69 protein-coding genes, 5 pseudogenes and 1 riboswitch (1 of these 75 cut by a window edge) are annotated in these 92,628 nt (G+C 57.0%); of the genes and pseudogenes, 48 read left to right on the top strand and 26 right to left on the bottom strand.

Translation table 11 applies throughout. The annotated features are described in order from the left end of the window. From GYN01_RS22395 to GYN01_RS22390, 4 genes and pseudogenes are all read left to right on the top strand, one after another. A partial coding sequence (locus GYN01_RS22395) for a hypothetical protein (protein ID WP_238936364.1) occupies positions 1-243 on the top strand: 243 nt, incomplete at its 5' end. A 160-nt stretch (positions 244-403) separates the two neighbouring features. Next, positions 404-637 (top strand): annotated as a pseudogene (locus GYN01_RS22780) (site-specific integrase); the annotation flags it as partial. 12 nt (positions 638-649) lie between these two features. Next, positions 650-2,236: an ABC-F family ATPase gene (locus tag GYN01_RS20870; RefSeq protein ID WP_082149463.1), complete on the top strand. Its 1,587-nt coding sequence runs from the start codon at positions 650-652 to the stop codon at positions 2,234-2,236. A gap of 161 nt (positions 2,237-2,397) precedes the next feature. Then, positions 2,398-2,539 (top strand): annotated as a pseudogene (locus GYN01_RS22390) (MFS transporter); the annotation flags it as partial. A 77-nt stretch (positions 2,540-2,616) separates the two neighbouring features. Here GYN01_RS22390 and GYN01_RS20865 read toward each other — a convergent pair. Both GYN01_RS20865 and GYN01_RS20860 read right to left on the bottom strand, forming a co-directional pair. Next, positions 2,617-3,630 (bottom strand): alpha/beta hydrolase family protein, encoded by a 1,014-nt coding sequence (locus tag GYN01_RS20865; RefSeq protein WP_048365792.1) that lies wholly within the window; start codon positions 3,628-3,630, stop codon positions 2,617-2,619. A 172-nt stretch (positions 3,631-3,802) separates the two neighbouring features. Next, positions 3,803-4,414 carry an FMN-dependent NADH-azoreductase gene (locus tag GYN01_RS20860; protein WP_203307722.1) on the bottom strand — a complete coding sequence of 204 codons (612 nt, stop codon included), beginning with the start codon at positions 4,412-4,414 and terminating at the stop codon, positions 3,803-3,805. A gap of 128 nt (positions 4,415-4,542) precedes the next feature. Between GYN01_RS20860 and GYN01_RS20855 the strand changes: the two genes are divergently transcribed. Both GYN01_RS20855 and GYN01_RS20850 read left to right on the top strand, forming a co-directional pair. Continuing rightward, positions 4,543-5,451 carry a LysR substrate-binding domain-containing protein gene (locus tag GYN01_RS20855; RefSeq protein ID WP_048365794.1) on the top strand — a complete coding sequence of 303 codons (909 nt, stop codon included), beginning with the start codon at positions 4,543-4,545 and terminating at the stop codon, positions 5,449-5,451. Further along, positions 5,448-5,807: an MmcQ/YjbR family DNA-binding protein gene (locus GYN01_RS20850; RefSeq protein WP_048365795.1), complete on the top strand. Its 360-nt coding sequence runs from the start codon at positions 5,448-5,450 to the stop codon at positions 5,805-5,807. The genes GYN01_RS20855 and GYN01_RS20850 overlap by 4 nt, the downstream gene beginning before the upstream one ends. 17 nt (positions 5,808-5,824) lie before the next feature. Here the strand turns inward: GYN01_RS20850 and GYN01_RS20845 are convergent, their stop codons facing one another. Together GYN01_RS20845 and GYN01_RS20840 are read right to left on the bottom strand one after the other, a co-directional pair. After that, positions 5,825-6,172: a DUF1294 domain-containing protein gene (locus tag GYN01_RS20845; protein WP_203307724.1), complete on the bottom strand. Its 348-nt coding sequence runs from the start codon at positions 6,170-6,172 to the stop codon at positions 5,825-5,827. 86 nt (positions 6,173-6,258) lie between these two features. Next, positions 6,259-7,089 carry an undecaprenyl-diphosphate phosphatase gene (locus GYN01_RS20840; RefSeq protein ID WP_059761952.1) on the bottom strand — a complete coding sequence of 277 codons (831 nt, stop codon included), beginning with the start codon at positions 7,087-7,089 and terminating at the stop codon, positions 6,259-6,261. A 290-nt stretch (positions 7,090-7,379) separates the two neighbouring features. Between GYN01_RS20840 and GYN01_RS20835 the strand changes: the two genes are divergently transcribed. Beyond that, on the top strand, positions 7,380-9,014 hold the full coding sequence (locus GYN01_RS20835; RefSeq protein ID WP_203307721.1) for a methyl-accepting chemotaxis protein: 1,635 nt from the start codon (positions 7,380-7,382) through the stop codon (positions 9,012-9,014). Between the two features lie 45 nt (positions 9,015-9,059). On the opposite strand, the gene GYN01_RS20830 is transcribed toward GYN01_RS20835, so the two are convergent. The 6 genes from GYN01_RS20830 to GYN01_RS20805 form a co-directional block, all read right to left on the bottom strand. Further along, a complete protein-coding gene (locus tag GYN01_RS20830; RefSeq protein WP_048365798.1) occupies positions 9,060-10,907 on the bottom strand; it encodes a polyurethane esterase in 1,848 nt (615 codons plus the stop codon). Between the two features lie 25 nt (positions 10,908-10,932). Beyond that, the gene (locus tag GYN01_RS20825; RefSeq protein WP_238936377.1) at positions 10,933-12,270 is read right to left on the bottom strand and encodes a TolC family outer membrane protein; all 1,338 of its coding nucleotides are present in this window, start codon (positions 12,268-12,270) and stop codon (positions 10,933-10,935) included. A 31-nt stretch (positions 12,271-12,301) separates the two neighbouring features. Continuing rightward, complete coding sequence (locus GYN01_RS20820; protein ID WP_420850458.1) at positions 12,302-13,612, bottom strand: HlyD family type I secretion periplasmic adaptor subunit; 1,311 nt, start codon at positions 13,610-13,612, stop codon at positions 12,302-12,304. 17 nt (positions 13,613-13,629) lie between these two features. After that, positions 13,630-15,384 (bottom strand): type I secretion system permease/ATPase, encoded by a 1,755-nt coding sequence (locus GYN01_RS20815; protein ID WP_203307720.1) that lies wholly within the window; start codon positions 15,382-15,384, stop codon positions 13,630-13,632. A 156-nt stretch (positions 15,385-15,540) separates the two neighbouring features. Continuing rightward, positions 15,541-15,936: an AprI/Inh family metalloprotease inhibitor gene (locus tag GYN01_RS20810; protein ID WP_048365802.1), complete on the bottom strand. Its 396-nt coding sequence runs from the start codon at positions 15,934-15,936 to the stop codon at positions 15,541-15,543. A 58-nt stretch (positions 15,937-15,994) separates the two neighbouring features. Next, positions 15,995-17,437: a serralysin family metalloprotease gene (locus tag GYN01_RS20805; RefSeq protein WP_203307719.1), complete on the bottom strand. Its 1,443-nt coding sequence runs from the start codon at positions 17,435-17,437 to the stop codon at positions 15,995-15,997. A 770-nt stretch (positions 17,438-18,207) separates the two neighbouring features. Here GYN01_RS20805 and GYN01_RS20800 point away from each other — a divergent pair. The 9 genes and pseudogenes from GYN01_RS20800 (at position 18,208) to GYN01_RS20760 (ending at position 33,654) form a co-directional block, all read left to right on the top strand. Beyond that, complete coding sequence (locus GYN01_RS20800; RefSeq protein WP_338053188.1) at positions 18,208-19,233, top strand: LacI family DNA-binding transcriptional regulator; 1,026 nt, start codon at positions 18,208-18,210, stop codon at positions 19,231-19,233. An 84-nt stretch (positions 19,234-19,317) separates the two neighbouring features. Next, positions 19,318-20,094, top strand: coding sequence for a sugar phosphate isomerase/epimerase family protein (locus GYN01_RS20795; RefSeq protein WP_048365804.1), 777 nt, complete (start codon positions 19,318-19,320; stop codon positions 20,092-20,094). After that, positions 20,087-21,049, top strand: coding sequence for a sugar kinase (locus tag GYN01_RS20790; RefSeq protein ID WP_048402935.1), 963 nt, complete (start codon positions 20,087-20,089; stop codon positions 21,047-21,049). The genes GYN01_RS20795 and GYN01_RS20790 overlap by 8 nt, the downstream gene beginning before the upstream one ends. Before the next feature lie 54 nt (positions 21,050-21,103). Continuing rightward, positions 21,104-22,399, top strand: coding sequence for an MFS transporter (locus tag GYN01_RS20785; RefSeq protein ID WP_203307717.1), 1,296 nt, complete (start codon positions 21,104-21,106; stop codon positions 22,397-22,399). A gap of 20 nt (positions 22,400-22,419) precedes the next feature. Beyond that, positions 22,420-23,391 carry a 2-hydroxyacid dehydrogenase gene (locus tag GYN01_RS20780; RefSeq protein ID WP_203307716.1) on the top strand — a complete coding sequence of 324 codons (972 nt, stop codon included), beginning with the start codon at positions 22,420-22,422 and terminating at the stop codon, positions 23,389-23,391. Between the two features lie 237 nt (positions 23,392-23,628). Beyond that, complete coding sequence (locus GYN01_RS20775) at positions 23,629-26,823, top strand: S8 family serine peptidase (protein ID WP_203307715.1); 3,195 nt, start codon at positions 23,629-23,631, stop codon at positions 26,821-26,823. A 408-nt stretch (positions 26,824-27,231) separates the two neighbouring features. Next, positions 27,232-31,026, top strand: coding sequence for a hypothetical protein (locus GYN01_RS20770; protein WP_203307714.1), 3,795 nt, complete (start codon positions 27,232-27,234; stop codon positions 31,024-31,026). A gap of 269 nt (positions 31,027-31,295) precedes the next feature. Next, a complete protein-coding gene (locus GYN01_RS20765) occupies positions 31,296-31,574 on the top strand; it encodes a DUF1652 domain-containing protein (protein ID WP_048365807.1) in 279 nt (92 codons plus the stop codon). Positions 31,575-31,787: 213 nt separating this feature from the next. Continuing rightward, positions 31,788-33,654, top strand: a pseudogene (locus tag GYN01_RS20760) (TonB-dependent receptor). 52 nt (positions 33,655-33,706) lie between these two features. Here GYN01_RS20760 and pssA read toward each other — a convergent pair. Together pssA and GYN01_RS20750 are read right to left on the bottom strand one after the other, a co-directional pair. Further along, positions 33,707-35,050, bottom strand: a complete 1,344-nt coding sequence (gene pssA, locus GYN01_RS20755) for a CDP-diacylglycerol--serine O-phosphatidyltransferase (protein WP_048402451.1) — start codon at positions 35,048-35,050, stop codon at positions 33,707-33,709. Between the two features lie 89 nt (positions 35,051-35,139). After that, on the bottom strand, positions 35,140-36,276 hold the full coding sequence (locus GYN01_RS20750) for a glycerate kinase (RefSeq protein ID WP_048365809.1): 1,137 nt from the start codon (positions 36,274-36,276) through the stop codon (positions 35,140-35,142). A gap of 196 nt (positions 36,277-36,472) precedes the next feature. On the opposite strand from GYN01_RS20750, the gene GYN01_RS20745 reads away from it, so the two are divergent. Together GYN01_RS20745 and GYN01_RS20740 are read left to right on the top strand one after the other, a co-directional pair. After that, the gene (locus GYN01_RS20745; RefSeq protein ID WP_203307713.1) at positions 36,473-37,528 is read left to right on the top strand and encodes a tetratricopeptide repeat protein; all 1,056 of its coding nucleotides are present in this window, start codon (positions 36,473-36,475) and stop codon (positions 37,526-37,528) included. Between the two features lie 220 nt (positions 37,529-37,748). Continuing rightward, positions 37,749-39,443, top strand: a complete 1,695-nt coding sequence (locus GYN01_RS20740) for a response regulator (RefSeq protein WP_338053187.1) — start codon at positions 37,749-37,751, stop codon at positions 39,441-39,443. 15 nt (positions 39,444-39,458) lie between these two features. On the opposite strand, the gene GYN01_RS20735 is transcribed toward GYN01_RS20740, so the two are convergent. The 5 genes from GYN01_RS20735 to GYN01_RS20715 form a co-directional block, all read right to left on the bottom strand. Then, positions 39,459-39,836 carry a response regulator gene (locus GYN01_RS20735; protein ID WP_048365811.1) on the bottom strand — a complete coding sequence of 126 codons (378 nt, stop codon included), beginning with the start codon at positions 39,834-39,836 and terminating at the stop codon, positions 39,459-39,461. A gap of 67 nt (positions 39,837-39,903) precedes the next feature. Then, positions 39,904-41,100 (bottom strand): hybrid sensor histidine kinase/response regulator, encoded by a 1,197-nt coding sequence (locus GYN01_RS20730; protein ID WP_048402454.1) that lies wholly within the window; start codon positions 41,098-41,100, stop codon positions 39,904-39,906. Then, a complete protein-coding gene (locus GYN01_RS20725; protein ID WP_203307712.1) occupies positions 41,091-41,705 on the bottom strand; it encodes a chemotaxis protein CheB in 615 nt (204 codons plus the stop codon). The genes GYN01_RS20730 and GYN01_RS20725 overlap by 10 nt, the downstream gene beginning before the upstream one ends. Continuing rightward, positions 41,702-42,517: a CheR family methyltransferase gene (locus tag GYN01_RS20720; RefSeq protein ID WP_048365814.1), complete on the bottom strand. Its 816-nt coding sequence runs from the start codon at positions 42,515-42,517 to the stop codon at positions 41,702-41,704. The genes GYN01_RS20725 and GYN01_RS20720 overlap by 4 nt, the downstream gene beginning before the upstream one ends. After that, on the bottom strand, positions 42,518-46,012 hold the full coding sequence (locus GYN01_RS20715; RefSeq protein ID WP_203307711.1) for a response regulator: 3,495 nt from the start codon (positions 46,010-46,012) through the stop codon (positions 42,518-42,520). Positions 46,013-46,267: 255 nt separating this feature from the next. Here GYN01_RS20715 and GYN01_RS20710 point away from each other — a divergent pair, with 255 nt between their 5' ends. The 5 genes from GYN01_RS20710 (at position 46,268) to cobM (ending at position 49,110) form a co-directional block, all read left to right on the top strand. Next, a complete protein-coding gene (locus GYN01_RS20710) occupies positions 46,268-46,633 on the top strand; it encodes a response regulator (protein WP_048365816.1) in 366 nt (121 codons plus the stop codon). A gap of 30 nt (positions 46,634-46,663) precedes the next feature. Beyond that, a riboswitch (cobalamin riboswitch) is annotated at positions 46,664-46,879 on the top strand. A 96-nt stretch (positions 46,880-46,975) separates the two neighbouring features. Continuing rightward, entirely contained in the window at positions 46,976-47,164 is a 189-nt protein-coding gene (locus GYN01_RS20705; protein WP_048402457.1) for a CbtB domain-containing protein, read from the top strand. 11 nt (positions 47,165-47,175) lie between these two features. Continuing rightward, the gene (locus GYN01_RS20700) at positions 47,176-47,877 is read left to right on the top strand and encodes a CbtA family protein (protein WP_048402458.1); all 702 of its coding nucleotides are present in this window, start codon (positions 47,176-47,178) and stop codon (positions 47,875-47,877) included. Next, a complete protein-coding gene (locus GYN01_RS20695) occupies positions 47,874-48,287 on the top strand; it encodes a cobalamin biosynthesis protein (protein ID WP_203307710.1) in 414 nt (137 codons plus the stop codon). The genes GYN01_RS20700 and GYN01_RS20695 overlap by 4 nt, the downstream gene beginning before the upstream one ends. A 76-nt stretch (positions 48,288-48,363) precedes the next feature. Next, entirely contained in the window at positions 48,364-49,110 is a 747-nt protein-coding gene (cobM, locus tag GYN01_RS20690) for a precorrin-4 C(11)-methyltransferase (protein WP_048402460.1), read from the top strand. A gap of 79 nt (positions 49,111-49,189) precedes the next feature. Here cobM and nfuA read toward each other — a convergent pair whose 3' ends face one another. Both nfuA and GYN01_RS20680 read right to left on the bottom strand, forming a co-directional pair. Beyond that, the gene (gene nfuA / locus GYN01_RS20685; protein ID WP_048365821.1) at positions 49,190-49,774 is read right to left on the bottom strand and encodes a Fe-S biogenesis protein NfuA; all 585 of its coding nucleotides are present in this window, start codon (positions 49,772-49,774) and stop codon (positions 49,190-49,192) included. 110 nt (positions 49,775-49,884) lie between these two features. Then, complete coding sequence (locus GYN01_RS20680; RefSeq protein WP_203307709.1) at positions 49,885-52,182, bottom strand: fatty acid cis/trans isomerase; 2,298 nt, start codon at positions 52,180-52,182, stop codon at positions 49,885-49,887. Between the two features lie 152 nt (positions 52,183-52,334). Between GYN01_RS20680 and metH the strand changes: the two genes are divergently transcribed. Then, positions 52,335-56,045: a methionine synthase gene (metH, locus tag GYN01_RS20675; RefSeq protein WP_203307708.1), complete on the top strand. Its 3,711-nt coding sequence runs from the start codon at positions 52,335-52,337 to the stop codon at positions 56,043-56,045. A gap of 66 nt (positions 56,046-56,111) precedes the next feature. Here the strand turns inward: metH and GYN01_RS20670 are convergent, their stop codons facing one another. Together GYN01_RS20670 and GYN01_RS22775 are read right to left on the bottom strand one after the other, a co-directional pair. Further along, positions 56,112-56,306: a hypothetical protein gene (locus tag GYN01_RS20670; RefSeq protein WP_203307725.1), complete on the bottom strand. Its 195-nt coding sequence runs from the start codon at positions 56,304-56,306 to the stop codon at positions 56,112-56,114. A gap of 4 nt (positions 56,307-56,310) precedes the next feature. Then, positions 56,311-56,370, bottom strand: a pseudogene (locus tag GYN01_RS22775) (hypothetical protein); the annotation flags it as partial. 173 nt (positions 56,371-56,543) lie between these two features. On the opposite strand from GYN01_RS22775, the gene GYN01_RS20660 reads away from it, so the two are divergent. Continuing rightward, a complete protein-coding gene (locus GYN01_RS20660; RefSeq protein ID WP_048365825.1) occupies positions 56,544-56,759 on the top strand; it encodes a DUF2970 domain-containing protein in 216 nt (71 codons plus the stop codon). On the opposite strand, the gene GYN01_RS20655 is transcribed toward GYN01_RS20660, so the two are convergent. Further along, entirely contained in the window at positions 56,756-57,847 is a 1,092-nt protein-coding gene (locus GYN01_RS20655; protein WP_048365826.1) for an ABC transporter substrate-binding protein, read from the bottom strand. The genes GYN01_RS20660 and GYN01_RS20655 overlap by 4 nt on opposite strands. Before the next feature lie 482 nt (positions 57,848-58,329). On the opposite strand from GYN01_RS20655, the gene GYN01_RS20650 reads away from it, so the two are divergent. Further along, the gene (locus GYN01_RS20650; RefSeq protein WP_048402464.1) at positions 58,330-59,988 is read left to right on the top strand and encodes a nitrite/sulfite reductase; all 1,659 of its coding nucleotides are present in this window, start codon (positions 58,330-58,332) and stop codon (positions 59,986-59,988) included. Continuing rightward, positions 59,972-60,466 carry a DUF934 domain-containing protein gene (locus GYN01_RS20645; RefSeq protein WP_048402465.1) on the top strand — a complete coding sequence of 165 codons (495 nt, stop codon included), beginning with the start codon at positions 59,972-59,974 and terminating at the stop codon, positions 60,464-60,466. The genes GYN01_RS20650 and GYN01_RS20645 overlap by 17 nt, the downstream gene beginning before the upstream one ends. A gap of 69 nt (positions 60,467-60,535) precedes the next feature. Here GYN01_RS20645 and GYN01_RS20640 read toward each other — a convergent pair whose 3' ends face one another. Both GYN01_RS20640 and sohB read right to left on the bottom strand, forming a co-directional pair. Beyond that, entirely contained in the window at positions 60,536-65,656 is a 5,121-nt protein-coding gene (locus GYN01_RS20640; protein WP_238936363.1) for an NEL-type E3 ubiquitin ligase domain-containing protein, read from the bottom strand. Positions 65,657-65,890: 234 nt separating this feature from the next. Continuing rightward, complete coding sequence (gene sohB / locus GYN01_RS20635; RefSeq protein WP_048365830.1) at positions 65,891-66,910, bottom strand: protease SohB; 1,020 nt, start codon at positions 66,908-66,910, stop codon at positions 65,891-65,893. Between the two features lie 206 nt (positions 66,911-67,116). Here sohB and GYN01_RS20630 point away from each other — a divergent pair, with 206 nt between their 5' ends. The 5 genes from GYN01_RS20630 (at position 67,117) to GYN01_RS20610 (ending at position 71,460) form a co-directional block, all read left to right on the top strand. Continuing rightward, entirely contained in the window at positions 67,117-67,830 is a 714-nt protein-coding gene (locus GYN01_RS20630) for a histidine phosphatase family protein (RefSeq protein WP_048402467.1), read from the top strand. Between the two features lie 55 nt (positions 67,831-67,885). Continuing rightward, a complete protein-coding gene (locus GYN01_RS20625) occupies positions 67,886-68,200 on the top strand; it encodes an SCP2 sterol-binding domain-containing protein (protein ID WP_003182883.1) in 315 nt (104 codons plus the stop codon). 198 nt (positions 68,201-68,398) lie between these two features. Then, positions 68,399-69,466 carry a phosphotransferase family protein gene (locus GYN01_RS20620; RefSeq protein WP_203307707.1) on the top strand — a complete coding sequence of 356 codons (1,068 nt, stop codon included), beginning with the start codon at positions 68,399-68,401 and terminating at the stop codon, positions 69,464-69,466. Positions 69,467-69,490: 24 nt separating this feature from the next. After that, a complete protein-coding gene (locus tag GYN01_RS20615; protein ID WP_059761990.1) occupies positions 69,491-70,258 on the top strand; it encodes an SDR family oxidoreductase in 768 nt (255 codons plus the stop codon). A gap of 95 nt (positions 70,259-70,353) precedes the next feature. Continuing rightward, positions 70,354-71,460 carry a Gfo/Idh/MocA family protein gene (locus GYN01_RS20610; RefSeq protein WP_203307706.1) on the top strand — a complete coding sequence of 369 codons (1,107 nt, stop codon included), beginning with the start codon at positions 70,354-70,356 and terminating at the stop codon, positions 71,458-71,460. Between the two features lie 102 nt (positions 71,461-71,562). Here the strand turns inward: GYN01_RS20610 and GYN01_RS20605 are convergent. Then, positions 71,563-71,797 (bottom strand): annotated as a pseudogene (locus GYN01_RS20605) (nitronate monooxygenase); the annotation flags it as partial. 239 nt (positions 71,798-72,036) lie between these two features. Here GYN01_RS20605 and efeU point away from each other — a divergent pair. The 12 genes from efeU to mrdA all read left to right on the top strand — a co-directional run bounded on the left by efeU (position 72,037) and on the right by mrdA (position 86,779). Next, positions 72,037-72,891, top strand: coding sequence for an iron uptake transporter permease EfeU (efeU, locus tag GYN01_RS20600; RefSeq protein ID WP_203307705.1), 855 nt, complete (start codon positions 72,037-72,039; stop codon positions 72,889-72,891). A gap of 8 nt (positions 72,892-72,899) precedes the next feature. After that, complete coding sequence (gene efeO / locus GYN01_RS20595; RefSeq protein WP_203307704.1) at positions 72,900-74,084, top strand: iron uptake system protein EfeO; 1,185 nt, start codon at positions 72,900-72,902, stop codon at positions 74,082-74,084. Positions 74,085-74,110: 26 nt separating this feature from the next. Next, positions 74,111-75,430, top strand: coding sequence for an iron uptake transporter deferrochelatase/peroxidase subunit (gene efeB, locus GYN01_RS20590; protein WP_203307703.1), 1,320 nt, complete (start codon positions 74,111-74,113; stop codon positions 75,428-75,430). Between the two features lie 23 nt (positions 75,431-75,453). Beyond that, the gene (efeO, locus tag GYN01_RS20585; RefSeq protein ID WP_203307702.1) at positions 75,454-76,278 is read left to right on the top strand and encodes an iron uptake system protein EfeO; all 825 of its coding nucleotides are present in this window, start codon (positions 75,454-75,456) and stop codon (positions 76,276-76,278) included. 473 nt (positions 76,279-76,751) lie between these two features. Next, a complete protein-coding gene (arnC, locus tag GYN01_RS20580) occupies positions 76,752-77,765 on the top strand; it encodes an undecaprenyl-phosphate 4-deoxy-4-formamido-L-arabinose transferase (RefSeq protein ID WP_203307701.1) in 1,014 nt (337 codons plus the stop codon). Continuing rightward, positions 77,762-79,753, top strand: coding sequence for a bifunctional UDP-4-amino-4-deoxy-L-arabinose formyltransferase/UDP-glucuronic acid oxidase ArnA (gene arnA, locus GYN01_RS20575; protein ID WP_203307700.1), 1,992 nt, complete (start codon positions 77,762-77,764; stop codon positions 79,751-79,753). Before arnC ends, arnA begins: the two co-directional genes overlap by 4 nt. Further along, on the top strand, positions 79,753-80,637 hold the full coding sequence (gene arnD, locus GYN01_RS20570) for a 4-deoxy-4-formamido-L-arabinose-phosphoundecaprenol deformylase (RefSeq protein ID WP_203307699.1): 885 nt from the start codon (positions 79,753-79,755) through the stop codon (positions 80,635-80,637). Before arnA ends, arnD begins: the two co-directional genes overlap by 1 nt. Then, entirely contained in the window at positions 80,634-82,286 is a 1,653-nt protein-coding gene (gene arnT / locus GYN01_RS20565) for a lipid IV(A) 4-amino-4-deoxy-L-arabinosyltransferase (RefSeq protein WP_203307698.1), read from the top strand. The genes arnD and arnT overlap by 4 nt, the downstream gene beginning before the upstream one ends. Continuing rightward, on the top strand, positions 82,283-82,627 hold the full coding sequence (arnE, locus tag GYN01_RS20560) for a 4-amino-4-deoxy-L-arabinose-phosphoundecaprenol flippase subunit ArnE (protein ID WP_048365844.1): 345 nt from the start codon (positions 82,283-82,285) through the stop codon (positions 82,625-82,627). Before arnT ends, arnE begins: the two co-directional genes overlap by 4 nt. Beyond that, complete coding sequence (arnF, locus tag GYN01_RS20555; RefSeq protein ID WP_048365845.1) at positions 82,624-83,025, top strand: 4-amino-4-deoxy-L-arabinose-phosphoundecaprenol flippase subunit ArnF; 402 nt, start codon at positions 82,624-82,626, stop codon at positions 83,023-83,025. Before arnE ends, arnF begins: the two co-directional genes overlap by 4 nt. A 103-nt stretch (positions 83,026-83,128) precedes the next feature. Then, complete coding sequence (locus GYN01_RS20550) at positions 83,129-84,736, top strand: ArnT family glycosyltransferase (RefSeq protein WP_203307697.1); 1,608 nt, start codon at positions 83,129-83,131, stop codon at positions 84,734-84,736. Between the two features lie 150 nt (positions 84,737-84,886). After that, positions 84,887-86,779 carry a penicillin-binding protein 2 gene (gene mrdA, locus GYN01_RS20545; protein WP_203307696.1) on the top strand — a complete coding sequence of 631 codons (1,893 nt, stop codon included), beginning with the start codon at positions 84,887-84,889 and terminating at the stop codon, positions 86,777-86,779. Positions 86,780-86,845: 66 nt separating this feature from the next. Here mrdA and GYN01_RS20540 read toward each other — a convergent pair whose 3' ends face one another. Next, entirely contained in the window at positions 86,846-88,900 is a 2,055-nt protein-coding gene (locus GYN01_RS20540) for a c-type cytochrome (protein WP_203307695.1), read from the bottom strand. A gap of 327 nt (positions 88,901-89,227) precedes the next feature. Here GYN01_RS20540 and GYN01_RS20535 point away from each other — a divergent pair, with 327 nt between their 5' ends. From GYN01_RS20535 to GYN01_RS20520, 4 genes are all read left to right on the top strand, one after another. Continuing rightward, positions 89,228-89,455: a hypothetical protein gene (locus tag GYN01_RS20535; RefSeq protein WP_238936362.1), complete on the top strand. Its 228-nt coding sequence runs from the start codon at positions 89,228-89,230 to the stop codon at positions 89,453-89,455. Positions 89,456-89,540: 85 nt separating this feature from the next. After that, positions 89,541-90,239, top strand: a complete 699-nt coding sequence (locus tag GYN01_RS20530; RefSeq protein ID WP_203307694.1) for a response regulator transcription factor — start codon at positions 89,541-89,543, stop codon at positions 90,237-90,239. After that, positions 90,239-91,588 (top strand): HAMP domain-containing sensor histidine kinase, encoded by a 1,350-nt coding sequence (locus tag GYN01_RS20525; protein WP_203307693.1) that lies wholly within the window; start codon positions 90,239-90,241, stop codon positions 91,586-91,588. The genes GYN01_RS20530 and GYN01_RS20525 overlap by 1 nt, the downstream gene beginning before the upstream one ends. Positions 91,589-91,756: 168 nt before the next feature. Continuing rightward, positions 91,757-92,628: the 5' portion of a TonB-dependent siderophore receptor gene (locus GYN01_RS20520; RefSeq protein ID WP_203307692.1), read on the top strand. Its footprint extends 1,375 nt past the window's final position; 872 of the gene's 2,247 nt are visible here — the first part of the coding sequence; its start codon is at positions 91,757-91,759; its stop codon lies beyond the right edge, outside the window.

The following is a 92,628-nucleotide window of genomic DNA, read 5'->3' as shown; positions in this document are numbered from 1 at the left end:
AGCTCTAGCCGGTCAGTGACAGTTCGAGCGGGCATAGAGGTGCGTAAAGTGCGGCTGAGACTGTTGCTTGTCGACAGCCTGCTTTCACCCCACTTTTGTCGCAGGCATGCGATTCCAGAACGCGATTTAACTGCGCCGGGTGCCGTCGATCTGGAAAAAAGCAGATCTACCTCTGCCCTGCAATCGCCGAAGACCCAATCCATCGTCGTCACCAGGCTCGAAAAGCTCCCCCGGCCTTGCTAAACAAACGCGCCGTTCAAACACCCTTTCTTACCAGGCATCACGCTAAACGTGGACGCCAGAGCGAAGGTACGCTGATAGAACGCGCTAGCCCTGTTCACATGCCCAACGAACGGCGAATCCGCCCCAACGGGCCCGCGATGTACACCGGCAATGCCAACAAACCCTAGAGATGTTGAACATCCGCTACAGACCGCCGTACAACTGTCGTCACGCATATGCGACAATGCGCGCCATGTCCGGCATCAATCCCGCCTTTATTGCTCAGCAACTTGGCCATAGCGTCCCAATGTTGCTGTCTACGTATGCGCGTTGGCTCAACTCAAGCTCAGACTGGAGCGAGCTGGAAAAGCTCCACATTGGTATCGGCTCAAACCAGCCAACTCTAAGCTATTGATAGGTAAAGTAATTGATCTCCACAGCTAACATCACGATGCAATTCGGCGCTAAGCCGCTTTTTGAGAACGTTTCAGTCAAGTTTGGCGCGGGCAACCGCTATGGCTTGATCGGTGCCAACGGGTGCGGCAAGTCCACTTTCATGAAGATCCTCGGCGATGATCTTGAGCCGTCTGGCGGCCAGGTCATGCTGGAGCCGAACGTGCGCCTGGGTAAGTTGCGCCAGGATCAGTTCGCCTACGAAGAATTCACCGTGCTCGACACCGTGATCATGGGTCACGAAGAGCTGTGGAAGGTCAAGGCCGAGCGCGATCGTATCTATTCACTGCCCGAAATGACGGAAGACGACGGTATGGCCGTCGCTGAACTCGAAACCGAGTTCGCCGAAATGGACGGTTACACCGCTGAATCGCGCGCCGGTGAGTTGCTGCTAGGTCTGGGGATCGGTATCGAACAGCACAATGGCCCGATGAGCGAAGTCTCGCCAGGCTGGAAGTTGCGTGTTCTGCTGGCTCAGGCGCTGTTCTCCGATCCTGAAGTATTGCTGCTCGACGAACCGACCAACCACTTGGATATCAACACTATCCGCTGGCTGGAAAACATTCTGACGCAGCGTAACAGCCTGATGATCATCATTTCTCACGATAGACACTTCCTGAACAGTGTCTGCACCCACATGGCTGACCTGGACTACGGCGAACTGCGTCTGTTCCCGGGCAACTATGACGAGTACATGACGGTCGCCACCCAATCGCGCGAGCAACTGCTGTCAGAAAACGCCAAGAAAAAGGCTCAGATCAACGAGCTGCAAGCGTTCGTCAGCCGCTTCTCGGCTAACGCCTCGAAATCCAAGCAGGCCAGCTCCCGCGCCAAGGCGATCGACAAGATCACTCTGGCCGAAGTCAAACCTTCGAGCCGTGTCAGCCCGTTCATTCGTTTCGAGCAAAACAAAAAGCTGCACCGTCAGGCTGTGATTGTCGAGCAGATGGCCAAAGGCTTTGATGGCAAAACGCTGTTCAAGGACTTCAGCTTCACCGTTGAAGCGGGCGAGCGCGTAGCGATCATTGGCCCGAACGGTATCGGCAAAACCACCTTGTTGCGCACCCTGGTCAACGAACTGACTCCGGATGCCGGTACTGTGAAGTGGACCGAAGCCGCTGAGCTGGGTTACTACGCCCAAGACCACGCACATGACTTCGAAGACGACATGACCCTGTTCGACTGGATGGGTCAGTGGACTCAAGGCGAGCAAATGGTACGCGGCACTTTGGGCCGCATGCTGTTCTCCAACGATGACATTCTCAAGTCGGTAAAAGTGATTTCCGGTGGTGAGCAAGGTCGCATGCTATTCGGCAAGCTGATCCTGCAAAAAGCCAACGTGCTGATCATGGACGAACCGACCAACCACTTGGACATGGAATCCATCGAAGCGCTGAACCTGGCGCTGGAAAACTACCCGGGCACGCTGGTTTTCGTCAGCCACGACCGTGAATTTGTTTCCTCGCTGGCCACTCGCATCATTGAGTTGAGCCCAAGCGGCGTGATCGACTTCAGCGGCACATACGATGACTACCTGCGTAGCCAAGGCGTCGTGTTCTGATTCAAGGCACCCTGCGGCCTTAATAGCGTCATCAAAAAACCCGTCCTCGTGACGGGTTTTTCGTGGGCTGGCGTTCGTAGCAAATAGTTAGCCTGCTTTCTTTTATCGCCCGCGCCCGCCATCATGCGCGCCAACGATGATTGTTAGCCGGAACGCCCGTCATGCCTGTGCAACACCCCTCGCCCAGACCTTGCGGGTCAGTCACGCTACAAATCTTGTCCATCGTTTTATACCTTCATCGCCTTGCTTTGCATGGGTTTGCCCATCGCGGTTCTGCCCGGCTATGTTCACGATCATTTTGGTCAGTTTTCGGCCTGATCGCGCCCCATGGGCTGAGCCTGATGTTGCCTCGATTGGCTACGGGACGCTGACCACGTTCATCACCCTGTAGGCGAATGACGTTGCAAGGACTGCCGGAAAAATCGACCTGCCTCCTCAATCAGGTCGCGGTGTATATCCTCGCGATCAACCCCTTCTGCGTCGGTGCACAAACCGGGCATTGTCGCCATCTGCTCATCCGTACACGGCGCCATGAATACAAAGTGACCTGCGCCCGCAATCACCTTGAATTCGGGTGCCACCGGCAACTTGCGTGCGAGCGCATCGGCGTTTTTGTCCGGGAACACCAACGTATCGTCATCGCCACTGTAAAGCAGGACTGGCACATGGACATCTGCCAGCGTTTGGCGTCCGAACATCAGACTCAGCGGTGCCAGCAGCAGCAATGCATGCACCCGCGGGTCTGCGCTGGGGACAAGGTCGTCACGATCGGCGATCAACTCGCCCTGTGTGGTGCAAGCGTCACGGTCATTCGGGCGCTCCTGGCAGTAACGGCGTAAACGCTCCAGATCTGGTTGCGCGCCCGCGAGGATCAGCGCGGTTTCCCCTCCGGCCGAGTAACCCATGACGCCCACTTCATCACCCAGTACGTGGGGTGATAAATGGCGGTCATGCAAGGTCGCGCTGATCGCCGCGGATATCTGCATGGGCCGCCCATACAAGTTGCTCAAGGTGCCAAGCCGACTGTGATCTTTATAGTTATCGCCGGGGTGGAGTACGGCAACCACGACAAAACCTTTACGTGCCAGCGCTGTGGCCATGTCATGCAGGGCCAGTGGTGTGCCGGTATTGCCATGGGACAACATCAACAACGGGTAATGCCCGCTGGCAATTTTGGCGTTTTCAGTGGCGTCCACTTGATAGCTGCCTAATCGGCTACTGCCCTCTTTCGCCGTAGAGGGGTAAAAGGCAATCGCGTGCATCGGCTGATGATCCAGCGGGTCCAGAAAATTCAGGCGATGAAAGCCCACACTCCACTGCAAGACCGGTTCAGCTCGCACGATTAAAGGGCAGCTAGACCATAAAAAAACCAGAACCGCACACAGACGCATCATGGAGGCTCACCTTGGTGAAGGCTTAGCGTGAGAGTTGATGCCAAAACGTAGTGGTTGATCTGGGCATAATCCACGCCAGCATCTTTCAGGCCAGAAGCAAAAAACTCCGTAGCCTGGCCATGTGTAGATGGCCAGAATACAGAGTTTAGTGTGTACGGCGTGCCCGCAAAGCTTACGCGACGCTGAACAAGCCTTCGTTAATGTGCGCGTGTGCATCATTCATGGCTTTGCTGCGAACATCGTCGCCGTAAGCCAGACCGTGAGCGCGAACAAACTCGATATCAGTGATGCCCAGAAAGCCCAACATGACTTTCAAATAGTCCTCATGTGCCGAACCGGTAGGCTGGCCCACGTGCAAGCCGCCTGAGGTGGAGACCACGATGACCTTTTTGTTAGCGCAAAGCCCTTCAGGCCCGGCATCGGTGTAACGGAAGGTCTGGCCTGCCACGGCAATACGATCAATCCACGCTTTGAGCTGGGTCGGGATCGTGAAGTTGTACATCGGTGCGCCAATCACGACCGCATCGGCAGCCAAGAACTGCGCCAAGGTATCTGCGCTCAATTGTGCTTCATGCTTGTGTGCTGCATCGCGCAGTTCCGCCGGGGTGACGGCGGCCATCAGCGTAGCGGAGGAAAAGTGTTCAATCGCTTCAGCCGCCAGATCGCGGTAGCTCACTTCAATGCTCGGATCGGCGGCTTTCCAGGCGCCAACGACTTCACGGCTCAACTGACGCGACGCTGAGTTATCGCCCAAAATGCTCGAATCGATATGCAACAGTTTCATGGTGATCTCCACAAATGAGAATCGCCGCCGGGCGATCAAGTGGCAGTGATACTACCGATGAAAGCAATCGACGATAAGTCATCCATTGTGTGATAGTTCGTCCCACTTGTAGGACGGTGAGAAAACTCATGCAGGATCTTAACGATCTCTATTACTTTGCCAAGGTGGTCGAAGCCGGCGGGTTTGCCGCTGCGGGCCGGCTACTGGGTGTCCCCAAGTCACGCTTGTCGCGCCGGGTCGCCGAGCTTGAGGAACGCTTGGGCGCGCGTCTGTTACAGCGCACCACCCGCCAACTCAAACTGACAGCCGTGGGTGAACGTTACCTGCGCCACTGCCAGGCGATGCTGCTTGAAGCCGAGATGGCTGACGAGGCTGTCGCCAGCATGTCCAGCGAACCGCGCGGGCCGTTGCGGGTGTCATGTCCGGTGGGACTGGCGCATGAATTCATGCCCGAGGTCATTAGCGCGTTTTTGCGCGCCTACCCTCAGGTGCAGCTGGAAATGATCCTGCTCAATCGTCGGGTTGACCTGATCACCGAGGGCATTGACGTAGCGATGCGTGTGCGCGAGCTGGGGGACGAAGACCCATTGTTGGTCACGCGGCGCCTGCGTCAGGCGCAGACCGTCATGGTGGCAAGCCCCGAGTTTGCCCGTGAATGGCCCATCAGTACCCCGAATGACTTGAAGCAGGTCCCGGTTTTAGGTGCCCTGGAGGCTGATCGCATGGTCCACCTGCGCATGCTGGATGAACAGGGCAAGCCTTGCGACCTGGTGCTGCAAGCGCGGTTAGGCATTGATGACTTTATTGTGCGCAAAGCCTGCACCCTGTCAGGGATGGGTTTCACCGTGCTGCCCATGATGTATTGCGAGCAGGAATTGCACACAGGCCAACTGGTGCAATTGCTGCCCAAATGGTCACTGCCGGGTGGCTGGCTGCACGCGGTCTACCCGCATCGGCGCGGTGTCATGCCCGCAGTACGCGCCTGGATCGAACATCTGGTCGAATCATTTGAACGCTGTGGAGACAAGCTTCTATGAGCGCTAACACGATGAGTAAAGAAGAGGTCGCTGCGTATTGCCGCAGCCTGCCGGGCGTCAAAGAAGACATTAAGTGGGGAGGTGTTCATGTGTTCTTTGTTGACCAGAGCAAGATGTTTGCGCTGTTCAACCTGAATCAGGACGGGCTGTCTTTTAAAGTCGAAAAAGACCTGTTTCTGGGCTATGTCGACCGACCGGGCATACATCCCTCGCCGTATCTGGCGCGGGCGCACTGGATCAACATGAAAACACCCTACCCGATGGCCACCGCAGAACTGCAAGACTTACTGCGCCGTTCTCATCAGTTGGTGGTGAGTAAACTGCCGAAAAAACGTCAGATCGGCTTATTGCTCTGACGTTTTTGCGCAGTGGCCTACAGATCAATAAACGTCATTTTCAAGAACAGCACATCAATCCAGAGTGCTTGATGCGCCGCGACGATCAACCAGAACCACACTTGGTAGGCGACTTTGCGGGTTTTGTGGCGAAACACGTGTTGCGCCACACACGCTCCAGGCCATCCCCCCAACAACTCCACCCCATGCAGGACGTTCTCCGGCGTACGCCAGCGGCCTGCTCGGGCCTGCTTTTTGTCATACCCATACAAGCCGAATGCCAGCGCGCTGGCGATGACGTACCCCCATAACGGCACGCGGGTGACGCCGGTGACCAGCAGCATCACCGCGCCCCCTACCGGCAACGCGCACAGCAGGGCAAACATCACTAGCTTGAACTTCACACCACGAACCGGTCCGGTGTCATGCGCCGGCTCGCGCCCACGGGGCTGACGCTGTTTGACGGGTGTTCTCACGCAGACGCTGCCGACCAGTCAATCCAGCCAAACTGCCAGGTGGCCAATATCAGCAGGCCAAAGACAATGCGATACCAGGCAAAGGCCGCATAACTGTGACTGGAAATAAACTTCAACAAGGCACGTACGGCAATCATCGCGAAGATGAACGAGGTCACAAAGCCAATGGCAAACACCGGCAAATCATCCGGTTGAAACAGGTGACGGTACTTGTAACCGGAGTACACCGCTGCACCGACCATGGTCGGCATCGCCAGGAAAAACGAAAACTCAGTCGCAGCCTTTCGCGACAAACCAAATAACAAACCGCCAATGATGGTCGAGCCCGAACGCGACGTGCCGGGGATCATTGCCAGGCATTGGGCGAAACCGATTTTGACGGCGTCTTTCCAGGTCATGTCATCCACCGTTTCTGCGTGGATGACATGCTGGCGACGTTCGGCCCATAGCATGATGACCCCGCCGATGACCAACGCTGTGGCCACGGTGATCGGGTTGAACAGGTACTCATGAATGGTATCGGCGAAAATCACGCCCAGCACCACGGCGGGCAGCACAGCAATTATCAAGTTGACGGTAAAACGACGTGCCTGCGGCTGTGTGGGCAAGCCGGTGACGACGTCCAGAATCTTGCGTCGAAACTCCCAGACCACGGCCAGAATCGCGCCGAGCTGAATAATGATGTTGAACGCCATCGCCCGCTCACCACCAAAGTTGAGCAAGTCAGCAACGATGATTTGGTGGCCCGTACTGGAAATCGGCAAAAATTCCGTCAGGCCTTCTACTACGCCGAGTATCAACGCCTGTGCGGCAGTCCAAAGATCCATTGTTCCCCCATAAAGCCCCGCATCATGCCGAGCAGATAAGTCATTAGTGAGTGCCTGCAACCGCTGCCGCGGGGTGGGTTACAGCCGTGGATTTTCGCCAGCGCGATGTGAAAAAAGTGTCAGAAATCAAGAAACATACAGGTTTTGCGATTTCGGCCGAGATCCTATCAGACACACCCGACTTTCGCTGCTATGACATTAGACCCAAGTCGCATGGGCCACACCCGCCAAGCGTGCTTGGATGCTAGTCAGTGTCGACTACAAGAAGAAAAACAAGGAGTGACCGTTTTATGAATACCTTACGCAGGTTGTCCATCAGCCGTCGTTTGTGGCTGATTTTGATCGTGGCCATGGCCATGCTGCTGGCGTTGGGTTTGTTGATGCTCAAACAGATCCATGACGATCTTTATCAGGGCAAAGTCCAGAAAACCCAGCATGTCGTCCAGACTGCCAGCGGCATTCTCAATTACTACCATGGGCTGGAAACGGCAGGTTCCTTGAGCCGCGAAGCCGCACAACAGCAGGCGTTGAGCGTGATCAGCCAGTTGCGCTACGACCACGATGACTACTTCTGGATCAATGACCTGCGCCCCTACATGGTCATGCACCCCACCAACCCCAAACTGGATGGCAAAGACCTCTCGGCAATCAAAGACCCGGACGGCTTTGCGATATTCAGCGAAATGGCGTCGCTGGCCAAAGCCAAAGGCGCGGGCATGGTCGATTACCGCTGGCCAAAACCCGGCTCTGACGCCCCGGTGCAAAAAACATCCTATGTCCAACTGTTCGAGCCGTGGGGGTGGGTCATGGGGTCGGGGGTGTACATCGATGACATGCAGGCCGAGTTTTGGGGACAAGTCTGGAAAGCCTGCTGGGCCGGGCTTGGCATCGCGTTGATCATGGCCGCACTGGTGACAATGATTGCGCGCAGTATCGTGCGTCCGCTGCAAGACGCCGTGCAGGCCATGGCCAACATCGCCAGTGGCGAAAGCGACCTGACCCGCAGCCTGGACACCCACGGGCAGGACGAAGTCACCGAACTGGCGCATCATTTCAATGCGTTTGCCGCCAAGTTGCGCAATGTGGTCAGTCACCTGCAATCCACGGCCACAGCACTGGACCAGTCCTCCACTGAGCTAGGCAACGATGCCAATGATGCTCAACATCGATGCCAGCAACAGGCGCTGCAAATGGATCAAGTGGCGACGGCGATCAACGAAGTCACCTACGCCGTGCAGGATGTGGCCAAAAACGCTGAGCACGCAGCCAGCGAAATGCGCGGTGCCCAGGAGCAGGCCGAGCAAGGCCAGCACAACATTGACAGCAGCCTGCAACAGATCGGCGACTTGTCCGGCACCATCAACCAGGCCGTCGAGGTGATTCGCACCCTGGCCTCGCAAAGCAGTGACATCAGTACGGTGCTGGAGGTGATCCGTTCGATCGCCGAGCAAACCAACCTGCTGGCACTCAATGCGGCCATTGAAGCGGCCCGTGCAGGTGAGCAAGGTCGCGGTTTTGCCGTGGTGGCGGACGAAGTCCGGTTGCTGGCCCAACGCACGCAAAAGTCCACTGCAGACATTCAGACCATGATCGAGGGGCTGCAAAAACACTCCGAAGCGGCGGTCAATGTCATCGCCAGCAGCAGCCGCGCATCACAGTCAACCATCGAGCAAGCGACGTTGGCCGGGCAAAGCCTGAGCAGTATTGGTCAGGCCTTGAATAATTTGAATGGTCTGAACGCCTCGATTGCCAGTGCCACCTTGCAACAGGCGCATGTGGTCGAAGACATCAACCAAAACGTGACCCAGGCCGCTGGCTTGTCGCAAAGCACGGCACAGGCGGCCGAGCAATCGAGCGCTGCCAGTGTTCATCTCAAGGCGTTGAGTGTGCAGTTGAACAATCTGTTACGTCAGTTCAAGGTCTGACGTGCGCCGCGGCGCAGACCTGCTCTGCGCCGCAGTGGTGATCGATCAAGCGATCACAATGTCCGCGCCGCCAAGATGGGCCAGGCCCACGCCCACCAACGTGACCGAGCTGTCACCAAAACTCAGTACAGTGTCGGCGCCCGATGCGCGGGCATGTGCCCGGTAATCGGCGTTGTAACCGCCCTCCACGCCCAAAAACACCAATGTGTCGTTGCCTTGATAGCCCTTGAGCGTGTCGTGCCCGAAATCACCGGTGAACACGAAGGTGTTACGACCTCCCGCCGCCTCTAGCAGGTCATCCCCCGCCCCACCAATGAACACATGCTGGCCCAGCGTACCGATCAAATGATCATTGCCTCCCTGCCCGATCAGCCAGTCACCCTTGAGCTGGGCCTTGAGCGTACTGTCAGCGGTGCTGGCAGTGACTGAGTGGGTGTAATCGCTGCGGCTATTGCCTGTCCACAACCCATCGTCAGCCACCCGGTGCGTGACCGACTGGCGGATGCCCAGCCAATTGGGCTCCTCGCTTACCAGCATGCTGATGTCATGGGTCAATGTAATTGCGCCGTGAGCGTCGCGCACATACACCGTGCCCTGCCCGTCATTTACCACATCGACCTTGCTTAAAGACGTTTGCAACTCCAGCGTATTGATACCTTTTCCCCCCACAATGATGTTGTAACCGCCACTGTCACGGAACGTGTCGTTGCCATCACGCCCTTCAAGGAAGTCATTACCGCGCCCCCCTTGAATCAAGTCATTGCCATCGCTGCCAATAATCAACGTGGTGCCGGTGTGCGTTTGAGCATTGCGATTGAGGTCTTGCACCCAGGTGGTTGCCCGGGCCGGATCGGACAGGTTGGCGACGACGATGGTCGAATCCTTGTACGTCAGGTCGTAGAACGCCGAATCGAGGATACGGTTCATGCCGCTTTCGTAGCCACTGGGCAAGTGCGTGACCCACGTCGACACATTGACGATAGAAAACGGCATCACATTCCACAGGGTTGACGCGTAATGGTCGTTGAAGCTCACGATGTTGTTGGTCGCCGACGGCTGATGCGCGTCATGAACGCCCAATGACGACAGGCTGAAATCAGAACCGTCGAGCGCTCGAAACACCGGGTCGTTCTCGTAACCAATGTTCAACACGTTGTGCGTGTTATCACTTTGGGTCGGTGACGCAAACGCCACGTAGCGCGCGTCCTGATAAAAGCCTGACCAACGATCAGTACTCAGGTCGGCCAGGCTGTTGACCGCCAACCCGCCCAGGCTATGGCCGCTGACTAAAATGTCCTTGCCACTTAAACCATGAGCCGCGGCAAAGGCTGCTACGTTGCCCAGCAGCGCGTTAAACGCGTTGCCCGTGTAGTTTTTGGCGTAATCGGCAGGGCCGATCGCCGCCAGCAGGTCGCTGATGGCATCGCCAATAGAATCGGTAATCAACGATTCTCGTGGGCCACTGGTGCCACGAAAACCGATGCCGATTGAAGTTAAATGCCCATCAGCTGTGTATTTGCCCAGAATTTCTACCTGAGCGGTGTCGTAGCCTTTCTTTTCGCCGAAGAAGGTGCCGCGCTGGTCGACCTTTCCCGCGTAGCCCAGTTGCTCGGCGCTGATCGGTGTCCAGCCGGCTTTCTCGACCGCTTCACGCGCCAGCTTTTCGGAGTCCGGGTTCCACGGGATGCCAGGTACCACCCCTTGCGCGTCCACGCCACCCAACACCGCCTTGACCAGCGTGGCAGGCAAGCCGGTGCCCATACCGTTTTTCTGATAACCGACTGCAAACCCGTTATCGATGTTGTGATAGCTGTACAACGTGATTGCCAAAGCATCTTTGAACAGCGCCGCCGAAGCCTCTGTTCCCACATCCTTGTAGTCAAAAACAGCCATGGTGTTGCACGCCTCAGGGTAGAAACTAATGAGCGTTCAAAGGCTGAACAAACGCCTCATCGACACGCGCAAGGTCTTGTTCGCGCAAGGTGCCCGCATAGAAATGCAGCTTGGTCCACGCCAATAAGTAGTCATAACGGGTTTGCGCTAGATCACGTCGCGTGCTGTAAAGCTGCTGCTCGGCATTCAATGCGTCCAGGTTGACTCGCTCACCGCCCAAAATGCTTTGCCGAGTGGAGACCACTAACGCCTCGGCCGAAGTCAGGGCTTTTTGATAAGCGCGCAGTTTGCTGACCCCCGACTGACAGGCATTGAATTGACGGCGCAGTTCGATCAGCGTTTCGCGGGTTTTACCTTCCAGCTCGTACTCGACTTGAGACAAATTGCTGCTGGCCTGGCGCACCGAGGCCGAGACCCCGCCGCCCGCATACAGCGGCAGGTTGATTTCAATCCCAATGGTGTTGGTGTCATAACGCTGGTTGTAGGTGTTGCCGCTTTCCGACTCCATCTTGCGCACACTGGCATAGGCGTTGAGCTTAGGCAGATGGCCGGCGCGGTTGCGCTCGACTTCATAACGCGCCACTTCCAGCGCTTCACGTTGCGAGGCTAACGCCGGGTTATTGGCCAGCGCCAAGTCGTGCCAGGTCGAGAAATTGGCAGGTTCAAGGGCGAAGGTGCCGAAGTTATGGGCCAGCGGCGTGAGTTGATCAATGTCGATCAGCGGCTGGCCAATCAGCGCACCCAGTTCGCGCAACGCCGCATCTTGCTCATCGCGGGCCTGAATTTCCTCGGCGGTGGCCAATTCATAGCGCGATTCGGCTTCAAGAATGTCCGTACGCGTGCCCTCGCCTTGGCGAAACAGGTGCTCGTTCTGCTGCCATTGTTGCTCGTAGGCTTTTTTCTTGGCTTGTGCGTTGTCGATTTGATCCTGCGCAAACAACGCCTGCGTGTAATGCGTCAGTACCCGCACCAGCAGTTCCTGACTTTTACTGCGAAAATTCTCATCGGCAAACAGCGATTGCGCCACACCCTTGCGGTAATTGGCGTAAGCCTCGTAGTCAATCAAGGGCTGTTGCAGCATGAACGTCGAACCGTAGCTGCTGTAGTTGCGGTCTTCGTGGCGGTTGCCGTTTTCATTCAGATAGGTGGCTTTAGAGTTGTTGCGCCCCTTGTTGTAGTTGTACGACAACTTGGGTAGCAGGCCAGCACGGCCGATGATGCGGTTTTCCTGGCCTGCCTCACGCTCCTTGATTGCCCCCAGAAACTCAGGGTCATTGCGTAATGCCTGTTCGTACACCTGAAACGGTCCCATCGCCTGTGCGCTAACGGCGATCCCCGCCCATAGCACCAACCCCAGGTACATCTTTGAAGCTGCTTTCATACGTCGCAATTTCCTATCGCTCAGTCAACGCAGAACCTGCGCGATCCAACAGTGGTTTGAACAGGTAGTTGAGCAGCGAGCGCTCGCCCGTGCGCACAAACATCTCAGCTGGCATGCCGGGTTTGATCACCAGGCCATTGAGTTTCTCCAGTGCCTGGTCACTCACCGAACTGCGCAGCACGTAGTACGGCATGCCGGTTTTTTCATCGAGCAACTGGTCGGCGGACACCAGACTGACTTGCCCGGATACGCGCGGGGTGCTGCTTTGGTTGAAGGCGGTGAACAGAATGTCCACCGGCAACTGATCACCGACCTTGTCCACGAGGTTCACGGGCAAGCGGCCTTCCACTTCCAGTCGTGTGCCCTGCGGCACGATCTCTAGCAGGGTTTCACCGGCCCGAATCACCGCGCCTTCGGTGTGCACACCCAGATTGACGGCAATGCCGTCGGCGGGTGCATTAATCGCACTGTGCTGGAGGTCAAAGTCGGCGGAGGCCAGTTGCTGCTCAAGGGTCAGGCTTTTGAGTTGTGCATCAGCCAACTGACTGCGCACCTCTTTTTGGTATTCATCAACGTGCTGCGCTAATTTAAGGCGCGATTCGAGAATCCCTTGCTCTATGCGACCGCTTTCACCGGCGTTTTGCGCCACATCCTGCTGTACCTGCGACAGTTGGCGCTCGTACTCCATCAACCGGTTACGCGGGATGTAGCCGTTTTCAGCCAAAGGACGAAGATTGATCAACTGTTGGCGCAAGGAATCGGCCTGAGCGCCCAAATCGCCGCGCGCTCGGCGCATACCGGCCAATTGTTGGGTCGCGCCCTCGATACTGGCTTTAAGCCCGGATTGCTCACGGGCAAACGCCTCTCGACGGCTGCTGAACAGTTGCTGCTGACCTTCCAGTACCAATGCCAGTCGCGGGTCAGGGTTAGCGCTCAACTCGGGCGGAAAACTCACTCGCTGCAAGTTGTCGCGCTCACTCTGCCAACGCGCCGTGCTGGCCCAAGCCATGCGGTACTGCGCACGCAACGATTGAACATCAGCGTCGATCTGGGTTTGATCGAGTTGAAACAGCGGCTCGCCCTGGCGCACCACCTGCCCTTCACGCACCAGAATTTGGCTCACAACGCCAGCCCCCAGCGATTGCACCGCCTTACGCTTGCCTGACACCACCACGGTGCCTTGAACCGGAATACCTTCATCCAGCGGCGCAAGGCTGGCCCATGCGAAGAAACTGCCTGCGCCGACAATGGTCAGGATCCAGCCCATGCGCACGTAAAATCCGGCGCCTCGTTCACAAGCCTTGGGTAATTTTTGATCATTCATGATAGGAGCGTCCTTGCTCATGCGCCTGTGCTCTGGGTCTGTGCCTGATGCGGGCGATTGATACTGACTGCCGAGCCATGTTGTTGCTGGACATTGGCCAGCGCTTTGAGGACCTCCGCGCTGGGGCCGAACACCTGAGTTCGCCCCTCATTAAGCACCAGCAATTTGTCAGCCTGAGCCAACGATGAAGACCGATGGGTGACCAGCACCACGCTGCTGCCATGCGCCTTGAGTTGCGCAATGGCATTGGTCAACGCCGCATCACCCACCGCATCCAGATTGGAATTGGGCTCATCCAGCACCACCAGGCGCGGGCTGCCATAGAGCGCCCGCGCCAACGCCACGCGCTGCTTTTGCCCGCCCGACAAACCGCTGCCGTTGTCCCCCAGCACCGTGTCGTAACCCTGCGCCAGGCGCAAAATCATCTCGTGAACACCGGCTTGCTGAGCGGCGGCCACCACATGCTGCGGGTCTGGATCGCGAAAGCGCGCAATGTTTTCGGCGATAGAGCCACTGAACAGTTCGATGTCCTGAGGCAAATAGCCAATGTAGGGCCCCAACTGGTCGCGGTTCCACTGATGAATATCGGCACCGTCAAGGCGCACTGTGCCCGCCAGAGTGGGCCATACGCCTACCAACACCCGCGCCAGCGTTGACTTGCCCGAGCCCGATGCACCCAATACGCCCAACACTTCGCCTGCATTGAGGCTAAAACTGACCTGGTGCAGTGTCGGCACGGGGATGCCCGGTGGCGCCGCACTGACCTGCTCCAAACTCAGTTGGCCCTTAGGCGCCGGTAAGGCCATGTTGTCTTCAACCGGCGGATGCTCACGCAGTAAACCGTCCAGACGCTGATACGCCAACTTGGCCGAACTCCACTGCTTCCACACGGCAATCAACTGATCGATGGGGCTGAGCACGCGCCCCATCAGAATGGAACCGGCGATCATCATGCCCGCGCTCATTTCGCCTTGAATCACCAGTAACGCGCCAAGCCCCAACACCAATGACTGCAAGCATAAGCGCAGCGTTTTGCTGACTGACCCGATCACCGCGCCGGTGTCGCTGGCTTTGTTTTGCTCGGTCAAAAAGCGTGAGTGCACGTTAAACCAACGTTTACGTAAGACCCCCAACATGCCCATTGCCTGAATCGTCTCGGCATTGTGCAAATGGCTGGTGGCCAATTGACTGGACTGTTGCGAATACACGCTGGCCTGACTCAAGGACTTGCGGGTCATGACCTCGTTGACACACGCCAGCACAATCAGCAACGCCGCACCTGCCGTGGCAAAGACCCCCAGCCAGGTATTGAACATAAAAATCACAAACAGGTAGACCGGAAACCACGGCGCATCAAAAAACGCAAACAGGGCCGGGCCGGTGACGAATTGACGAATCAGCGTCAGATCGCCTAACGCCTGCCCGGCATGGGCCTGACCGCTGAACAGGTTACGTTCGAAGGCTGCACGGTAGACCTGCTGGTTAAAGCGGCGCTCCAATTGGCTGCCGATACGAATAACGATAAAGCTGCGCACTGTTTCCAGCGTGCCAATGAAGATAAAGAACCCCACGACCATTAACGACAACATGGCCAGGGTGGTGGTGTTTTGCGACGACAGCACCCGGTCATACACCTGAAGCATATAAATGGAGGGCACTAACATCAGGATATTAATCAGTGCGGTAAAACAGCCGACACTGATCAGGATTTTTTTATAGTCAGCCAACGCATGTATCAGGGGCGCGACGGGACTGCTTTTAAGGCGCTTCATGAATCTTCCTTGATCAATAAACTACTTATCCAAGGCACGGGGTGGGGCCTCGCAAAGCCCTGGCTACCGGCCAACTTGTTCATTGGCTCATCACTGCACCGCTGTTATTGAACGACACTGATCCGCCCTCACTCATGCACCTTTAAGCCACGCCCCTTACTTCACACTTTGTAAATGCGCACGCTGCATGACCAGGGTGTTAGCGCCTTCCACTTCGCCCTCATAACGACCGGCCTCTATTAATGCCAAAAATATCGATTGCGTCCCGTCCTTACCGATAAGTAAAAGACCATCCGGGGTGGGCGACCACGTTGCGGGGGTAGTTCCCAACCAGGGTGCGAGGCACTTGACCTGCGCACTGAACGTTCGGTCTTGTTTGAGTTTTACCGTGCAGCTGTCTTTTTCATTCTGTTGCAGATAAAACGTCCAACTGCCTGCCACTTGTGCAGGGCTTAACAACATCAATGAACTGGCCATAACGCTCTCGGTGGTCAACAACAGCAATGCAGCGATACCGCCCATTGCCCTGGAAATTCTGGATGCAGTGCTCATAGGACCTCGGCCTTGTGCCAGAGAGCAGCGCTTGCGCGCTGCTCATGAACCGACAGCTTTACGCGACGATGTCGTAAGTTGCCACTTGGCCCACAGTGGTGACCAGGAAGTCAGCGACACCCTGGCCGCTGAAGTCCACTTGCAGCGACCCAGCGTTGCTAGCCTGGTGGTAGCTGACAATGGCATCACCGGCATGACCGGTGAACGCGTCAACAAAGTTCAGGCCACCCAGCTTGGTGATCGCAGTGAGGTCGATTTTGTCAAAGCCGCTCTGGAAGTCCTTGATGATATCGGCCGCTTTGGGTGTGGAGTCAGACACCGCCCCAAACACGAACGTGTCAGAACCGGTGCCACCCCACAGCACGTCGGCACCGCCGCCGCCATAAATGATGTCGTTCCCGGCACCACCTTTGAGCACGTTGGCAGCATCGTTACCGATCAGCAAGTCGTTGCCCGAGCCACCAATGGCGTTTTCGATGGTCACGCCTTGGGCGATCGACACGTTACCGGTCATGCCGCCAACATCAGAGAACGAACCTGCGGTGAGGTTGATTTTCTGGTTTTGGCTGAAGCCCGAGAAGTCCAGCGTATCGTTACCGCCGCCGTCCCACACCGAGAAAATCAGTTTTTCGGTCGATGAGGTGGCGCTGTAGAAGTCACGGTCAGCCGTGGAGTTGAAACCGTAAACGGTGTCATCCGCACGGGTTTCCAGGTTGGCGCCATACAGCTTTTGCACAGCGGCAATATCATCGAGCAACGGGGCAGATGCGTACGCACCTTCACCGGTCTTGGTGAAGACCTGGCCCGTGTTTTTCTCACTCCAGTAGCTCATGACACTGTAGGCGCGGGTATCTTCGGCATACACCGCGTCACGGTAGGTCGGGTTGCCATTGCCGGCGTTGTAGTCGCCGGGGTGAGACAGGCCCAGGGTGTGGCCGATTTCATGAGTCAGAGTCTGGCGACCGTAGTTGCCTTCGCCCGGAGTTTTATTGACTTGGTAGTCCTTGTTGATCAAGTACCACGACTCACCTTTGCGCGAGCTGTTTGGCAAGTAGGCAAAGGCCGCGCCGCCATTGCTGGCACTGAAGTTGGCGAATGTCATGTGACCATCGTCACCCCGGGCTGCCGGGCCTTCAGTGAAGGTCACTTTGGCAACGTCTGCCCATGACTCCAGCGACAGTTTGGCTTGCTCTTTTTGCAATGCCGAGAACTGGCTGAACGTACCCAGACCGCGGGAGGCATAGCCGACAGGTGGGGCTGTGAGGAAGGTGTAGGTCAGGTTGATAACACCGTCGTTGTTAAGGTCGTGCCAGCTCGCACCGCTACGGGTCAGTTGGTCAGCCACCTGGTCAACCGTGAACGAGGGTTTGCCATTGACCAGATGATCACCTCGATCATAGAAATGGCTGAAATTATCAATTTGAGTGAAGGCAGAACTGGTGCCGTTGGCAGCAAACGTCTGGTTTACGGACAGTGCTGCTTTCTCTTTAAGTTTCGACATGTAAACATTTCCTTGTTTAGCAGTAGAAAAGTTTTGACAGACAACGACGATCCCTTGGCGAGATCGTCCTATCACTCGCCGTTAAATGGCCGGGCGAAGTTGCCACATTTTGAAATATTTAGTCCAGCATTTTTTTTGGCGTCAAAATGCGATCAATCGCTAAGTAACCGAAAACATTGGAAGTTTTGCTGAAAGGTTTTTCTGCGACCAACAAAACGTCTCGTTATATTCGTTTAAGGAATAACGATACACGTTAAAACAGAGGCTTGCCGTTCACTGGCTGACTGCACGGTCTAGTGCGCCCCCCCTAAACTTACAGGCGTGTCGTTCGTACTGCCCGCCGGGCCGACTTTTAACTTTTAGCGCCTGAAAACATGCGTTTTTAACAGCGACTTATCATGGCCTCTCACCCGATAGACGCCGCATACAACGCGCCAAATAAGTGCAAATTAACAACGTGTTTTCTTATAAAAAACGTCGCTTATTTGTAAGTATCAGACGCATCAAGTAATTGAATAACCAATACGCGCTATCGACGCTGTTATGACTGTCTTAATTCTGCGCCGTGTGAATACCCCTCACCGCTTTAGTGCAGAGCACGCATTCACCGCCGAAGTACCTGACGGTGCCAAGGCGCCTCATACCGCTAGACCTGAGAATCGTCCTACAAACGGCACTTGACGGTAGTGGGTGATTTGGGTTTCCCTGAAACCGGTTTCAGCGTCATGAATGAGACCGCCTGCGATAACACCAATAAAAGGTTTCAGGCCGTGAATAGCTTTTCTGCCGCCCAACGCTCACGCGTCACCATGCGGGATGTTGCCCAACGTGCTGGCGTTTCCAAAGCCAGCGTGTCGCGCTTTATCGGCGAAGACCGCGCCTTGCTCTCTGACGCCACTGCGCAACGGATTGAGCGTGCCATCGACGAGCTGGGCTATCGCCCCAACCAAATGGCGCGTGGTCTCAAGCGTGGACGTACCCGGCTGATTGGCATGCTGGTGGCGGATATCCGTAACCCGTACTCCATTGCTGTGATGCACGGTGTCGAGACGGCTTGTCGCCTGCACGGTTACAACTTGGTGGTGTGTAACACCGATCGTAGCGATGAGCAGGAAAGCCAACACCTTGCAGCCCTGCGCGCTTACAACATCGAAGGGCTGATCCTGAACACCCTTGGCCATCATCCTGACGCGTTGCAAGCGCTGCATCAGGAGATGCCCATCGTGCTGATTGATCGCAAGGTCGAGCAGTTGCACACCGACCTGGTGGGTCTGGACAACGCCGGGGCCGTGCGCACGGCCTTACAGCACCTGCACGAGCAGGGCTTTCGTGACGTGTTAATGGTCAGCGAACCCGTGGACGGCACCAGTTCTCGCCTTGAGCGCATCGCCAGCTTTACCGTGCAACTGGCCCATTACCCGGCGCTGCGTGGCGCCGTCATCGAAACCGGCCCCGCCCTTTTCAGCCTTGTTCAAACCTTCTTAAAAACTCCCGGCTGCGGCCCCAAAGCGCTGTTTTGCGCCAACGGGGTGGCCGCACTGGCCTGCACGCAAGTGTTGCGGGCGCTCAACTGCAACCTGTTTGAGGAGGTGGGTGTCATCGCTCTGGATGACCTGGAGTGGTACCCGTTGGTCGGCAGCGGCATTACCGCCCTCGCCCAGCCCACCCAACAGATCGGCGCCAGCGCTTTTGAGTGCCTGTTCAAACGCTTGAGCGGCGACAAAACCGCGCCATGCACGCTCGATTTTGCCGCACAGCTCATCGTTCGCGGTTCGACACAACCCCCTGCTGCCTGACGTTTTTACTGCTGGCGTCCTTCATACGAACACGCGCCGGCCTTTATCTAACAAGAAATGAAACCGGTTTCAGAGGTAAGCACCATGAACACATTCCCTGTCTCAATCAGCCTGTCGAGCTATGGCGCCGACCTGGTACGAAAGCGTGGTCAACAGAGTTTTATTGCGCTACTGGCCAACGCGGGCGCTCAACGCATTGAAGTGCGTGAAGAACTGCTGACCGACGAAAACCCGGCAGCATTCAGCCTGGCCATCGACGAATATGCACTGGAATGCGTGTACTCCTCGCCTATGCAATTGTGGGATGCAGGTCAAACGCGGCCCAACCCTCAGTTGCTTGCGACCTTGCGTCGCGCCCACAGCTTTGGTGCCAAATGGCTAAAGGTGTCGCTGGGCTATTTCACCGAACATTGCGATATGGCCAATCTTGCGGCGTGTCTCGGCCAGCAACCGGTGCAATTGTTGGTTGAAAACGACCAAACCTCCCAAGGCGGTCGCATTGAGCCGCTCCAGCGGTTTTTTGATGCCGTTGAGCAGCAAGACGCGCCTGTGCGCATGACCTTTGACATTGGTAACTGGGCCTGGCAAGACCAATCTGCCAGCACGGCCGCACGTTTACTCGGGCGCCATGTCACCTACCTGCATTGCAAAGGAGTTGCCCGCCGCCCGGATGGCAAGCTGATTGCCACCCCGCCGACGGCCACTGACTTACAAATGTGGGAACACTTACTGCCTCACATGCTTCAGGGCCTGCCCCGTGCGGTGGAATACCCGTTACAAGGCAACGACCTGGACTGGCTGACCAAAGAGCACGTCGCCACGCTGGCCGCACTTGGGCAACAGGAGCTGAGCCATGTCTAAGGTCGATGTTCTGTCGTTTGGTGAAACCATGGCCATGTTGGTGGCCGAGCACACGGGCGATTTGGCGCAGGTCGAGTTGTTTCATAAACGCATTGCCGGGGCTGACAGCAACGTGGCCATAGGCCTGGCACGGCTGGGTTTTAACGTGTCCTGGCTGAGTCGCGTGGGCGCAGACTCGCTTGGCCGCTTCGTACTCCAGACCCTGCAAGCTGAAGGCCTTGACTGTCAGCACGTTGACATCGATCCGTTGCACCCCACGGGCTTTCAATTCAAGTCCCGTGTCGAGGATGGCAGTGACCCGCAAGTGGAATATTTCCGCCGCGGCTCAGCCGCCAGTCACCTGAACCGCGACGCCATCACCCCACACCTGCTCAGTGCCGGGCACTTGCATGCCACCGGCATTGTGGCCGCGCTGTCTGCCAACTGCCGCGAGCTGTCATTTGAACTGATGCAGGCCATGCGTGCGGCCGGGCGCACGGTGTCTTTCGACCCCAACCTACGCCCCTCGCTGTGGGCCAGCGAGTCGCAGATGATTGGCGACATCAACGCCCTCGCCGCCCGAGCGGACTGGGTATTGCCGGGGTTGAGCGAAGGCCGGTTACTGACCGGCTATGACGACCCGTGTGACATTGCCAGGTTCTATCTGGACCAAGGGGCCGAAGCCGTGATCATCAAACTGGGTCCAAAAGGAGCCTACTACCGCACCGCAGACGCGGAAGATTTTGTACCGGCAGTGCCCGTAGAAAACGTGATCGACACCGTCGGCGCGGGCGACGGTTTCGCCGTGGGGGTCATCAGTGCCCTGTTGGAAAATCAGGGTTTTGCCCAAGCGGTCCAGCGCGGCAACTGGATTGGCAGCCGTGCCGTGCAAAGCCGTGGCGACATGGAGGGACTGCCCTCGCGCGCCGATTTAAACCTGCACATGGCGCACTGTGCGCCCGGTGAAACTGCGTAACTTGCTGCACCCGTGACCTGCTGCGACAAAAACAACAAGCTCAGGAGCAACGCCATGCACACGCTAAAACTCGCTGCCCGCCGGTGGTGGTACATCATGCCGATCGTGTTTATCACCTACAGCCTGGCCTATCTGGACCGTGCCAATTATGGCTTTGCCGCCGCCTCGGGTATGGCCGAAGACCTGAACATTACGCCGGGGCTTTCGTCATTGCTGGGGGCATTGTTCTTCCTTGGCTACTTCTTTTTTCAGGTGCCAGGGGCGATCTATGCGCAGAAGAACAGTGTCAAAAAGCTGATTTTTGTCAGTCTGATTCTGTGGGGCGGCCTTGCCACCCTGACCGGCGTGGTCTCCAACGCCTACACGCTGATTGCCATACGCTTCATGCTCGGCGTGGTCGAAGCGGCCGTGATGCCCGCGATGCTGGTGTACCTGTGCCATTGGTTCACCCGTGCAGAACGTTCACGGGCCAATACCTTTCTGATCCTGGGCAACCCGGTGACGATGCTCTGGATGTCGGTCGTGTCAGGCTATCTGGTGCAGCATTACAGCTGGCGTTGGATGTTTATCGTCGAAGGCCTGCCAGCGGTGCTCTGGGCATTCATTTGGTGGCGTCTGGCCGATGACCGTCCAAGCGAAGCCAAATGGCTCAGCCTGCAAGAGAAGCAAGACCTGCAAAGCGCGCTGGATGCCGAACAAGTCGGCATGACGCCAGTGAAGAACTACGCGGCGGCCTTTCGCTCACCCAAAGTCATCCTGCTGGCGTTGCAGTTCTTCTGCTGGAGCATTGGCGTGTATGGCTTTGTGCTGTGGCTGCCGTCGATCCTCAAGCAGGGCGCGCACATGGACATGATCGAGGCCGGCTGGCTCTCGGCCCTGCCGTATCTGGCGGCGGTGATCGCCATGCTGGGGGTGTCCTGGGGATCAGACAAACTGCAAAGACGTAAACGCTTCGTCTGGCCGCCGCTGCTGATAGCCTCCATCGCTTTCTACGGCTCCTACGCCTTGGGCGCTGAGCATTTTTGGTTGTCCTACACGCTACTGGTGGTTGCGGGCGCTTGTATGTACGCGCCCTATGGCCCCTTCTTCGCCATCATTCCGGAAATCCTGCCCTCCAATGTGGCCGGCGGCGCGATGGCACTCATTAACAGCATGGGGGCGCTGGGGTCATTTTCCGGCTCGTACCTGGTGGGTTACTTGAATAGCGAAACCGGCTCGCCCGGCGCTTCGTACCTGCTGATGAGCGGCGCACTGCTGATTTCGGTGCTGCTCACTCTAATGCTCAAACCCACCACGAAAGACCCTGTTGCGCCACAACTCAGCGCCGCCCAGCGTCTGGCCCATTCTTGAATTAAATGTTGGTGATCGCCTTGAAAAAACACGTCGTGCTCTACAAAAAACTGTCCGATGCGCTGATGCAGCGCTTGCACGCGCACGCACATGTCACGCTGATTGAGCGCCTTGACGCACAGGGCCTGGAGCAACTGCGCGCCGCCCTGCCCCAGGCACACGGTTTACTGGGGGCAAGCCTGAAGCTGGATGCGCAACTGCTGGACCTTGCCCCCCAACTTGAGACCATTGCCAGCGTGTCCGTGGGCATCGACAACTATGACCTCGAGTACCTCAATGCACGCAAGATCCTGCTCACCCACACACCCGACGTACTCACCGAAACCACGGCCGACACTGGCTTTGCCCTGATTTTGGCCAGCGCCCGGCGCGTGGTTGAACTGGCCATTCGTGTGCGCAATGGCCAATGGCAAAAAAATATCGGCCCCGAGCATTTCGGCACCGATGTGCATGGCAAAACCCTGGGCATCATCGGCATGGGCCGCATCGGCGAAGCATTAGCCCAACGCGGCCATTTTGGCTTTGGCATGCCTGTCATCTATCACAGCCACTCGCCCAAACCGGCGGTTGAAGCGCGCTTTGATGCGCAATACCGCAGCCTTGAGCAATTGTTGCAAGAGGCTGACTTTATTTGCCTGACGTTGCCGCTGACCGCCGAAACTGAAGGCTTGGTAGGTAGCGAACAATTCGCCCTGATGCGCCCCGAAAGCATTTTTATCAACATTTCACGGGGCAAGGTGGTCGACGAAGTCGCGCTGATTCACGCCTTACAAAACGGACTGATTCGCGCAGCAGGTCTGGATGTGTTCGAACGCGAACCACTCGATACGGCCTCGCCCTTGCTCACGCTGGATAACGTGGTCGCCACGCCGCATATCGGCTCGGCCACGATAGAAACCCGTGAAGCCATGGCCCGATGTGCCGTGGACAACCTGTTGGCCGCGCTGGCTGGAGAGCGGCCACCCAATCTGGTGGGCACGTTTCATCAGTGAAAAACTGAAATTCACGGATCCAGAGAAATGCCCTAAGGGCTCTCAGCAACCTACCGACACCCATGTTACTCAGGTGGCATGGGTCATCCCCGTTGTTTAATACCCCACCTTTTAATCTTGCATTTGCTCACGTCATTAGCAGATCGCTCTTATCCATCGAGCGCAGCGCCCTACAGGCATCAGCCAGCCAATTGCTCAAGCTAGCCGGCTATGACAATTGCAATGGGTTATTCAAGGATGTGGAACTTACAATCGCACCATGGGCCACGCAACAACCGTGGCTATGAACGCGTGCCTGGGACGCTCGCAATCAGTTTGCTGACCAGCCTGTGGACCGGGCAGGTGCTGGCCTATGACGAAAGAGGCCAGTTGAACGATCCCGCCAGTTGGCACAGCACGGAGTACCAGTCCAATTGGGGACTGCAAGCCATCGGGGCTGATTACGCTTACGCCAGAGGCCTGAACGGCATCGGCATACACATGGGCATGCTCGACACAGGCACTGACCTGCGTCACCCCCAGTTCCATGGCAAAGATCACACAGGGCTGAACCTGGCAGAGCCTGGATGCCACAGTGAACAAAACCTGTCGGTTGCCGACGGGTGTTTTTATACCCGTGGTGATCTCGAACAAGTGACCTGGAACGATGTGCCCCCTGAAGACATTCTGGCGTTCGAACAAAGCGTGGCCGATGGGCTGGTTGATGCCCAAGAGTTGAAATACTTTCTGGAAAACATCGGAGTACGCGCTGACAGCCACGGGACACATGTGGCAGGCACACTGCTGGCGAACCGAGACGGTGAAGGGATTCACGGGCTGGCCTGGGGGAGCCAGCTGCACGCGATGCGCCATTCCACCCATGCCTACTTCAGCCCGGTATCTATTGAACTTGAACCGCGCTCTTTGACACTAAGCGCCATATCCGATGCTCATGCGCAACTCCAGCAGCTACAGGTTCGCCTGATTAACCACAGCTGGGGGCTGGCTCAAGTGCTGAGGAGTGTTACACAGCTAGACCAGAGTCTACTGGGAGCTCCCGGTCAGTTAGGCAGTGCATTGGGAGACGCCTCCCGTCAGTTTGGCTTGTTGCAAGTCTGGGCGGCGGGAAATACACCTGAGTATGCAAATCTGTCCCCAGAAAGCGCGCCGTTCGCAGACGCTTTGCCAACGCTGCCACGCCTGTACCCTGAGCTGGAGCCTTACTGGCTCAGCGTGGTCAATGTGAATCAAAGCCTCACACTCTCTGACCGTTCTATGCGCTGCGGATATAGCCACAATTGGTGCCTGGCAGCACCCGGCACCGACATTAATTCCACAGTGGTCTCAGCGCAGATAGAGGCCGAAAAAACCTATGACATGCAGGGCGAAATAAGCGGGTTCAAGATCATTGCAAACCAGCCAACGTTTGCTTATGAGGTTGAATCAGGCACGTCGATGGCTGCACCACACGTTACAGGCGGCCTTGCCTTGCTAATGGAGCGCTTCCCTTATCTGAGTAACGCGCAAATCCGCGACGTACTCCTGACCACTGCACGCGATCTGGGTGTGCCCGGCGTGGATGAGGTGTATGGCTGGGGCTTGATGGACCTGAAAAAAGCCATCGACGGGCCTGGGCAGTTACGCGTCGATACCCACGTGGCAATGAGTGCTCAAGCAGGTGGAGCCAAGGTTTGGCAGGGTAATGCGTGGGACGATTGGCGAAACGATATCGGCGGGCTTGGCCGTCTTGGCAAGAGCGGGCCTGGCTGGCTACGACTCAGTGGCCACAATAGCTTTGCAGGCGCAACGCTAGATGATGGCACCTTGGAGCTCCAGGGCATTCAACGTTTATCGAGCGACATTCAGGTCAAGGGTGGGCGACTGCTTATTAACGGTACGTTGCTCAATACCGCCCTCAACATAAACGGCGGCATGGCGCACATTGCCGGTCAACAGTTGGGCGCTTACACCCGTGTTGGCCCAGCCGGGTTTCTAAGGGGTGATGGCACGCTCTCGCACACTCAGGTACTGGGCACCCTTGCTCCCGGTAGTGCGGACAAGGCCCTGAACGTCAATGGCGATTACGAGCAAGGCCGCGAGTCACTGTTCATTTTCCGACCTGGCCTTATGCCTGCCAAACCTGCACTCGAGGTGACCGGTTCAGCACTGCTACACGGTGGGACCTTGCACCTTATCCCGCAGGCTGAGGTGATGACACTGGGACAACGCTACGCGGTACTTGAAGCCGATGCCGGTGTTTACGGGCAGTTTAGCTCGGTGGATCACCCTGCGATTTCACCGTTTTTACGCATTGATCAGACTCTGGACTTGAACGCGTTGGGGCTTGAAGTCAGCCGTGGTGTGCCGCTGGCCTCTGCGGCCACTACGTCCAACCAGCGTGCTACGGCCAACGCTGCCGACCGCCTGACCGTATCGCATCCTCTGGCGCAGCGCTTGACTGCGTTATTTCCCGTAGACGCCCCGCCTGCGCTCGACCAACTGAGCGGCCAAATACATGCAAGTACCCAGTCAGTGTTGATGGAAAACAGTCGCGTCATACGCAATACAGCACTTGAGCATGCAGGCAGTGTGCAGCACCACCCCACACAAGAGTCGCCACCTTCACGCCAAACCGTGTGGGTTCAGTCCCTGCACAACAATGGCCGCATCGACGGCAATAGCAATGCTCAAGCGGCACGCTACACCACCACAGGTGTGCTGTTGGGTGCCGATCTTGACTTCAACCAAGGCACGCGCCTCGGCGTAATGATGGCCAGCGGCCAAGGCGACGTCACAACTGGCTTGCGCGACAAAGCCCGGTTCGACGCGTATCAGATTGGCCTGTATGCCGGGCACACGTGGGACGCATTCGGGCTTTATGGCGGGCTGGCTTATGCCCATCACACAGTCCAAAGCAAACGCCGGGTCAGCTTCACAGGACTGAATGAAACACTGTCCAGTGACGCCAAAAGTCGTACCCGACAGGCGTTTATCGAAGGCCGCTATCGTTGGCAATCGGGGATATGGGACGTACAGCCCTACTTGCAACTGGCGCACGTACGGTTACACCGCGCGCCCTATAAAGAACAAGGGGGACATGGCGCATTAAACATCCGTAGCACCCAGAGCGCAGTGAATATGGCCACTGGAGGCATACGTTTCATGTTCGATCTGAGCAAAACTTCAGTGGGTCCTGCCTGCCTAAGCATCACCTCTGGCGCGGCTTATACGCGTGGCAGTGGGGACCTGCGACCCGTATCCGACGTTGCCTGGCAAGAGGGCGCCACGATGCACATCAGCGGTGCACCGATGAACAAGGCTAGCACCCAGTTGGACATCGGCGGCGTTGCACAGCTAACTCCTGATAGCACTTTTAACGTCAGCATGAACCATCACCGCGGTGATCGTGCCCGCGAACATGGCATTACAGCGCACTACAGTTTTGCTTTCTGAATGAGCCAACGAACAGGCCAGGCTGATGCTCAGGTCTGTTTTTTGTCCAAAAAACTGCACCTGGGCGTTACAGCCTAGGCTCTGTACCCACAGTGGCTGGACCTGATGTGTTTAACGCTGCAAACATCAGATCGGCCACAGTGCGTTCGTCCAAATGACTGTACCCAACACCCTCCTCGCTGCCCCCCCTCTTTACATCAGTCGTAACCAATGCATTCCGGGCCGTAGATTGCTGCCTGTCATTAATGATCTGCAATCAAAACACCCCGAGTGTACGAACTCCTTACACGTTGCTGACGGTGCCTAGGAACCCGAAAACGTGATTTGCGCACCCACAAGGACGCCTCAGGAACCCATCACGTCCTGTCGCCAGAGAATCATATCGCCACATTTTACAGGAGTCCTTGAATGACAACTTCCACGCTTTCGACAGTACAGAACAGGCCGCAGCAGCCCCTGCCCACCGCCAAAGAACTGGCACCTGCTTCGCAAGACAGGCCGCAAACCTCTTCAGAGCCACACACCCTTACCCATCATTCTGTGGCTGCACAGACCCACCCCAAAAACCTCTCAAGCACCGCATCAGTCAGCGTAGGTTTGAAAAAGGCATTAGCCGATAAACAAGACCTAATGGAGTTGGGCAAAAAACTTAACGCAATCATGACGAAGCTGGGGCCACACCCTCCTCCTGGAGCCATAACATCTGAACTTAAAAATACGCAGATGGACATTCACCCCGACTCGCCCTACATCCCCCAGTCGGGCAGTACGGTCACACTCGAAACGTATATCAAGGACAGTGAGTGGTTTTTACCGACACGCTCTTTACAAGTAAGCACTCTGGCGGATGCCGTACTGAGCAGAGCCTTGCAGCACCCGCTGGGCAATTTTGGCGGCAGCCTGTCATGGCCGCGACCTCTCACTGAACCTGAACAAAGCACCCTATTGAGCGGCGCCACCAATTTCGTTGCTAGTCGTCCAAATCCATCGCACATGGGCGGCACAAGCGTCGGAATACTGGAATACCTGAACAGCAACCAAAAGCTCAGCGAAGAAGCTATAAAAAACCCGGCCAAGGCGTTGGAGACCATCATCAGTACGCCTCGCGCCCAAGCACTTGGGCAAAGCTTACAAGCTCAATTAGATGGCATCGCCACGGACTCCAGCGCGAATGATTACGCGCTGGCAGCCATTAATTTGATGCTCGACCCGGATGCCTTAACCACGCCACGCCGTAACAAAGTCGCTGGCTTCGACTTGGCACAGCAAAGTCACTGGGGAGAACCGGTATCGAAAATACGCGCAGAACTGAGCAGCCACTTGAGCCGCACGGGTAAAACCACCCCTGAGATGGCCAACGTGGGCGCCTACCTGCTATTGGCAAGAAAAGCACCGGAGTTCCTGGCTAAAGATATCCCCGACAGCGTGACCTATGGCAGTGGCGCCTGGGTCAGCTTCGCCGTTGCAGCGGCTTCGGTAGAGGCTAATGCTCCGGGCACCGTTCCCAACTTGAGCTATGCCCAGGTCATGACTGAGGCTCAAACCCTCGGAGCGCAATATAAAGCCAGCACTCAACAAGCCAATAAGCTCGCCCTGCTGGATTGGGCCGTGGTTCAAGGCATTCTCCCGGCAAAAGAATCCGAAGATTACAGCGCGCAAGAAATCGAGCTAGGGAGAACCACGTTCAATGCCCAGTCGTCTGAACGAATTAAAGGATCCAGACTAGCGAACACCGAAATCCCCAGCCGCAAAGAAATTGCGTTGCTCAAACTTAAAGAGCGGTTTGGTGCAGGTGTGCCTTTTGAAGAACCGCTGCTGGAACCTAAACATCCCTCGACACCGTCTCCCTACCTGTTATCTGTGGCGGCGCGAGGCCCCGTGTACGGTCACTCACTGCTCGATATTGCGATGGGCGGGCAGGTAATGAGCAACATCGAATGGAAAACTTCCGATCCGCGTATCGCGGCGGCTATCAAAGACAAATCCCTCGTGTTCGACACCAACGAAGTGTTCAATACGAAATTCTCACAGGCCATGGACGACACTAAAGAATCGATTGCCATCCTTATTAAACATTTCATCTCCGAACTTCCCTTGCCTGACAGAAAGAACTTTGAATTCGGCGCGCTAGAGTTTCGTCAAGAACAAATATATAAAAGAGGACTGACGAGCACTCACGTCGATAAAAAGCCTTCGCTGTTTGTGAAGACCACGGTTGGCTCCACACAGTGCGCTTATGAAATCAACACCTCTGAGGGGAAAATAAAACCGATCTCGATGGGTATTTATAACCACTCGGACCGACTCTCTGGCGCTAACACTATAAAGATGGAAGCGTTTATACCCTCCACCGTCGCAAACCTGACATCCAGACCTCCCTCCAGTACAGGCCTGCCCCCCAATAGTTTTTCAAGTCCGCGCACTCAAACCATTGCCAATGTAATGGTTGAGCATCTTGATATTGATAACGAGGCGGTGGTGAGGCAAGCCACGGGTAGTACACGTTACGAAGACGCACTCGACGCCGAGAAGAACGTCAATAATTTTTTTCTGGACCTGATTCCCTTGAGATCCGCCATTGTTAACTTTAGTAAGGGCAATTATGGTGCAGGGGCTTTAGACCTCGCTTTTGATATATTTGGTTTTGCTACAGCCGCCGCCGGGGTCAGTGCGAAAGTTTTAAACGTCACCAGTAAAGCCGCTTCGACGGGGGCTAAAATTTTGCAGGCAAGCAAAATTATTGGCAAGCCTCTTATTGGGGAATTTAACCCCTTCAGTGTCGCCGGCACTCTCCTTGAGGGCGGGGTTAAACTTACAAGCAAGGCGATCAAGACATTCAGTGCAGCCAGTGGCAGCTATGACTTCTTGAAGGCGGCCAGCCGACAGTATGAAATCGCGGCGAAGGGGAACTTACAGATTGCCGGAAACAGCGTAGAGACCAGCGCGGTGCTCAAAGAGGGTAAATGGTACAGCTATGATGCTGCCCGTTCGCGCCCCTATGGCGCGCACCTGAACAATTTTTCGCCCACCGTGGTGGCACGCGATGGGGACATCCAGCACTCGGACTGGTTTTCCAGTTGGTTTGGCAACACATCCAATCCGAACTTTGCACAAGATTTTGAAACGGCGCGCGCGAACGCATTACTTACCGATAACACAGGTTTCAATCGTGGCTTTAGTAGTCAAACGCCACCTAACGTAACAGGTTACGCCGCGTCAATGAGCATTGATGATATTAAGAAGCTGGCCGTGGCCTCCACGTGCTCTGCGGAACAACTAGGCCGTCTGTCTCAGCGAATAGATTTCCTGGAGAAATTACCTCAGGCGTATGGGACACAACTGACAAACGCCAAACTCGCTGATGCACACAATTTCAATCTGGGTTATACGTCAGGCAACCCCGCTGTTATTAACGGGTATTCTCCTTCGTTGACGATTCCCCAGCTAAAAGAACTGACGCTGGCCCCCGGTCGAACACCACACGAGATTGGCTGTTTAAGAAAAAAAATTGAACATGACGCCATACACATTAGCTTAGGTAATTCCCAAAGGTTCAGTGAGGAGGTCACCGCGGCCGGAGGCAAGATGATACACATGCCGCAAGGATTCTATCTCAATCAGGTCAACCCTATCTCGGTAGGTGAATGTGCAGCGCTGTCCAACGCAATGGCTTATGCCATTCAAGAAGGGAAACAACACATATTGATCGAAAACTTCTATACCACGGTGGCGCATCCTGAGCATGTCAACACACAAAAATTTAAGCAAAACATGACAAACTTTCAGGCCACCCTTAGAACAGATTTTCACGGTGGACAAACCCCCTACCAGGCAACTTACTCAGAAATCATTTCAGATCTGGCCGATGCGAGAGCATCAGGGAGCATACTGATCGGGAATAATAAACATGGGGTGACAGCCGGAGTGGTAGTGAACGGGTCTGCTAAAGAATGGTTTTATTACGACCCGAACTTTGGCCTGGCATCGTTTCAAACTAAAGAGAGCTTACGTAATGGCTTGGAACGCATCATGAATAGTGGCCCGGCCAGCCAAATGTTTAAGCCCGACCCACGCACCCTTACCTATGATGTCTCTGCGTTCAATGAGTTGCACTTGATAAGTACCGTTAACAGCATGAATGTCTTAACTCTTTTCAACGGTCTTATCAAAATTCCTAAAACTACACCGCCAACTACACCGTAAGGCCTGTTAAGGGAGCCAGTTGTTGGCTCCCCATGCCTGGATAAGCGTCAACCCCCTGTGTTGAGCTAAAGCCGCTCACATCTGCAAAGCGACGCTAAATCGCTTCACTGCATGATTTACATCAAAAACTCGCCATTCAATTGACCTTCAGGTAACAAATATCTCATCGCGTTGTACGACAGGTGCTAGGTTTGACCCCGTAAGGCTCGAATAACAGATGCCGGGCTTTACCCGTTACCGTTCAGACACTGAGCAAAAGGAAACGCTCGATGAATCCTATGGGCAACAGTACTAAAGTGACCTTTCCCAACGCCTGCCAACTGATGCGCTGGCATTTTAAACCGATGGGCTTTGAGGCAACCATGGATGCGCCTCGCAGCATGATCGTGCGACTGTACGACCGCGCCAGTGGCGAGACGGTTATCGCAATTGCCGGCATTCCCTGCTCCACCGTCATGACCACCGGCGAAGTGGCGCACATCATTCAAGCCGTTGAAGACGAGCTTGAGAGTTTCGTTCCACCGCAGGCATGGCGTGTACTGGCCTGAATCTCGCAGCGCACTGAAGCCTCACGCCTCTCACAACCGACCTCTCCCACGAGGATCACGCCTGATCCTCTTTCTCGATAACTTCATGTCGCGCTCTGTTTCTTAAAGGGCTGGCAGATATTTTTTACTACAAATACGAACCTATATCATTTGCTTTTATATCCACATGGAAGCTGATCACCTCATTATTCTTCGCATGCGGAAATTTCGATGTTGCCCTCACCTCCCCTGCCTTTTCGTCTACCCCCCATTGCTGCAACCCTCATCGGCTGCCTGAGTGCGTGTGCCGGTTTTGCCGTCCATGCTGATCAAGCAGCGGGGGGCACGTTGACACTGGACCCTACCGCTGTATCGGCCGATGCCCCGTCCCAAAACGCCTTACCTGCTGTGTACAGCGGCGGTCAGATCGCGCGCGGCGGTGAATTGGGCGTGCTGGGTAATCAGGACATCATGGATGTCCCTTTCACGATGTCGAGCTACACCTCGCAACTGATTGAAGACCAACAGGCCGAAAACCTGGGTGATGTGCTGCTCAATGACGCCTCCGTGCGCCAGTCATTCGGCTACGGCAACGCCTCACAAATTTTTGTGATCCGCGGCCTCCCCCTCAGCACAGATGATATTTCCTATAACGGTTTGTACGGTGTTCTGCCACGCCAGGTCATTTCAGCTGACAACCTTGAGCGTGTAGAAGTGTTCAAAGGGCCGAATGCCTTCATCCATGGCGTTACGCCTACCGGTTCGGGGGTGGGAGGCGGCATTAACCTTCAGCCAAAACGCGCGTTAGACACACCGACCCGACGCTTTACCACGGATATTTCCAGCGATGGACGCGTGGGTGAGCACCTCGATCTGGGACAACGTTTTGGTACCGACAACCCGTTCGGGGTACGCATGAACCTGGCGCAACGCGAAGGTGACACCGCCATCGACGATGAAAACCAGCGCACCAAGCTGTTTGCCCTGGGTCTGGATTACCGTGGTGATCGCTTGCGTGTATCGACTGATGTTGGCTATCAAAAGCAACGCATCAATGGCAACCGTAACGTGGTGTACGCGGGCGCCAAGCTCTCAGACGTCCCCCATGCCCCCGATGCCGACCACAACTACAGCCAGAAGTGGACATCCACTGAACTGGGTGCCAAAACCTGCCCCCGGTAAATACGTGGGTGGCGACATTAATGATCCGGGGATTGTCGGTAAAACCATCAACCGCAGCGTGGCGCTCTCTGACACCGTGGGCTTTGTCGATGACCGCATTCTCGTCACCTACGGCCTGCGCAAACAGACACTGAAAGTGGATGGCTGGAACTACAAAGGCACTCGATCCGCTGCCTACGACGAATCCATCACCACCCCGGTCTACGGCATCGTGCTCAAACCATGGGACAACGTTTCGTTGTATGCCAACCGCATCGAAGGGTTGGCTCAAGGCCCGACCGCACCCGCGTCTGCGGGTGGCAGCCCGGTGGCCAATGCTGGCGAAGTATTTGCCCCCGCGCGCTCCAAGCAGGTAGAAGCCGGGGTCAAGTATGACCACGGCACCTTTGGCGCGAGTCTGGGTGTTTACCGTATTGAAAAACCGTCAGATGGCTATACCAATGCGGACAACGTGTATGTGCGTCAGGGCACACAACGCAATCGTGGCGTAGAAATGAACATTTACGGTGAGCCCATCGATGGCCTGCGCCTGCTGGCAGGCGCAACGGTGATGGACACTGAGTTGAGGGACACCAAAAACGGCGCCAATGATGGCAATCGGGCAATCGGTGTGCCCAAGTTCCAGTACAACCTGGGCGCTGACTGGGATGTGCCAGGGCTGCAAGGCGTGGCGCTGAATGCGCGCATGCTGCACACCGGCGGCCAATACGTGAATGAAGCCAACACCCTGAGCATTCCGGCCTGGAACCGTTTCGACCTGGGCGCGCGGTACAGCTTTGACGTGGAGCAGCGTGCCATCACCTTGCGCGCGAATCTGGAAAACGTCGCCAACACAAACTACTGGGCGTCTGCCAACGGCGGCTACTTGAGCCAGGGTGAACCGCGCTCATTGAAAGTCTCGGCGACCGTCGACTTCTAACGACCCGAAGAAGGACAGGCCGGTGGTTAAAACCGGTCTGCCCACCCTGCGCTCACAGTATCCGGTACAGCAAGCGCTCGATCCGCACCCGGCTGACCCGGCGCAAAAACTTGGCCACTGCTGGCGGGTAATCGGCCAGGGTTTCCAAGTGTTTGTATGAGTCAATGCGCCGGGTGTGAGCAAAAATCGCCTCCAGCTCTTTGCGTCGTGGCTCTAGCAGTTCGCGCCGTGGATCATCGATCAACAGGCCGTTTTCCAGATCCAGACGAAACGCCCTCGGGTTGAGGTTATTGCCCGTAATCAGGGTGTAGCGCTCATCCACCCACATACCCTTGAGGTGATAGGTGTTATCGCCGTCGCGCCACAAGTGCAGGTTCAGCAGGCCGCTGTCGATCATACGCTGATGACTTTTAGCAAACCGGCGCAGGCTCAACTCATACAAATACGGCAACGCCGCGATCACTTTGAACGGCTCACTGGGCGGGATGTAGAAATCATTCGCCGTCTTGTCACCGACCACGATATCAATGCGTACACCCCGCTCCAGCGCGCGATTGATTTCGCGGGTCACAGGCAAAGGCAGATTGAAGTACGGGGTACAGAGGGTCAGTTGCTGTTGCGCACTGGCGATCAATTCACAGATCACGCGACTGAGCGGGTTGTTTTTACCCACCCCCAGCAAAGGGCTGACAGACAGGCCGAAATGGCCGACCGTACCGGCGCTGGTGTCGTAACTGGCTTTTTTCAGACGACTGCGCAGATCACCGATGGCAGAGCGCAGACTGCGCGTGCTCGGCAGTGAAGGCACATCAAGCCGATGCACCGCTTGGGTCTGGATCAAATCGTGCTGCACAAAATGCTGCATCGAATCGGCCAACGGCTTGTTGTTAAGTACGTGATAGCGATCGAAACGGTACTTGTCGAACTTGTGCAGGTACACGTTATTGAGGCTGGCACCGCTGTAGATCACGCAGTCGTCAACGATGAAGCCTTTAAGGTGCAACACCCCGAACAGTTCACGGGTTTGCACCGGCACGCCGTAAATCGGTACCTGCGTGTCATGTGCCTGCGTCTGCGCCTGATACCAGGCCGCATTGCCAGGCTGCTTGCCCGCGCCAATCAATCCGCGCTGAGCGCGCAGCCAATCGACCATGACCACGATTTCAAGCTCAGGCCGGGCGGCTTTGGCGGCATGCAGGGCATCGAGAATTTCCTGTCCGGCTTCATCCTGTTGCAGGTACAAGGCCACCAGCGTAATGCGCTGACGGGCACCTGCAATATGCTGCAACAGGCAACGGCGAAACTCGGCCGCACTGGGCAAGATGTGCACCGCATCGGCGGCCAACGGGAAACTGCGCAACTTAGGCAGCAAAGAGCGTTTGAAGAACGACGGCATAGGGCTCGCTAAGGGTCGAATGCGAAGAACCGCGAAGCTTACACGATTCTGTGTTTTAAGCATTAGCCACGCCGCTGTCGGTGGCCCTCTTAACCCTGGCCCAGGCTCCACAACCGTGCGATGTCGCGCGCGCGATCAGTCAACAACTGCGACGCATGCGCACACGCGTGCTCCAGCGTCATCGGGCCGCTGGTTAGAGCAAACGCCGCATGAATGCCGTGTGCGTACAGCGCTTGATAGCCATCACCCAAAGTGCCCGCCACCACGACCACTGGCACGCCGTGTTGCTGAGCGATGCGTGCCACGCCAAAGGGCGTCTTGCCGCGCAAGGTTTGTGCATCGAAACGGCCTTCGCCGGTGATGACCAGCGCCGCGCCCTGCACCGCCTCTGCCAGAGCCACCAGTTCCGCAACGACCTCCACCCCGGCGCGAAACTGCGCGCCAAGAAACGCCTTGGCAGCAAAGCCCAACCCACCTGCCGCTCCAGAGCCTGGCTCATCACGCACATCCTTGGGCAGCACAGTGGCGCAACGGTCTGCAAAATGCCCCAGCGCCTGGTCCAGCAGGTTGACTTGCTCGGGCGAGGCGCCTTTCTGCGGGCCGAAAATGGCCGAGGCGCCGTGCTCGCCGCACAGCGGGTTATTCACGTCCGCTGCGATTTCAAAGCGCACCCCGGCCAGCCTTGCATCCAGCCCTTGCAGTTCGATGCGGGCCAGCTTGGCCAACGCTAAACCGCCACGAGGCAGCGGCTGACCTTGAGCATCAAACAATCCCAGCCCCAAGGCTTGCAGCGCCCCGGCACCTGCATCATTGGTCGCACTGCCACCGATGGCCAGAATGATGCGCTGTGCGCCTGCGTCCAGCGCGGCCTTGATCAACTCACCGGTGCCATAGGTGCTGCTGATGCATGCATTGCGTTGGCCGAGCGCCACCAATTGCAAGCCACTGGCTTCTGCCATTTCAATGATCGCGGTGTGGCTGTCCGGCAGCCAGCCCCAGTTCGCCTGAACCGGCTCACCCAAAGGCCCTTGCACCTGATGACGGCGTAACTGGCCATTGCCTGCTGCCACAATCGCGTCAACGGTTCCCTCACCGCCGTCGGCCATCGGGCATTTGATCAACTGCGCGTGCGGCAAGACGTCAGCCAGGCCGATAGCAATGGCATCGGCGACTTTTGCAGCGCTCAGGCTGTCTTTGAACGAGTCAGGGGCAATGACGATTTTCATCAGGCAAATCTCCAGTTCTTATGCACGCCATGCTGCCAGCAACCGTGGGTAAACACGCCAGTCGGCTGCACAAGGTATCACGGGCTTTGTTGTACATTCCCACAAGCTCAGCGCTTGAGGTCAGACAAGGGTTTGACTCATCAGGCTCACTGGCCGAAGCTGAACACCTTTACGCACGTCTGTTTCTGGAATCTGCATGCTCAAGCCCCGCCGCTATCTGCTGATCAGCCTTGCCTCTGCCATCGTTGCCGCCTGCCTCTGGTTGTGGATGCGCCCTGGCGCGACCGTGAACTCTGCCAGCGTCCCCCACAGCTACGCCAAGGCGCTTGAGCAGGCGCACAATGGTCAGCCGGGTGCTGCGCGCGTGCTTTATCAGCAATTGGCCCGTCCTGATTTATCCGACATCCGCCGCGCCAGCCTGCATGCCGAACTGCCCAACTACCCCAGCCCGCAAGCCTTGAAGCTTGCCGATGCCGATTTGCAACATCCTTCGCCTCTGGTTCGCGAAGCCGCGATCCAGAGCATCGTCGGCTTGGTGCCGAACGCTCAACGCACACTGCTGCTGGGGCCGATCCTGGATGACACGGAGCAAAGCGTGCGCTTTGCTGCCGCCAATGCGTTGCTGGGGTTATCACCGGATGAGCAAGGGCTGTATTTCGGTCCGCTGCAACACGTCATTGACGAATATGAACGGGCACTCAAAACCCAGCCGGACAGCGCACAAGCGCAAGGCCAACTGGCACGGCTGTACCTGCATGAAGGTCAATTGGACGATGCTCAAGCCGCGCTGGAAAAAGTCACCCTCCTTGAACCGGACAATCTAAAAGCCGTGGTCGCGCGGGTAGAGTTGCTGGACAAGCGCGGTGAAACCGACAAGGCTCGCGCATTATTGGCCCAGCAACTGCAAGCCAAGCCCGACTCTGCCTACTTACAACATGCACTGGGCATTTGGCTGCTTAACCATGGCCAAACCGAGTACGCCCTGCTGGGTTTGGCCAAAGCGGTAGAACTGGAACCCGACAACAGCGACTACCGTTACAAGCTTGCGATCGCCTTGCATGACCTTGAGCAACTGGAGGCGGCACAACGCCAACTTGAAGAACTGCTGCAACGCCAGCCTTCCAATCGCAAAGCCCGGGTGTTGTTAATCCGTTACTGGAAGGAGTCCGGGCAATTGCAAAATGTGCAGGTGCTGCTGGCGCAGCTGGAGCAGCAAAACCCGGATGACCCGGCCTTACAGCAGGGACTTTGAGCACTGCCTGCCACTCAGGGCCTGAGCGAACACGTCACGGTCATGGGTGAGGAGATCGCAATGGACTTACTCAAACGCACCGTGTTAACGCCAATAAACCCTCCATATTAATAATAATTTCAAAACGTTGAACCGCCACGATACCGCAGGGTCAAGACCTTATAGCCGCTTAATACGCGGGGAATGGTTATAGGTCAGGTATCAAAAGGCGGGATATTCTGTGATTACATTGGGTCCACGCGAAGAGCGCGCACTGATTCTCACGTGCCCCGGACTGGTCAGGTCTGTCGATCAGCAACAATTGGCATCGGGCGGTGTTAACAGCCTTCAGCTTTCGCGCATCGATCAGCTGCAACCGGCACTGACAGAAGGCGCGGGGCTGCTGATTGTCGAGGCCAGCTCACGGCAAGCCGAAGAACTGCGCGAACTGAGCAAGGTACTTGCGCACCAACCAGACTGGTCCGATGTGGCGGTGATCGTACTGACATCAGGCCAATCCTGGTCTGACCTGCAAATCACCGAACTCAGCGCTCAACTCGGTAACGCGATGTTGTTGGCGCCCTCCTGGACCTACACACAGTTACTCTGCCTGTCGAAAAACGCGTTGCGAAGCCGACGTCAGCAATACATTGCCCGTGACTGCGCAGCACGCCTGACTGAACGTGAAAACTTTATTAAGAATGCACTGCAAGCTATTGATATTGAAATAAATCAGCGAGTGGAAGAACAACTCAAGCACAACGAAGACCTGCGCCACGCGCAAAAAATGGAAGCTATTGGCCAGCTCACCGGCGGTATAGCCCATGACCTGAACAACATGCTGGCCGGGATCATCGGCAGTATGGAGTTACTGCGGCGCAAAGTGGCTCGGGGCAAAACCGACGAACTGGACAGTCTGATTGACATGGGGGTGACGTCCGCCAATCGCGCTGCGGGCCTCACCCATCGGCTGCTGGCTTTTTCACGGCGCCAGTCACTGGACGCCAAGCCCCTTTCCATCAACCCGTGGCTGATGGCACAGCGCCAACTCATCGCACAAAACCTGGACCCGGATACACAACTAACCCTTGAAGTTGACGATGCCCTATGGGTGGCAGAAGTAGACCCCGTGCAATTGGAAAATGCGTTGCTACATCTGATTTCAAACGCCCGTGATGCCATGCCAGCCGCCGGGCATTTTACCGTTCAAACCTTTAACCAAGAGGTGAACACAGACTTCAGCGAAGCCAATGCCAAGCTCACGCCAGGCGATTACATTGTGCTGCGCGTGACGGACAATGGCTGCGGCATGGCCGAAAGCACGCTAAAACGTGCTTTTGATCCATTTTTTACAACAAAGCCCATTGGCCAAGGCACAGGCTTGGGCCTGTCTATGATTTATGGATTTTGCAAACAGTCACGGGGTCATGTACGCATCCAAAGCCAGGAGCTGCATGGCACCACGGTCGAGATTTTCCTGCCCCGGTTTAACGCAAGCGGTAGCCGTTTGAACGTAGACAGACTGTCGTTGGCCCAAACCTGCGCCAACGCGAGCAAAACGCTGCTGGTCGTCGAAGACGACAGTGCCGTGCGCAATCTGGTGACCGATGTATTACGCGAGCAAGGTTATACGGTGATCAGTGCAGAAGACGCCAATGGCGCACTGCCGATTATCGAGTCTGCGCAAACCATTGATTTATTGATCAGCGATGTGGGGTTGCCGGGTATGAATGGGCGTCAGTTAGCCGAAATCAGTCGCCAGGTCCGGCCGCAGTTGCCGGTGTTGTTTATTACCGGCTACGCACAACATGCTACGGCGCGCGGCGGGTTTCTGGATGAGGGCATGCACCTGATTACCAAGCCCTTCACCTTTGACCTGCTGACGGCCAAAGTGAATGAGATGGTGCAGGCAGGCAAGACGCAAAGCCAACCCTGAACCTTTCGGGGAATGTCAGGCCAACAGAGTCTTGATAGTGTTCTGTAGCTCGTCCAGGTCGAACGGTTTAGCCAAAATAGGGGCTTTGCGCGTGATGGGGCTGTCTGTCTCGCGGATTTCCTGTGGGTAGCCGCTGATGAAGACCACCTTCAGATCGGGCCGCAATTTAACCGCCGGCTCAGCGATCTGCACACCCGAGATCCCGCCGGGCAGACGAAAGTCAGTGACCATCAGGTCCAGGTGCGGTTTGCTGGCCAAAATTTCGAATGCCTGCTCGCCATTCTCCGCCTGCAACACACGATAGCCTTCACCGGACAAATAGGCGGACAGGACCATCAGGATCGAAGGATCATCTTCGACAATCAACACCACATCTTGTGCATCTTCACTCATGGGGGAAACCTTCATTCCTCAAATGCTGCCAATACGACCATGACGGCGGCCATAGGTTGCGCAAATTTTAAGAGTTTTGCTCCAATGGCAAACTGACCCGGAACAAGGCGCCTTCACCCAACGCGCTGTGCACGGTGATTTTCCCGTGATGCGCGGCAACAATTTGCTCAGAGATAAACAGGCCCAAACCCAGCCCGGCGACCGCATGTTTGGCGCAAACACGTTCGAATTGCAGAAATATTCGTTGCTGGTTCTCTTCGCTGATGCCAATGCCTTGATCCCGAACCTCGACCACTGCCCATTTGCCTTCAGCGTACACCGACACATCAATGGGGCTTTTGGCCCCATAGCGCAGCGCATTGGTCAACAGGTTGGACACCACTTGCTCGATCCTGAACTCATCCCACTGCCCCACCACCGGCTTCTCGGCACGCAGATTGATGCTCGATTGTGCGGCGCTGATTTGCGAAGCAAACGTATGAACCAGGGTAGTCACCAGACGCGACAAATCGAATTCATTAGGTCGAATCGACAACTTGCCTGTGCGAATGCGCGACACATCGAGCATGTCTTCAATCAGCCGGATCAGGCTCTGGATCTGACGCTCATCGCGCTCGACCATCGCCTGCATCTTGTCCATGGTAAAAGCTGACGCGTTATCGCGCGCCAAATGCATTTTGCGCAGTTGGGTTTCGAGAATCAGCCCGTTGAGCGGCGTTCGCACCTCGTGGGACACAATCGACATGAAGTCGTCACGCATGCGCACAGCATGCTCAAGCTCACTCTGAGTCACTTTTAACTGCGCCAGCAGCACTTCCTGTTCGCGGCGGCTCTTTTCCAGCGCTTCAACCTGCTGCCTGACGGCCTTTCTTTGCCGATACAGATCGACAAACACATTAACCTTGCTCTTGACCGCGTGAATGTCCAAAGGCTTGTGCAAGAAGTCCACAGCACCGCTTTCGTAGCCCTTAAAGGCATAGTTCATCTCACGGCCTGCGGCACTGACGAACACGATCGGGATGTTTTTGGTTTTGTCAGTGCCACGCATCAGTTCAGCCAGCTCGAAGCCATTCATGCCCGGCATCTGGACATCAAGAATGGCGATGGCGAACTCGTGTTGCAGCAACAGCGACAAGGCCTCGTCGGCCGACAAGGCTTTATAGACAGTGCGATCCTCGCGCTTGATCAACGCTTCAAGCGCCAATAAGTTCTCAGGCAGATCGTCCACGATCAGCAACTTGGCTTGAATATCACTCAGTAGCATTCGATTCGTTCCAGCTCAACAAGCAGACGGCCGATGCCGCGCAAAAGGAGGATGTAGTCTGGTTTTATCCGATCCAGTGCCGCTTGCGGCATAGTCGAAACCAAGGCTTCTTCAGGGTCCTGGATGATGGTCAAGCCACCTTGCAGCTTGACCGTTGCCAGCCCCTGAGCACCGTCCTGATTGGCGCCAGTCAGTAATATCGCGGCCAGACGGTGTTGATACACATCGGCCGCGGACTCAAACAAATAATCAATCGAGGGCCGTGAGTAGTGCACGCGCTCCTCGCGACTCAACGAAAAACTGTGATCACGCTCAATCGACACGTGATAACCGGGGGCAGCGAAATACACCGTACCCGGCACAATGGGCTCTTTGTCATCCACCTCTTTGACTGGCACCTGCAAGCGACGACCAAACACCTCTGCCAACTGGCTGCGGCGCTCATCCGGCAGATGCAGCACCACGATAATGGGCAACCTGAAGCCAGGCTTCAGATCGGCGAAAATCGCCAGTAACGCCTCAACCCCGCCCGCAGAAGCGCCCACCACAACCGCATCGACACGCCTCGAGCGGTCGAGCTTCACTTCTTGATCGTCGCGGGTCATAGCTTGCGATAAATCCGTTCGGGCTTGAGCAAGGCCGTGAACTGCTTGCTGTAGTCAGAAAAGTCCAGCGTCTCCTTGCTGCCCAACATCAAAAAACCGCGGTGACATAACGATTCATGAAACAAACCAAAGGCGCGATTTTGCAAATTTTTATTGAAGTAAATCAGTACATTACGGCACGAAATTAAATGTGTTTCTGAGAACACGCTATCCGTCGCCAGGCTGTGATCGGCGAAGGTCACATTCTCACGCAGGCTCTTATCGAAAATGGCGAAGTCATAGGCGGCCGTGTAGTAGTCAGAAAACGCCTTCTGTCCGCCCGCCTTTTGGTAGTTCTGGGTGTAGGCGCGGATATTTTCCAGCGAAAAAATCCCCTGCTTGGCCTTGTCCAGCGACCGCGGGTTAATGTCCGTCGCATAGATGATGGTGCGGTCCAGCAAACCTTCTTCACGCAGCAAGATGGCCATCGAATACACCTCCTCACCCGTGCTGCACCCTGCAATCCATATTTTCAGTGACGGGTAGGTTCTGAGGATCGGCACCACTTCCTGGCGAATGGCCAGGAAGTGTTCCGGGTCGCGAAACATCTCGCTGACCGGGATGGTCAAGAACTGCAATAACTGCATGAATACCGTGGGATCGTGTAGCACCCGCTCCTGCAAAGCCGAAATGGTATTGCAATCAAATTGGCGCATGGCGTGATGCACCCGGCGCTTGATCGATGCGCCAGAGTAATCACGAAAGTCATAGCTGTACTTGAGATAGATCGCTTCAATCAGCAGCCGTATTTCGATATCGGTGTTTCGCGTCACTTAGATACGTTCCATTTTGGGTAACCACACACGAATCAGCGAGAACAGGCGATCCAGATCGATGGGCTTGGCCAGGTAATCATTGGACCCGGCTTGCAGGCAGCGCTCCTGATCGTCCTTCATGGCCTTGGCCGTGACCGCGATGATCGGCAGCTTGCGCCAGCGCGGGTTCTTGCGAATCTCAACCGTGGCTTCGTAACCGTCCATCTCGGGCATCATCACGTCCATCAACACCAGGTCGATGTCGTCGACTTCATTCAAGCGTTCGATGGCTTCGCGACCATTTCGGCCAATGACCACAATCGCGCCCTTTTGCTCCAGTGCGCTGGTCAGCGCGAAGATATTTCGAACATCGTCGTCCACCAGCAAAATCTTGCGGCCCTCAAACACCTTGTCGCGACTACGTGCAGTTTTGAGCATCGTTTGCCGTTCATGGGACAGCTGAGATTCCACTTTGTGCAGAAATAAAGTCACTTCATCGAGCAAGCGCTCAGGGGAGCGCGCGCCCTTAATGATGATAGAGCGCGAATACTTGCGCAGTTCCGCCTCCTCATCCCGCGTCAGGTTACGCCCGGTGTACACGATGACCGGCGGGAATGAGCAAATGTCTTCGGTGGACATGCGCTTGAGCAAGTCGTTGCCCAGCATGTCCGGCAGTTTGAGGTCGATGATCATGCAGTCGTAGATATTTTCGCGCAGCAGGTCCAGAGCCTCCTGCGCGAAGCCCACGGCCGTAATTTCAATGTCGTCATCACCGATCAGGCGCGCAATACTGTCGCGCTGCAGGTCATCGTCTTCAACCAGCAGCACCCGCTTGACCTTTTGTGTCAGCTTCGCTTCAAGGCGGGCAAACACATCTTTGAGTTCCTCGCGCGTGGTCGGCTTCACCGCATAACCCACCGCGCCCATGTGCATGGCGGCTTCAACCCGGTCCTCGACCGAAATCACATGCACCGGGATGTGCCGGGTCGCAGCTAGCTCTTTAAGGCGTTGCAACACGGTCAGTCCGGAATGATCCGGCAGGCGCATATCGAGCAAAATCGCATCCGGAATAAACTCGGCCGCCAGATTGAAGCCTTCATCCGCACCATGGGCGACCAGGCACTGATACCCCAACTCATGCGCCAGATCGAAGAGGATGCGCGCGAAGTTAGGTTCGTCTTCAATCACCAAAATACAACGCGTCGTGAACGGTGCTTTTTCACGGTCATCCATGAAGCGGGGTATCTCGACTGGCGCCATCGCTGCAACGACCGGTGCGGCTTTGACCGTCATCTGCGTAGCTCTGGCGGGCAACTCTGGCGCGGGTTGCGCATAAGGCTCATCGTGCTCGATAAACTGTTGGGGCAAAATCAAGGTAAAAATGCTGCCCTGGCCCGGTTCACTGGTGATGCTGATAGAGCCGCCGAGCAATGTTGCCAGATCACGCGAAATCGACAGCCCCAAACCTGTACCGCCGTAGCGCCGGTTGGTAGTGCCGTCTGCCTGACGGAAGGCTTCGAAGATGCTCTCCTGCTGGTCAGGGGCAATACCGATCCCCGAGTCGCGCACGGTGAAGGCAATGCCCTCCCCCGGTTGACGTGAAACGGTCAGGCTGACCTGGCCTTTTTCAGTGAATTTAACGGCGTTGGACAGCAGATTCTTCAGGATCTGCTCCAAGCGCTGACGGTCCGTGAAAATCATCGGCGGCGTGCCAGGCTGCACTTCAACGTGGAAATCCAGTGCCTTGTCTGCCGCCATTGGCTGGAACATGCCGCGCAAGCCTTCAATGAGCCTGGCAACCATTGCATTCTCGGGACGCACTTCAAGCTTGCCGGCTTCTACCTTGGAGATATCCAGAATGTCGTTGATCAGGTTCAGCAAGTCGTTACCCGCCGAGTAAATCGACTCGGCAAATTTGACCTGCTCGGCAGTCAAGTTCTGTTGCGGGTTTTCGGACAGCAGTTTGGCCAGGATCAACGAACTGTTCAGCGGTGTGCGCAGTTCATGCGACATGTTGGCCAGGAACTCTGACTTGTATTTGCTGGAGCGCTGCAATTCTTCTGCACGCTCTTCGAGCTGCACCTGAGCCTGATTCAGCTCGGTGTTTTTGTGGTCCATTGCATCACGCTGCGACTCCAGCGCCAGGGCTTGATCGGCCAGCTGCTCGTTGGTTTGTTCGAGTTCCGCTTGCTGGGTTTCGAGGTGGGTTTGCGACTCTTTGAGAATGCGCGACTGTTCTTCCAGCTCTTCGTTGGCGGTTTTGAGCTCTTCTTGCTGCACCTGCAACTCTTCGTTGAGCTGCTGGGTTTCGGCCAGCACTTCCTGTAGGCGCTGACGATAACGCGCGGCTTCAATCGAGGTGCCGATGTTGTCGGCAATCAGCTCGAACAGCTCGGTATCACGCTGCGTCAAAGGGCGCAGAAAGCCCAATTCGATCACGCCATTGACCCGGTCATCATCACTGGTCGGTATCACGAGCACACTACGAGGGCTGCCTTCGCCTAACCCAGAGCTGACTTTGAAGTAATCCGACGGCACGTCGTCCAGGCGAATCAACTTATCGTGTTGGGCGGCCTGGCCAACGATGCCTTCATCGTTATGAATCACTTGGTCTTGCATTTCTTGCTCGCGGGAAAACCCGTAGCTGGCCACGCGCTTAAGACCGCCATGGTCTTCGCGCACATACACAGCAGCGACCACAGAACCCAGATATTGGGCACAGAACTGCAAGATATTGCGCCCCAGCATGTTCAGCGTAAGGCGCCCTAGCACCTGCTCTGCCAGCTCGGTCTGCCCGTTGCGCAGCCACGCCTGTTGCTCCAAGCGCTGCGCGCTCTTGAGCTGGGCGTCGAGGTTATAGCTGTAACTCTTTGAAAGATTTACCAAGTCACGACGACCGATATAGGCCAAAAAGCCACTTACGCCCAGGACAAAGACCAAATACAGGCCGATGACCAGGAAGGTGGTGCGGGTCACATCGTCGTTACGCGCCACGCGCAGTTGCTGCTCCATCGCAATAAAGGCGTCGAATTCCTTACGGATCTGATCAGTGAGGCGCTTGCCGCGCCCAGCTTGGACCGCACCGCGGTAATCACCATTATTGCGACGCAAGTCGATTATGGATTTTGCGTAGTTGCTCCAGTCATTCTGCAACGCTTCAAGGCGCTTGAGCCGATCGACTTGCTGCGCGTTATCGCTGACCAACGCTTGTAAACCGTGCAGCTGCGCAATGATCTGCGGCCTGGCCACTTCATACGGGTCCAGAAAATGCTCATCACCGGTGATCAGGTAACCGCGCATGCCGGTTTCCAGGTCAACCGTCAGCTTCATCGCTTCATTGGCGTTGCTGATCACCCGGTCCGAATGCTGGAGCCACTGAATGACTGACAGCAAAAAGCTGATCATCACCACAAACAAAACGGCGCTGAGCACGCCCACGCCCAAGGGCAAACCAACGTTGCGACTCAGGAGCTTGCGAAAACTTCGCTCATCAACCGATGCAGGTGCATTCATTTTTCTGGCCCGTGAACAGTCTTAAAAAACTGCAAGTTTGCCGGAATATCGAGTAAATAATCTATTTTCTTACGAGAAACGGTACAAATTCGTGCAAAACGCTGCCTTCTACCGTGACTAGCAGCTATTCTTGCAGGCCTTATACGGGCATTTTCTTAGTACAAGAGGGGGAACTTGTCCGGGGTGTCAGCTTACTGATACTGCATGCCACACCTGTTGACCCACCCGCGCTCACATTTTTTCGGGATACCCACTATGTCCGCAACACCCTCCACTATCCTCGTCGTCGAAGACGATGCCATTGTTCGCATGCTGATCGTGGATGTACTGGAAGAACTTGAGTTCAGCGTGCTGGAGGCTGACGGCGCTGAACAGGCACTGGTCTTTATTAAGAATGCTGAGCACACTATTGATTTGCTGATGACAGATGTCGGACTGCTCGGCATGGACGGTCTTCAACTGGCCAAAAAAGCACGCGAGCTGCGCCCGGCATTGCCCATCTTGTTTGCCAGCGGGTATGCGGAAAGCCTGGAAAAGCCAAGAGACATGTCCGTCATTGCCAAACCTTTCTCCATCGACCAATTGCGCGACACGGTTAAAAGCATTCTGTCCGCCTGCTGATAATTGACGGCTCCCCCGCGCTCGTGGTCTCCTACACATCTTGTATCAGGTGCCCTTCACAGGGTGAAACGGGAAACCGGTGCGTCAGGCGTTTATCGACCTGATCAGTCCGGTGCTGCCCCCGCAACGGTAAGCGAGAGACACATCAAAACCACTGTGCCGCTGGCATGGGAAGGTGATGTTTGCAGGTTCAAGCCCCTTGAACCCCTCGCAAGCCCGGAGACCGGCCTGAACACATCGAATAACAAACCCGCGGTGGGCGGGCGCTGTTGAACCCTGCGCACGTCGTTCGCGGGGTTTTGTTGCGCTCTATCGCCCGCTGTCTGACCAGAGGGAAGCGCCATGTCCATCAGCACCAGCCGTACCCAGTCCGCTGCTACCACGTCCACTCAAAGCCAACGCATCGTCGCCGCTGTCAGCGCGGCAGTGCTGGGCGCTTTTCTGGTTTATTTCGCAGGCTTTTCTCACATCGATGCGGTGCACAATGCCGCGCATGACACCCGTCACAGCGCTGCCTTTCCGTGCCATTGAGAAGCCCTGACATGATTAAGCGTATTGCTCAAACCGCAGGCTTTTCGGGCCTGCTGGCCGCACTTGTGCTCACATTGCTGCAAAGCTTTTGGGTCGCACCGCTGATTCTTGAAGCCGAAACCTTTGAAATGCCTGCGCCCACTCAAACCCATGATCACGCTGACAGCGCCATGCCCGCTCACAGCCATGACGCCGAGGCTTGGGAGCCGGAAGACGGCTGGCAGCGCATACTGTCGACCACCGGCGGCAACCTGGTGGTCGCGGTCGGTTTTGCCTTGATGCTTGCAGGCTTGTACACCTTGCGCAGCCCTACCCGCACATCACAAGGCTTGTTGTGGGGCGTGGCCGGTTACGCCACGTTCTGCCTGGCGCCGACCCTGGGTCTGCCACCTGAACTGCCAGGCACGGCTGCGGCTGATTTGCTGCAACGCCAGATCTGGTGGGTCGGCACCGCCGCCTCAACGGCCGTGGCCATTGCGCTGGTCGTGTTTGGCAAACATTGGGCGCTGAAGGTGTTAGGCATCGTGATTGTGGTCATTCCGCACATCATGGGCGCCCCTCAACCCCTGGTGCATTCGAGCTTGGCACCCGAAGCCCTGGAGTCGCAGTTCAAAATTGCGTCGCAATTGACCAACTTCGCATTCTGGCTGGCGTTGGGCGTTATCAGCGCCTGGTTATTCCGGCGCAAACCTGAAAGCCAGTACGGCGCATGACCCAAACCCGCACAGTGCCAACCCTGGTGGTTGGCCTGGGCTGTCGGCGCGGCTGTCAGGTTGAAGCGCTTCAGGCGCTCGTCGAACGTTCGCTGAAACAGGCCGGGATCGCGTTGAACACGATCCGAGCCTTGGCCAGTATCGAACTGAAACAGCACGAACCCGGACTGCTTCAACTGGCTCAACAGTTGCAATTACCGTTCAGGGTGTTCAGCGCGCAACAACTGAGTGTGCATGCCGCGCAACTGAGCCACCGTTCAAACCTGTCGTTGGCGCACACGGGGTGTTACGGCGTAGCTGAAAGCGCCGCGCTGGCCCTGGCTGAACAGCTGACAGGCCAGCCTGCCCGCTTGCTGATCACTCGCCAAACATCGGCCGGCGCAACGTTTGCAGTGGCTTGCTGCGGGTAAAAAACGCGATAATCCCCCGCCTCACTATGAGCGCTGCTCAAGAGCCGCTCTATTTCGCCCTTTTCAAGAGACTGCCATGACTGTTTACTTCATCGGTGCCGGCCCCGGCGATCCAGAGCTGATTACGGTCAAAGGTCAGCGCCTGATTCGCCACTGCCCGGTGATCATTTATGCCGGTTCTCTCGTGCCCGCTGCCATATTGGAGGGGCATCAGGCCCATCAGGTGATTAACAGCGCCGAGTTGCACCTTGAGCAAATTATTGAAGTGATCAAAGCCGCCGACGACAAAGGCCAGGATGTTGCCCGCGTGCACTCCGGCGACCCCAGCCTCTACGGGGCTATCGGCGAACAGATTCGCTGCCTGCGGGCACTGAATATTGCCTTTGAAATCATCCCCGGTGTCACCGCTACAGCGGCCTGCGCAGCACTGCTGGAGACAGAACTGACCCTGCCGGACATCTCGCAAACGGTGATTCTGACCCGCTACGCTGACAAAACCGTCATGCCTGCTGGCGAAGAACTCGCAAGCCTGGCGCAGCACAAGGCAACCATGGCCATTCACCTGGGCGTCAAACACCTGGAAAAGATCATTGCCGAGTTGACCCCGCACTATGGCCCTGACTGCCCGATTGCCGTGATCCATCGCGCCAGTTGGCCGGACCAGGACTCGGTGAGCGGAACCCTGGCGGACATTGCGCACAAGGTGCAGGCAAAAGGTTTCAAGCGCACGGCGTTGATCCTGGTTGGCCGGGTACTGGCCAACGACAGCTTCAGCGATTCTTCGCTGTACCGCGCGGGGCATGCGCACCTGTATCGGCCTTGAAAAACAGGCGTAAAAAAACGGTGCTCACGGGGCACCGTTTTTTTATGCAGCTCGCAGCGAACACCCTGTGACTGATGACTCAGTAGTAGGCGTTTTCTTTCTGCGAGTGGTCGGTCACGTCACGTACGCCTTTCAACTCAGGAATACGCTCCAGCAACGTGCGCTCGATGCCTTCGCGCAAGGTCACGTCCGCCTGACCGCAACCCTGGCAACCACCACCGAACTTGAGTACGGCGATGCCATCTTCAACCACTTCAATCAGGCTGACCTGACCACCATGACTGGCCAAACCGGGATTGATCTCGGTTTGCAGGTAGTAGTTGATGCGCTCGTTGATCGGGCTGTCGGCATTGACCATCGGCACTTTGGCGTTGGGCGCTTTGATGGTCAGTTGACCCCCCATGCGGTCGGTCGCGTAGTCCACCACGGCATCGTCAAGAAACGGCTCGCTGACCGAATCGATCCAGGCAGTGAACGTCTTCAGGCCCAGCGCGGTATCTTCAGGCTTTACTTCGTTAGGCTTGCAGTACGCAATGCAGGTTTCAGCGTACTGGGTGCCGGGTTGCGTAATGAAGACGCGGATGCCGATGCCCGGGGTGTTCTGCTTGGACAGCAGATCAGCCAGGTAATCGTGGGCGGCGTCGGTAATCGTTATGGCGCTCATGGAATCTCCTCGCAGACATGGGGCGCAGTTTACGCCAATCGGCGCGCCTGACAAAGTCCTAGTATTTTTGTCAGGAAAGCCGCACCCCATGTGGGTAATACAAATGACCCTTACAGGTTCTCGTAGCGGTTCATGTCCAGCACGCCCGCCTCCACCGGATCGGTTTCGTTGATGTACTCGCCGATATCGTGAAAGTACTGCCAGAACTGTGGATGGCTACGGCGAATGCCCCAGCGCTGCACAATCGCGTCAAAACTCGCCTGATCCTGGCTCTTCTCCATCGCCTCGACGAATGCCTCTACTTCCCCCGCCGGGATATTGAACATGAAGTTAGGGTAACTGCTCAGTACCCCCGGATAGATCGTCAAGGTGTCCAGCCCTGGCTGCAAACGGTATTCCTCACCCAACATAAACGCTACGTTGGTGTGCGCCCGGTTGCGCAACATGCTGTACATCTCACGTTTGCCGTCAGCGGCTTCGATACGCAGCAGGGTGGCTTCAGGCAATTGATTGATCACTGCCAACCCGGCAGCTGGGCGCGACACCAAGCGGCTCAACGATTGCTCGGCATACTGGAACGCCTGGGCAATACCCGTACGCGAACAATACGCACCGGTGCACCGGTTGATCGGGTCAGGCCGCGCATTCAGGGTGCCGGTACGCTCAATCAGCTTGAGTGCAAAGTCGCGTTTGGGGTCCACCGGATTAAGCTTGATCCCGGTCGGGGTGTCAGTGTCGATCTTTTGGTAATCCATCCACATCTTCAGCTTGCCACTGTTCTGGTACCAGTCGCCGAGGATGTCAGCGCGCGCATCGGCGGGCATCAGCCGAAGAAAGTTCACCTCTGCACCATTGCGAATCAGGTCAAAGTACAAACGTGTCTGCGCCTGATGCGAGACATTGCCGAACACATCAAAGTTGACCGCCAGCTGATAGTAAGTCCGTTCAAGCAGCGGATAGTCGAACAACCACATAGTTTGCGGCACTTCACCGATCAACCCTTTGCTGACGCTGGCACTGTCAAAGTGGCGGAAGATCGTCAGCAGCGCGTTATCGTTACCCGCCCACAGGGTCGACCAACTGGGTGGTGGCATTTCGGCATAAGCGCTCTGGCGCAGTTCTTCATACTCGTTACGCTTGTCGCGGTAGTTGTGCCACAACGAAATGACACTGCCAACGTCATCGATTTGCCCCGGCATGGCCAGCAATGGCGTGGCCTTGCCGCGATAAGCTGCATCCGTCACATAACGGTCACGGGCGGGTTCCTGGAACACGGTCCAGAAATTATCGCGAATCACGTCGGTGGCAATTTGCCCGCGGCACACCGGCCCGCGAATGAAGGTGCGAACGAAATACTCCGCGTTGTCGAGCATGAACTGATAACGGGCCACCGCCGGGATCGCTTCAAAAGTCTCAAACGGGTTGGCGCGACCACGCGGGCCGTAACCCGGCAGTTTGGCCGCATGCCAGTCACCGCTGTAAAACAGCTGTTTGACCCGTGCCAGCTTGCTCGTCCCCATTGGATAAGTAATGTGGGTTTTGTGAACGATCACGCCTTGTACCGGCATCAACCGGTAATAAAAGGTGGTGCCCGGGTCGTCATTCGGGCGACGGGTGGCGATCAGATCAATGGGCTGCCCACTGGGCGTGCGCGAGCGTACCCACTGGAAATAATGCCCGGGCAGGCCATTGTCGAAATAGGCATGCGCGAGGAACAAGTGCTCGTATAGCCAGCGGGCTACCAGCGCTTCAGTTGATCCGGGGCGATTAAGTAACTCTTCCCACTCCCCTATTTGCGTGGCTTCGGTGGCTGTCGGCTTGATGGCGTTCTGATCAACCGGTGCACCCTGAGCCAACCACGTCTGGACCGTCATGTACTGCTGATCGGTCAAGCCGGTTACGGCCAGCGGCATGCCTTCCTTGGGATGCTTTTGTGCGTAGTCATTGAATTCGTCCGGCGCCGGGCAACTGTTTTCACGGTTAAGCCCCAGCACGATGTCTTCAGGCAGCTTGGCATTGGGCGTCAGCGGCGTGCGGTGACCCAATTCGAGCATGCGCGCCATCAATGCGGCCTGCGCGCCCTGTGCGTCGAGCACGGAGTAAAAGCCCTTGTTACGCCACTCCTGCGGGCCGCTGGCATCGTAAAAAATTCGCGTCGGTGGTACGGCCGAGGTGCGATCGCCCTGATAGACCGGCACTTTGCTCGCACCGCGGGTGGCGCCCTCCGCGCTCCCGAGATTGAGCTGGCACGCCGCATCGTTACACGCGTGGCAAGCCACGCATTTTTCAGTGAGGATCGGCTGGATATCCCGGGTATACGAGATAGCCGGACTTACAAGCGGGGTTTGGCCCAACGCTGTACTGCACACCACCAGCGTCACGGCGCCGGTGAGTAGGCGAAAAAACATGTGCCATTGTCCTGATATTAAAAATGTCGCGATTCTACCCGTCGAAGGCTCGCATCAACATGAATGAAATTCATGTAAATTAGAGAACGATCAAATCCCACGCAGGTTTGTTATGATTTGCCATCTTTTGCATGGCTCTAACAGGTAGTCCTATGTCTGACCGCAGCGCTCGTCTCCAAGCACTTCAGCAAGCCCTCAAAGAGCGCATTCTGATTCTCGATGGCGGCATGGGCACTATGATCCAAAGCTACCGTCTAGAGGAACACGACTATCGTGGCACACGTTTTGCCGACTGGCCGAGCGACATCAAGGGCAACAATGACCTTTTGGTCATTACCCGCCCGGACGTCATTGGCGCCATTGAAAAAGCGTATCTGGATGCCGGTGCCGACATCCTTGAAACCAACACCTTCAACGCCACCCAAGTGTCTCAGGCCGACTACGGCATGCAGGCGCTCGCCTACGAGCTAAACGTAGAAGGCGCAAGGCTGGCGCGCAAGGTGGCTGACGCCAAGACCCTCGAAACCCCGGACAAGCCACGTTTTGTCGCCGGGGTACTCGGCCCGACCAGCCGTACCTGCTCGCTGTCGCCAGACGTCAACAACCCTGGCTATCGCAACGTGACCTTCGATGAACTGGTCAAGAACTACACAGAGGCCACCCAAGGACTGATCGAGGGCGGCGCCGACCTGATCCTGATCGAAACCATTTTCGACACCCTCAACGCCAAAGCTGCAATCTTCGCCGTACAAGGCGTGTTCGAAGAATTGGGTGTCGAGTTGCCGATCATGATTTCCGGCACCATCACTGACGCCTCGGGCCGCACCCTTTCCGGCCAGACCACCGAAGCGTTCTGGAACTCGGTCAGCCATGCCAAACCGATTTCGGTTGGCTTGAACTGCGCCTTGGGCGCCAGCGAACTGCGCCCTTACCTGGAAGAGCTGTCGAACAAAGCCGACACCTATGTTTCGGCTCACCCGAACGCGGGCCTGCCCAATGAGTTTGGCGAGTACGACGAACTGCCGTCCGAAACCGCCAAGGTGATTGAAGAGTTTGCCCAAAGCGGCTTCCTGAACATTGTCGGCGGTTGCTGCGGCACCACGCCGGGGCATATCCAGGCCATCGCCAACGCGGTGGCTGGCTACGCACCGCGTCAGATTCCGGACATCCCCAAAGCCTGTCGCCTCTCGGGCCTTGAACCGTTCACCATTGATCGCAGCTCATTGTTCGTGAACGTCGGCGAACGCACCAACATCACCGGTTCGGCACGCTTCGCCCGCCTGATCCGGGAGGACAACTACACCGAAGCCCTGGAAGTGGCGCTGCAACAAGTCGAGGCAGGTGCGCAGATCATCGACATCAACATGGACGAGGGCATGCTCGACTCCAAAAAGGCGATGGTCACCTTCCTCAACCTGATCGCTGGCGAACCGGACATCTCGCGCGTACCGATCATGATCGACTCCTCAAAGTGGGAGGTGATCGAGGCCGGTCTCAAGTGCATTCAGGGCAAGGGCATCGTCAACTCGATCAGCATGAAAGAAGGGGTCGAGCAGTTCATTCACCATGCCAAGCTGTGCAAGCGCTATGGTGCGGCCGTGGTGGTGATGGCCTTTGACGAGGCTGGCCAGGCGGACACTGAAGCGCGCAAAAAAGAAATCTGCAAACGCTCCTACGACATTCTGGTCAACGAAGTCGGCTTCCCGCCGCAAGACATCATCTTCGACCCGAACATCTTTGCCGTCGCCACCGGCATTGAAGAGCACAACAACTACGCCGTGGACTTCATCAACGCCTGCGCCTATATCCGCGAGGAGCTGCCGTATGCCTTGACGTCGGGCGGCGTGTCCAACGTGTCGTTCTCGTTCCGTGGCAACAACCCGGTACGTGAAGCCATTCACTCGGTGTTCTTGCTGTACGCGATCCGTAACGGACTGACCATGGGCATCGTCAACGCCGGGCAACTGGAAATCTACGACCAGATCCCGACCGAGCTGCGCGATGCCGTGGAAGACGTGGTGCTCAACCGCACGCCGGACGCCACCGACAACCTGCTGGCGATTGCTGACAAGTACAAAGGCGATGGCAGCGTCAAAGAAGCAGAAACCGAAGAGTGGCGCAGCTGGGAAGTCAACAAACGCCTTGAGCATGCGCTGGTCAAAGGCATTACCACGCACATCGTGGAGGACACCGAAGAGTCGCGCCTGTCGTTCAAACGCCCTATCGAGGTGATTGAAGGCCCGCTGATGTCGGGCATGAACATCGTCGGCGACCTGTTTGGCGCGGGCAAAATGTTCCTGCCACAAGTGGTGAAGTCCGCGCGCGTAATGAAACAGGCCGTGGCGCACTTGATCCCGTTCATCGAACTGGAAAAAGGCGATAAGCCAGAGGCCAAAGGCAAGATTCTGATGGCCACGGTGAAGGGCGACGTGCACGACATCGGCAAGAACATCGTCGGTGTGGTACTGGGTTGTAACGGCTATGACATCGTTGACCTGGGCGTGATGGTGCCCGCAGAAAAAATCCTGCAAGTGGCCAAAGAGCAGAAATGCGACATCATCGGTCTCTCGGGCCTGATTACCCCGTCACTGGACGAAATGGTTCACGTAGCGCGTGAAATGCAGCGCCAAAACTTCCAGTTGCCCCTGATGATCGGTGGCGCGACCACTTCCAAGGCGCACACTGCGGTCAAAATCGAACCCAAGTATCAGAACGATGCCGTGATCTACGTCACTGACGCTTCACGCGCCGTGGGTGTGGCCACACAATTGCTGTCCAAAGAACTCAAACCGGCCTTCGTGACTAAAACCCGCGAAGAATACGTCGAGGTGCGCGAGCGTACCGCTAACCGCAGCGCCCGTACCGAACGCCTGAGCTATGCCGCCTCCATTGCCAAAAAACCTCAGTTCGACTGGGCCAGCTACCAACCAGTAAAGCCGACGTTCACCGGCGCCAAGGTGCTGGACAACATCGACCTCAAGGTACTTGCCGAATACATCGACTGGACACCGTTCTTTATCTCCTGGGACCTGGCAGGCAAGTTCCCGCGCATCCTCACCGACGAAGTAGTCGGCGAAGCGGCTACCGCGCTGTATGCCGATGCGCAGGAAATGCTTAAAAAACTGATCGACGAGAAACTCATCAGCGCCCGCGCCGTATTTGGCTTCTGGCCAGCCAATCAAGTCAACGATGACGACTTGGAGTTGTACGGTGACGACGGTCAGCCGATTGCCACGCTTCATCACTTGCGCCAGCAAATCATTAAGACCGACGGCAAGCCCAACTTCTCGCTGGCTGACTTTGTTGCGCCAAAAGACAGCGGCGTGACCGACTATGTAGGCGGCTTCATCACCACCGCCGGAATCGGTGCCGAAGAAGTGGCCAAGGCCTATCAGGACGCGGGCGACGACTACAACTCGATCATGGTCAAGGCCTTGGCCGACCGCCTGGCCGAGGCGTGTGCTGAATGGCTGCACCAACAAGTTCGAACGAACTATTGGGGATACGCCAAGGACGAGCAACTGGCCAATGATGAATTAATCAAGGAGCAATACAGCGGCATCCGCCCTGCTCCCGGTTACCCGGCGTGCCCGGATCACACCGAAAAAGCCACGTTGTTCACACTGCTTGATCCTGAAGCCGAGGAAATGCGTGCAGGCCAAAGCGGAGTATTCCTCACCGAGCACTACGCGATGTTCCCGGCCGCAGCGGTCAGCGGCTGGTACTTTGCTCACCCGCAAGCGCAGTACTTTGCGGTGGGTAAAATCGACAAGGATCAGGTTGATAGCTACACCGCCCGCAAAGCCCAAGACCTTAGCGTGACTGAACGCTGGTTGGCGCCTAACTTGGGGTATGACAACTGATTGTGTAGCAAGCGCTACATTGTGCGCGCGCTGCCACCGCTTAACAGGTGGCAGCGCGTACACGGCTCAGTCGTCTGCAACCTGTGAGCGCTCACGCTCCGTGAGCTGCGTGAGCAATTGCTTGCGTTCGGCGGCGTTTTTCTTACCTAAAGCATCGACGGCCTTACTGTAGTCGTCATCGATGGCGGTAAAACGCTCCTCCAATCCATCTCTCTCGCCCCAATAATTGCGCCATAAACGCGGGCGTCTCTTCAGCCGCAATGACCTCCAGGTAAGCGCGCTCGATTGCTTCTGGCGTGACTTTCGCTATGTTCCTGTACAGCATGGCATTGAGTCTCTCCTGATAACTCACGGGGGATCCTCAGTAAAACGAAAAACCCAGTGCTGATGAGGTACATAAATAGAGCGTTTGCACACCGGCCGTCTTCAATTGCACCGTATTAATGGCCTTTGACTATCCTCAACTCAGTGCATATCGAATGGACAGGTGAGGACCTTATGGACGATCCCGACAACAATCCGCCCACTTTTTGGCAAGTTCTGCACAGCGTGATGGCCGCTGCTTTCGGGGTGCAAAGCGCAAAAAACAGAGCACGAGACTTTACCCACGGTAAACCCAGCCAGTTCTTGATTCTAGGTTTGCTGTTTACCGGGGTATTCGCGCTGACGTTGTACGCCATTGTCAGGTTGGTCCTGCACCTGTCGGGCGTTTAAGGGGCGTTAAGCAGCGATTTAAGGCTGAAAGGGTAAACATAGCTGTCAGGTTTTCCCTGTGCCGAAAACCGCTTGAATGGCAACTGGTAATTCTGCTCGCGCGTGATGCTCAGCAGGTGCTTGGCTTGTTCGACATCAATCAGTTGCAACAAAGGTACTTGGCGATCTCGCCCACCAAAACGGGTGAAATCGATGCCTTTGGCATCGTCATTGAGCAGGACCATCGCCCAGCCCCCCAACGTGAAGTGCCCGGCCACCAGCGCACTCAAGCGCCCGTCGATCCGAGCTTCAAGCGCGGGGATGGAACTGTTGACCGCGCTGAACAACATGTCACGCCCCGGAACGCGGCCGGCTTCTTGCGCGGCGTGCATGGCACCAAACGCCATTTCGTCATTGGCTGACCACACCAACGCAGTGTCGGGGTAGCGTTTAAACAACTGCGTTGCCTGTTCGTAAGCGCGCTGCTGACTCCACTCGCCGTAAACCATTTGGCGCAAGCGCACCTGAGGGTGCTCGCGTAGCGCGCGCAGCATGCCTTTTTCCCGCCAGCGCGATGCCGGGGTATTTTTCACGCCCAAAAAGGCCACGAGATCCAACGTCTTGGCCGGTCCCAACGCCGCATGCTGGCGCACCAACTCATTAAGCATCAGGTAGCCGCCCTCCTCGTCGTTGGTCACCATGCTGCCCACCCAGGTTGAATAGTTACCCGCATCCGGGCCGACCATTTGTATTTGCTCACCGGTCAGCCCGTTATTAACCATGAACAGCTTTACGCCGCTGCCTTGTGAGAGACGCAGGATTTGCGGGGCAATGTATTGCTCGTTGACGAAGACCAAGTAATCGGGACGGCGCGCTCCTTGCAGCGCTGCTCGCGCCTGAGCGATTGATGTATCAGGCGAGCGCCCGGCGTATTGCACCTCCAGGTGCATGCCTAAATCCTGGGCCGCCGCCTGCATGAACTGCGAATAGCTCACCCAAAAAGTCTCATCAGCGTTGCCGGGGTTAAGAAACAACACCGTCGCGCTGTGAGCCACCATCGAAAATGGCAGGCACAGCACGACTACGCATTGGCGCAAAAACTTGAGCATTGTCACCTGTTCCTGAACATTGAACCATCTGGTAGCTGGCACAATACCACTAGACAGCTGGCCCGCTGTCGCTTGCCCGGTAATCAATCGCTCTGGAATGGAGCAGGTGTTGCCCCTTCACGCTCAGGTCACTGGCGGCTGACCCAAAAAACCGCCGCCGCCACGACCAAAACAATCATAAAAAAAATGGCCCATGCATCGACCTTGCTGTCGCTTTTACGCACTTTGACTGGAGTACTCATCGCATCGCCTTTTTTCGGTTTTATGGGTGAATGCTTGAAGACTTTAATCAGTTAAGTTGAGCAATGCCCACAGCACAAGTAAGTGATTGAGAATCAGCCTCTTATAGTCGATTTGGTTCTTTACATATGCTTAAACATCACTTTTGCGCATAACTGCAAACTGGTATCGTGCCTCGCTCCGTGGGGAGTGCGCGGCCGTGCGCGCAGATAAGCTGTCAGCAGCCTGAGAACAGGACCTATATGTACGTATATGACGAGTACGATCAGCGGATCATCGAGGACCGCGTAAAGCAGTTCCGGGATCAGACCCGACGCTATCTGGCAGGTGAGCTGAGCGAAGAAGAGTTCCGCCCCCTGCGCCTGCAAAATGGCCTTTATGTTCAACGCTTCGCCCCGATGCTGCGGGTTGCCGTGCCTTATGGCCAACTCACCTCGCGTCAAGCGCGGATGATGGCCAAGATCGCCCGCGACTACGACAAGGGCTATGCCCACATCAGTACCCGCCAGAACGTGCAGTTCAACTGGCCGGCGCTCGAAGACGTGCCGGACATTCTGCAAGAGCTGGCCACTGTGCAAATGCACGCCATTCAGACCAGCGGCAACTGCTTGCGTAACGTCACCACTGACCAGTTCGCCGGTGTTGCCGCCGATGAATTGATCGACTCACGCCCCTGGTGTGAGATCGTCCGTCAGTGGACGACCTTCCACCCCGAATTCGCTTACTTGCCGCGCAAATTCAAAATCGCAATCAACGGTTCTGCTTCAGACCGTGCGGCCATTGAAGTGCATGACATCGGTCTTGAACCCGTGTTCAACGAAGCCGGCGAGCTGGGCTTTCGTGTACTGGTTGGCGGCGGCTTGGGCCGTACGCCCGTGATTGGTTCGTTTATTAACGAATTCCTGCCGTGGCAACACCTGCTCAGCTACCTGGAGTCCATTCTGCGGGTGTACAACCGCTATGGCCGTCGGGACAACAAGTACAAGGCGCGGATCAAGATTCTGGTCAAGGCCCTGACGCCTGAAGTGTTCGCAGAGCGGGTTGAAGCCGAAATGGTTCACCTGCGCGGCGGGTCCACCACCCTGACCGAGGCCGAAGTGCAGCGAATTGCCAAGCACTTTGTCGACCCCGACTACAAGGACTTGCCTGATTTCGGTGCCGAACTGGCAGAGCTTGACGCCCAGCACCCAGGCTTCGCTCGCTGGCGCACCCGCAACACCCTGGCCCACAAAAAGCCGGGCTATGTCGCTGTTACCCTGTCGCTCAAACCGACGGGCGTTGCTCCAGGCGATGTGACAGACAAGCAGTGGGACGGCATTGCCGACATGGCCGATCGCTACAGCTTTGGCCAACTGCGAACCTCTCACGAGCAGAACATCATTCTGGCCGACGTTGAACAAAGCCAGTTGTTCACCATGTGGGGTGAACTGCGTGAGCAGGGTTTCGCCACGCCAAACATTGGCTTGCTGACCGACATGATCTGCTGCCCGGGCGGGGATTTTTGCTCGCTGGCCAACGCCAAGTCGATCCCGATTGCCGAATCGATCCAGCGCCGCTTTGACGACCTGGATTACCTGTTCGACATTGGTGAGCTTGACCTGAACATTTCCGGTTGCATGAATGCCTGTGGCCACCACCATGTGGGGCACATCGGCATTCTGGGCGTGGACAAAAAAGGCGCCGAGTTCTATCAGGTATCGCTGGGTGGCAGCGCCAGCCGTGACGCGAGCCTGGGCAAGATCCTCGGCCCCTCGTTCGCTCAGGACGACATGCCGGATGTGATTGAAAAGCTGATCGACGTTTACGTTGAAAAACGCAACGAAGACGAGCGCTTTATCGACACCTATCAACGTATTGGCATCGATCCCTTCAAGGAGCGCGTCTATGCAACGAATCATTAAAAACAACGAAGTGATCGATGAAACTTGGCATTTACTGCCAAAAGGCACGAACTTCGACGATATCTCTAACTGTGATGACCTGATCGTTCCACTCGCGTTGTGGCGTGAGCACGGTCCGGCGCTCAAGGCACGCGATGGGGGCCTGGGCGTGTGGCTGGACAGTGACGAAGAGGCCGAAGAGCTTGGCAGTGACGTCGCGAACTTTCAGGTCATAGCCCTGAACTTCCCGGCCTTTACTGACGGGCGTAGTTACTCCAACGCCCGTCTGCTGCGAGATCGCTACGGCTACAAAGGTGAACTGCGCGCCATTGGTGATGTACTGCGCGATCAGTTGTTCTACCTGCACCGCTGTGGGTTTGATGCCTTTGCTATCCGGGCCGATAAAGACCCGTACGAAGCGCTTGAAGGTTTGAAAGATTTCAGCGTGACGTATCAAGCATCGACCGACGAGCCGCAACCGCTTTTCCGTCGCCGCTGAGCCCCGTGACGGCCCTGACTGATTGAATGAATGATTGAGTCAGGCCGCACTTTAGCCCCCATTGAAGGTTTAAGGCATCGCGGGGAACATCAGCTCAGGGTGCTCTTGGATCTCCTGACGGGTCAGCCGAGTGGCCAACGCCACTCTGGACTGACTGTGTGCGCCTGCAATTGACTCTGCTTGTGAAGCATATTCATCACTCGACACACTCTCACGCGCCGTGAAAAGCCTATCCATGTATTGCTGATGTGGAATATCTGATGCTTTAAAACTTTCCGGGTATTTTTTCTCCAAAAACGCCGTCCAAAAATCCCTCGCGACAATACTCGCCGTGAGTGCTGCAGATGTTTCCTGAGCCATTACATAGGCCTCGCCAGCGTCTAACTCCTCTTGTGTAACGTTGGCAACATTCACAAAGCGCATACTCTCGGGCCTGTTGGGCAAGTTCAGCGTCTCTGCCAAACGAATGTGGTAGTACATCTGTATTTCGAGTGGATCGATTTGCGCCAAATGGTTTTCCAGCCACACAGGACTAAGCCTTTCTGCCAGCGCAAGCCCTTCTGGCGAGCCGAGCCGGTACGCAACACCCTGGCGGTCTTGTGGCGTCATTTCACTGACCGGGCCGGCCGAAAAATCAGGGCTTATCGCATCGCTCAGTTGTTGCAGTTGCTCTACAGCCTCCAAGGCACGCGCACGTACCTGCGCCTTACGTAGCGCAATAACGGATTCAACATGCTCGTTAAGCTGCTCAATCCTGAATAACCCCCGGGCCAGTTTCAGGAGTTGCTGCTCGGTCTGCGGCTGGTGTTCAGCCATATAGATTTGTTGTTGCAGTTCAATGTCCGCAAACACCATTGCAATGCCATCTGAACACGTGCGCGGGTGGGTGCTGACCTCAAACACTCGACTGCGCAAACCGCTGTTTTCATGCATGGCATTCACCAGCGCCCAGACGCGCAGGCGCAAATTTTCACGCTCGTGTAAAAATTGCGAGGACTCACTCAGGTCTTCCAGTACCCGAAAAAAATCCGATGCGTACTCGGCGCTGTTCAAGTCTTCCCAGGCGGCGAGCTGCGCTGCGCTGGGCGCAACCGCCCAATGCGCAATGCCCTGCCGGGGCATGACATGATGACGCGGGATCGATATTCCAAAATTAATGCCCTGCTCCCTTTGGTAGAGATAGAGACGGCGTAACGAATCGTTACTCAACGGGTTGTCGTGCAAAAACGTCACACGGTTAATGACGTTGCGTTCGGCGGTTAACACTTGCGATGGAACATGACTGATCGCGTTGTCACGCAAGTCCACTATGTTTAGGTGCTCAAGCATCTCGATGCCTTCGGGCCACTGCGTAAGCCCGGTATAGCGCACATACAAATACTCAAGCGCTCTCATCTGGCTGATCATCAACCTGCTGCCTAACGGATTGCCCGTGAGGTTGAGTGACTTGAGCTTTGTCAGCCCTGCCAGCGTACGGGCGGCCTCAGGGGTTAATACAAGCTGATTCCCTCTGAGATCTAGATCCAGCAACTCGCTCATTTCACCAATCGATCCGGGCAGCTCAACCAGCTTGTTTTGCTTGAGCGACAGGATCCGCAACTGGTGGAACTTATCAAGAAAGTGTGCAGGAAACGCCCCGCCCGGTGATTGGCTCAACCTCAACACATTGATATGCGCAAAGTCAGCCGACAACACGGGCAGACAGTCGACTGGCCAGGCATTCAGATCCAGTTCATAACCGATATGCCCACCTATGTGGGCGCTGGGCGTTAGCCGTCGCCAGGCGCGTATCAACACTTGGCTGATAGACCTTTTTACCTGTGCCGTCACCTTAAAGCGCGGGGCGTTAAGCGGATGACTCCAGACCGTGGAGTTTTCCCACGCATGAAGTTCATGACGCAGTGTTTCAAGCTCAGCCTTAAGCGCACCTAATGCACGGGCAATCTGCGCAGCAGGCAGTTTTAAGCGGTGCAAAAACTGCCCGGCCTGCTCATCGTTCATTAAGGGGTACAACTCCAACACTGCGTGTTTGAGCAACTGTGGCTGCACATCTGGCAACGTGTGCCCCGAACGGCCGCCCAGGGTATAACCGACCCGTCCGTCAGCTAATCGCATTGGTGATTTAAACCAGGGTTTGAGGGTATGCATGCCCAATGCCTGTGCGCTTCGGTCACGCGCCTCAGTTGCTACCCTGGCAATTTTTGCTGTGAATGAGGCATACGGTTCTTGCGTTGAAAGCCCCATCTCAGAGCGTTCATTGGCTGACAGCAGCGTCAGTACGCACTGCAACAATGACCGGGAGCTGTAGCTATCGGCTGAGGATGTTGCGAAGTATTCGTAACCCTGCGCACTCTTGAACAGTTCACGCACACGGCGGGCCGTTGCACTGCCTGCACTGTCGAGTTCAAGCCCAGTGGCCTTGTCTCGGATCACCACGCGCAGTTCTCTGGGCCAGCCGGGCAGCCAGGGTAAGGACTTCCACCCAAGCGCACTGCTGTCTTCAGAGCTCAAGGCATCATTAAACAAGCCCTCCAAAGCGCGGTTCAATCGCAGCGTTTGCACCAAAGAACGGGCCTCCTCCAGCACCGTCATGGGTAAACGCTCTTCGCGCTCAAGCAGACTGACTTGCTCGGCAGTCAAATGCTCCAGCAACTCAGTGATCACCACGGCCGACAAACTTGGAAATTGCCGTTTAACGATGCTCCCCGCAGAGCCAAGCGTTTCGCCTTCAAGGTAGAGAGATGAGAACACCTCCTTTTTTTGTGTCTGCGTAAACTCTCCCAGGTGTTGAGCCAGCCTTTGAACTTGCAGTTCAAGCGATGACAGTTTTTGACCTAGCAAGCCTTCTATCTGATCCGGCGATAAACATTCCAGCGTTACGTTCAATAAGTCGCCCTGGGCCACCTGCGATTCAGTCACTTGCAGCCGTGGTAGCCGAGAGACTAAATCCTTTCCATACTCTTTATACGCTTGGCCATCGTCGCTGATGACGCGCAAGACACGGTCGGCTGGCCAGCCGGGCAACTGAGGCAGTACGTTCAACTGTATGTCCGCATCAGACGCATGCCCGGTATGGGCTGACTGCATTCGGGTTATGAAAGCCTCAATTCTTTCGATCAGTGCCATACGTTTCAGGCCATCGGCCAATAAGGACGGTGTGCTCAGGTTATCTATCAGCACCTTGCACAACACAGCGTCCGAAGTATTGGTCGCGGCCAAAAGACGATCGACAGCGCTGGCTGACAAAGCCTGCGCGTCGGGGCCCAGGCGGCGAAATAATTGCAAACGAGTCCATTCAAGGGGACGGTCCAGTTCATGGGTCCAGACCCCCATACCGTTGTGTTTCAACTGAGGCCTGTACGCCATTGGATCGGTGGGATGGCGCACGGAAAATGCCTGCGTTGCGGCCTCTGTATGCAGGCTATAAACCTTGTCATCCAGCTTTATATATGACTGGCCATTACGTGTATAAATGCCCTGCACGTCCGGCTTAATACCGCCAAGATCAACGCCTTCAACGGCATAAGGCGCCATTTGCGGGTTCCATAGTTTTCGTGCACCGCTTTCGAGTTTGACGGGAACCAGAGCATCCACCACCCCAGGCGCCTTCAACGTTTTGCTAGCCGCTACAGGACCTGCGAGTAACGCAACATTCTGTGCGATATCAAATAGGTAATTAATGGCGGCCACTTTGTCACCGGCCTCCCACGCCTTGATACCTGCGTAGACCTCTTCGCCCAACTGGATGACACCCACCGCCAACAACACTTCCCCCAACACCGGGACAAACCCCAATGCCAAGCCCAGCGCACTGATACCCAGATTTAAATAAATAGCCTGACGTTCCAGACGCTCCCGGGTGTCTTGGTCTTCCGTGGGCACGATTAATATTCGTGCGTCATCTTTAATCCGCTTTAATTGTTGCAACCACATGACGTCGAAAGGGTCATCAGTTCTGGGGGTGACGCGTGACTCTGTAAACAAGGCAGGCTCATAAATAATCGGCGGGCGCCGCAAGAGCAGTGAGTCCCACGACGCATGCTGAGGATGAGTGCGGCGTATAAACTCTGCGCGCTGGCTCAAAGGCACACGCTGTGCAAAATAGACGGCAAACTCCGGGCGCTTTAACCATTCACGTAAATGCACCTGAAACGTACTGAACGTCTCAAATGCATAAAATGACTTATCGGGACTTTGGGGAAGATAGACCAAGCAGGGTTGTGCCTGCGCAGCGGGCTTTCGCTGCGGCCATAACACCATGATGCCCGTCACTTCAACATCCATTATTTCAAATACGCCATAGGCGGGATTGCCCAGACCAAGGGTCGATGCAGGCCCCATGAGCACCCGTGATCCAAAGCTGTAAGAGTTGACGCTAATCTCGCCTTTCATATACGCCATGTGCAGAGCACATGAAAACTCATGGCGTAAATGGTCACTGAAGGTGGTTTTAATTTTATAAGCCTGCGCACGAGGATCCGTGGCGGGCCAAGCGTTTTCGACCGGTGTAAAAACGCTGTCCAAATGCAACTGATACTGCAGGCCCGCGTTCAAGTCCCGGCATACGCGCGCAAACTGTTCAGGCGCCAGTTCGGTGTGCACGGTGGGCTGATTATTATTCACTGAATAGATAGAAGTCCCCGGATCGAAACCCTCGGCCTGCGTTTCTGACAACTCAAAGTTCTGCATGGCTGCTTGCAACAAGCTCTGATACGTCGTGGTCGCGCCCACGTTTACTTCAAGCGACTCAGGTACCCACGAAGAGGGGAATAACAGGCGAATAAAGGAGTCAGCTACGTTAATGTTTTGCCGTGAAATAAACGCCAGCACATTACTCGGCAGATGGACGTGCTTGAGTCCATAGCGCTTGACGTCAACGCTATACCACCCCTGCGCTATTAATGCGTTTTTTAGACGTGTTTCTACAAATTGCACCATTGGCGTAACGCTGGCCAGGATACGAGAGACTTCTTTATAGGTGTCGTCTCGTCGCTGCATACTTTCACGCAGTGCATCACGCACAGACGGCGGTGCTTTAACAAACCAGGGAGGCAGTAGAGTGGGTATGAGCGCTTGATATTTATTGTCGGCGCGCGTATTGGCCAGACGTGTTGACTGATCATCGACCAATTTCATAGCGTCGCTAGGTATTATTTTATTCCTGTTAGTCATCACAAAAGCCTGTTTCAAATTAGAAACATCAGCTTAAAAACTGGCACTCAGGAACAGGCGTTAGTTATCTAATACCTCGCATGGACAATTAAAAATAAACGTTAAACTCTGCACGACTTATCGCCAGCTCATGCCAGTGCCCTTTGCCAGGGGCTGTACGAAATGTATCTGCGCTCGGTGATGCGGCGCTGACAACATGTCGTACAGCCCCTGAAGCCTGCCGGATGCCCCCATTGCGACAAGCCCGCAGGCTTACCAAAAACGCTGTTGCGACACTCGTTTCCAGAGTGAGTCGACCAGGTGTTCTGCCGAGGTGCTGGCGGCCAGCCCAACACGCTCCTGCAAACTTTTACGCTGGGCGTAATGCAGGTGGTAGAGCTGCGCGGTCTGTGCACGCTCGCACAAATATTCATCGCTGGTTTTCAACTCGTCCACCAGCTGTTTTTCAACCGCCGCTACGCCTAACCAGACTTCACCTGTGGCCACTTCATCAATCGCCAACTGCGGGCGGTATTGAGACACAAAGTTTTTGAATAACTGGTGGGTGATATCCAAATCCTGTTGGAATTTTTCGCGACCCTTTTCAGTATTTTCGCCAAACACTGTCAGCGTTCTCTTGTATTCGCCAGCTGTCAGTACTTCGTAATCAATGTCATGTTTCTTCAGCAGGCGATTGACGTTGGGCAGTTGAGCGACCACACCAATTGAACCGAGGATGGCAAAGGGTGCGCTGATAATTTTGGCGCCAATGCACGCCATCATATAGCCACCGCTTGCCGCCACTTTGTCGATACACACCGTGAGCGGGATACCCGCCTGACGGATACGGGCCAGTTGCGAAGACGCCAACCCATAGCTGTGCACCATGCCGCCGCCGCTTTCCAGGCGCAGCACAACTTCGTCGGCCGGGGTGGCCAGGGTCAGTAAGGCCGTGATTTCGTGACGCAGGCTTTCAGTGGCAGAGGCTTTGATATCACCGTCGAAATCCAGCACAAAGACACGAGGCTTGTCGTCGGGTTGTTTTTTTAGTTTTTTATCGGCTTTGCCTGTTTGCTTGCGTAACGACTTGAGTTGCCCTTTGGACAACAGCGACTGTTCAAGACGCTCACGCAGCCCCTTGTAGAAGTCATTCATCTTGATGACCTGCAATTGCCCCGTCGCACGACGGCCTTTACCCCGCAGCGCGGCGACAACAACCAGAACCACGATGATCGCGACCACCAGGGTCACGGTTTTGGCCAAAAAGCTGGCGTACTCAGCTAGAAATTCCACAGACTCTCCTTTAAACGTTACACCCCGTGAATCGCAGGGTGCGTGATGACGCTCAGCATACCGGCGCCAACCTGAGGCTGCCAGCCGCGAAACACCTTACACGCAGGCGCATCGGGCAATTCAAACGAGCGTATGTTTTTTCATTGACAGCTTCCCGGCTTACTCCTAACCTCGCCAGACTTTCAACGTACCGGGGCATAGCGGACGTGGGCAGCATCTACTTGATAAGACATGGCCAAGCCTCCTTCGGTGCAGACGACTACGACGTGCTGTCGCCGCTGGGCAAGCGACAGGCACAAATAGTCGGCCAGCATCTGGTTGACCTGGGCGTGTGCTTTGACCGCTGTGTATCCGGAGATCTGACGCGCCAGCAAGACACGGCCCGCCATGCGCTGGAGCAGTTCAGCGCCGCCGGGTTAGCCAGGCCCACACTGGAGGTTGACGCAGCCTTCAATGAATTCGATGCATTCGGCGTGCTTAAAGCCTTGCTTCCCGGCTTGTTGCCGGATGAACCCCACGCAGTGGCCGCGATGACCGACGCCGTCCATGACCCGGTCGAATTCCAGCGCATTTTCGATCTGATTGTTGCCCGCTGGCTCAGCGGCACGTGGGACACCCCCGAGCTGGAAAGCTGGCTGGCCTTTGTCGAGCGCGTGCAGGGCGGCCTCAATCGACTGCTCGATCACGCCCATGACACGCAGCACACTATCGCCGTGTTCACCTCCGGCGGCACCATCACCGCCCTGCTTCACCTGTTGACCCGCATTCCCGCCAACGAAGCGTTCAAGCTGACCTGGCACATAGCAAACACCTCGCTCAGTCGCCTCAAGTTTCAAGGCCGCGAGGTGACACTGGCTTCCTTCAACAGTCATGTGCATTTGCAACTGTTGAAGACGCCGTCACTCATCACCTATCGTTGAGCGTCGGCAACCGCGACCCTCGGGTCGCCGTAACCCACCATAAAAGGATCGAACCATGACTTCTGTAGCTGATGCCGTGCAAGCAATGAAAGCCAAATTCAACCCAGCCGCTGCTGCTGGCCTGGACCTGGTGTTTGGCTTTCGCATTGATGACACCAAGAACTTCTCGCTGATCGTTAAAGACAGCACCTGCGAACTGCAAGAAGGCGAAAACCCGGACGCTCAAGTGACGCTGGTGATGGACGGCGAAACCCTGGAAGGCATCGTCAGCGGCGAAACTGACGGCATGCAAGCTTTTATGGGCGGCAAGCTGCGCGCTGAAGGCGACATGATGCTGGCCATGAAACTGAGCGAACTCTTCCCGAGCTAAGCCCAGCGCACCACGAAAAACCGAAGCCCACGCAGCTTCGGTTTTTTTTGCGCTGCGTTTTGTGCAACTGCCATCAGACACACTGATTACCCATTAACACCCACGCCTATTAAGGCCGGCATCGACTTGTCGCGAGCGGGGTGGCCCATTAGATTAGCGAATGTTGTCTGGCCCCAATAATAAGCAGAAGAGATAGATATGGCGCTCACCGACTCGTCCACCCGTATCCGCCCTGGCGAAGAACTCGACGTCAGCCAGATTGATCCGTATCTCAAGGCCCATATTGCGGGGCTCTCTGGCCTGCCGACCCTCAGCCAGTTCCCTGGCGGGGCTTCGAACCTGACGTATCTGATCGAGTATCCGGGTGTCGAACTGGTGCTGCGGCGTCCGCCCTTTGGCCACAAGGCCAAATCCGCTCACGACATGGGCCGTGAGTTTCGCCTGCTCAATCATCTCAAGGACGCCTTCCCCTACTGCCCAAAAGCCTACGCCCACTGCACCGATGACACGCTGATCGGCAGTGAGTTCTATGTGATGGAGCGGGTCAAGGGCATCATTCTGCGTTCCGACCTGCCCCCTGAACTGAATCTCTCGCCTGCGCACACCAGCCAACTGTGTCGCCGTTTTATCGACACACTGGTCGAGCTCCACAGCGTCGACTACACGGCCTGTGGGCTGGCTGATTTGGGCAAGCCAGAAGGTTATGTACACCGCCAGATCAGCGGTTGGTGTGATCGCTACGAAAAGGCCCTCACCCCGGATGCCCCACAGTGGGAAGCGGTCAAGGCGTGGCTCAAGGAAAAGATGCCTGCCGATCATCCGACCCCTGCCATCGTTCACAACGACTACCGCTTTGACAACGTGATCCTCGACCCGCATAACCCGATGCAGATCATTGGCGTGCTGGACTGGGAACTCACCACGCTGGGTGACCCGCTGATGGACCTGGGCAACAGCCTCGCCTATTGGATAGAAGCCGATGATCCACCCGTCGTGCAACGCATGCGACGCCAACCGAGCAATGCTCCCGGCATGTTGACCCGCCGTGAATTCGTTGATTACTACGCACAACGTTCCGGCATTCAGATCGACAACTACGATTTCTATTACATCTACGGTTTGTTCCGCCTGGCAGGCATCGTCCAACAGATCTACTACCGCTACTACCACGGCCAGACTCAAGACAAACGTTTCGCCCCGTTTGTACAGATGAATGCACTGCTGGAGCAGATGAGCCTTAAGGTCATCCGCCAGTCCAGCCTTTAAACCTGCGCTCACCCGGGAATCAGCATGTCCAAAACTCAACTGTTCGACCTTGATGGCAAAATTGCCTTTGTTTCAGGCGCCAGCCGTGGCATCGGCGAAGCCATCGCCAAGCTGCTGGCCCAACAAGGTGCCCATGTGATCGTTTCCAGCCGCAAGCTTGAGGGCTGCCAACGGGTCGCGGATGCAATCATCGCGCAAGGTGGTAACGCCACCGCGATTGCTTGCCATATCGGCGACATGGAACAGATCCACCACACCTTCGCGCGCATTCGTGCCGAGTTCGGGCGCCTCGATATTCTGGTCAACAACGCGGCCACCAACCCGCAGTTCTGCAACGTGCTGGACACCGACCTCGGCGCGTTCCAAAAAACCGTCGACGTGAACATTCGCGGCTACTTCTTCATGTCGGTTGAAGGCGGCAAGTTGATGCGTGAACACGGGGGTGGCAGCATCATCAACGTTGCCTCTATCAATGGCGTCTCGCCGGGTGCGTTCCAGGGCGTTTACTCGATGACCAAGGCGGCGGTGATCAACATGACCAAAGTGTTTGCCAAGGAGTGCGCCTCGTTTGGCATTCGCTGCAACGCCTTGCTACCGGGCCTGACCGACACTCAATTCGCCTCGGCGCTGGTCAAAAACGAAGCCATCCTCAAGGGCGTGTTGCAACAGGTGCCACTCAAACGTGTCGCCGAGCCGGATGAAATGGCCGGCGCGGTGCTGTATCTGGCCAGCGCTGCTTCCACCTACACCACCGGCATTTCATTGAATGTGGATGGCGGGTTTTTATCCTGAGACCAAATCAATAATTTAGTTCCACTGATTGCAAAATCGAAATATTTATTCCATTAATGGCCTTCCCTGAACATAAGCATTCAAAGGAAGTGGCTATGCGTTCACTTGGAATAGGCTTGATCGGCACCGGATTTATGGGACGCGCCCATGCGCTGGCGTTTCGCAACGTCAGTGCAGCCTTCGAGTTACCGGTGAAACTGCACCTGGCGGCGCTGGCGGATGCCGACGCTGAACGGGCCCGACACTGTGCTGGCGCATGGGGCTTTGCTCAGGCCCACAGCGACTGGCAGCCATTGATCGCCAACCCCAACGTGGACCTGGTGGCCATCACCACCCCCAACCACTTGCACTTCCCGATGGCGATGGCAGCGATTGCGGCAGGCAAAGCCGTGTACTGCGAAAAGCCCTTGGCCGTGAGCCTGCAACAGGCCGATGAAATGCGCCAGGCAGCCAAGGCCGCCGGTGTCGTAACACGCGTGGGTTATAACTATCAGCACAACCCGATGCTGGTGCTGGCCCGGGACATGATTGCGCGTGGCGATCTGGGTCGCATCGTCAGCTTTGAGGGTGAATTCAGTGAAGACTTCATGGCCGATCCGGCCGCACCCTGGTCATGGCGCTGCGAGCCGGGGCATGCTGGCGGGGCACTGGCCGATTTGGGCAGCCACCTGTTGGCCCTGGCGCGCTATCTGCTGGGCGACATTGAAGCGGTATGCGCCGACAGCCTGACTGTGCACACGCAACGTCCCGCACACACGGGCAGTCATGAGCAAAAAAGCATCCGGGTAGACGACCAGACCCATGCCTTGCTGCGCTTCAGTCAGGGCGCGCGCGGCACCTTGAGCAGCAGCTGGCTCAAACACGGCTACAAAAATCACCTCAGTTTTGAAATCAGTGGCACACACGGCACGCTCAAATTCGATCAGGAGCGCTTGAACGAACTTCAACTGTGCCTAGAGGGGCAATCGGGCTTCGAACGCTTGCTGTCTGGGCCAACACTGCCGGGATACGCGGCTTTCAGCCCGGCGCCAGGCCACCAATTGGGCTACAACGAGTTAAAAACCCTGGAAGTGCACGCGGTGATTCAAGCCTGCGCCGGGCTACCCGCACCCGGCCCGGACTTCGAAGAAGCCTGGCACGTAGAACGCCTGGCCGATGCCATTCGTGTGGCGGCGCTGGAGCAGCGCTGGGTCCAGCTCTGAGGGCTCGCCAAACGATCGCAAAACCGATGACCGTGGTGTCTTTCAGGCACCCTGTTGCACGGTTTTACGACCGCTTCGCAGCCTCGCACCCCTCGTCAGCGACTACAGGTTATACGCCGCGCTGACGGCCATCAGGCAACGCTTGGCTTCACGCACGATGTCATCGATGACCTGCTGGCAACTCTTCAGATCGCCAATCGCTGCCGCCACTTGCCCGCTGGGCAAAACTCCTTCATCCGGCAGGCCGTCTACCATTGGTTTGCGACAACGCGCTTGGGTCGGCTTTGAGCGACTGGGCAAACACACTGAGCATATGCCGCACACTCATGCCCGTCTGATTGGCGCGCAACCCGATACCCGCCTGCTGGATGAACTGACCCGTGCCGGGCTTGAGGCGCGCAGTATTGGCGATTGTCAGCACATCGGTTACATCGAAGGCGCCATCAGCGCAGGTCATAAGGCTTACGCTATCTGTTCAGCCACCGTTCAGCGAATGCAATCAATTCTTGTTTAGCAATACGTATCACTATGTTACAAATTAGCTCCCTATCTAATTCGTAACGCGGTGCGCTTTCCATGCTGGTTCCATTTCTGATCATGCTGCGCGAAGGGATTGAGGCCGCGCTTATCGTCGGCATCATTGCCAGTTACCTCAAGCAAACCGGACACGGGCAGTGGATGCCCGCCGTGTGGATCGGCGTGTTTCTCGCCGCTGCCTTGTCACTGTTGGTCGGCGGTGGGCTGGAATGGATGAGTGCCGAATTCCCGCAAAAACAACAGGAACTGTTCGAAGGCATTGTCGGCCTGATTGCCGTGGGGATTCTCAGCGCCATGGTGTTTTGGATGCGCAAGGTGGCGCGCTCGATCAAGCACACCTTGCACACCTCGCTGGATCACGCCCTGGCAGGCTCCAAACACCACGTCACGGCGCTGATTGCGATGGTGTTTTTTGCCGTGGCCCGTGAAGGCCTCGAAACCGTCTTTTTCCTCCTTGCCGTGTTCCAGCAAAGCGAGGGCCCCGCAGCCCCGCTGGGCGCACTGCTGGGCGCACTGCTGGGTCTGATGCTGGCGATTGGCGTGGGCTTTGCCATTTACAGCGGCAGCATGCGCCTCAATCTCGGCCTGTTCTTCCGTTGGACCGGCCTGTTCATCCTGGTCGTGGCCGCCGGTATTTTGGCCAATTCAGTGCAGGCGCTGCACGAGGCCGGGTTGTGGAATCACCTGCAAGGCGTGGTCTTTGATCTGAGCGCCACCCTGCCGATGGACGGGCCCACAGGTTCAGTGCTGGCGGGCATGTTCGGGTACCAGGATGCGCCCACCGTGAGCGTGCTCGGTGCGTATGTGATGTATCTGGCGGTGGCGCTGGTGATGTTTTTTCAGGCGCCCGGCGCCCCTCAAGCGCCTCAATCTTCTCGCGTGACAAACCCATAAGGTCCTGCATGTCTACCCCTGCAAGCGGTACACCCCCTCGCGCCCTGCGCTGGGCAGTGGCTGGCTCGGTGATCGTGATGATCGCGGCCGGCGGGCTGTTCTATTACGCCTCGCAACTGGCTGCGGCCAAACGCAAGGTTCACCGCAATGAAATCACCGTCACGATTCACCCCCACAGTTGCGAGCCAAACGCACTGAGCGTGCCTGCCGGGTTCAATAGCTTTCGCATCGTCAATGCCTCTGAACGCGCCGTGGAATGGGAAATTCTCGACGGCGTGCTGGTGGTCGAAGAACGCGAAAACATTGCCCCCGGTCTCAGCCAAGTGATCAACGCAACTTTGGCGCCGGGCGATTACGTCATCACCTGCGGCTTGCTCAGTAACCCGCGTGGCACCTTGCACGTCACCCCAACGGCTGAATCAGAAGCCAGCGCCAAGGCCCCACCTTCAATGGTCGCTTTTATCGGCCCGCTGTCCGAATTTCGGGTCTACCTCAGCAGCCAAAGCAATGCGGTGATCAATGCCGTTGACGGGTTGTCGCACGCCATTGCAGCGGGCGAGCTTGAGCACGCGCAAAGCCTGTATGTGCCCGCTCGCGAGGCGTATCAGCGCCTAGCGCCAGCGGCGCAACGACTGGCAGAGCTGGACAACGCGATCAATGCCCGTGCCGATTACTTTGAGCAGCGCGAGCAAGACCCAGGCTTCAGCGGTTTTCACCGGCTTGAATACGGTCTGTTCGACCAACACAGCACCCAGGGCCTGGCTCCGGTTGCCGAACAATTGCAGGCCAATGTGGTGCAGCTCAAGCAACAGCTGTTGGCGCAATCACTGCCCCCTGCGCAATTGGTCAACATTGTGGCCCGCACCCTGCACAACCTGGCTGACACCCGCGCCAACAGCGGTGAAGAAGAGCGCTACAGCCATATCGACGTCAATGGCTTCGCCGCCAACCTCCAAGCCACACGCAAAGTGGTGGAACTGCTGCGCCCGTTACTGGCCAAGAACAACGCCGACATCCTGCTCAACATTGATAACGCCAGCGCAGCGCTGGAGGCCGAATTCAATGCGCTCAAATCACCCAACGGCTACCTCCCGTACGACACGGTCACGAGCACGCAACGCCAACACATCAGCACCAAGGCCAAGGCTCTGGCCGACGCACTCGATGGAATCGACCCCGCCCTCGGCCTTTAAGGCCTGTAATTGCAGACGAGATGCACATGAGCGATTCACCACACAGCCCCAACGACTTCAACCTGCAACGCCGCCGCCTACTGATGGGCATGGGAGTCGCCGGTGCTGCTTTGGCGGGCGGCGCCCTGAGCTGCCCGGCCATGGCGGCCAGCGCCCCTGCGAACGCGCAAGTCACCCAGGCGCCCAGCAGCGACAAGACCCGTGACCATCACGACGTTCACGGTCAACACCAGACCGGCATCGTCACCCCGCGCCCGGCTGCCGGCATGCTGGTGGCATTTGATGTGCTGGCCAGCGACCGCGAAGACCTCGAACGCCTGTTCCGTACCTTGGATGAGCGCATCGCCTTCTTGATGACCGGCGGGCCGGTCGTCCAGGTGGACCCCAAGCTGCCGCCCACGGATTCAGGCATCCTCGGCCCGGTGGTCACCCCCGACAACCTGACCATCACCGTCTCGGTGGGCGCGTCATTGTTCGATGAGCGCTTTGGTTTGTCCGGCGTCAAACCCAAACGCCTGAGCCGCATGCAAGGCTTCCCGAACGATGCCCTCGACCCCGCACAGTGTCATGGCGACTTGAGTGTGCAGTTCTGCTCCAACACCGCCGACACCAACATCCATGCCCTGCGCGACATTGTTAAGAACCTGCCGGATTTGCTGCTGGTGCGCTGGAAACAAGAAGGCACCGTGCCGCCGCAGGCACCGGCCAAACCCGGCGAGCCGGCGCAAAGTGCGCGTAATTTTTTGGGCTTTCGTGACGGTTCAGCCAACCCCGACTCCAATGACCGCACCGCCATGAATCAGATCGTGTGGGTACAACCGGGTAGCGACGAGCCGCGCTGGGCGGTCGATGGCAGTTATCAAGCGGTGCGCATCATCCGCAATTTCGTCGAGCGCTGGGACCGCACCCCCCTGCAAGAGCAGGAAAGTATTTTTGGGCGCAGCAAGGCCAGCGGCGCGCCGATGGATGGCAGCCGCGAAACTGACGTGCCGGACTACAGCAAAGACCCGCACGGCAAGATCACCCAGCTCGACGCCCACATTCGCCTGGCGAACCCGCGTACCCCACAGACCCGCAACAGCCTGATTTTGCGCAGACCCTTCAACTACTCCAATGGCGTCAACAAAAACGGCCAACTGGACATGGGCTTGCTGTTCATCTGCTACCAGCGCGACCTGGAGCAAGGCTTTATCGCCGTGCAAACACGGCTTAACGGCGAACCCCTGGAGGAATACCTCAAGCCGGTAGGCGGTGGCTATTTCTTCACCTTGCCGGGTGTGCACGACGACCAGGATTTCATTGGGCGTTCGTTGCTCGATGCCGCATCACGCCACCCCCGTGCCTAACCTCAACCTCCCGGAAAAGCCCCATGAAGAAGACGCCGCTTGCCCTGTTTCTCGCCTTAGGTTTGCTACACACCCCGCTGTCGGCTTTCGCGGCAACGGCGCCCCTGGATTTGGTGGCGCCGATTTCCGACTACAAAATCTACGTCACCGAACAGTTGGATGAGTTGGCCAGCCACACCCAGCAGTTCACCGATGCGGTGAAAAAAGGCGACCTGGCCACCGCCAAAAAACTCTACGCCCCCACTCGCGTGTACTACGAGTCGATTGAGCCGATTGCCGAACTGTTCAGCGACCTGGATGCGTCTATCGATTCACGGGTCGACGACCACGAACAAGGGGTCAAGGCAGCCGACTTCACCGGTTTTCACCGCACCGAATACAGCCTGTTTTCCGAAAACAGCACCCACGGCCTCGATCAGTTGGCTGACGGCCTGAACAAAGACGTCAAAGACCTGCAAAACCGCGTGGCTGGCCTGACATTCCCGCCGGAAAAAGTGGTGGGCGGCGCGGCGGCACTGATGGAAGAAGTGGCCGCGACCAAAGTCACCGGCGAAGAGGATCGTTACAGCCACACCGACTTGTACGACTTCCAGGGTAACGTCGATGGCGCGAAGAAGATTGTTGATCTGTTGCGACCCTACCTCGAACAAAACGACAGCGCCTTTGCCGCCAAGCTGGATAAAAACTTCACCACTGTGAACACCATCCTGGCCAAGTACAACACCGCAGACGGTGGTTTTGAGACCTACGACAAGGTCAAGGAAAACGACCGCAAAGCCTTGATTGGCCCGGTCAATACGCTGGCCGAAGACCTGTCTACCTTGCGCGGCAAGCTGGGTTTGAACTAAACGCTCAACCACAGCGTCAATCGAAGTGACCTGCGTGACAGACCCGCAGATTGACGCTGTTTTTTACCCGTTTAATAACGCTGCTGACTGTTTAATTGCATAGCTTGCTTAGTGTTTAAACCAACTAAGTGTTCGCCAGTATTTACTGTCAGTTAAAAAACACGCCTGTCATTCGGATTAAGTTTTGACGCCGTTAATACTTTCCTGAATAGCAGCTGTCTGGTTTCTGGAAACACGATGTGTTGATCTGACTTTCATAGGATTTTCACAAAAGTGCGTTTAACGTATGCACTGTCCTTGTACAGCAGGGTCAAAAGTTCGCAACGAAATCATGCAGATAACGCAGCCCGATGACTTTACCTTTTTGCGCAATGAGCTTTAATCCTCTGGGCGCGTGAACCTGCTGTGTCCTGTGACTGTTTCACGTGAAGCCCCGTTGTCTTGTGCCATTGAAACTGACTGGAACGAATACTTTGAAACCCTACCCTATCCAGTGTGTGTCGATCGTCATTCCGGTCTACAACGAAGAACAAAGTTTGCCTGAGTTGTTGCGTCGCACCGAAGCGGCCTGCGCGCAACTGACCCAACCGTATGAAATTGTTCTGGTGGATGACGGCAGCCGCGATGAGTCGGCGCAAATCCTCCAGGACGCCGCCGAACGCGAAGGCAGCCCGGTGGTGGCGGTCATTCTGAACCGTAACTACGGGCAGCACGCCGCAATCATGGCCGGTTTTGAACACTCCAAAGGTGATGTCGTCATCACGCTGGACGCCGACTTGCAAAACCCGCCGGAAGAAATCCCGCGGCTGGTGGCCCAGGCGGCCTTGGGCTATGACGTGGTTGGCACGGTGCGCAACAACCGCCAGGACTCGGCCTGGCGCCGCTGGCCGTCACGCTTGATCAACCTTGCGGTGCAGCGCTCAACCGGGGTTGCCATGAGCGACTACGGCTGCATGCTGCGCGCTTACCGGCGCACCATCGTCGACGCCATGCTCGCCTGCCGTGAGCGCAGTACGTTTATCCCGATTCTGGCCAACAGCTTTGCCCGCCACACCACCGAGGTGCTGGTCGAGCACGCTGAGCGCGAACACGGCGACTCTAAATACAGCCCCATGCGCCTGATCAACCTGATGTTCGATCTGGTGACCTGCATGACCACCACGCCTTTGCGTCTGCTGAGCATTATCGGCTTTAGCATGGCGCTGCTGGGTGGACTGTTCGCGATCATGTTGATCGTGCTGCGCTTGATCTTTGGCGCGACCTGGGCAGGCGACGGCACCTTCGTGCTGTTTGCGGTGCTGTTTGTGTTTACCGGTGGCCAATTTATTGGCATGGGGCTTCTGGGGGAATACCTGGGCCGCATGTACAGCGATGTGCGGGCACGGCCACGATTCTTTATCGAAAAAATCGTACGCGCCGAACCCGCCACCGCTTCAGTTTCAACTAACACAACTTCCCTCTCTTCTTCGACGCAGGTCCCATCATGAGTTTGAAAGCTGTTGTTTTCGCCTATCACGATATTGGTTGCACAGGCATCGAAGCCTTGCTCAATGCAGGCTATGACATCGCCGCGGTGTTTACCCATGCTGACGACCCCAAGGAAAACAATTTTTACGCATCGGTCGCTCAATTGTGCGCACGCAAAGGCATCCCGGTGCACGCCCCCGAAGACGCCAACCACCCCCTGTGGATCGAGCGCATTCGCAAGCTTAATGCGCAGTACATGTTCTCGTTCTACTACCGCCATCTGCTGGGTGAAGAGTTGCTGGCGAGTGTCAGCCACGGCGCCTTCAACCTGCATGGCTCATTGCTGCCGCGCTACCGAGGCCGCGCACCGGCCAACTGGGTGCTGGTCAATGGCGAAACGGAAACCGGCGTCACCTTGCACCGCATGGTCAAACGCGCCGATGCAGGCGACATTCTGGCCCAGCAACGCGTAAGCATCGAGCGTTCGGACACGGCGCTGAGCCTGCACGCCAAACTGCGTGATTCTGCCGCTAAATTGCTGGCCGAAGCACTGCCATTGCTGCCCGAAGGCAAGCTTAAAGAAACCCCGCAAGACGAATCCAAAGCCACTTACTTTGGTCGCCGCACTGCCGCTGACGGCCTGCTGCAATGGTCGCGCCCGGCTGAAGTACTGTTCAACCTGGTGCGCGCAGTCACCCAACCGTACCCCGGCGCCTTCTGCGCGGTGGGCGAACACCAATTGATTGTGTGGGCAAGTGAAGTGATGCCGGGCAACAACGGCATGGCACCGGGTCACGTGATCAGCTGCGATCCGTTGCGCATTGCCTGCGGTAAAGACTCGCTGATCATTAACGCCGGCCAACGCAACGCCGATGGCTTGTATTTGAGCGGCCCGCAATTGGCCCGTGAACTGGGTCTGGTCGATGGCTCGCGACTGCGTGGCAGCGAGTCCGGGCGCCCGGCGCGTCGTACCCGCGTACTGATCCTGGGGGTGAACGGGTTCATCGGTAACCATTTGTCTGAGCGTCTGCTGCAAGACGATCGCTACGAAGTGTATGGCCTGGACATCGGCTCTGATGCCATCGAGCGTCTGCGCAGCCACCCTAATTTCCACTTTGTGGAAGGCGATATCAGCATCCACACCGAGTGGATCGAGTACCACATTAAAAAATGCGACGTGGTGCTGCCACTGGTGGCCATCGCTACCCCGATCGAATACACCCGCAACCCGTTGCGGGTGTTCGAACTCGACTTTGAAGAAAACCTCAAGCTGGTGCGTTACTGCGTCAAGTACAACAAGCGCGTGATCTTCCCGTCCACGTCCGAAGTGTATGGTATGTGCCAGGACAAGAACTTCGACGAAGACACCTCCAATCTGGTGGTCGGCCCGATCAACAAGCAGCGCTGGATCTATTCGGTGTCCAAGCAATTGCTCGACCGGGTGATCTGGGCTTATGGCCAAAAAGGCTTCAAGTTCACGCTGTTCCGCCCGTTCAACTGGATGGGCCCGCGCCTTGACCGTCTGGACTCGGCACGGGTGGGCAGCTCGCGCGCCATTACCCAATTAATTTTGCACCTGGTGGAAGGCACGCCGATTCGTCTGGTGGATGGCGGTGAGCAAAAACGCTGCTTCACTGACGTGGCCGATGGCATCGAGGCGCTGGCGCGGATCATCGAAAACCGTGATGGCAAGTGTGACGGTCAGATCATCAACATCGGCAACCCGGAAAACGAAGCCAGCATTCGTCAATTGGGTGAAGAGTTGCTGCGTCAGTTTGAAGCGCACCCGTTGCGTGATAACTTCCCGCCCTTTGCCGGTTTCCGTGACGTGGAAAGCCAGTCGTTTTACGGTACCGGTTACCAAGACGTCAGCCATCGCAAGCCGAGCATTGAAAACGCCCGTCGCTTGATTGACTGGACGCCCACCATCGAACTGAGCGAAACCATTGGTAAAACGCTGGACTTCTTCTTGCGTGAGGCCATGGTAGAAATCGCGGAAAAACGCTAATGCAGGCAGGCCTACGCATCGACGTCGACACGTATCGCGGAACCCGTGAGGGGGTTCCGCAACTGCTCGAACTGCTGGATGAAGCTCAGATCAAAGCCACGTTTTTTTTCAGCGTGGGGCCGGACAACATGGGCCGCCATTTATGGCGGCTGATCAAGCCTCAGTTCTTCTGGAAAATGATGCGTTCCAAGGCCGCCAGTTTGTATGGCTGGGATATTTTGCTGGCCGGCACCGCCTGGCCCGGCAAACCGATCGGCAAGGATCTGGGGCACTTGATGCGCCAGACCCTGGCCGCAGGCCATGAGGTGGGCTTGCACGCGTGGGATCACCACGGCTGGCAAGCCAACACCGGGCGCTGGAGCGAGGCACAGTTGATCGAGCAAATACGCCTGGGTGTCGACACGTTGAGCGACATCACCGGGCAGGCTGTCGAGTGCTCGGCTGCCGCCGGGTGGCGTGCCGATGAACGTGTGGTTGAGGCCAAGCAAAGGTTTGGTTTTCGTTACAACAGTGATTGCCGCGGGCACAGTCTATTTCGGCCAAGGTTGGCCGACGGCAGCCTGGGCGCGCCGCAAATCCCTGTCGATTTACCCACATTCGATGAAGTGGTCGGGCCGCACGTAAGTGCCGCCGACTTCAATTCATACATTCTTGATCGCTTCAGCCCGCAACGGCTGAACGCGTACACCATCCACGCAGAAGTAGAAGGGATTCTTATGGCAAACGACTTCCGGCAACTGCTGGCGCAAGCCCGCGCCCGCGATATCCAGTTTCAGCCGTTGCGCAACATGCTGCCTGCTGATCTCGAGAGCGTGCCCGCCGGGCAATTGAGCCGTGGCGTACTGCAAGGCCGTGAAGGTTGGTTGGGAGTGCAGCAGCCATGACCCTCAATCGTTGGGCAATACCCCTGCTGATTCTGGGTTTCGTGCTGTTTTACCTGGTGCCGCTCGGCACGCACTGGTTATGGATTCCTGATGAATCGCGTTACGCCCAAATCGGCCAGCAAATACTGGTCGATGGTAATTGGGTCACGCCGCATTTCATGGATTTGCGCTACTTCGAGAAGCCGATTGCCGGTTACTGGATGATCGCCATTGGCCAGGCGATTTTTGGCGAAAACCTGTTTGGTGTGCGCATTGCGTCTGCCGTCGCCACCGGCCTGAGTGTGTGGCTGGCGTACGCCGTGGCGCGCCGCTTGTGGAACGACCCGCGCAAGAGCTTCGCCTGCGCGTTGGTGTACATGACCTTTGGTTTGATTGCCGGGCAAGCCGGCTACTCCAACCTCGATCCGCAGTTCACCTGGTGGGTCAACCTGAGCCTGGCAGCCTTGTGGTTTGCCATTGGCAGCAGCACCCGGCGTGAGCGGGCGATCAGTTGGGCGGTGCTGGGGTTTGCCTGCGGCATGGGCTTTATGACCAAAGGCTTTCTGGCTTTTCTGTTACCGGTGTTGATCGCCCTGCCCTACATGATCTGGCAGAAACGCTTTGTAGAAATGGTCAAATACGGCCTGCTCGCAATGTTGGTCGCTGCATTGGTGTCGCTGCCCTGGGTGTTGGCGGTGCATGCGCAGGAACCCGATTACTGGCGCTTTTTCTTCTGGCATGAACACATTCGCCGCTTCGCCGGTGAAGACGCTCAGCATGGGCGCCCGTGGTGGTTTTACCTGCCGTTGATGGTGGTTGCCAGCCTGCCGTGGGCTGCGTTGCTGCCCGTCACGTTCAAAGATGCCTGGCGCAACAAGCATCAGGCCAAGGTGGTGTTTGTACTGCTGTGGATGCTGTTGCCGCTGGCCTTGTTCAGCCTGAGCAAAGGCAAGCTGCCGACCTACATCATGCCGTGCCTGCTGCCGCTGGCCCTGTTGCTGGGCCCTGCATTGATCCAGCGTGTTGAGCAGGCCAAAACCGGTGCGCTGCGGTTCAATGCGCTGGTCAACCTGTTGCTGGCCAGTGTCGCCTTGCTGGCCCTGATCTACTTCCAGATCAAAAAACCGTTTTACGACAACGAACCGCAGCATGTGGCGTTGCTGGTCATTGTGTTACTGACCTGGATCGGTGCAGGGGCCTTGCAACTGTGGCGACCGCTTAAGCTGTGGGCCGCCCCGGCCCTGAGCATGGGTGTACTGGTGCTGTTGCTGCCGGCCAGCATGCCCAGCAGCGTGGTGCACAACAAAATGCCCGACCAGTTTGTGCTGGAGCATCTTGCAGAGCTGTCACAGGCCAAAACCCTGCTCAGCAATGATTTGGGCGCGGCATCAGCGTTGGCCTGGCGCCTGCGTCGCCCGGATGTGACGTTGTACAACACCCAGGGCGAAGTGAAATACGGCCTGACGTACGACGACGCCAAAGGTAAAAGCATCGGTTTGGCCGAAATCGGCCCTTGGCTGAGTGCCGCACGTCAAAAAGGTCCGGTGGGCGTCGTGATGCGGGTCAAAAACAGCGACGAGAGCCATGAAATGGACAGGTTGCCCAAGGATGCGCAGCGGTATGACGAAGGCAACATGGTGATTCTGATTTTCCCGCAGATCACCCCATGACCCTGGCGCTCTTGCTCATGGCGTGTGTGCTGACGTGTGCGGGGCAAGTCGCGCAAAAGTACGCGGTCGAAAGCTGGCGCGACGTTGACCTTGGGGTGGCGCACAAGCTGCGCTCCCCCTGGTTGTGGCTGGCCTTGCTGTGCCTGGGGCTGGGGCTGCTGGTGTGGTTGCTGGTGTTGCAGCGGCTGGAAGTCGGCATTGCCTACCCGATGCTCAGCCTCAATTTTGTGCTGATCACACTGGTCGCCCGTTACCTGTTTAAAGAAACCATCGACCTGCGGCACTGGTGTGGCGTGGGGCTGGTAATTGCCGGCGTGGTTTTGCTGGGGCAACACGCATGAGCCTGCGCCGTGGCTTGACCTTTGCCAGTGCCAGCGTCTTGCTGGTGAGCGGGGCGCAACTGGGTATGCGCTGGAGCATGACGCGCTTGCCCGAACCTGCCCAATGGCTGAGCGCAATCAAACAGGGGGATGTTTCGTTCAGCGCCCTGGCCGTGGTGACGGGCGCGATCATGGCCTACGCCCTGTCGATGCTTTGCTGGTTGCTGGCCCTGCGGGATTTGCCCTTGGGCCGCGCCTATTCGTTGCTCAGTGTCAGTTATGCATTGGTGTACCTGTTGGCCGCCAGCTTGCCGGTATTCCATGAAAGCTTCACGTTGTCCAAAACCCTGGGCGTGGCGCTGGTGATAGGTGGCGTACTGACCATCAATTCGCGCCGCACACCCCACCGCGCACGGTGAGCATGGCCGCGTGCTGCGGCTCAGGCTTAAGAAACTGACGGCGCCGCGACTGATGACCAGGGCGGCGTTTTTTTATGCTTTTTATTGAGTCAAGGAACGGTGCATGCCTGCTTACTCGTCCAACATCGCCTTACAGGTCCAACACCGTCACTCCTTGATCTTGGGCGCCCTGGCGTTGTTGCTGTTCATCCTGGGTGAGCACAACCAGGCGGCGATCGGCTTCGACTCACGCTTTGTATTATTCGCCAACGAGATGCTGCGTCACGGCCCCGGTTTCTTCCCCACCACTTATGGCCAGCCCTACCCGGACTACAGCGCCACCTCGACCTTGTTCATCTGGTTACTGTCCACACCTTTTGGCCAAGTCACCAGCCTCAGCGCGTGGCTGCCGACGGCCATTGCCAGCGCGACCACAGTGACCCTCACCTATCGACTGGTGGTGCCCCATTCCCGCCAATGGGCGCTAATGAGTGTTGCCCTGCTCCTGCTGAGCATGACGTTCATCACCGAAACACGTGCCGTGTCACTGGACCAAATGATCGCGGCGGTGAGCCTGGGGGCCTTCTACCTGGCCTACGCCCACGACCATTTGGCGGCCCCGCGGCGCCATGCCGGGTTACTGGCCTTGTTGGTCGTGGGCTTTGCCATTCGTGGCCCTATCGGTTTAGTCATCCCTGCGGGCGTGCTCTGCAGCTACTACCTGGTCAGCGGCCAAGGGCGCCGGATGTTCAGCCTCGGGTTGCAGGCCCTGGCGCTGCTGCTGGCGTGCATCGGCCTGCTGCTGACACTGGCCTGGCTCAGCGGCGGGCAAACCTTCGTCCACGAAGTGATCCGCATGCAAGTCACCGGGCGTATGGACGGCACAGAAGGCGCCAGCAGCGTGTTGTATTACTTCACCCGCTCCATGGGTAACTATGCGTTGGCCTATCCACTGGCGGCCTTGGTCCTGGCGGCGCTGCTGGTGACTGGCCGCCATCCATCGGGCGCAGCGCTGCAACTGGTCAAATACTGCGTCGCGGCGGGTTTGGTGGTGATGATCGGTCTGTCGATTCCCCAAGCCAAAAAAGCACGCTACGTGCTGGCGATGTTGCCCTTTGCAGCAATCATTGCGGCCTACCCTTTCCAGGCCATGCACGGCCGGGTGTTTGCGCTGTTGCGCGGGTTGATACAGGGGCTTTTTTTACTGTTGCCGGGGTTATTGATCGTCGGTCTGGTGATTGCGCGCAAACGTTTCGACGAGCAAGTGCCCTCACTGGAGGGGGTCTTCTTTGTGTTGGGCGGGTTGCAACTGCTGGCCGTCGGGGCGCTGTTCAGGGCGCAATGGCGCGTAACTGGCCTGGCGGGCTGTGCCGTTTTCGCAGTGTGGGGGACGTACATCATGGTGTATGAACCGCTTGAGCGCAGCGTGTACGACACCCGCGAATTCACGCATCAGGCGCTGCGCCTGATCAACCGCACTCCCGCACCGCTGGTGCTGCATGGCATGGGCAAGGATGCCAAAGCCATCAAGTTCATGGTCAATGTGAACCAGGACATGTCGGCGCTGTTCACGCAAACGGCCGCCGAGCTGGGCACGATCAACGGACCCGCGTGGGTGGTCATGGACCGTAAGGATTACCAGCGCCTGCAAGGAACCGTGTTGGGTAATACCGCGCCGGTATTAAGCGCTCGTTTTGACAAAAATGATTACGTGCTGCTGAAAAAACCATGAGCGCAGAGGCTGCGCACAGCCTGTCGAGTTTCATGTTGCAGAGCGGATTATTCTCCAGCGTGCTGGTAAGGTGTGCGCCGACTTTTCGTGGCCCACCCTCTCATCGGCAGGCTGCGGTATTTGCGTTTTTTGATGTGAGACACCTGAACCATGCCCGAGCCGATCCCGCTTAAAGATCACGACACCGAGAAACGGCTGGTCAATAAAAGACTGATCGCCTGCGCGGCGCTGGTGCTGGCGATCAGTTGCGCGCTGGTGGCCAGGATGTACTTCTTGCAAGTCACCGAATTTGACTACAACTCCACCGTGTCCGAAAACAACCGCGTGCACGTGTTGCCGATCCCGCCCGAACGCGGCTTTATCTATGACCGCAATGGCGTGCTGCTGGCCGATAACCAGCCCAGCTTCAACATGACCCTGACCCGCGAACGCGCGGGCGACAGCGCCAAAGTGCTGGATTCGGTCATCAGCATCCTGCATTTGCCCGAAGAAGACCGCGCCGTGTTTGCCAAGGCGATGAAACAGGCCCGCCACCCGTTCGACCCCTCGACCCTGCTCTACGAACTGACGGAGGAGCAGATCGCCCTGTTGGCCGTCAATCAGTACCGTCTACCGGGCATTGACGTTGAGGCGCAGTTCGTTCGCCACTACCCCCAGGGTGATCACTTCGCACATTCGGTCGGTTATGTGGGCCGCATCAACGAGAAAGAAGCCAAACAGCTGAACCCCGCCGAGTACCGGGGCACGCAATCGATAGGTAAAACCGGTATCGAGCGTTTTTACGAGCACGCGTTGCACGGCACTGTCGGCTTTGAAGAAGTTGAAACCAACGCCCAGGGCCGCGTCATGCGGGTGCTGCGCCACACCGATGCGGTGCCGGGCAAAAACATCGTGCTCAGCCTCGACATCAAATTGCAGGAAGCGGCCGAAGACGCGTTGGGCGACCGGCGCGGCTCGATCATCGCCCTGGACCCGAAAACCGGCGAAGTGCTGGCGATGGTCAGCAAACCCAGCTTCGACCCCAACCTGTTCGTGACCGGCATCAGCGCCAAGGATTACTCGGGGCTGCGCGACTCCATCGACAAACCGCTGTTCAACCGCGCGTTGCGTGGCCTGTATGCGCCCGGCTCGACAATCAAGCCCGAAGTGGCGATTGCCGGACTCGACAGCGGCGTGATTTCAGCCTCGACCCGGGTGTTCGACCCCGGTTACTTCCAGTTGCCGAACGTGGAGCACAAATACCGTAACTGGAACCACAGCGGGGATGGCTGGGTCGATTTGAATGCGGCGATCATGCGTTCAAATGACACCTACTTCTACGACCTGGCCTCCAAGCTGGGGATTGATCGCATGCACGATTACCTGTCGATGTTTGGCCTGGGGCAAAAAGTCTCGCTGGACATGTTCGAGGAATCTTCGGGGTTGATGCCCTCGCGTGAATGGAAGCGCAGCACACGACGCCAAGCCTGGTTCCCTGGCGAAACGGTGATTTTGGGCATTGGCCAGGGTTACATGCAGGTCACGCCATTGCAGTTGGCGCAGGCCACGGCGCTGATTGCCAACAAAGGCGTGTGGAACCGCCCGCACCTGGCGCGCACCATCGATGGCGCGCCGCCGGTGGATGAACACCCGATGGCCAATATCGTGCTGCACGATCCCAAGGAGTGGGAGCAGGTCAACCATGCCATGCAATTGGTGATGCACGATGCGCGAGGCATTGCACGGGCGTCAGCCACCGGCGCGCAATACCGCATTGCGGGCAAGAGTGGTACGGCGCAAGTGGTGGCGATCAAACAGGGCGAGCGTTACAACCGGTTGAAGACGGCCGAGCGTAATCGCGACAACGCGCTGTTTGTCGGCTTTGCACCGGCTGAAGACCCGCAGATCGTGATCTCGGTGATGATTGAAAACGGCGAAGCCGGTGGGCGTGTAGCAGGACCGGTGGTGCGCAAAGTGATGGATGCCTGGTTGCTCGACAATCAGGGCGCTCTGAAACCGCAATACGCCAGCCCGCAGCTCAAGCATGGCAATGCGCATGTGTGAATGAAGACCGCCACCCTCCCCCCAACCCTCTCGCGCAGGGTGGGGGTTGGGGGAGGGGCTTTGATCTCAGTACCGCGCATCCACCGGTTTACCCCCATTCGGCCAATCCTTGACCTTGTCCGGGAAGTCCGGCCGTGGCTGGTGCGAGAAATACGCCGCCACGTCCACCGCCTCCTGATCCGACAAGCCGCCCTGCCCCAGCGGGAACTGTTCATGGAACCCAATCGGCATGTTGCGTTTGACGAACGCCGCAGCGGTGTAGGTACGCGCCATCCCGGCACCGATGTTGAACGACTCGTCACCCCACAACGGCGGAAAAATAAAACCGCCGTCCGCGTGTATCAAACCTTGCCCGTTGTCACCGTGGCACACCGCGCATTGCTTGACGTACACCGCTTTGCCGTTGCCCATGTCCGGCTTGATGCCCGGATCCACCTTGCCCACTCCTCGGCCCGCCACTTTGTCGCCGGGCGCTGTGTTCATTTTCATCCAGTCGAAATACGCAACCATGGCCTGCATATCAGGCGATGTCACCGCCAACGGCTTGCCATCCATAGATCGACGAAAACAGCCATTAATGCGTTCTTCGAGCGTGATTTGTTTACCCGCACGCGGCGCATAGCCGGGGAAGAACGCTGACACGCCAACGAAGGGTGAGCCATCGGCCACCGTGCCGGCGTTCAAATGGCAACTGGTGCAATTGAGCGCATTGCCTACGTTATCGGGCAGCAAGGCTTTGGTTTGCAGGTGCAGGCGCATGCCGCGCACCACTTGATCAGCATTGGAGGCTGTTAGCAGGTTGGCCAGCCGCGGGGTGACAAATGCACGGGTGTCGTGGGTATCCGGGTTCAATTGCTTGCGCATGTGGGCCACTTGCGCGGGCTTGATGGCGGGCGCGTCATTGCCCCAACTGCTGCGCACAAAGCTCAGAATCTCGGCGATTTCATCGTCTGCCAGCCGCGCGAACCCGGGCATGGTCCAGACCCGTGGATGGGCCGCCGTTTCAGCCGTTTTCCAACCGGTGAGGGTGATGTGCAGGAGCGTCGCGGGGTTGGACGCCAGAATGCCGGGGTTGCCATTGAGCGGTGGGAACATGCCTTTTACCCCGCCACCGTCCGGGCGATGGCAGTCGGCACAAAACTGCGTATAACCCAGCCCGCCACGGGTGGTGAACAGCGTGTCCGGCGCTGTGGCGGGCGCGATGGCCACTGACGGCATGGGCAGATCGTCCTTGCCCGGCGGCAGCGATTTCAAGTAGCTGGCAATTGCCGTCAGGTCCGCGTCGGTGAAGTGTTGCGTGCTGTGGTGGATCACGTCCGCCATGTTGCCCGAGACCGTGGCAAAACGATTTTGCCCGGTCTTGAGCAGTTGCACGGTGTCTTCGACGGTCCACAGGTTGCGCAGGCTCAAGGCGCGCCAGTCTTCGACGGTTTCCCCCGCGAGGTAATGTTTGCCGCGGCTGCCAGCGTCGCTCAGGGCTTTTTCCTGGAACGCGAGGCCGCGTGGCGTATGGCACGAACCACAGTGCCCCAGCCCTTGCACCAGATAGGCACCGCGGTTAATCACCTCACTTTTGGACGGGTCCGGGGTGAACGGCTGCGCATCCACAAACATCCAGTTCCACAGCGACAGGCCCCAGCGCTGATTGAACGGGAAGCTCATGTCGGCGTGCAGGTTGGCCTGTTTGACCGCGGTTACGTCTTGCAAGAGATACGCGTACAACGCACGCATGTCGTCTTCGCTCATTTTCGCGTACGACGGATAAGGCATGGCCGGGTACAGGTTTTCACCCGCAGGCGTTATGCCTTCGCGCATCACCGTGTCGAACTGTTCAAAACTGTAGCGGCCAATCCCGGTCTCGGGATCCGGGGTGATGTTGCTGGAGTAGATCGTGCCCATGGGCGTTTTCAGCTCCAGGCCACCGGCCATCACGGCCCCACCTTTGGCGGTGTGGCAGGCAATGCAGTCGCCGAGCTGGGCCACGTATTGGCCGCGTTGTATCAGGTCGGTGTCTGCGTTGTTGACGCTGGGCGCTGCCGCTGTCGGCTCGCTGGCAGGGGTTTGACAGGCGTAAAGAAGCGTCAGGCCGACCGTGGCTAGACGCGCACACTTGAAAATCATGGCGATATTCCTTTAAGGCACCGGCCTGGGGTGGTCCCCTCGGCACGGGCCGTGCTCGTTTTTTGTTATGAACTCCTCACCCAGCATTTGTAACCGGTTCTGATGCGGCTACGGTTGACCCGGATCATGCAGGCGGCGATCGATGGGCACGCGGCACGCTCTAAGCTAGTTTCAAAACGGTATTTTCCCCTTTGATTTAAAGCACTTAGATTCAGCCCACCGGACCGCCGGACTCACCTTATAAACACCTCAGTTCAAGGTTGCGCCCATGTCCCTGCGTCCACTTACAACGCCCATCAGGCGGACTGGACCGCCGATTCGCCCAACGTGCAGAAGATCGCCGCCCTGACCGGTGCCAATGCACACGACATCCCCGAGTTGTTGCAAGGTGCACACTTCCCTTCCACCCAAGAGCAAAAATCCGCCCGACTGCTGGGCGCTGGCACGGCCAAAGACCTTGCGCAAACTGCCGCTTTCCTCAAGGACCAAGGCAAAATCGAGAGCGTGTCAGCGGATTACTCGGGCTTTGTCAGCGACCAGTATTTGCCGGACTAAACAGCCTCGCGTCATTGATAGCAATTGCACAGCATCGCCAAGGGTGGGATATTCGCGAATGTTAAACGTTCTCAATCAGTGCCTTATGCGAACCTCCCCTCATCTGCTGCTTGTCGAAGACGATTTTCGGTTGCGCCATGACCTTGAACGTCACTTATTGCAACGCGGCTTTGCCGTGACCGCCTGTGTCGATGGCACCCAGGGCTTGAATGCCCTGCAAAGCCAACCCTTTGACCTGGTGCTGCTGGACATTATGTTGCCCGGCCTTGACGGCCTGAGCCTGCTCGAAACCTTGCGCACGCATCAAAACGTGCCCGTGATGCTGATGTCGGCGCTGGGCAACGAGCAGGACCGCATCAGCGGCTTTACCCGCGGCGCGGATGATTACTTGCCCAAACCTTTCAGCCTCGCCGAACTGGATGCGCGCACCGACGCCCTGCTGCGGCGCATGGCCATGCAGGCCCAACGCACTGTGCAAAAACTCGACAGTGCGCTGACCTACGATGACGAGGCGCAGGACGTGCTCCACGCGGGCCGCTGCGCCGGGCTCACCGGCTCGGAATTTCGCCTGCTGATGACCTTGCGCGAACATGGCGGCCAGGCCTTGAGCAAAGCTTTTTTGTATCAGCAGGTACTGCACCGTATTTACACGCGGCTGGATCGGGGGCTGGATGTGCATGTGTGTAACCTGCGGCGCAAGCTCGCCGCTGTCGGCGTGCAACATCTGCAAATTCAATCGGTGCGCAGTCAGGGCTACATCTTGATCGAGTCGCAACCCGCCTGATGCGCCGTCATCCGTTGTTGTGGAAACTGGCGTTGCTGCAAATCAGCTTTTGCCTGCTACTGACCTGGTTCATCTGGATCTGGGGGCTGTCGGCCGAGCGCAGCACCTATTTTCTGTCTGCCCAGGAGCGCGACTATCTGCGCGATTACGCGCAACAGGCCCAGGACATCTGGCGCGAGCAAGGCACCGACGGGCTGGAGCGCTTCACCGAGCGATTGTCTGCCCGCGAACAAACCTGGGTCGCGGTGCTTGGCCCACGACTTGAAAGCCTGAGCAAGACGCCTGTTACCCCCGCGCATTACCAACAGTTGACGTTCATGCGCAAGCTCGACTGGCCCATGAGCCGCCGCCTGATGGATGAACTGCCCTACGTCAGCATTCCGTTCCCGGACCACCCGCAACAGGGCCAATTGGTGATTCAGCTACCCGAGCGCTTGCTGCCCAACGGCCTGACCGCCTGGACCCATGTTTTCAGCCACGGCGTGATGCCGACCCTGCTGGCGGCGTTACTCGGCGTGTTGCTCTACCGCCAACTGGTGGTGCCGCTCAACCGCCTGCGTGATCGCGCCGACGCGTTGCGCGCTGACGACCTCGACAGCCAGGCGCCACTGGACCTGATGCATCGTCGCGACGAACTGGGCGAATTGGCACACGCCTTCGAACACATGGCCCGCCGCTTGCGCAACAGCCTCAATCAGCAACGTTTGCTGTTGCGTACCCTGTCTCACGAACTGCGAACGCCGTTGGCGCGCCTGCGCATCGCCCACGACAGTCAGTTACCGAACGCGCAACTGCGCCAACGCCTGGACCGTGAAATCGATGACATGCAGCATTTGCTCGAAGACACCCTCAACCTCGCGTGGATGGACACTGAACGCCCGCAACTGAGCCGCGAGCCGGTGCTGGTGCTGTCGGTCTGGGAAGCGCTGCGTGAAGACGCCGGCTTCGAAAGCCAATGGCCCGTTGACCGCATGCCTTGCCTGTTGGGCACCGACTGTTGCGTCAACGCCAACCTCGACAGCCTGGCCCAGGCACTGGAAAACCTGCTGCGCAATGCCATCCGCCATTCGCCGCTGCAAGGCAAAGTGACCCTGAGCGGGTGGCGCGAAGGCGATGCGTGGCATCTGTGCCTGAAGGACGAGGGACCCGGTGTGCCCCCTGATGAGCTGGACACGCTGTTTGTGCCCTATCAGCGGCTGTCCGGATGCGTGGGCGAAGGCTTCGGCCTGGGGCTGGCGATTGCCCAGCGGGCCATTGAACTGCAACAAGGCCGGTTGTGGGCCACCAATGAGCGGCCGGGGCTGTGCATGCACCTGCTATTACCGGCAGCGCAGGCTGAGGGTGGCTGAGGACGGCGTTGTTGCTTAAAACGCCAGCATGGCGGCGCAACATTGGGGGGCGAGCTGTACGCGCTTCGCACGCGGCACAAGTGTTTAGAAAGTTAATGCGCTTTACTCTCAATTAGCAGTCATTATCATTCGTGATCTTCTTGTATCAGGCCGTCCCGGAGATCACCGATGTCGTTACGTGTGTTGCGCCCAATCGCCCCTTTTGTGTTGTCCGGTTGCTGGTTGTTGAGCAGTGCTGTTCACGCCGCCCTCGCAGACGAAGACACTGCGCCACCCGCGCTGCAACTGGGTAACACCAACGTGATCGCCACGGCGCAGGAAGAAACCAAACAGGCCCCCGGCGTGTCGATCATTACCGCCCAAGACATCAAAAAGCGCCCTGCGGCCAATGACCTTTCGCAGATCATCCGCACCATGCCCGGCGTCAATCTCACCGGCAACTCCACCAGTGGGCAACGCGGCAATAACCGCCAGATCGACATCCGTGGCATGGGCCCGGAAAACACCCTGATTCTGGTGGACGGCAAACCGGTCAACAGCCGCAACTCGGTGCGTTACGGCTGGCGCGGTGAACGCGACAGCCGTGGCGATACCAACTGGGTGCCGGCCGATCAGGTTGAGCAGATCCAAGTGTTGCGCGGCCCCGCCGCCGCCCGTTATGGCAACGGTGCCGCCGGTGGTGTGGTCAATATCATCACCAAGCAGGCAGGCGCCGAGACCCACGGCGACGTGACCGTGTACACCTCGTTCCCACAGCACAAGGACGAAGGCGCAACGCAGCGCATGAACTTCGGCCTCAATGGCCCCCTGACCGAGAACCTCAGCTACCGCGTGTACGGCAACATCGCCAAGACCGATCCCGATGACTGGGACATCAACGCCGGTCACCAATCGGCGCGCAGCGCCAATCAGGCCGGCACCCTGCCCGCAGGCCGCGAAGGGGTACGCAACAAAGACGTCAATGGCCTACTGAGCTGGCGCATGACCCCGGACCAGACGCTGGACTTCGAAGCGGGTTTCAGCCGCCAAGGCAACCTCTA

It is taken from the genome of Pseudomonas weihenstephanensis (genome assembly GCF_016812185.1).
Taxonomy (GTDB): Bacteria; Pseudomonadota; Gammaproteobacteria; order Pseudomonadales; family Pseudomonadaceae; genus Aquipseudomonas; species Aquipseudomonas weihenstephanensis.
This window is presented reverse-complemented; position numbering and strand designations above follow the sequence as displayed.

Excerpts from the sequence above, each read along its gene's own strand:
- arnE (WP_048365844.1), top strand. The coding sequence starts at position 82,283 with ATGACCCTGGCGCTCTTGCTCATGGCGTGTGTGCTGACGTGTGCGGGG.
- GYN01_RS20845 (WP_203307724.1), bottom strand. The coding sequence starts at position 6,172 with ATGTTTGCCCTGCTGTGCGCGTTGCCGGTAGGGGGCGCGGTGATGCTG.
- GYN01_RS20745 (WP_203307713.1), top strand. The coding sequence starts at position 36,473 with ATGCTCAAGCCCCGCCGCTATCTGCTGATCAGCCTTGCCTCTGCCATC.
- GYN01_RS20615 (WP_059761990.1), top strand. The coding sequence starts at position 69,491 with ATGTCCAAAACTCAACTGTTCGACCTTGATGGCAAAATTGCCTTTGTT.
- GYN01_RS20700 (WP_048402458.1), top strand. The coding sequence starts at position 47,176 with ATGATTAAGCGTATTGCTCAAACCGCAGGCTTTTCGGGCCTGCTGGCC.
- efeU (WP_203307705.1), top strand. The coding sequence starts at position 72,037 with ATGCTGGTTCCATTTCTGATCATGCTGCGCGAAGGGATTGAGGCCGCG.
- GYN01_RS20695 (WP_203307710.1), top strand. The coding sequence starts at position 47,874 with ATGACCCAAACCCGCACAGTGCCAACCCTGGTGGTTGGCCTGGGCTGT.
- GYN01_RS20795 (WP_048365804.1), top strand. The coding sequence starts at position 19,318 with ATGAACACATTCCCTGTCTCAATCAGCCTGTCGAGCTATGGCGCCGAC.
- GYN01_RS20860 (WP_203307722.1), bottom strand. The coding sequence starts at position 4,414 with ATGAAACTGTTGCATATCGATTCGAGCATTTTGGGCGATAACTCAGCG.
- GYN01_RS20775 (WP_203307715.1), top strand. The coding sequence starts at position 23,629 with ATGTGGAACTTACAATCGCACCATGGGCCACGCAACAACCGTGGCTAT.
- GYN01_RS20735 (WP_048365811.1), bottom strand. The coding sequence starts at position 39,836 with ATGAGTGAAGATGCACAAGATGTGGTGTTGATTGTCGAAGATGATCCT.
- GYN01_RS20730 (WP_048402454.1), bottom strand. The coding sequence starts at position 41,100 with ATGCTACTGAGTGATATTCAAGCCAAGTTGCTGATCGTGGACGATCTG.
- GYN01_RS20765 (WP_048365807.1), top strand. The coding sequence starts at position 31,296 with ATGAATCCTATGGGCAACAGTACTAAAGTGACCTTTCCCAACGCCTGC.
- pssA (WP_048402451.1), bottom strand. The coding sequence starts at position 35,050 with ATGCCGTCGTTCTTCAAACGCTCTTTGCTGCCTAAGTTGCGCAGTTTC.
- GYN01_RS20725 (WP_203307712.1), bottom strand. The coding sequence starts at position 41,705 with ATGACCCGCGACGATCAAGAAGTGAAGCTCGACCGCTCGAGGCGTGTC.
- cobM (WP_048402460.1), top strand. The coding sequence starts at position 48,364 with ATGACTGTTTACTTCATCGGTGCCGGCCCCGGCGATCCAGAGCTGATT.
- GYN01_RS20540 (WP_203307695.1), bottom strand. The coding sequence starts at position 88,900 with ATGATTTTCAAGTGTGCGCGTCTAGCCACGGTCGGCCTGACGCTTCTT.
- GYN01_RS20825 (WP_238936377.1), bottom strand. The coding sequence starts at position 12,270 with ATGTACCTGGGGTTGGTGCTATGGGCGGGGATCGCCGTTAGCGCACAG.
- GYN01_RS20610 (WP_203307706.1), top strand. The coding sequence starts at position 70,354 with ATGCGTTCACTTGGAATAGGCTTGATCGGCACCGGATTTATGGGACGC.
- GYN01_RS20680 (WP_203307709.1), bottom strand. The coding sequence starts at position 52,182 with ATGTTTTTTCGCCTACTCACCGGCGCCGTGACGCTGGTGGTGTGCAGT.
- GYN01_RS20550 (WP_203307697.1), top strand. The coding sequence starts at position 83,129 with ATGCCTGCTTACTCGTCCAACATCGCCTTACAGGTCCAACACCGTCAC.
- GYN01_RS20835 (WP_203307721.1), top strand. The coding sequence starts at position 7,380 with ATGAATACCTTACGCAGGTTGTCCATCAGCCGTCGTTTGTGGCTGATT.
- arnF (WP_048365845.1), top strand. The coding sequence starts at position 82,624 with ATGAGCCTGCGCCGTGGCTTGACCTTTGCCAGTGCCAGCGTCTTGCTG.
- metH (WP_203307708.1), top strand. The coding sequence starts at position 52,335 with ATGTCTGACCGCAGCGCTCGTCTCCAAGCACTTCAGCAAGCCCTCAAA.
- efeO (WP_203307702.1), top strand. The coding sequence starts at position 75,454 with ATGAAGAAGACGCCGCTTGCCCTGTTTCTCGCCTTAGGTTTGCTACAC.
- mrdA (WP_203307696.1), top strand. The coding sequence starts at position 84,887 with ATGCCCGAGCCGATCCCGCTTAAAGATCACGACACCGAGAAACGGCTG.
- efeB (WP_203307703.1), top strand. The coding sequence starts at position 74,111 with ATGAGCGATTCACCACACAGCCCCAACGACTTCAACCTGCAACGCCGC.
- GYN01_RS20850 (WP_048365795.1), top strand. The coding sequence starts at position 5,448 with ATGAGCGCTAACACGATGAGTAAAGAAGAGGTCGCTGCGTATTGCCGC.
- GYN01_RS20815 (WP_203307720.1), bottom strand. The coding sequence starts at position 15,384 with ATGAAGCGCCTTAAAAGCAGTCCCGTCGCGCCCCTGATACATGCGTTG.
- GYN01_RS20805 (WP_203307719.1), bottom strand. The coding sequence starts at position 17,437 with ATGTCGAAACTTAAAGAGAAAGCAGCACTGTCCGTAAACCAGACGTTT.
- arnD (WP_203307699.1), top strand. The coding sequence starts at position 79,753 with ATGCAGGCAGGCCTACGCATCGACGTCGACACGTATCGCGGAACCCGT.
- GYN01_RS20620 (WP_203307707.1), top strand. The coding sequence starts at position 68,399 with ATGGCGCTCACCGACTCGTCCACCCGTATCCGCCCTGGCGAAGAACTC.
- nfuA (WP_048365821.1), bottom strand. The coding sequence starts at position 49,774 with ATGAGCGCCATAACGATTACCGACGCCGCCCACGATTACCTGGCTGAT.
- GYN01_RS20525 (WP_203307693.1), top strand. The coding sequence starts at position 90,239 with ATGCGCCGTCATCCGTTGTTGTGGAAACTGGCGTTGCTGCAAATCAGC.
- GYN01_RS20655 (WP_048365826.1), bottom strand. The coding sequence starts at position 57,847 with ATGCTCAAGTTTTTGCGCCAATGCGTAGTCGTGCTGTGCCTGCCATTT.
- GYN01_RS20530 (WP_203307694.1), top strand. The coding sequence starts at position 89,541 with ATGCGAACCTCCCCTCATCTGCTGCTTGTCGAAGACGATTTTCGGTTG.
- GYN01_RS20830 (WP_048365798.1), bottom strand. The coding sequence starts at position 10,907 with ATGGCTGTTTTTGACTACAAGGATGTGGGAACAGAGGCTTCGGCGGCG.
- GYN01_RS20715 (WP_203307711.1), bottom strand. The coding sequence starts at position 46,012 with ATGAATGCACCTGCATCGGTTGATGAGCGAAGTTTTCGCAAGCTCCTG.
- GYN01_RS20810 (WP_048365802.1), bottom strand. The coding sequence starts at position 15,936 with ATGAGCACTGCATCCAGAATTTCCAGGGCAATGGGCGGTATCGCTGCA.
- arnT (WP_203307698.1), top strand. The coding sequence starts at position 80,634 with ATGACCCTCAATCGTTGGGCAATACCCCTGCTGATTCTGGGTTTCGTG.
- GYN01_RS20650 (WP_048402464.1), top strand. The coding sequence starts at position 58,330 with ATGTACGTATATGACGAGTACGATCAGCGGATCATCGAGGACCGCGTA.
- GYN01_RS20790 (WP_048402935.1), top strand. The coding sequence starts at position 20,087 with ATGTCTAAGGTCGATGTTCTGTCGTTTGGTGAAACCATGGCCATGTTG.
- GYN01_RS20840 (WP_059761952.1), bottom strand. The coding sequence starts at position 7,089 with ATGGATCTTTGGACTGCCGCACAGGCGTTGATACTCGGCGTAGTAGAA.
- GYN01_RS20820 (WP_420850458.1), bottom strand. The coding sequence starts at position 13,612 with ATGAATGATCAAAAATTACCCAAGGCTTGTGAACGAGGCGCCGGATTT.
- GYN01_RS20705 (WP_048402457.1), top strand. The coding sequence starts at position 46,976 with ATGTCCATCAGCACCAGCCGTACCCAGTCCGCTGCTACCACGTCCACT.
- GYN01_RS20770 (WP_203307714.1), top strand. The coding sequence starts at position 27,232 with ATGACAACTTCCACGCTTTCGACAGTACAGAACAGGCCGCAGCAGCCC.
- GYN01_RS20645 (WP_048402465.1), top strand. The coding sequence starts at position 59,972 with ATGCAACGAATCATTAAAAACAACGAAGTGATCGATGAAACTTGGCAT.
- GYN01_RS20785 (WP_203307717.1), top strand. The coding sequence starts at position 21,104 with ATGCACACGCTAAAACTCGCTGCCCGCCGGTGGTGGTACATCATGCCG.
- GYN01_RS20865 (WP_048365792.1), bottom strand. The coding sequence starts at position 3,630 with ATGATGCGTCTGTGTGCGGTTCTGGTTTTTTTATGGTCTAGCTGCCCT.
- GYN01_RS20625 (WP_003182883.1), top strand. The coding sequence starts at position 67,886 with ATGACTTCTGTAGCTGATGCCGTGCAAGCAATGAAAGCCAAATTCAAC.
- GYN01_RS20710 (WP_048365816.1), top strand. The coding sequence starts at position 46,268 with ATGTCCGCAACACCCTCCACTATCCTCGTCGTCGAAGACGATGCCATT.
- GYN01_RS20660 (WP_048365825.1), top strand. The coding sequence starts at position 56,544 with ATGGACGATCCCGACAACAATCCGCCCACTTTTTGGCAAGTTCTGCAC.
- GYN01_RS20750 (WP_048365809.1), bottom strand. The coding sequence starts at position 36,276 with ATGAAAATCGTCATTGCCCCTGACTCGTTCAAAGACAGCCTGAGCGCT.
- GYN01_RS20855 (WP_048365794.1), top strand. The coding sequence starts at position 4,543 with ATGCAGGATCTTAACGATCTCTATTACTTTGCCAAGGTGGTCGAAGCC.
- efeO (WP_203307704.1), top strand. The coding sequence starts at position 72,900 with ATGTCTACCCCTGCAAGCGGTACACCCCCTCGCGCCCTGCGCTGGGCA.
- arnA (WP_203307700.1), top strand. The coding sequence starts at position 77,762 with ATGAGTTTGAAAGCTGTTGTTTTCGCCTATCACGATATTGGTTGCACA.